This window comes from Streptomyces sp. NPDC002138 (genome assembly GCF_040296485.1).
Lineage (GTDB): Bacteria > Actinomycetota > Actinomycetes > Streptomycetales > Streptomycetaceae > Streptomyces.
Genome location: NZ_JBEOXE010000002.1, coordinates 1 through 115,343 on the forward strand (window position 1 = coordinate 1; position 115,343 = coordinate 115,343).

Genomic DNA, 115,343 nt, shown 5'->3' on the forward strand with positions numbered 1-115,343 from the left:
GGTGGAGGCCCAAGCGGACCCTGGACGACCGCTCCCGCGCGGCGTACCGTGCGATCCGGTCCGAAGATTACTGGCCGAGCACGCGCAGCGATCCCTGGCCCACTCAGCCCCACCAAGGGCACGCGCGCCCTCCCGGCCCGGGAACCCTCCAGGGGCGCCTCAAACGCCGGCGAGGCTGGTAATAGCGCCCTCGGACCGCAGGCCCTCCGGGGGCGCCTCAAACGCCGGTCCGCTACGGGGCCGGGGTTTCGGCGGCTGCCGCGGCGGCCAGTTCCGCCGTGATGTCGGCCGGGCGCCGCCACCCCCGCTCACCCCGCGCCAACAGCCACGCCGTCGCCTCGGCAGGCGGCATCGCGGCCGCCACCAGCCACCCCTGCACCGCATCGCACCCCAGGTCCCGCAGCCGCTCCCACGTCTCGTCGTCCTCCACGCCCTCGGCCACGACCAGCAGCCCCAGCGAGTGCGCGAGGTCCACCGTGCACCGCACGATCTCCGCGTCCTGCGCGTCCACGGCCAGCCGCGCCACGAAGGACCGGTCGATCTTCAGCTCGCTGACCGGCAGCCGCCGCAGATGGACCAGGGACGAGTACCCCGTCCCGAAGTCGTCGAGCGACATCTTCACGCCGTGCCCGGTCAGCCCCGCCATGGTGTCCGCGGCCCGCTGCGGATCCTCCAGCAGCACGTGCTCCGTTATCTCGAGCTGCAGCCCGCTCGCCGGCACCCCGTGCCGGGCCAGCCGCGCGGCCACGGCCCCGGCGAACCCCGGGGTGTGCACGTCGCGCGGCGAGACGTTGACGGCGACCGGCACCTTCAGGCCCTGGGCCCGCCAGCGGGCCACCTGGGCCAGCGCGGTCTCCAGCACGTACTCCGTCAGGTGCGGCATCAGCCCCGACGTCTCGGCGATCGCGATGAACTCGTCCGGGGGCACCCGCCCCCGCTCCGGGTGCACCCACCGCACGAGGGCCTCCAGCCCGGCGACCTGTCCGTCGAAGCGGACCTTGGGCTGGTAGTGGAGCTCCACCTCGCCCGCGTCCAGCGCGCGCCGCAGGTCGCCGAGGAGCCCGAGCCGGTCGGGCGTGTTGCTGTCCCGCTTGGACTCGTAGACCTCGACCCCGGTGCGGTCCCGCTTGGCCTGGTACATCGCGACATCGGCCCGCCGCAGCAGCCCCTCCGCGTCGAGGGCGTGGTCGGGGAAGACGGCGAGGCCCGCGCTGGCCTCCAGGACGAGGGTGAGCCCGTCGAGGTCGAGCGGCGAGCTGAGCTCGGCGACGAGGTGGCGGGCGACCCGCTGGGCGCTGGTGGTGGAGTCGGCGACGGGCAGCAGCACGGCGAACTCGTCGCCGCCGAGCCGCGCCACCTCCGCGTCCTTGGGCAGCGCCTGGCGGAGCCGGTCGGCGATCTGGAGGAGCAGCCGGTCACCGGCCAGATGGCCGAGGGTGTCGTTGACGGCACGGAAGCGGTCGAGGTCGATGAGGACGAGCGCGGTGCGGGTGCCGATACGTTCAGCCTCGTCCAGGGCCCGCCAGGCGCGCTCCAGCAGCCACTGCCGGTTGGGCAGCCCGGTGAGCGGGTCGCGCAGCTGTTCCTCGGCGCGGGCCCGGGCGATCCACAGGGTGGAGTCGAGGGCGATCAGCGGCACGGCGAACAGGGGCAGCAGGACGGGCAGCGTGATGGCGACCACGCAGATCAGCGGGGCGATGCCGAGCAGGGCGGCGGCGACCAGGACCTGCCGGAGCAGCGCGGTGCGGGCGACGGTGGGCAGCCCACCACCCGGCGGGGCCAGCGCCAGCCACAGCACGACGCGGGTGACCAGCAGGTAGGCGACGGCGACGAGGGTGACCTCGGGGATCGCCCCGGGCCCCCAGCCGGTGGGCTGCCAGGGCACCTCGACGCTGGGGGCCTGGCCGAAGACGGCGAGTACGAGCGCCCCCGCGCCGATGCCGAGGATGTCCGCGGAGCCGTGCAGCAGGCCCTGGCGCCAGCGGTGCCTGCGGGCGGCGCCGACCAGGGAGACCACGGCGAGCGAGACGAGCCCGGCCGGGATCCAGCCGTACAGGATGAGCACGCCGAGGGTGAGGGCGGCGCCGGATCCGGTACCGCCCCACCAGCGGTCCCGGCCGAGCGCGACGAGGTGGCCGACGATGATGCCGGTGAGCAGGGCGAGGCCCCATCCGGCGGAGCCGCCGGGGAAGAGGGCGTGACGGTCGCTCAGGGCGCGGGCGATGCCGGTGACGAGGACGACCAGGGAGAGCACGACGACGGCGAGCGGCACCCCGGCGCGCCAGCCGTGGGCCGGGGTCCCCGGTCCGCCGCCGGAGCCCCCGGTGGCGCCGGTGGTGAGCGGGTGGGTGTCGGGGGTTCTGGCGCCCAGGACCCCGAACCGGGTCGCCGGGGCGGCCCGCTCGGCCGGAACTGGTCGTTCCGTCCGTATCGCGCGCTCGGCCCGGGGCGTCCGCTCGGCCCGGGGCATCCGCTCCGCCCGCCCCTCACGGCGCGCGTGTCCCGCGCGGCCTCCCCGGCCGGGGGTCCGGGCCGCCCGGTCCGTCCGCAGCGACGGCAGGTCCCCGCCCGCCCCGCCGAAATCCGGAGGCGGGTCGGCGCCTTCGATGGGTTTCATGCCTGTCCCTCTCACAGCCGGCGATGCCGATGCCTCGTGATGGCCCCGATGTCATGCCATCACGGCTGGATTCGCGTCCCGCAACCGTGCACGACAGGCGCGCCCCTCAACAGTAGGACGCGAGAGGCTTCCAAGGGCAGCGGTCGACGGCGGTTGCCTGAATACGACCCAGCCATCCTCATCAGTACGGTATCCGCCGAACGGGTGAGGCCGGTACGGGACTTCCCGGTCACCCTTCCGATGATCCGACAGGTCAACGCCCTGCGGCTAGGTCGGTACCGGCCGTTCGCGACCGCTCCGCGCGCCCGGCGTGCGCCCGCCCGTACGGCCGCACGCCACGCATCCGTTCGCCTTCGTCCTCCCCCTCACCCGCTTCTGCGTCCCCTCCTTCGCCCCCTCCCCCGCGGCTCCACCTGCGCTCTTGCGTTACTCCGTTACTCCGTTACTCCGATGCGGCGTCGGCGTCGGCGTCCCCAGCCGGGGCGGCGGGCTCCTCCAGCGGCAGGGCGGCCTCGCGCGCCGCCTCGGGGCCCTGCTCCAGCAGCACGGCGAAGCCCGCGTCGTCCAGGATCGAGAGCTTCAGCTGGACCGCCTTGTCGTACTTGGAGCCCGGGTTGTCACCGACCACGACGAAGGAGGTCTTCTTCGAGACGGACCCCGTCACCTTGGCGCCCCGGCTCTGCAGCGCGTCCTTGGCGCCGTCGCGCGTGTGGCTCTCCAGCGTGCCGGTGACGACGACGGTCAGGCCCTCCAGAGGACGCGGACCCTCCTCCTCGGCGGACACCTCGTCCTCCAACCGCACCCCGGCGGCCCGCCACTTGGCGAGGATCTCCTGGTGCCAGTCCACCGAGAACCATTCCTTGAGGGCGGCGGCGATGATGGCGCCGACCCCCTCGGTGGCGGACAGTTCCTCCTCGGTCGCCGCCTCGATGCGCTCGAGGGAACGGAACTCGCGGGCCAGGGTGGCCGCGGCCACCGGTCCCACGTGCCGGATCGAGAGGCCGTTGATGAACCGGGCCAGCGGCCGGTCCTTGGCCGCGGCGACGTTCTCCAGGAGGGCCAGGGCGTTCTTCTTGGGCTCGCCCTTCTGGTTGGCGAAAACCGTGACGATCTTGTCCTCGCCGGTCTTCGGGTCGCGCTTGGGCAGCCCGCTGTCCGCGTCCAGGACGTACGCCTTGATGGGGAGCAGCTGCTCGATGGTGAGGTCGAACAGGTCGCCCTCGTCCAGCAGCGGGGCGACGGCGGGTTCCAGCGGTCTGGTGAGCGCGGCGGCGGCCACCTTGCCGAAGTTCTCGATGTCCAGGCATTCGCGGCCGACGAGGTAGAAGAGCCGCTCGCGCAACTGGGCGGGGCACGTCCGCGCGTTGGGACACCGGACGTCGATGTCGCCTTCCTTCATCGGGCGCAGCGGGGTCCCGCATTCGGGGCAGTCGGCGGGCATCACGAACTCGCGCTCGCTGCCGTCGCGCAGGTCCACCACCGGGCCGAGGATCTCGGGGATGACGTCACCCGCCTTGCGCAGGACCACGGTGTCCCCGATCAGGACCCCCTTGGCCTTGACCACCTGCTGGTTGTGCAGGGTGGCGAATTCGACCTCGGATCCGGCCACCGTCACCGGCTCGACCTGCGCGTACGGGGTGACCCGGCCGGTGCGGCCGACGCCGACCTTGATGTCGATCAGCTTGCTGTTGACCTCTTCGGGCGCGTACTTCCAGGCGATCGCCCAGCGCGGGGCGCGCGCGGTCGAGCCGAGCCGGCCCTGGAGCGGGATCTCGTCGAGCTTGACGACGACGCCGTCGATCTCGTGCGCCACCGAATGCCGGTTCTCGCCGAAGTAGGCGATGAAATCGCGGACTTCGGCGAGCGAGCCGACCACCTTGTTGTGGGTCGCGGTGGGCAGGCCCCATTCGTGGAGCAGTTCGTAGGCGTGCGAGAGCCGGTCGATGTCGAGGCCCTCGCGGGCGCCGATGCCGTGGACCACCATGTGCAGCGGGCGGGTCGCGGTGACCTTGGGGTCCTTCTGGCGCAGTGAACCGGCCGCCGCGTTACGGGGGTTGGCGAAGGGCTTGTCGCCCGCCTCGACCAGGCGGGCGTTCAGCTCCTCGAACTTCTCCATCGGGAAGTACACCTCGCCGCGGATCTCGACGAGCGCCGGGACGCGGTCCCCGGCCAGCCGGTCGGGGATCTCGGCGATGGTGCGGACGTTGGGCGTGATGTCCTCGCCGGTGCGGCCGTCGCCGCGGGTGGCGGCCCGGGTCAGCCTGCCGTTCTCGTAGGTGAGGTTGACGGCGAGGCCGTCGACCTTGAGCTCGCACAGGTAGTGGTAGTCGGAGGTGTTGACGTCCCGGGCCACCCGCTCGGCCCAGGCCGCCAGCTCCTCGTCGTCGAAGGCGTTGTCGAGGGAGAGCAGCCGCTCGCGGTGCTGGACGGAGGCGAAGTCGGTGACATAGGCCCCCGCCACCTTCTGGGTGGGCGAGTCGGGAGTGCGCAGCTGCGGGTACTGCTCCTCCAGCGCCTCCAGCGAGCGCAGCAGCTTGTCGAACTCGGCATCGGTGACGACCGGCTGGTCGTTCACGTAGTACCGGAAGCGGTGTTCCTCGATCTGCTCGGCGAGCAGGGCGTGCTGCTCCAGCACCGCCGCCGGCGCCTCGGTTCCGGCCGCCGCTCCCGCCGCCGTGCCGCCACCGTGCTTCTGTTCGGCTGCCATGCCGTTTCCTCCCGTGGACCCGTCTCTACGTCACTCAGGGTTGTCGGCGAGCGACCTCGCCGCCTTGACGCAGTGCGCCATCGCCGCGCGGGCGTAGGCGGGCGAAGCGCCCGCCAGACCGCACGACGGGGTGACCACGACGGACTCCGCGAGGATCCCCGGGGCCAGCCCCAGCCTGCGCCAAAGCTTCCTGACACCCATGACGCTACCGCCCGGGTCCGACAACGGACCGTCGGTGCCGGGCACCACTCCGGCGAAGAGTTTCATGCCGTCCTCGACGGCCTCCCCGATGACGTCGTCCTCGCGCTCGGTGAGCAAGGAGAAATCGAACGACACACCCGTGACCCCGGCCCGCCGCAGCAGCGCGAAGGGCACGTCGGGCGCGCAGGAGTGCACGACGACGTCCCCGTCGTGCACGGCGAAGAGGTCCCGCAGCGCTCCTTCCACCACCTGTCGGTCGACGGCCCGGTAGGTGCGGTACTCGCTGGCCGTCCGTACGTGCCCGCGCAGGACCGCGGTCAGCGATGGCTCGTCGACCTGGAGCACGATCTCGGCGCCGGGGATCCGCTTGCGTACGTCCGCCAGGTGCTCCCGCAGCCCTTCCGCGAGCGAACCGGCCAGGTCGCGGCAGGCGCCCGGGTCCCGCAGGACAGCCTCGCCACCGTGCAGTTCCAGGGCGGCGGCCAGCGTCCAGGGGCCGACCACCTGCACCTTGAGCTTCCCCTGGTAGCCCTGGGTGAATTCCTCCAGGGCGTCGAGGTCCTCGCCGAGCCAGGACCGGGCGCGCTTGGTGTCCCGCCCGGGCCGGTCGCTCAGGCGCCAGCCGCTGGGCTCGACGTGCGCGTACATGTCGACGAGCAGCCCGAGGGAGCGCCCGATCATGTCGGCGCCGGGCCCGCGGGCGGGCAGCTCGGCGAGGTACGGGAACTCCTCGAAGGACCCGGTGACGGTCTTGGCGGCCTCGCGGGCGTCACCGCCGGGCAGTGAGCCGACTCCGGTGGCTGTGCTCATGACGGGTCCGCTCATCGTCCGGGCCGCACGGAGAGGTCGTTGACCTCCGCGTCGCGGGGCAGGTCGAGGGCCATCAGGATGGTGGTGGCCACGGATTCGGGGTCGATCCAGTCGGCCGCGTCGTAGCTCTCGCCCTCCTGGGAGCGGACCTTGGCCTGCATGGGTGTGGCGGTGCGGCCGGGGTACACCGAGGTGACGCGGATCCCGTTCGGCTTCTCCTCGGCGCGCAACGCGTCGGCCAGCGCGCGCAGTCCGTGCTTGGAGGCGGCGTACGCGCCCCACTCGGCGTGCGCGTTGAGTCCGGCGCCGGAGTTCACGAAGACGACCTGCCCGCGGGAGGCGCGCAGCGAGGGCAGCGTGAGGCGGGTCAGCTCGGCGGGGGTGATCAGGTTGAGGTTGAGCTGCTGGTGCCAGGTCTTGGGCCGCAGCTCGCCGACCGGGCCGAGGTCGACGATCCCGGCGATGTGCAGCAGGGAGTCCAGCCGGTCGGGCAGCGCCTGGTGGGAGAAGGCCCAGGAGATCCGGTCCGGGTCGGCGAGATCGGCGACGAGTGCGCGGGAGCCGGGGAAGAGGGAGGTCAGCTCCTTGCCGCGGCCGGCGTCGCGGGCGATGAGGATGAGGTCGTCGCCGCGGGCGTGCAGCCGGCGCGCGACGGCCGCGCCGATGCCGGAGCCGGCGCCGGTGATGAGGTGAGTAGCCATACGGCCCATGCTCGCACCCCGCCCGGCCCGCCCGGCCACCCCGCTCGGTCCCCGCGGTCGCCGGTGTCGTCCGGCCGGCCGTCAGAGGCCGGCGGCCTCGCGCAGGACCGCGGCCGTCTTCGTGGCGTCGTAACCCGGTGCGACGCCCTCGACGAGGATGACCTCGCCCGTCATGTGGCGGGTGCGCAGCGGGAGGATCTCCTGGTAGGCGGGCGAGCCGTACCAGGCGCGGGCCCGCTCGATGTCCGGGAAGGCGAGCACCACGACGGTCCCGGGGAAGGGCCCCTCGACGACCTCGGGGGTGGCCCCGTGCACCAGGAACGCGCCCCCGAAGGGATCCATGGTGCCCTGGATCTCCTCGATGTAGCGCAGGACGTCCCCGTTCATCGACTCGGGGCGTATGTGGGCGATCGCGTAGGCGGTCATGACGTCCTCGTTTCCTCGGCGGATCCGGCTGTGCCCCGATCCTGCCCTGGCGCCCGGACGCCGTCGATTACCTACGGGGTCATGCCGCGGTCGTGCGGTGGAAGGTGCGGCGGTAGGCGATCGGGGAGACGCCCAGGGCGGTGCGCATGTGCTGGCGCAGGGAGTTGGCCGAGCCGAAGCCCGCGCGGTGGGCCACCAGGTCCACCGGGAGGTCGCTCGACTCCAGGAGCTGGCGGGCCAGTTCGAGGCGCTGGGCGGTCAGCCACTGGACCGGGGTGACCCCCGCCTCGTCCCGGAAGCGCCGGGTGAAGGTGCGCAGGCTCATGCGTGCGTGCGCGGCCAGTTCGGTGAGGGTGAGGGGCGTGTCGAGGCGTTCCAGGGCCCAGGCGCGGGTGGCCGTGGTGGTGGCGACGGTGGCCTCGGGGACCGGGCGGTCGATGTACTGGGCCTGCCCGCCGTCCCGCCAGGGCGGGACCACGCAGAGCCGGGCGGCGCGGTTGGCGACGGCGCTGCCGTGGTCCCGGCGGATGAGGTGCAGGCAGAGGTCGACCCCGGCGGCCACCCCGGCGGAGGTGAGGACGTCGCCGTCGTCGACGAAGAGGACGTTCGGGTCGAGCCTGACCCGGGGGAAGGCCCGCTGGAACTTCTCGGCGTCGTACCAGTGCGTGGTCGCGGGGCGCCCGTCCAGCAGTCCGGCCGCGGCGAGCACGTGCGAGCCCGTACAGATCGACACCAGCCGGGTGCCCGGCCGGATCACGGCCAGGGCCGCCAGCAGCGCGGGCGGCAGCGGGGCGCCCTCGAGCAGCTCGTCCATCGCGTGCGTGGGCGGGATGACGATGGTGTCGGCCGCCGCCAGGGCCTCGGGGCCGGACGTGACGCCCACGGTGAACCCGGCGTCACTGGTCACGGGCCGCCCGTCGGCCGTGCAGACGACCGTCTCGTACAGGAGCCGGCCGTCCTCGTCGCGGGCGTTGCCGAGCACCCGCGAGGGCATGCCCAGCTCGAACGGGGGGACGCCCTCCAGGGCGAGTACGGCGACACGGTGCATGGCCAGATCCTGTCACATGGTGGCCATACGGCCAACACCACGAGTGGCGTCCGCGCCGGAAGCTGGAGGCATCTTCCGGAAGACCGGGAGGTAGCAGATCCGAGGAGATTTCCATGCGCGCCGTCGTCGTCAGCCAGTGGGGCGGACCCGAGGTCCTGACCGAAACCACGATCGACCGTCCCGAGCCGGGGCCGACGGAGGTGCTGGTCCGCGTCCACGCCGCCGGGGTGAACCCGGTCGACTGGAAGACGCGGGCCTCCGGCGTCCTCATCGACTGGGCCCCGACCCCGATCGTGGGCTGGGACGTCTCCGGCACCGTCGAGGCCGTCGGCATGGGCGTGACGCTCTTCCAGCCGGGCGACGAGGTCTTCGGCATGCCGCACTTCCCGAAGCAGGCGGGCGGCTACGCCGAGTACGTCACCGCGCCCGCCCGGCACTTCGTGCGCAAGCCCGCGGCCCTGGACCACGTGGCCGCGGCGGCGCTGCCGCTGGCCGCTCTCACGGCCTGGCAGGCCCTGGTGGACACGGCGGACCTCCGGGCGGGACAGCGGGTGCTGATCCACGCGGCGGCGGGCGGAGTGGGCCACCTCGCGGTCCAGATCGCCAAGGCGCGCGGCGCGTACGTCATCGGCACCGCCAGCGCGGCCAAGCACGACCTGCTGCGCGAGCTGGGCGCCGACGAGCTGATCGACTACCGGAGCAGCGACTTCGCGGAGGCGGTCCGGGACGTCGACGTCGTCCTGGACACCATCGGCGGCGACTACGGGAAGCGCTCGCTGCGGGTCCTGCGGCCCGGCGGCCACCTGGTCACGATCGCGGGCGGCGACGGCCTGGCGGTGGACGCGGACGGGGTGCGCGTCAGCGTGCTCCTGGTGGAGCCGGACCGGCAGGGCCTGACCGCGCTGGCCGCGCTGGCCGAGGAGGGCGCGCTGCGGCCGCTGATCGACACGGTCCTGCCGCTGGAGCAGGCCGCGCGCGCCCACGAGATCGGCGAGCTCGGCCGCACCACCGGCAAGATCGTCCTGACGGTGGCGCCGGGCGAGGACCAGGCGTAGGGCCGGGACTGGGCCTGGGCACGGCCCGGGCGCGGGCCTGAGCCCGGGCTCGGGCCCGCGCGGAGGCGGCCCCGGCTCAGGCCTGAGCGGAGGCGGCGGTGGCCGGGGCCGAGGGCTCCGCGTCCGCCGCCTTCGTCGTCGTGGCGATGGTGGCGGAGCCGACCACGCGGGTGCCGTCGTACAGCACGATCGCCTGACCGGGGGCCACGCCGCGGACCGGCTCGGTGAAGGCGACGTGGAGTGCGCCGTCGCGCATCTCCGCGAAGACCTCGGTCTCGCCGCCGTGGGCGCGCAGCTGCGCGGTGTACGTGCCCGGGGCGGCGGCCGTGGAGCCGCACCAGCGGGGGCGGATCGCCGTGAGGGCGCTGACGTCGAGGGCCTCGACCGGGCCGACGGTGACGGTGTTGTTCACCGGGGAGATGTCGAGGACGTAGCGCGGCTTGCCGTCGGCCGCCGGGTGGCCGATGCGCAGGCCCTTGCGCTGGCCGATGGTGAAGCCGAAGGCACCCTCGTGGGTGCCGATCTTCGCGCCGGACTCGTCGACGATGTCGCCCTCGGCCTTGCCGAGGCGGCTGGCCAGGAAGCCCTGGGTGTCACCGTCGGCGATGAAGCAGATGTCGTGGCTGTCGGGCTTCTTCGCGACGGCCAGGCCGCGCGCCTCGGCCTCGGCCCGGATCTCCTCCTTGGTGGTGAGGGTGTCACCGAGCGGGAAGAGGGCGTGGGCGAGCTGCTTCTCGTCGAGGACGCCGAGGACGTACGACTGGTCCTTGGCCATGTCGGAGGCGCGGTGCAGCTCGCGGCTGCCGTCCTCCTTGACCACGACCGTGGCGTAGTGGCCGGTGCAGACGGCGTCGAAGCCGAGGGCGAGGGCCTTGTCGAGCAGCGCGGCGAACTTGATCTTCTCGTTGCAGCGCAGGCACGGGTTCGGGGTGCGCCCGGCCTCGTACTCCGCGATGAAGTCCTCGACGACGTCCTCGCGGAAGCGGTCGGCCAGGTCCCACACGTAGAAGGGGATGCCGATGACGTCCGCGGCGCGGCGGGCGTCGCGGGAATCCTCGATCGTGCAGCAGCCGCGGGCTCCGGTGCGGAAGGACTGCGGATTCGCGGAGAGCGCGAGGTGGACACCGGTCACCTCGTGCCCGGCTTCGGCCGCGCGGGCAGCGGCGACGGCGGAGTCCACGCCACCGGACATGGCGGCCAGGACGCGAAGGGGACGGGTGCTCGGCAGGTTCTCAGTCATAGCACCGTCCAGGGTACGGGGAACCGCAAGGGGTCACAGCGCGTTATCGGGAGCGGGGGGTGGTTCGGATGGGCCGGAAGGGACGTCGGGCGGTGCTGCTCGGGGGGCTCGGGCTGGTCGCGGCCGGTGCGGTGGCGGGCCGGGACGAGATCGCGCGGAGCTGGTGGCTGCTGCCGGGGGTGGGCAGGCCGCGCGAGGAAGGTGCGCTGGATCACGCGGGAGCGAGCTGGTCCTCGGCCTCGCCTGCGAACTGGCGGCTCGCCGACCGCCCGGCCGACTACCGCATCGACCGGATCGTGATCCATGTGACGCAGGGCGACTTCGCCTCGTCGGTGGAGGCCTTCCAGAATCCGTGGCACAAGGCTTCGGCGCACTACATAGTCCGCCAGGACGGGCATGTGGAGCAGATGGTCCGCGAGCTCGACGTCGCCTTCCACTCGGGCAACCGCTCCATGAACGAGCGCAGCGTCGGCATCGAGCACGAGGGCTTCGTCACGCGCCCGCAGGACTTCACGGACGCGATGTACGCCGCCTCGGCCCGTTTGGCCGCCGACATCTGCCGGCGGTACGGGATACCCGCCGACCGCAAGCACGTCCTCGGCCACTCCGAGGTGCCCGGAACCGACCACACGGACCCCGGGCCGCACTGGGACTGGGCCCGCTACCTGCGCATGGTCGGCGAGCTGCCGCGCTGATCGGTCCGGCTCAGCTGAGACCGGCGGTCCGGGCGCGGTCCACGGCCGGGCCGATGGCGGCCGCCACGGCGGCGACGTCCTCCTTGGTGGAGGTGTGGCCGAGGGAGAACCGCAGGGTGCCGCGGGCCAGGTCCGGGTCCGTGCCGGTGGCCAGCAGCACGTGGCTGGGCTGGGCCACGCCCGCGGTGCAGGCGGAGCCGGTGGAGCATTCGATGCCCTGGGCGTCCAGGAGGAGGAGCAGGGAATCGCCCTCGCAGCCGGGGAAGCTGAAGTGGGCGTTGGCGGGGAGGCGGTCGTCCGGGTCGCCGCCGAGGATCGCGTCGGGCACGGCGGAGCGGACGGCCGCGATCAGTTCGTCGCGCAGGGCGCCGACCTCGCGGGCGAAGGTCTCGCGGCGCTCCGTGGCGAGTGCGGCGGCCACCGCGAAGGCGGCGATGGCGGGGACGTCGAGGGTCCCGGAGCGGACGTGGCGCTCCTGGCCGCCGCCGTGCAGGACGGGGACGGGGGTCTGGTCCCGGCCGAGGAGCAGCGCGCCGATGCCGTAGGGGCCGCCGATCTTGTGGCCGCTGACCGCCATGGCGGCGAGGCCGCTGTCGGCGAAGCCGACGTCGAGCTGGCCGATGGCCTGGACGGCGTCGGAATGCATGGGGACGCCGAACTCGCGGGCGATGGCGGCCAGTTCGTGGACCGGCATGACGGTGCCGATCTCATTGTTGGCCCACATCACGGTGGCGAGGGCGACGTCGTCGGGGTTACGGGCGATGGCGTCCCGGAAAGCCTCGGGGTGGACGCGGCCGTAGCGGTCGACCGGGAGGTACTCGACGCGGGCGCCCTCGTGCTCGCCGAGCCAGTGCACGGCGTCGAGGACGGCGTGGTGCTCCACGGGGCCGGCGAGGACGCGGGTGCGGGCGGGGTCGGCGTCGTGGCGGGCCCAGTACAGGCCCTTGACGGCGAGGTTGTCGGCCTCGGTGCCGCCGGCGGTGAAGACCACCTCGCTCGGGCGCGCGCCGAGCGCTTCGGCGAAGGCCTCGCGGGCCTCCTCGACGGTGCGGCGGGCCCGGCGGCCGGCGGCGTGCAGGGAGGATGCGTTGCCCGTCGCGGCGAGCTGCGCGGTCATCGCCGTGGCGGCCTCCGGCAGCATCGGCGTGGTGGCGGCGTGGTCGAGGTAGGCCATGATTCCCCGATTCTACGAGTCCCCCGGGGCGGGCCGAACCGGGTCCCGGGGGACGGTGGGGTCCTCACACGCCGGACGGGCTGGACGGGTGCGACCACTCGGGCCCGCGCCCGGGCGTGCGTACTCCGCTCCCGCGGGGGCTCGGGGTCCGCCCCCGTTGGCCCTCGGGTACCGGTCGGCTCGGCCTCCGGCGGGTCCTCAAACGCCGGACGGGCTGGAATGACCGGGGCGAGAGCCGGGGCGGGGGCCCGGGCGACGAACCCCGGGACCGATCCGGAGGCCCTCGGGTGCCGGTCGGCTCGGCCTCCGGCGGGTCCTCAAACGCCGGACGGGCTGGGATGGGCGCGACCCGGGGCCGGCCGGTGCGGAGGACGGGTCCGGCTCCGGGGCGGGGGCGGCGGGGGTCAGGGGGTGGGGGTCGGGCGGGGGGCTCGGGCCAGTTGGCGGGACTGGGCCACCAGGTGGTTCGTGGAGTCCCAGACCTCCGCGTCCTCCTCCAGCATGCCGCCCGCCAGGTTGCGGGTGGTGATGGCGACCCGCAGGGGGCCCGGGGCGGGGAGGCGGCGGACGTGGGTGGTGAGTTCGAGGGTCGGGGTCCAGCCGATCAGGCCCAGGTCGAAGGAGGTCGGCGGGAGCGCGTCCACGGCCAGGAGGAGGGAGAGCGCGTCGGCGTCCCGGCCGTCGGCCAGCTCGAACCAGGACCGCATCTCGCCCTTGCCGGACGGCGCGCCCACCGCCCAGCCCGCGGTGGCCGGATCCAGCCGTAGCCGGAGCCGGTCGACGATGGCCGAGCTGCCGGGGATCGGGGCCGGGCCGGCCTCGGGGCCGAAGCAGTCGGCGTAGGCCGGCATCACCGGGGGCGTGGCCGTCGTACGGACGTCGTCCGGCAGCGCCGCGAGGTCGCCGTAGGACGCGAGGACGCGGATGCGCTCGACCTCGGCGCCGTTCTCGTCGTACTGGAAGAGCGAGGCCTGGCCCGTGGAGAGGGCGCGCCCGGCCCGTACCACCTGGGTGCGGATCACGGCGGGGCCGGGAACCGACGAGGTCAGGTAGTGGGCGGACACCGTGAAGGGGTCCGGGTGCGGCAGGGCGGCCGACAGGGCCCGGCCGACCAGGGCGAGCAGGTACCCGCCGTTGACCGCGGTGATGATCGTCCAGCCGCCGGAGAGTTCCGCGTCGTACACGCCGGGCTCGTCCGCGCGCTCGATGACGGTGGTGTCGCGGTCGAACTCGCTGTCGCCGATGGTGGCCGACGACGCTGCTGCCGCTGCTGCTTGAGACATGGAACGAGGGTAACCCCGCCCCCTACTAAGCGGTAGCTTTTCTTTTTACGGCTCCTCGGGGACGGACGAGCGGCGGTTCCACGCCAGGGGCGCGCGCCAGTGATAGCGCATGGCCAGCAGCCTCAGGACGAAGGTGGTGACGATCGCGATGCCACTGGTCACGGCGTTGAGCATGCCGAGGGAGATGAAGACGGCCACCATCGCGGCCCCGATGATCGCGGGCACGGCGTACATCTCGCGGTCGCGCAGCAGCGAGGGCACTTCGTTGACGAGTACGTCGCGCAGGACGCCCCCGCCGACCGCCGTGGCCAGGCCGAGGGCGGCCGAAGCGGTCAGGCCCAGGCCGTACTCGTAGGCCTTGGTCGTGCCCGTCACGCAGAACAGGCCGAGGCCCGCCGCGTCGAAGACGTTGATGGCCCGGTTGATCCGCTGCACCTCGGGATGCAGGAAGAACACCAGGGCGGCGGCGATCAGCGGGGTGACGAAGAAGCTCAGCTCGCCGAAGGCGGCCGGGGGGACCGCGCCGATGACGAGGTCGCGCAGGAGGCCGCCGCCGAGGGCGGTGACGAGGGCGAGGACGGCGATGCCGAAGACGTCGAAGTTCTTGCGGACCGCGAGCAGCGCGCCCGCGGTGGCGAAGACGAAGATGCCCGCGAGGTCCAGGGCATGCTGGACGCCGGGCGGGAAGAGATCGTGGAGCACGGGGTCATTCTGCCGGGCGCCTGGCGGCGGGCGGGGCGGGTGGGCTGCCGGTGGCCTGTCGGGGCGCTGCCCCGGGCCCCGCTCCTCAAGCGCCGGAGGGGCTGGAGGGAGGCCCGGCCGGCCGGGGTCGGAAGGTGTCCGCAAGGGCCGGAGCAACCCCCGAGCGGCGGCGGGACCGGACGGTGCCCGGAGGCGCGGGAGCAACCCTCGAGCGCTGGCGGGGCCGCAAGATGCCCGCCGGAGCCCGGAGCGAACCACCGGGCGGTGGCGGGGCCCCTGTCGGCACCGCCACCGGCCGATGGTTATTCGGCCTCGGCCTCGGCGGCCGGGGCCGGGGCCGGGGCCGCCGCAGCCGGCCCCGTGACGGTGACCGTGGCCGTCTCCGTGTCCTCCGGGTGGTGGCAGGCCACCTGGTGGCCCGGCTTCAGGGCCAGGAGCGGGGGTTCCTGCGTGCCGCAGATCTCCGTGGCCTTCCAGCACCGCGTGTGGAAGCGGCAGCCGCTCGGCGGGGAGATCGGCGAGGGGACGTCGCCCTTGAGCAGGATGCGGCCGCTCTTGACGCCCCGGCGGCGCGGGTCCGGGACCGGGACGGCCGAGAGGAGCGCCTTCGTGTACGGGTGCATCGGGTTCGCGTACAGCGAGTCGCGGTCCGTCAGCTCGACGATCTTCCCGAGGTACATCACCGCGATCCGGTCCGAGACGTGCCGGATGACCGACAGGTCGTGGGCGATGATCACGTAGGTGAGGCCCAGCTCCTCCTGGAGGTCGTCCAGCAGGTTCACCACCTGGGCCTGGATCGAGACGTCCAGCGCCGACACCGGCTCGTCCGCCACCACGAGTTTCGGGTTGAGGGCCAGCGCGCGGGCGATGCCGATGCGCTGGCGCTGGCCGCCGGAGAATTCGTGCGGGTAGCGGTTGTAGTGCTCCGGGTTCAGGCCCACCAGCGAGAGGAGCCGCTGGACCTCCTTCTTGAGGCCGCCCTCGGGGCTGACTCCCTGGAGCTTGAAGGGGGCGCCGACGATGGTGCCGACCGTGTGGCGCGGGTTGAGCGAGCCGTACGGGTCCTGGAAGATCATCTGGACGTCGCGGCGCAGCGGCCGCATGGCCCCCACGCCGAGGTGGGTGATGTCCTTGCCCTCGAACTCCACCGTGCCACCGGTCGGTTCGAGCAGCCGGGTGATCAGCCGGCCCATGGTCGACTTGCCACAGCCGGACTCGCCGACGATGCCGAGGGTCTCACCGCGCCGGACGTCGAAGTCGATGCCGTCGACGGCCTTCACGGCCCCGGACTGGCGGCGCAGCAGCCCCTTGTGGATGGGGAAGTGCTTGACCAGCCCGGTGACCTTGAGCAGGGGCTCCTCGGCCGTGGCGGTGCCGCCCGACGTCCCGCCCGCGGCCCCGTCCGCCGTCTTCTTCATGTCCGTCGTATCGGTCACAGCTTCGGCGCAATCTCTTCGGTCCAGATCCGGGTCCGGTCCTCCTGCGACATGTGGCAGGCGGACCAGTGTCCGGCACTGGTCAGGGCCAGCTCGGGCCGCTGGGTGCGGGTGACGCCGCCCTTGGGTACGTCGGCGAACGGGCAGCGCGGGTGGAAGGCACAGCCGCCGGGGATGTTGATCAGGCTGGGCGGCGAGCCCTTGACCGGGATCAGCCGCTCGGTCTGGTCGCGGTCGATGCGCGGCATGGAGCCGAGCAGGCCCCAGGTGTACGGGTGCCGGGGTTCGTAGAACACCTTCTCCGCACTGCCGCGCTCGACGCAGCGGCCGCCGTACATCACGAGGATCTCGTCGGCCATCTCCGCGACCACGCCGAGGTCGTGCGTGATCATGATGACGGCCGAGCCGAACTCCTTCTGCAGATCGCGGATCAGGTCGAGGATCTGCGCCTGGACGGTGACGTCGAGGGCGGTCGTCGGCTCGTCCGCGATGAGCAGTTCGGGGTTGTTGACCAGGGCCATCGCGATCATCGCGCGCTGGCGCATGCCGCCGGAGAACTCGTGCGGGTAGGAGTCCACCCGCTGGTCGGGCTCGGGGATGCCGACCCGGTCGAGCATTTCGACGGCGCGCTTGCGGGCCGTCTTCTTGTCGACGTCCTGGTGGGTCCGGTAGGCCTCGATGATCTGCTTGCCGACCGAGTAGTACGGGTGCATCGCGGACAGCGGGTCCTGGAAGACCATCGCCATCTTCTGCCCGCGCAGCTTGCGTACGTCGTCGGCGTCGGCCCGGACCAGGTCCTCGCCGTCCAGCAGCACCTCACCGGAGATGTGCGGGCGGCTGCGGGCGTTGCCGGTGCGGTGCAGGCCCATGATGGCCAGCGAGGTCACCGACTTGCCCGAGCCGGACTCCCCGACGATGCCGAGCGTCTTGCCGCGCTCCAGATCGAAGGAGAGTCCGTCGACGGACTTGACCAGGCCGTCGTCGGTCGGGAAGTGGACCTTGAGGTCGCGCACCGAGAGGAAGGCACGGGCGGGATCCGAGGGACCCGCCTGCTCGGGCACGAGGGAAGGGGTCGAAGGGGTCTCGGTCACGTCAGCCTCACGCGCGGGTCGATGACGGCGTACAGCATGTCCACGATCAGGTTGGCCATCACCACGAAGAGCGCGGCGAGCAGGGTGATTCCCATGATCACGGGGAGGTCGCCCTGGCCGATGGCGGCGACGGCCGCCGTCCCCAGACCCTGGAAGTTGAAGGTCGTCTCGGTCAGTACCGCGCCGCCGAGGAGTCCGCCGAGGTCGAGGCCGAACATCGTGACGATCGGGGTGAGCGTGGAGCGCAGGGCGTGCTTGCGGATGACCACGCGCTCGGTGAGGCCCTTGGCCCGGGCGGTGCGGATGTAGTCCTCGCCCATGACCTCCAGCATCGTCGCCCGGGTGATCCGGGCGTACGTCGCGGCGAAGAGGAAGGCGAGGGTGATCCAGGGCAGGATCATGCTGTTGAGCCAGGCGACCGGATCCTCGGTGATGGGACGGTAGTTGGAGACGTCCAGCCAGCCGAGGCCGTAGACGAAGACGGCCGGGGCGACCATGCCGGTGAAGAAGATGGGCAGCGACACACCGGCCAGCGCGCCGACCATCACGGTTCGGTCGATGGCCGTTCGGCGTTTGAGCGCCGAGACCACGCCGGTGGCCACGCCCGCGAGCACCCAGATGACGGCGGCTCCCGAGGCGAGCGAGAGGGTGACCGGCATGCGGCTGGTCATCAGCTGCCAGACCGGGGCCTCGCTCTTGAAGGAGTAGCCGAAGCACGGGGCCGGGCAGTGCGTCTGCTCGACGCCGGAGTCGTAGTCGCGACCGGCCACGACTCCCTTGAGGAAGAGCAAGTACTGCTCGGATATGGGCTTGTCGAAGCCCATTTTCACGCGGATGCCCGCCAAGGCGGTTTCGTTGGTCTCGCGGCCGGCGTACATGAGCGCCGGGTCGGACCCGGTGATCTTCGGCACCGCGAAGAAGATGCCAAAGGTGACCACGGAGACCACCAGCAGCGTGGCGACGACATTGAACAGCCGCCTGAGGAGGTAGACGAGCACTGCAGTCGGCCGCTCCGGCGGGCGGCCGCCGCCCCTTGTGGGGACGGCAGCCACCGCCTAACGGCCTTCACCTGCCCTTCGGACTAGCGCATGTGCGGTGAAGGCACGTGCCGACTGTTACTTGACGACGCCCAGCGTGGCGAGGTCGATGCGGCCCATGGAGTCGTTGAAGTAGACGTTCGTCAGCCGCGGGTTGTGGTAGACGAGGGCCTTGTCGAAGTTGATGGGAAGGTAGAGCGCCTTCTCCATGACCTTCTTGTTGATGTCGGTGTAGAAGGGCGCGGCCTCTTCCGGCGTGGCGGCGGAGGCGGCCTTCTTGAACAGCCCGTTGACCTCGGGGTCGTTCAGCATCGTGTAGTTGTTGTTGCCGTTCGGCAGGATGAACGAGCCGTCGACCAGCGGCTGCAGGAAGCCGGCGCCGCTGTTGAAGTCGGCACCCCAGCCCATGACGATGATGCCGTAGTTCTTCTTCTTCACGTTCTCGGGCGAACCGATCGTGGAGGAGGAGAGCTTGCCGTCGTACTGGTCGATCGAGGCGTCGATGTTGACGGCCTTGAGCGCGGCCTGGAGCGACTCGGCGGTCTTGACCTCGGGGGCGCGGTTGTTGCGCACCGCGATGGTGGTCTTGAAGCCGCCGGGCTGGCCACAGGCGGCGAGAGCGGCCTTGGCCTTGTCGATCTGCGGCGCGCCGGCGGTCAGGCCCCACGGGTCGTAGGACTTGTCGGAGCCGGGGATGCCGGGCGGCAGCATGTTCGCGCCGAGGTCACCACTGGTCGGGCCGCCGCGGGCGGTCTGCAGCGACTTGGGGTCGGCCGCGTAGATGACGGCCTTGCGGCACTCGATGTTGTCGAACGGCGCGACCGTCTGCGGGAAGGCCATGTAGCGGATGTAGCCCGTGAAGGGGTTGTCCGCGTTCTTCTTCAGGTCCGGGGTCTGCAGGATCTTGTTCTTCGCGGCCTGCTGGACACCGGTGCCGTCGACGGCGAGGTCGATGTCGCCGGAGAGCAGGCGCGCGTCCATGTCGTCCGGGTTGGTGGTGACCGTGAAGGAGACCTTGTCCGGCAGCGCCTTGCGGATCGTGTCGGTCTTCGGGTCCCAGTTCTCGTTGCGGACCAGGGTGGCGCCCTTGCCCGCGGTGAAGGACTCGACCTTGTACGGGCCCGTGGAGACGGGCTTGTTGGTGTACTTGGCGCCCTCGTCCTTGGCCACCGGGACCGGCGAGGAGGACGGCATGGCCAGCAGGTAGCTGAAGTCCGAGTTGGCGCTCGCCAGGTTGAAGACGATCGTCTTGTCGTCCGGCGTCTGGACGGACTTGAGCCCCATCTTGTTGGGGTCGGTGTCCTTGTACGGGCCGGGGTACTTCTGGCCCTGGTCCAGTTGGTCGATCAGGTACGTCGGACCACCGGAGAGGACGTCCTGCGCGAAGACGCGCTCGACGCCGTACTTGATGTCCTTCGAGGTGATCGGCGTGCCGTCCTCGAACTTCACGCCGTCCTTGAGCTTCAGCGTGTAGGTCTTGCCGTCGTTGCTGAGCACGGGCAGGGCCTCGGCGAGGTCCGGGACCAGCTTGGTGCCGTCCTTGCCGGGCTTGCTGTCGTAGGCCAGCAGCTGGCGGATGTACAGGCGCTGGATGTTCCAGACGAAGCCGTAGTAGGCGCGCGCCGGGTCGAGGTAGTCGACGTCCTGGGGCGACCAGAGCTTCAGCTCGCCGCCCTTCTTGTCGGACGCGTTGACGACACCCTTGGTCGCGGCGTCGAAGGCCGCGCCGTTGGAGGCCTTGTCCTTCGAGCCGTCATCGCCCTTGCCACCGCACGCGGCGGTCAGCGACAGGGCTGCGACCACGGCGGTGATCGCGATTGCCTGCTTTCTGCGGATCACGTTTGTCCAACCTCCATGAGTGGATGACATGAGTGGATGAGTCGAGGACTCGGATCAGTTGCCCTTGGGGTCGAGCGCGTCGCGCAGACCGTCCCCGAAGAGGTTGAACGCCAGGACGGTGATGAAGATCGTCACCCCGGGGACCACCATGTACATGGGGTCGAACTGGTAGATGGGGACGGCGTCGGAGAGCATCTTTCCCCAGGACGCGGTGGGCGGTTTGACGCCCGCGCCGAGGAAGCTCAGGGCCGCTTCCGTCAGGATGTTGGTCGGGATGATCAGCGTCGAGTAGACGAGGATCGGCGCGACCAGGTTCGGCAGCAGCTCCTTGAACAGGATGTACACCCGGCCGGCGCCGAGACTGCGGGCGGCCTCGACGTACTCGCGCTCGCGCAGCGAGATCGTCTGGCCGCGGACGATCCGGCCGATGTACGGCCAGCCGAAGAACCCGATCACCAGGACCAGGACGCCCATCCGTACGCCCGAACCCTCGAACCCCCAGAGGGAGTTGGGGACCACGGACACCAGGGCGATGGTGAACAGCAGCTGCGGGAAGGCCAGCAGCAGGTCCATGACGCGGCTGATGACTCCGTCGACCCAGCCGCCGAGGAAGCCCGCCAGCGTGCCCAGCAGGCTGCCGAGGACCACGGAGACGATGGCCGCCAGGAAGGCGACGGTCAGGGAGATGCGGGCGCCGAAGACGATCCGGCTGAACACGTCGCGGCCGTTGGTGGGTTCGACGCCGAGCAGGAAGTCGGAGCTCATTCCGCCGTAGGACCCGATCGGTGTGCCCAGGTTCGGGTCGATCATGTCCTCGTGGAACTCGTTGGGCGGGTGGCCCAGCAGGCTCACGATCTGCGGCGCGAACACCGCCACCAGGATCAGGAGGAGCACGACGATGCCGCCCGTGAGCGCGACTTTGTCGCGCTTGAGCCGCATCCACGCGATGCGGCCGGGTGAGCGGCCTTCGATGGCCTTGGCTGGGACGTCGGCTACGGACACGGGAGCGGGAGTCTCCGCGCTCGTGTCATGCAGTGGTGCCGTCATCTGGTGGGGACCCCTCTCGGCCGACGGGTGGTCGGCCCATGCCCGCCGCTGTGGCGGCGTTGGTGCGGAGTGGCGCTCGGAGAGCGTGGGAGGTGCGGGAGTGCGGGTGGTGCGGGTGACTGCGTTGGCTTCAGTGCGTTGGCTTCGGTGGCGCGTGCTGCGTGGTGCGTGAGGTGCAGGAACCGCAAGAAGTGCAAGGTGAAGTGCAGGGTGAAATACAGATGCCGAGCCGGGGAACAGCAGGACTGACCGGCTCTTGGGTGGGGAGTCTTCATGGGGCGCTCGATCACCCGCCAGACCCGCAGATGAATGGATGCGCAACCGTGATGTGAAGGCCCGTTACCCGCTATCCGGACTACGGTGCCTCCTCAGCGGAGCAAGACCGTCCGTTCGGTACGCAATCGGACATCAAGCCCAACCCTCGCTTCTCGTGCGCTAATTGGGCACCGGCGCGGGGACAAACGGGGACATGAAGGAGGCCGCACGGAACCGGGGTTCCATGCGGCCTGATACGCGCGTCTCAGGGGGTGGTCAGTACGCCGGCCCCTGGCCCTCGCGGTCGTAGAACGGGCGCGCCTGCGCGCGCAGCCACATCGCGACCGGATCGTGCTCGTCCGCGAGCGCGACCGTGCACACCGGGACGCCCTCGGGCACGGCCCCCACGGACTGGCGCATCATCTCGCGCACCGATTCCAGGGCGGGCGCGGAGGCGTCGTAGAGGTCGAGGCCGACGGCCAGGTACGGCGATCCGAGCACCGGCTGCACCCAGGCGCGGCGCAGCGCCCGCACGGCGGGCGTGCGGTGGGCGTGCTGGGTGAGCAGCCCGTAGAACTGCGGGAGCTCGATCGAGGGCTCGGACAGCCGCAGGGGACCCGCGGGCATCCGGTCGAGGCCGGTGGCGATCCGGCGCAGGTCGGCCCACGGGACGCCGAGGCCGCCGCCCTGGGCGTGCGGATTCAGCCACAGGCCCCAGCGGTCGGGGTAGAGGGCGCGGGCGACGTCGCGCCCGGTGACCACCTCGTAGCCGCGGTTCCATCCGCTGGCGGCCAGCTCCTGCGGCGAGGTCACGCACGGGGCGTACCCGAGGCCCTCGACCTCCATCCCGCCGTACTGGGCGTCCGGCGAGCCGGACTGCCCCTGCCACAGCAGCATCCAGAGCCGGCCCTCGGCCAGCCCGTGGAGCAGCTGCTCATAGCTGTCATAGCGCCCGGGTGTCACCTGGCGCAGCATGTGCTCGACCTGCCCGGCCGCGGCCGTGCCTGACGCACTCACCCGGTACCCCTCTTCGTCCGCCCGTCGCCCACGCGTACCCCGGACACGCGTGGCCGGGCAATGCGAACAGCTTAAGCGCGACTACGGCAGGTAGAACGGGCGCACGCGCTCACGGATCCAATCGGCCACCGGGTCCTCCACCGCGTCGAGGAGGATCAACTGCACCGGCCAGGGCGGCTGGACCCGTCCGAGGGCCCGGCCGAGGGCGTCCATCGGGGCATTCCGGTTCTCGGGCTCCCATCCCAGCAGGCGGACACCGATGTACAGCTGCGGGTCCCCGGCCTCGACGCTGGCCAGGCAGCGGTGGGCGGCCGCGATCACCCCGCTGGCCCGGAATTCCTCGGCCGCGGCGGTCAGGAAGTCCACCGGGTCGTGCTGCCAGTCGGGCTCGTACAGGCGGACCCGGCCGCCGCTCGCCGGACCGTCCAGTTCGCTGCGCCCGGCCCGGCAGAGCACGGCCACGGCGGGCGGCGGCAGCGGGACGCCGACGGCGCCCTCGGGGTTCACGGCGATGCCGAGCTGCGGGGGCAGACCGCGGGCGAATTCGACGGCGGGGGCCACGGCGAAGTCCATGCCGGTGCCCACGCACGCCAGGAACTGCGCCTCGGAGCTGTAGACGGGCACGTAGGCGGCGCCGCCGATGTCCATGGTCGGCAGGCTCAGGCCCGCGGCCCCGGGGCCGCTGCCCGCGGGGAGCGGGACCCAGACGTGACTGCGGGCCAGGGTCTCCAGGATCCGGGGTCCGGCCTGCGGGTCGCCCATCGCCGTACCGAGGACCGCTTCGAGTTCGTTGGCCGGCCAGCCGTTGCCCTGCATGCCCGTGTCTCCCCGTGTCCGTGCCGGTGCCGGTGCCCTCGCCGGTGACGCCCACCGTCGCCGCCGACCGTCACCGCTGTCGCCGCTGTCACCGCCGAGGCTAATGCGTCCCCGGCCCGGCGCCGAAGCCGATCCGGGTGACCCGGGCGGCCGCCTCACGGTCGAGCAGGACGGCGGAGGCGCAGCCGGCCGGAAGCCGGCCCGCTTCGGCCTCGAGCAGCAGCCGGGTGACCGCGCCGCGGTGCCGGGCGAAGGCGTACGCCGACACTCCGCGGCCCCGGGCCCGCTGCCCGGCCAGCGCCTGCTCGGCCGTGGCGTCGAGCAGCACCAGGTGCAGGGCGCGGCCCCGGCGGCGGGCGGCGCCGGCCAGCAGCGCCCGTACCCAGGCCTGCGTGCCGCAGTCGTGGACGACGGCCGAGTCCCCCGAGCGCAGCACCTGCCACAGCCTCCAGTAGTGCGCGGCGCGCACCAACGGCCGGTAGGCGGCGTACGGCAGGCCCCCGGGCATCCGGCGCTCCCAGCGCGCGCGGGTGTCCTGGGAGTCGATCCCGCCGCCCGCGACGGCGCGCTCGATGAGGGTGCTCTTGCCGCCGCCGGGGAGGCCGGACACGACGACGATGTCCCCGTCGGCGAAGCCGAGCCGGACCGGGCCGCCGCGGGGCGCCGCACCCCGGCCGCGCAGGTCCCGCACAACGGCGCCGGAGCCGACGCCGGGGCCGACGCCGGGGGCGGCCGCTTCCCGCGCCCGCCGCCCCGGCTGGACCGGTACGCCACCCACCGTCGCGCCCGCCCCTGCCCCTGCCACCGCGCCCGCCGTCGTCGCCGTCCCTGCCGCCGTCCCCGCCGCCGCGCCGAATCTGCGCACAGTGATCGCCTCCCCCGGATCGGGTCACCAGGACCCTTGCCCCCTGAGTGTAAAGAGACGGTAATGCGGCGGACATGGTTCCGGTCGGGTCGTCGGGCCAGGGGCGGGCGTCGGCCCCGTCCGGGGGCCCGCACGCCCATTCGGGTCCGGGCCGTGCAATGATGTGCGCCATCTGGACCCAACTGCATAAAGGCCGCTTGAATCCACGCGGGAGAGTCCCGGGAGCTGCTCCGCACCCCGGGCGCCGAAGGAGCAAGACCCTCCCTTGAATCTCTCAGGCCCCGTACCGCGTGGATGAGGCAGATCTGAAAAGCGAGCCGCACCGCCTCCTGGCCGGTGCGCGCTCCACCCAAGGTGCAAGTCGAGGAACTCGGTGCGAATCGAGGAACTCTCGGCGAACCTCTCAGGTTCCGATGACAGATGGGGAGGATCCTCCTCGTCATGTCATGTCGATGCCCTGTCGATGCCCCGGGACCTGGGAGCCACACCCATGAGCACTGCCCCCCGCCTGACCGCCCTTGACGCGCTGCACCGTTCCCTCGGTGCGACGATGACCGACTTCGCGGGCTGGGACATGCCGCTGCGGTACGGCAGCGAGCGCGACGAGCACAACGCCGTCCGCACCAAGGCAGGCCTGTTCGACCTGTCCCACATGGGCGAGATCACCCTGACCGGCCCCGAGGCCGTCAAGGTCCTCGACCACGCGCTGGTCGGGAACATCTCCACCGTCGGCGTCGGCCGGGCCCGGTACACGCACATCTGCCGCGAGGACGGCGGCATCCTCGACGACCTGATCGTCTACCGCCTCGGCGAGACCGAGTTCATGGTCGTCGCGAACGCCTCCAACGCCCAGGTCGTCCTCGACGCCCTCACGGAGCGCGCCGCCGGTTTCGACGCCGAGGTCCGCGACGACCGCGACGCGTACGCCCTGCTCGCGGTCCAGGGCCCGGAGTCCCCGGACATCCTGAAGTCCCTGACCGACGCCGACCTGGACGGTCTGAAGTACTACGCCGGTCTGCCCGGCACGGTCGCCGGCGTGCCCGCGCTGATCGCGCGCACCGGCTACACCGGCGAGGACGGCTTCGAGCTGTTCGTCGCCCCCGAGCACGCCGTGGAGCTGTGGCAGGCGCTGACCAAGGCGGGCGAGGGCGTCGGCCTGATCCCCTGCGGCCTGTCCTGCCGCGACACGCTGCGCCTGGAGGCGGGCATGCCGCTGTACGGGCACGAGCTGACGACCGCGCTGACCCCCTTCGACGCGGGTCTGGGCCGGGTCGTGAAGTTCGAGAAGGAAGGCGACTTCGTCGGCCGCGCCGCCCTGGAGGCCGCCGCCGAGCGCGCCGCCTCCGCGGCCCCGCGCAAGCTGGTCGGCCTGATCGCCGAGGGCCGTCGCGTCCCGCGCGCCGGGTTCCCGGTCGTCGCCGACGGCCAGGTCATCGGCGAGGTCACCTCGGGCGCACCGTCCCCGACGCTGGGCAAGCCGATCGCCATGGCGTACGTCGACGCGGCGCACGCCGCACCGGGCACCTCCGGCGTCGGCGTCGACATTCGCGGTACCCATGAGCCGTACGAGGTCGTGGCCCTGCCGTTCTACAAGCGCCAGAAGTGACGCTTCCCCCCACCGGGAAGCCCGCTTCACCTCGTCAGACCCCTGTCCATCAGCACTCCCCCGCATCCAGGAGAATCAGGTCATGAGCAACCCCCAGCAGCTGCGTTACAGCAAGGAGCACGAGTGGCTGTCGGACGCCGTGGACGGCGTCGCGACGGTCGGCATCACGGAGTTCGCGGCCAACGCGCTCGGTGACGTCGTATACGCCCAGCTGCCCGCGGTGGGCGACAGCGTGACCGCGGGCGAGACCTGCGGCGAGCTGGAGTCGACCAAGTCCGTCAGCGACCTGTACTCCCCCGTCACGGGCGAGGTCGTCGAGGCCAACCAGGACGTCGTGGACGACCCGGCGCTCGTCAACACCGCTCCGTTCGAGGGTGGCTGGCTGTTCAAGGTGCGCCTCGCGGGCGAGCCGGACGACCTCCTCAGCGCCGACGAGTACGCCGCGCTCACCCACTCCGACAACTGACACCCCAGGGGATCCTGATGTCCGTTCTCAACACCCCTCTGCACGAGCTCGACCCCGACGTCGCCGCCGCCGTCGACGCCGAACTCGTGCGCCAGCAGTCCACCCTGGAAATGATCGCGTCGGAGAACTTCGCTCCGGTCGCCGTCATGGAGGCCCAGGGCTCGGTCCTGACCAACAAGTACGCCGAGGGCTACCCCGGCCGCCGTTACTACGGCGGCTGCGAGCACGTCGACGTCGTCGAGCAGATCGCGATCGACCGGATCAAGGCGCTCTTCGGCGCCGAGGCCGCGAACGTGCAGCCGCACTCGGGTGCGCAGGCCAACGCGGCCGCGATGTTCGCGCTGCTGAAGCCGGGCGACACGATCATGGGCCTGAACCTGGCCCACGGCGGTCACCTGACCCACGGCATGAAGATCAACTTCTCCGGCAAGCTCTACAACGTGGTCCCGTACCACGTCGACGAGACCGGCCGGGTGGACATGGCCGAGGTCGAGCGCCTCGCCAAGGAGTCCAAGCCGCAGATGATCGTCGCGGGCTGGTCCGCCTACCCGCGCCAGCTGGACTTCGCCGCCTTCCGCCGCATCGCGGACGAGGTCGGCGCGTACCTGATGGTCGACATGGCGCACTTCGCCGGTCTGGTCGCCGCGGGCCTGCACCCCAACCCGGTGCCGCACGCCCACGTCGTCACCACCACCACGCACAAGACCCTCGGCGGTCCGCGCGGTGGCGTGATCCTGTCCACGCAGGAACTGGCCAAGAAGATCAACTCCGCGGTCTTCCCGGGTCAGCAGGGCGGCCCGCTGGAGCACGTGATCGCGGCCAAGGCGGTCTCCTTCAAGGTCGCGGCCTCGCCCGAGTTCAAGGAGCGCCAGGAGCGCACCCTGGAGGGCGCGAAGATCATCGCCGAGCGCCTGGTGCAGGACGACGTCACCAAGGTCGGCGTCTCCGTCCTCTCCGGCGGTACGGACGTGCACCTGGTCCTGGTCGACCTGCGCGACTCGGAGCTGGACGGCCAGCAGGCCGAGGACCGTCTCCACGAGATCGGCATCACGGTCAACCGGAACGCCATTCCCAACGACCCGCGGCCGCCGATGGTCACCTCGGGCCTGCGGATCGGCACCCCGGCCCTGGCCACCCGCGGCTTCGGCGCCGAGGACTTCACCGAGGTGGCCGAGATCATCGCCGCCGCGCTGAAGCCGGAGTTCGACGCCGAGGACCTCAAGGCGCGCGTCTCCGCGCTCGCCGCGAAGTTCCCGCTGTACCCGTCGCTCTAAGCGACCCCGGGGCCCGGCCTTGTTTTCCACAGGGCTGGGCCCTCTTCGCGACCAAGGTCCCAGACGGGCATGCCTTTCTGCCTATGAAGTAGGCAAATTCCGGCAAATAGGCTTCGAGTAAAGGCAGTGCGGCAGCGGCCAGCCCAGGCATCCCCGTCAGGACGGATACCCCCTCATGGACATGAGCGCAGCGAACAGGAAGGGACTCGGTCTCTTCTCGCTGGTCATGATCGGCATCGGCTCGATCTTCGGCTCCGGCTGGCTCTTCGGAGCGGGGACGGCGGCCCAGGTCGCGGGTCCGGCGGCGCTCGTCGCCTGGGTGATCGGCGCCGTCTTCATCGGCATGATCGCCATGTCCTACGCCGAGGTGGGCGCCGCCCACCCGATCCCGGGCGGCATGGCCCGCTACGGCCACCTCTCGCACGGGCCGGTGCTGGGCTTCATCACCGGCTGGGCGGTGTGGATCGCGGTCGCCTCCCTGATCCCGATCGAGTCGATCGCCGCGACCCAGTACATGTCGTCCTGGAGCTTCGGCTGGGCCGGGGACCTGGTGGACACCCGGTCCCACCAGCTGACCACCTTCGGCATGCTGGTGGCCCTGGCGCTGACCGTGCTGCTGTGGCTGTCCTGCTACTGGTCGGTCCAGCTGCTGGCCCGGATCAACGCCGGGCTGACCCTGGTCAAGTTCGCCATCCCGGTGCTCGCCGTGATCGCGCTGGTCGCCTCCGGCTTCCACACCGAGAACTTCACCGCCCACGGCGGCTTCGCGCCCAACGGCTGGTCCGCCGTCCTGACCGCCGTGACCACCTCCGGCGTGGTCTTCGCCTTCAACGGCTTCCAGGCCGTGGTCAACCTCGGCGGGGCCGCCAAGAACCCCGGCCGCGCCATCCCGATCGCCCTGGTCGGCGCGCTCTCCCTGGGCCTGGTCATCTACCTCGCCCTCCAGGCCGCCTTCCTGGGCGCCGTACCGCCCGAGCACCTCGCGCAGGCCGGCGGCTGGGCCGGAGTGAACTTCAACTCCCCCTTCGCCGAACTCGCCAAGCTGCTGATGATCCACTGGGTCGTGGTGATGCTCCAGTTCGGCGCCTTCATCTCGCCCGCCGGTTCCAACATCGCCAACGTGGCCTCGGCCGCGTACATGGTGCGGAACCTCTCCGAGACCGGTTTCTTCCCCGAGCGGCTCAAGCGGACCCACCCGGTCTACGGCACCGCGCGGCCCGCGATGTGGCTGAACCTCGGCTTCTCGGTGCTGCTGCTGGTCACCGTCGGCCACAGCTGGAAGACCCTGGCCCCGGTCATCTCGGCCGCGATGGTCATCTCGTACCTGATCGGCCCCGTCGCGGTCGGCGTCTTCCGGATCACCAAGCCGGGCCTCGAGCGGCCCTTCCGGCTGCCGCTGGCCTCCGTACTGTGCCCGCTGACCTTCGTCTTCGCGGCCTGCGCGCTGTACTGGTCGAAGTGGCCGAACACCGGGATCGTGACCGGGCTCACCCTGGTCGCGGCCCCGGTCGCGGCGGTGGTCCTGGTCCGCAAGGGTGAGAAGGACCTGGTCAGGCAGTTCGCCCCGGCCTGCTGGATCGTGGTCTTCCTCGGCTGTCTGTCCCTGCTGTCCTGCCTGGGCAGCACCGACTTCGGAGGCACCGGTCTGATCCCGGACGGCCTGGACATCGCCCTGGTCGCGGGCCTGGCCGTCGCCGTCTACTACTGGGCCGTGCGCGCCGGTGTCGAGGCCCACCGGGCCGGGCTCCCGGGCCCCGACCCGGTGCTCGACGCCGAGCCGGGCGCCGAGCCGGGTGCCGAGCCCGGCGCCGGGGATCGTGCCGGTACCGACGAGCGGGGACGTGAGCTGTCGCACGTCTGACGTCCCCCCGACCCGTCCGGCAGCCGAGCCGTTCACCTCACCGCGTTAAGCTCGGCTGTCGGACAAAATCCGAACAATCCGCCTCTCCTGCCCCCTCCCACCCCACGAGCAGACAAGGGAGTCCGCCACCGTGGCCATCTCCGTCTTCGACCTTTTCTCCATCGGCATCGGTCCGTCCTCCTCCCACACGGTCGGCCCGATGCGCGCCGCGCGCATGTTCGTGAACCGGCTGAAGAAGGACGGTGTCCTCGCCCAGACCGCCTCCGTACGGGCCGAGCTCTTCGGCTCGCTCGGCGCCACGGGGCACGGCCACGGCACCCCCAAGGCGGTCCTGCTGGGCCTGGAGGGCCACTCCCCCCGCTCCGTGAACGTGGAGACCGCCGACGCCGAGGTCGAGCGCATCCGCCAGAGCGGCCGGCTGCGGCTGCTCGGCACCGAGATAGGCGATGGTCACGAGATCGCCTTCGACGAGCCGAACCAGCTGATCCTGCACCGCCGCCGCTCGCTGCCGTACCACGCGAACGGCATGACCCTCTTCGCCTACGACGAGGCCGGCACCCCGCTGCTGGAGAAGACCTACTACTCGGTCGGCGGCGGGTTCGTCGTGGACGAGGACGCGGTCGGCGAGGACCGGATCAAGCTCGACGACACCGTGCTGAAGTACCCCTTCCGCTCCGGTGACGAGATGCTGCGGCTGGCGAACGAGAGCGGCCTGTCGATCTCCTCGATGATGCTGGAGAACGAGAAGGCCTGGCGCACGGAGGAGGAGATCCGCGAGGGCCTCCTGGAGATCTGGCGGGTCATGCAGGCCTGCGTCGCGCGCGGCATGTCCCGCGAGGGCATCCTGCCGGGCGGTCTGCGGGTCAAGCGCCGCGCCGCCGGCACCGCCCGCCAGCTGCGCGCCGAGGGCGATCCGCAGGCGCACGCGATGGAGTGGGCGACGCTGTACGCGATGGCCGTCAACGAGGAGAACGCGGCGGGCGGCCGGGTCGTCACCGCCCCCACCAACGGCGCGGCGGGCATCATCCCGGCGGTCCTGCACTACTACATGAACTTCGTGCCGGGCGCGGACGAGGACGGCGTGGTCCGCTTCCTCCTGTCGGCGGGCGCGATCGGCATGCTGTTCAAGGAGAACGCCTCGATCTCCGGCGCCGAGGTCGGCTGCCAGGGCGAGGTGGGCTCGGCCTGCTCGATGGCGGCGGGCGCCCTCGCCGAGGTGCTGGGCGGCACCCCGGAGCAGGTGGAGAACGCGGCCGAGATCGGCATGGAGCACAACCTCGGCCTGACCTGCGACCCGGTCGGCGGGCTCGTGCAGATCCCGTGCATCGAGCGCAACGGCATGGCGGCGGTCAAGGCCGTCACGGCGGCGAAGATGGCGATGCGCGGCGACGGCACCCACAAGGTCTCCCTGGACAAGGTCATCAAGACCATGAAGGAGACCGGCGCCGACATGAAAGTGAAGTACAAGGAGACGGCGCGCGGCGGTCTCGCGGTCAACGTCATCGAGTGCTGACCGCCCGCCTCGCGCCCTGGCCGGCGAGGCGACGAGGTCGTCACCGGGGCCCGGTCCGCCACCGCGGACCGGGCCCCCGCGCATCGGGCCGGGGCAGGGGCGGGGACGTACGCGTGCAACCGTGAGGCCGTATGGCGTGTCTTCCACGATGACACTACTGTCCCCACATCCGAAGAATCGGGGGACGTCATGCTCCGCCACCTCATACGCTCCGTCCGCGACTCAGTCCACCACCTGCTCCGGAGCCCGCGCCTCGGCTCCGCCCACCGCCGACGTCTGGCGGCCGTCACCGCCGGGGTCCTGCTGACCGCCGGATTCGGCCTCGCCGTACCGGCCTCGGCATCCGCCACCGCGACCCCGCTCGTGACCAATGCCCGCTGGGGCGGGCACTGCACGTACGACCGGATCGTCATCGACCTCCAGGGCTCCGTGCCCGGGGTCACCGTCACTCCCGTCTCCGAGCTGGTCTACGACGGATCCGGCAAGCCGGTCCCGCTCGCCGGGTCGTACTTCCTGGAGATCCGCCTGCACCCGGCCGCCGCGCACGACGAGGCCGGGCAGTCCGTCTACACCGGCCCCCGGCTGCAGAAGATCTACCTGCCGAAGCTCAAGGGCCTGGCCTTCACCGGTGACTTCGAGGGCTACGTCACCTTCGGCGCCGCCTTCGACACGGCGCCGCGGTTCACCACCTCCACGCTGCACTCCCCGGAGCGCTTCGTGGTCGACATCGCGCACCCGAACACCTGCTGACGGCGGTAAGGCGGGACCGGGCGGGCGCCCGGTCCCGCCCCTCCCACGGGCGGTGGACGGGCCCCCGGACAGCGGCGGCCGACGCCCCGTCGCGCCTGGTCGGGTAGGGTCAATGCGCCTTGGTGTACGGGAAACCGGTGGAAGACCGGTGCGGCCCTCGCCACTGTGAACGGGAAGTCCGGCGCCACTCCCACGGGAAGCCACTGGACCGGGCGGGAGACCGCACGGACCGGGAAGGCGGCGCCGCGGCATCAGCACCCGTGAGCCAGGAGACCGACCGGGGTGCGTTGTTCCATCCACGAGGTGCTGGAGAGGTCTCCCCACACATGCACATAGCCGAGGGCTTCCTGCCCCCGTTGCACGCGGCCGCCTGGGGCGTCGCGTCCGCCCCCTTCGTCCTGCACGGAGTGCGCGCCCTGACCCGCGAGGTCAAGGCCAATCCGGAGAGCACCCTGCTGCTCGGGGCGTCCGGAGCGTTCACTTTCGTCCTGTCCGCCTTGAAGATCCCGTCGGTGACGGGCAGTTGCTCGCACCCCACCGGGACGGGGCTGGGCGCGATCCTGTTCCGGCCGCCGATCATGGCGGTGCTGGGCACGATCACCCTGCTGTTCCAGGCCCTGCTGCTGGCCCACGGCGGGCTGACCACGCTCGGCGCCAACGTCTTCTCGATGGCGATCGCGGGCCCGTGGGCCGGGTACGCCGTCTACCGGCTGCTCAAGCGGTTCGACGCGCCGCTGATGGTCTCGGTCTTCTTCGGCGCATTCTTCGCCGACCTGATCACCTACTGCGTGACCAGCGTGCAGCTCGCGCTGGCCTTCCCGGACCCGGCGTCAGGCTTCGCGGGCTCGCTCGTGAAGTTCGGCGGGATCTTCGCGGTCACCCAGATCCCCCTCGCGGTGAGCGAGGGCCTGCTCACGGTGCTCGTGATGCGGCTGCTGATGCAGTCGAGCAAGTCCGACCTGGTGCGCCTCGGCGTGGCCCGGCTGACTGGCGGGCGCACCGCCGAGAAGCAGGGGGCGGCGCTCTGATGACCAGGAACGCGAAGATCAACACCGTGCTGCTGCTCCTCGTGGCGGCGCTGGCGGTCCTGCCGATCGCGCTGGGCATGGGCGAGGGCAAGGAGGAGCCGTTCACGGGCGCGGACGCGCAGGCGGAGTCGGCGATCACCGAGCTGAAGCCGGACTACGAGCCGTGGTTCTCCCCGCTGTACGAACCCCCGTCCGGGGAGGTCGAGTCGGCGCTCTTCGCCCTCCAGGCGGCCCTGGGCGCGGGCGTGCTCGCGTACTACTTCGGGGTGCGGCGCGGGCGTCGGCAGGGCGAGGCGCTGGCCGCCGCGGCCCACGCCCCCGGTGACGGGGCCGACCCGGCCGGCCGGGACGCGTAGCCGGTGCTCCCGATCGACGCCGCGGCGCACGGCAGCCGCTGGCGCCGCCGACACCCGCTGGAGAAGGCCCTGCTGGGGTTCGGGCTGACCGTCGCCGCGGTCTGCCTGCCGCCCTGGCCGGGCGGGCCCCTGGTGGCGGCCGCGACCCTCGCCGTGCTGCTGGGCCCGGCGGGGGTGGCCGGGCGTCAGCTGTGGCGCGCGTTCCGGATCCCGCTCGGGTTCTGTTTCACGGGGGCCGCGCCGCTGCTGTTCGCGGTGGGCGGCCCGGCGGGGCTGGTGTCCCTGGCCCCGGACGGGCCCCGGCACGCGGCCGAGTTGCTGCTGCGCACCTCGGCCGCCTCGCTCGGCGTGCTGCTGTTCGCCTTCACCACCCCCGTCTCGGACGTACTGCCCCGGCTGGTGCGGGCGGGTGTACCGGCGCCCGTCGTGGACGTGGCGCTGGTGATGTACCGGATCGGGTTCCTGCTGCTGGACTCGCTCGCGAAGATCCGCCGGGCCCAGGCGGCCCGGCTGGGCCACGCCGGCCGGGCGGCGGCGTGGCGCTCCGTCGCGGGGCTCGCCGCGACCGCCTTCGTCCGGGCCTTCGACCGCGCCTCCCGGCTCCAGAGCGGGCTGGCGGGGCGCGGCTACGACGGCACGCTGCGGGTGCTCGTCCCGGAGGTCACCCTGTCCTGGCGCTTCCTGGCCGCCTCGGGCGCCCTGCTGGCCGCGCTGACCACCGTCACCCTCGTCCTGAAAGGGCTGTACCTGTGAACCCGTTGGTGGAACTGGCCGGCGCGGGCTACGCGTACGAGGACGGGCCCGCGGTGCTGTCCGGCGTGGACTTCGCGATCGCCCCGGGCCGGGCCCTGGCCCTGCTGGGCCGCAACGGCAGCGGCAAGACCACGCTGATGCGCCTGCTCAGCGGCGGCCTGCGCCCGGCCGCGGGCGAACTGCGCCTGGACGGGGCGGTGGTGACCCACGACCGGGCCGGGCTGACCCGGCTGCGCACGTCCGTACAGCTGGTGGTCCAGGACCCGGACGACCAGCTCTTCGCGGCCTCCGTGGAACAGGACGTCTCCTTCGGCCCGATGAACCTGGGCCTGGCCGCCGAGGAGGTGCGGGCCCGGGTGGACGCGGCGCTGACCGCGCTGGACATCACCGCGCTGCGGGACCGGCCGACGCACCTGCTGTCCTACGGCCAGCGCAAGCGGGCCGCGATCGCGGGGGCCGTGGCGATGGCGCCGCGCGTGCTGATCCTGGACGAGCCGACGGCCGGCCTCGACCCGGACGGCCAGGAGCGGCTGCTGGACGTCCTGGCGGGCCTGCGGGCGGCCGGGACCACGGTGGTGATGGCCACGCACGACGTGGACCTCGCCGTCCGGTGGGCCGACGACGCGGCCGTCCTGACCCCCGCCGGCATCCGCCTCGGCCCGGCCGAGTCCCTCCTCGCGGACCCCGGCCTGCTGACGTCGGCGGGCCTGCGCCCGGCCTGGGCCCCGGCGGTGACGGCCCTCCTGCGGGGCCAGGGCCTCCTGTCCCCGCACTTGCCGGGGCCGAAGACCCCGGAGGCCCTGGCCGCCTGGCGGTAGGCCCGGTACGGGCTGCGGGGCGCGGTCGCGGCGGCGCGGGCGGCGCAAACCTAGGATGGCCGCATGTCGCTGCCGCATGCCATCCTCACCGCGCTGCTCGAAAAGCCCTCGTCGGGGCTGGAGCTGACCCGGCGGTTCGACAAGTCCATCGGGTACTTCTGGTCGGCCACGCACCAGCAGATCTACCGCGAGCTGGGGCGGCTGGAGGAGAGCGGGCTGATCCGGGCGCTGCCCAGCGAGCAGCCCGTACGCGGCCAGCGCAAGGAGTACGAGGTGCTGGCGGCCGGGAGCGCCGAGCTGGCGCGCTGGGTCGCGGAGAGCCAGGACCCCAAGCCCATCCGGGATCCGCTGCTGCTGCGCGTGCGCGCGGCCGGGGTCGTCGGGGCACGGGCGCTGGGCCCGGAGCTGCGGCGCCATCTGGAGCTGCACCGGCGGCAGTTGGCGCAGTACGAGGCCATCGACGAGCGGGACTTCCCGCCGGACCGGGACGCCGAGGAGGACCGGCTGCGCCGGCTCGTGCTGCACGGCGGGCTCGGTCTGGAGACGTTCTGGCTGCGCTGGCTGGAGGAGGCCGTGGCCGAGGTGGACCGGCTGGGCGGGGAGGAGCGGGGCGCGCCGGACGGTGGCTGACGCGCCTCCGCCCCGGCAGGCGGGGGCGGAGGCGGGTGCGGGACTACTTGTTCAGGGAGGCCCAGAACTCGTCGAAGCTCATCAGGCCGTCGCCGTTGGCGTCCTTGCTCGCGATGATCGCGTCCGCGACCGCACCGGTGACGTACGCGTCACCCATCGCCTTCATGGCCGCGCTGTACTCGTCGGCCGTGACGAAGCCGTCGCCGTCCGCGTCGAAGCGGCCGAACGTCGCCCGCGCGCTCTCGATGTCCGCCATGGGTCCACCCCTTCTTGGTGCTTGTTGACCGGCTCAGGGTAGCGGCCCCGGGACGGGCCGCCCGCCGGGGGGCCCGATCGAGCGGTCGATAGAAATGCGATTACCCCTCGGTAAGGCGGAAGCAATAATTCCAGCCAACAAATCGAGCCTCCACTTGTCACGCTCCGGCATCACCGCATAACGTAACGGCATTGCCGCCACACCAGGAGCGCAGGGCTCCCAGGGACAAGCGGCAACAAGGGCGATCACACAGGTGACGATCACAGTTGACGCATCATTCGAAGTTCTGCCCTTCACCCGTACCTGCCGCCACATCTGGGAAGATGGCGACCATGTGCTCATTGGCGTGAGTCCTGGTAACAGTTACTTCAGCGCCGAGCGCATCGCGAGCCTCTCCCAGTGGGCCACGACCCGCTTCGCCCAGGTCGACTTCGTCTACGCAGACCTCCACGTGGACCGGATGTTCGCCGCCTTCGGTTACACCCGGGAGCATGCGGAGAAGCGCGCCGCGAAGGAGATCAAGGCGGTGCGGCGGCGGATCTTGAAAGGCGTCGAGGAATCAGGTCCGCAGGACGCCGAGATCCGGGTGAGGGCACTCTCCGAATTCCAGGGCAACCCGGTCTACGAACTGCTGCACCGCCGTGTGCTGCATTTCCTGGAAACCGATGACGAGTTCCGCAAGGGGTGCGAGGAAATGGCACTCCACTTCGTGGGTTCGAAGCTCGCCGAGGGCGAATCCATCACCGATGAGCAGATGCGCGTCTGTTTCGACTACATGGCCGCGGAACTGCCGTTCTTCCTCGACACCCCGAGCATTCTCGGAGTGCCGTCCTCCGTCTCGGCCTACCACGTCAAGATGCCGCTGACCGATGTCCTCTACGCCCGTGGCGGGGGCCTGCGCGCGACCCGCAACCAGGCGTCCGCCGTCGTCCGGCCCGAGGTCCCGGTCCAGAGCACGCACACAGCACCAACCGAAAGGACCGTCGATGAGCGTCGAGCAGCTTGAGGGCAAGGAAGGCCTGGAGGCCGGGGAACCCCTCCTCGACTTCCCCCTCTCCCGGCGCGGCGACGTGCTGCCCGAGGAGTGCACCTGGCTGCGCGAGAAGGCCCCGGTCGCCAGGGTCCGTACCCTCACGGGCGACCCGGCCTGGCTGGTGAGCAGCTACGCGCTGGCCAAGCAGGTGCTGGAGGACGAGCGCTTCAGCCTCAAGGACACCGCGAACGCCGGAGTCCCCCGGCAGTACGCGCTGACGATCCCGCCCGAGGTCGTCAACAACATGGGCAACATCAACAGCGCCGGGCTGCGCAACGCCGTGATGAAGGCGCTCAACCCGCGCCAGAAGGGGCTCCAGGACTGGCTGGCGGCCAAGGCCGGCGAGCTGATCGACCAGCTCGTCGCCGAGGGCGGTCCGGCGGACCTGCGGGCCGGGTTCGCCGACCCCTTCTCGGCGGCGCTGCACTGCCAGGTGCTGGGTGTGCCCTTCGAGGACTGGCGGCGGCTGATGTCGGGGCTGGACGTCGCGTTCATGACCGCGCGCGAACCCTTCGCCGACTCGGCCCTCAACTGGTACAAGGACGTCGGGTACTTCTCCGACGCGCTGCGGGCCCAGCTGGCGCTGCCCGCCGAGGAGCGTACGGGGCTCCTCGGCAGGTTCGCGGAACTGAAGGAGGCCGACCCCGAGTCGGCGCACCTGACCGACGACATGTTCGCGACGGTCGCCGTCTCGCTCTTCGGCGCGGGCGCGGTCTCCACCTCGGCGTTCCTGGTCCTCGCGGTCCTCGCGCTGCTCCAGAGGCCCGAGCTGATCGGGTACCTGCGCGCCCACCCGGAGCGCATGGGCAAGGCCGTGGACGAACTGCTGCGCTGGAACCTGTCCGTGGGTGACGGGCTGCCGCGCCTCGCCATGGCGGACGTCCAGGTCGGTGACGTGCTGGTCAGGGAGGGCGAGCTGGTCCTCGTGCTCCTGGAGGGTGCCAACTTCGACCCGGAGGCCTTCGAGCGTCCGCAGGAGCTGGACCTGGAGCGGGACGCCCCGAACGCGAACCTGGCGTTCGGCGCGGGGCGGCATTTCTGCCCGGCGTCGGCGCTGGGCCGCGCTCACGCCGAGATCGCGCTGTCGGTGCTGGTCGACCGGCTGCCCGAGCTCCGGCTCGCGGTGCCGGCCGAGAACCTGGTGTGGCGCACGGGCTTCATCAAGCGGCTCCCGGAGCGGCTCCCCGTCGCCTGGTAGCCGGTCCGGCGGGACACGACGGTGCCCCGGGGGTCGGCGGACCCCCGGGGCACCGTCACGCCTGCCCCGGACTCAGCGGAAGATGCCGGTGTGACCGAGCGAGTAGCGGCCGGGCTGCGGGTACACGGCGAGACCGTGCGGGCCGCTGCCCACGGGAATCTTGGCGATCTCCTTGCCGCTCGCCGTGTCGATGGCGTAGACCTCGGAGTTGTAGCGGCCCGAGAGCCACAGCACCTTGCCGTCGGCCGAGACGCCGCCCATGTCGGGGCTGCCGCCGTCGGGCAGGTCCCACTTCTTGGTGAGCCGGTTCTGCTTGAAGTCGAAGACCGAGATGCTGCCCTCGCCGCGGTTGGAGATGTACATCTCCTTGGAGTCACGGCTCACGTACAGGCCGTGGCAGCCCTTTCCGGTGGGCAGCAGCTTCGGGGTGTCGAACGCGTCGCCGCTGAGCACCCACATGCCGTGCGCCATCATGTCCGCGACGTAGAAGGTCTTTCCGTCCGGGGAGACCTTGACGTCCTGCGGCATCGCGCCCTCGAAAGGCAGTTTCTGCTGCCCGATGACCTCCATCTTCTCGGTGTCGACCTTGAGGAGTTCACCGGAGAACTCGCAGGAGACGATGAAGTACCGGCCGTCCGCGGAGAAGTCCGCGTGATTGACGCCGAAGCAGGTCACGGGCACCGTCTTGACGCGGTCCATGGTGTGCGGATCGCGGAAGACCAGTTCCTTGTCCATCGAGGCCATGACGATCGCGTACTTGCCGTTCGGCGTGAAGTAGAGGTTGTACGGGTCGTGCACCTCGACGGGTGTGCCCGCCTCTCCGGTGGCGGGGTTGATCGGGGTGAGCGTGTGGCCCCGGTTGTTGTTCACCCACAGCGTCTTCAGGTCCCAGGACGGCACGACGTGCTGCGGCTGGACGCCGACGGGGATGGTCTCGATCACCTTGTACGTCGCCGGGTCGATGACGGACACCGTGTTGGAGCTGGTGTTCGGCACGTAGACGCGGGACGGGAAGTTCTTGACCACGGGCGAGAGCTGGTTCGGCCGGTCGGCCGCGTACACGTCGTCGGGCGCGAGCAGGGGTGGCATTCCGGCCAGCCCTGGCGGGGCGGCCGGAACGGCCTTCACGGGCTGGGCGGGCCCGGCGGTGCCGAGTGCCTCGGGCGCGCCCTTGTCGGCCGCTCCGCAGCCCGCCAGGGCGGCGAGGACCAGTCCGGCGAGCAGCACGGGGGCCTTCCGGGGAAGGCGGTTGGTCGTCATGAGGTCAGCAGCTCCGTGGTGGTCACCGCGCGCAGTTTGCGGCGCGCGAGGTCTTCGAGGAGGGGCGGCAGCGCGGCGACCGTGTCCGCGTAGCCGAAGTGCAGGCTCACCACCGATCCGCCGAGGATCGGCCCGGTGACGTTGCGGATGACGGCCGCGGCGCCGGGTGAGGTGAAGTCGAGGGAGTCCACGTCGTACGAGAGGACGTGCGGGTAGCCCGCGCGCTGGGCCAGGGTGCGCACCAGCGGGCTGGCGTACTGGGTCTGGGAGGGGCGGAACCAGGTGCCGATGGACCCGGTGAGCCGCTTGAGGCGGTCGGCGCACCCGGTGATCTCGGCGTAGGCCTCCTCCTCGGGCAGAGTGTTGATCGCGAGGTGGTGCTGGGTGTGGTTGCCGAGTTCGTGGCCTCCGTCCAGGATCCGGCGGGCCATCTCCGGGTGGGCGTCGAGCCAGGTGCCGATGGCGAGTACGGTCACCCGCGCGCCGGCCTTCTCCGCCTCGGCGAGGACCGCACGGGCGATGCCGGGCTCCCCGTTCCCGTGGAAGGTGAGCGCCACCGCGGGGCTGTCCCGGGCCCCGTGGCCGATCTCCACGGGCTGGCCGGCGAAGCGGCGGGGGGCGGGGGCCGCGGCGGGGGCGGCGGCCCGTCGGGTGGCGGGGGGCGGCGCCGCGGGCGGGGCGGCGGAACGGCCCGTCCCGCAGGCGGCGGTGACGGCCCCGGCGGCGACCGCCGCTCCGGCGCGCAGGGCCGTACGACGGTCTGGGTAACAGAGCACCTGCCCATTTAAGGGGTGGTTGGCCCTGAAGGTAATGATTGACCCAATTCAGGACGTTCGTCGGATCGGGTGAACGGCCTACCCGTCCACTATGTGATCAACGATTTACACAGAGCAGCCGATATTTATTCACTGAATACGAGGCGAGTGGCTCACCTCACCTAGGATTTAGGTGGAAAGTCTTAGGATATGCACACTTATGTCCGACTCGGGACTTTTGGTGTTCCGGCCCTCATCTGCCATAGTCGGAACCACGACTTCCCCCTTGACCCGAGCGAAGTCTCCGGCCGAGGATCACACCCCCTTCGATCCTCGGCCCACTCATGAAGCCCCCGCGGCGCCGCACCACGGCGACAGGGGGCTTCTGCGTGTCCGGGGGCGGCGACCGGCGGCGGGTGGTGGCGGCCGGTCAGCGGTCGGACACGCGCATCTCGAACCAGGTGGTCTTGCCCCTGGGTAAGAGGTCGGCGCCCCAGCGGTCCGAGAGCTTGTCGACCAGGAACAGCCCGCGGCCCGTGGTGTCCATCTCGTGGACCGGCATCAGGCAGGGCAGCCCGCGCGAGGGATCGCGCACCTCGATCCGGAGCCACCCGCGGCGGCGCAGCATCCGCAGCCCGAAGGTGCGGGCCCCGGTGTGCCGGACCGCGTTGCCGACCAGCTCGGAGACGAGCAGGACGGCGTGTTCGGCGATCTGCGGGGACAGGCCCCACAGCCGGACCACCACGCACTGGGTGAGGCGCCGGGCGATGGCCGCGGACTCGGGGAGCGACGGCAAGGTCACCTCGCCGTCGGCCGGACTGCCGTACAACTCCAGTGCTTTCAGGCCCTGTTCGTCCTCAAGGGCCGCCATCGGTCGTACGGCGGAAGCGCTGCTGCGCTGCCGCGGCTGTTCCACACCCTCCAGGCCCGCCATGCACCCATCATGAAGGGCGGGCGGGCCCGCCGGTGCGGTTCCGCGCGAAAACGCTCCCCCGGAATGCTTCATTCCGGGGGGCGTCCTGTCATATGCCCAAGGCAATCAGGGGGTCGTTTCACCCGGCCCCACCTGCGATGACTCAGTGGTGCGAGATCATTACCGAGAGTGGATCTCCATCATTCCTTAAGGTTGCCTTAAGGCCTGGCTAATCCACCCGCAGGGAGGACGGGCGGGGCGCACTCAGAGGAACTTGGCCTTGCCCGGGCCCTCTTCGACGAAGCTGCGCATGCCGCGCTCGCGGTCCTCGGTCGCGAACAGCCCCGCGAACCAGTTGCGTTCGATGGTCAGCCCGGTGTCGATGTCCGCCTCCAGGCCCGCGTCCACGCACTCCTTGGCGGCCCGCAGCGCGATGGCCGGTCCCTGGGCCAGCTTCGCGGCCCAGGCGTGCGCCTGCCCGTACACCTCGGCGGCGGGCACCACCCGGTCCACCAGGCCCAGGGACAGGGCCTCTTCGGCCTTCACCATCCGGCCGGTGAAGATCAGGTCCTTGGCCTTGGACGGACCGATCAGCCGGGACAGCCGCTGGGTGCCGCCCGCGCCCGGGATCAGGCCGAGCAGGATCTCCGGCTGGCCGAGCTTGGCGTTGTCGGCGGCGATCCGGTAGTCCGCGCAGAGCGCCAGCTCGCAGCCGCCGCCCAGCGCGTAGCCGGTGACGGCCGCGACCACGGGCTTGGGGATCCGCGCGACGGCGGTGAAGGCGTCCTGCAGGCCGCGGGACCGGGCGATCATCGCCGCGTGGTCCATCACCTGCATCTCCTTGATGTCGGCGCCCGCCGCGAAGACCTTCTCGCCGCCGTAGAGGATCACCGCGCGGACGTCCGGGCGGTCCGTCGCCTCGGTGGCCAGCTCGCGCAGGCGGTCCTGGGTGGCGACGTCCAGGGCGTTCATGGGCGGACGGTCCAGGCGGATGGTGCCGACGCCTGCCGCGACTTCGAGAGTGATGGTCATACGGGGAAGGTTAGCGGGGGTTAACCGGGAGTGGCCCGGTGCTGTGGGTCACAGCACCGGGCCACCCGGAGTCCGTACGGCGGCGGGCCGCCGCCCGCGCGGGGGTCCTACTTGATCCAGTCCGCCCAGGGCATGTTCCAGCCGTTGAGGCCGTTGTCGGGGGCGATCTCCTTGTCCTTGGAGTTCTTCACCACCACCACGTCGCCGATCAGGGACTCGTTGTAGAACCAGGCACCGGGCATGTCGTTGTCACCGGCGCCACGGGCGTCCTGCAGGCCCACGCAGCCGTGGCTGACGTTCTCCGAGCCGAAGGTGTCGGAGGAGGCCCAGTAGTTGCCGTGGACGAAGGTGCCGGAGTTCGACAGCCGCATCGCGTGCGGGACGTCGGAGATGTCGTACTCGCCGCCGAAGCCGACGGTGGCGCCGTTCATCCGCGTGACCTTGTACTTCTCGCTGATGACCATCTGCCCGTTGTACGTGGTGTTGGCCGCGGCGCCCGCGGTGATCGGAACGTCCTTGAGGACGGCGTTGTCACGGACCACCTGCATCGTGTGGGCGGCCGCGTCCACGGTGCTCACCTGGGAGCGGCCGACCTTGAAGGTGACGGTGCGGGTCTGCTTGCCGTAGACGCCGGGGCGGCCCTCGACGCCGTCCAGGGCGATCTTGACGGTGACCTTGGTGCCCGCGGCCCAGTACTTCTCGGGGCGGAAGTCGAGCCGGTCGTTGCCGAACCAGTGGCCCTCGACCGGGACCGACGGCTCGGCGGTCACGGTGATGGCCTTCTCCACGGCGTCCGGGTTGGTGATCCCGCGGCTGAAGTTGATCGACACCGGCATGCCCACGCCGACGGTGTCGCCGTCCTCGGGCACGTAGTGGCCGACGAAGGTGTTCGTGGGGGTGAGCGTGGTGAAGGTGATGTCCTTCGCGGACTCGTGCCCCGCGCCGTCCTTGGCGACCGCGTGCACCTTGTACTCGGTGGCGGAGCCGAGGTTGCGGGCGGGCTCCCAACTGGCGCCGTCGGCGCCCATCTTGCCCTCGACCGCGTTGCCCTTCGTGTCGGCGACCGTCACCGTGGTGAGCTTGCCGCCGGTGCTGGTTATCTTCAGGACGCCGCTGGTCGCGACCTCCTTGGCACCGTCGTCCGGCTTTATGGTGACCATCGCCTGGGACGCCTCGGTGCCGGTCTTGCCGCCGGTTCCGCCACCGCCCTTGCCGTTGTCCCCGCCGCCGCCGCCGTTGGTGTCGCCGGTCCCGCCGCTGCACCCGGTGGTGAGCAGCAGCGCCGCCCCGAGCAGCAGGGCGGGCAGGCCGGTGCGGAAGCGGCCGCGAATCGGCTGCAGGTTCACTCTTGTTCTCCCCCATGTCCCCCGCGCGGACATTCGCGCGCTGGGGAAATGGAATCACACGGGCGGATCACGAACGGAAACGGATGTGTCACCGTTCCGTCCCAAGAGGCTGTGAACAGGAAAGTCTCAGTCCTCGGTACCGGGTTTGGTGCCCCAGACGTACACGGCGTCGCCCTCGGTCAGCAGGTCCCACAGCCGGGCCGCGTCCGGGACGGCGAGATTCACGCAGCCCGCCGATCCGCTGTAGTCGTAGAGGTCGCCGCGGTGGCCGTGGATGGCCTGGCCCTCGTCGAAGAACTGGGAGTACGGCATCGGGGAGTTGTCGTAGAGGGAGGAGTAGTGGTCCTCGTCGCGCCAGTAGACCTCGTGCCAGCCGGGGCGCGTCTCCAGGCTGTCGCGGCCGGTGCGGATCGGCACGGGCGCGAAGAGGACCTCCCGGTCGCGCTGTACCCACAACAGTTGACGGTCCATGTCCACGCAGGTCACGCGGTGCGGGCGGACCGGGCAGAGGCCGGCGGAGTTGGGGTCGGGGCGGGCCTGTACGGCGAGCATCGTGCGGTAGGTCCCGAGGCCGGCGTAGCCGTTGACCCGCGCCAGGCCCTGGGCCCGCTGGAAGGCGCGGATGGCGACGCAGTCCGCCGGGGACTGGACCCCGTCGACCGTGCGCCCGAGGTACTCCTCCAGCTCGCGCTGGTAGGGGCCGGTCGGGGCGGTGCAGGGGGCCTCCGGCGCGGACCGGGCGGCCGCGGCGGGTACGGGCGCCGCGGGTGGCGGGCCGCCCGGGGCCGTGGCCAGGGCCAGCAACAGGGCCGCCGCGGCCGTTCCGCGTATCGCACCTGACGCCATGGCCGCCTCCTGACAGCGGCGGCCCGGCCGTCCGGGCCGCCGCTGTCAGCTAAACCCGGCGGCCCGGGTCCGGCGCGCGCGGGTGCGCCGATGCGGTGACGGGATCACCCCACCGGCGCAGGCGCGCCGTGCGCGGAGCGCTCCGGGTCAGCCGCGGGGGTTCCTCGGCTCGCGGCCGTCGTCCTTGCCCTTGCCGTGCGGGTCGCGCTCGTTGGTCAGCCGCTGGACGAGCACCTTGTCCGGGGTCTTCCCGTCCAGGTGCAGCGGGCCGGTCACCCGGTTCCGCGGGCGCACGTACCCCTCGGGGACGTCCGTCTCCACCAGGTAGTAGTAGCCCTCGGAGAGGTTCGGGAACGAGCAGACGCCCTCGCGGTCGGTGGCGCAGCCGTCCTTGACCTTCTCGTCGGCGTTGATGCCGCGGGTCTGCAGGCCCTTGGTGTCGTTGGTCTCCTTCCAGACCTCGAACACCGCGCCGCGCAGCGGCCGACGGGTCTTCCCGTCGAGCTTCAGGACCTTGATGGCGCCCGAGAACTCCTCGCGCTTCTTGTGGTTCGGGACGCCGAGGAGGACGCCTTCCCGGACGTCCCCCTCGTCCAGGTCGAAGGCGGTGACCGGGTCGGCGGGACGCTCGTAGCCCTCGGGGGCGCCGGTCTCGCGCCAGTAGTAGGTGGCGCCGATCGGCAGCTCGACGGTGCAGGTGCCCCGGGCGTCGGTCAGGCAGTCACCGGGGAGCTTGGTGTCCGGGCTCCCCGTGGTCTGGAGGCCCCGGGTTCCGTTGCTCTCCTTCCACAGCTCGAACCGCGCGCCGCGCAGGGGCAGGCCGCTGTCCTTGTCGGTCTTGCGCAGCACCACCTTGGCGGAGGCGGGCGGCACGGGGGTCCTGTCGTTCACGGCCGTCACCCGGACGCCCGCGGCGGCGTTCTCCCGCGTCAGGACGACCTTGCCGACCGGGTTCGCGGGCAGCTCGTAGCCGTCGGGGGCCGCCGTCTCGCGCCAGTAGAACGTGCCGGTCCCGACGGTCTGCTCGCACAGGCCGGTGGCGCCCGTGGTGCACTCCGAGCCGTCGACCCTGTCGTCGGCGCCGGTCCCCGAGGTCTGGAGGCCGTCCGTGCCGTTGGTCTCCTCCCACAGCTCGAAGCGCGCCCCGGGGAGCGCGTTGCCCCGCGGGTCCTGCTTGAGGACGGAGACCTTGCCGGTGACCACCGGGCTGCCGCAGCCGGGCAGGTCGCCGTTGAACGGGTAGGAGTGGAACTCCTGGCCGCCGCCGAGACCCACGAGGCTGGTGTGGGTGAGGTTGCCGGCGGTGAAGAACCTGCCGTTCATGCCGGGCAGCGTGACGGTGGTCTGCGAGGCCTGCCCGCCGACCAGGACGCTGCCCTGGAACTGGCCGCTGCCCCTCAGGTCGACCGTGGTGGCGGTCGGGAAGTTCCACAGCAGCCGGGTGCGCAGGGCGTTGAAGCTGTCGGTCCCGTCGACGATGTTGCCGCTGAAGGTGTTGATGGTGCGGCTGGTGCCGAGCATGTTGACCAGCACGGTGGCGTTCGCCGGGATGTTCGCGAAGCGCAGCCCGACGGCGCCCCGGTTGGTGCCGTTGACCAGGTCGAAGTCGACGTTGAACACCTGGAGCGCGGAGGTGTTGTCGCCGGTGAAGACGACCGTCCCGGCGACGTTGCGCACCGTGCCGGTCGGGGTGCGCTCCCCGCCCGCCTCGTTGGAGGCGTAGCACTTGCTGGCGAAGTCGATCTGGTCGCGCAGTTCGGTGTACGGGGCGACCGCGCCCGGGTCCTTCGTCAGCGGGCCGGTGACCCGCCCGGGGCCGGGGGCGGTGCCCGCGTAACGGACCACGCCGCCGTCGGAGATCAGCCGCTCGCCCGCGGCGATGTTGACGTTCCGCCCGGTGGTGAGGAAGTCGGAGCCGGCGGGCGGCGGGACCAGCGAACCCGCGCCGACGATGCCGATGTTGTACCCCTGGCCGGCCTCGGCGGCCTTGTCCTGGTCGAAGCTGCCGATGACGACGACCTTGCCCTCGGCCTCGGCGGCGCGCTCACGGACGTGGAAGTCGCCGCCGACGAAGATGCTGATCCCCTCGTCACGGCCGACCGGACTGCCGGTGCCGATCTGCGGGAACGGGTCGGGGCACAGGGCGCCGACGCAGGGGCCGAGGCCGCCGGGAAGCGGCGCGGCCGCCCGCGACACCGCTCCCGCGGCGTCCGTGGACCCGCTGCCGGGCCCCGCCGCCAGGGCGACGGGCGCCCCGGCGGCCAGTACGGCTCCGATCGCGAGCCCCAGGGTCCAGTTCCTTGCTGACATGACGCTCCGTCCGTTACCTGCCGCTGGCTGCGCTGTGTGCGCTGACAGGCTGGACGCGGGCTCCGGCGAGCCGGGCGGACCGACACTCCCCACTACGGCATTCCGGTCCGACAATCACTCGATCGGACCGCGGTCAGTGAAGGGCGGAGCCCGCGATCCAGTCCGGCCAGGAGAGGTTCCAGCCGCCCAGGCCGTTGTCCGGGGCGACGGTCTTGTCCTGGGAGTTCACGATCTCGACCACGTCCCCGATCAGGGACCGGTCGAAGAACCAGCCCGCCGGAGTGTCCGAGCCGCCGCCCTTGTTGTCGCGCAGGCCGATGCAGCCGTGGCTGGTGTTGCTGGAGCCGAAGGTGTCGGGGCTCGCCCAGTAGTTCCCGTGCAGGAAGGTGCCGGAGGCGGTGAGCCGCATGGCGTGCGGGACGTCGGGGATGTCGTACTCGCCGCCGAAGCCGACGGTCTGGCCGTTCATCCGGGTCACGTCGAACATCTCGCTCACCACCATCTTGCCGTTGTAGGTGGTGTGCTTGGGCGCCCCGGCGCTGATCGGGACGGTGGAGAGCAGCTGGCCGTCGCGGCGGACCTCCATGGTGTGGGCGGCCGCGTCGACGGTGGAGATCTGCCGGCGGCCGACGGTGAAGCGGACGCTCTTGCTCTGCACCCCGTACGAGCCGGGCGCGCCCTCGACGTCGCGGAGCTTCATGTCCACGGTGACCTCGCTGCCGGGCTTCCAGTACTCCTTGGGCCGGAAGTCGATCCGCTCGTTGCCGAACCAGTGGCCGATGACCTCGACGGCGGGGTCGGCGGTGATCGTGATGGCCTTCTCGACTTCGGCGCGGTTCTTGATGGGCCGGTTGAAGTTGAAGGAGATGATCATGCCGGTGCCGACGGTCGAGCGGTTCTCGGGCTTGAAGTAGCCGATGAACCGTTCCTCGGGGACGTAGGTGGTGAAGGTGGTGTGCCGGGCCTGGCGGCGGTCGTGGCCGTCGACGGCGACGGCGTCCACCGTGTACTTGGCGGCGAGCGCGAGCCGTCCGGCCCCCGCGTCGGGATGCCAGCTGAGGCCGTCGGGGTCGATCGATCCGGGTACCTGTTCCTCCTGCGCGTCCTCCACCTTGGTGACCACCACCCGCTCCAGCCGGCCCTCCGGCACGTGCACGGTCAGTGGCCCCTCGGCCGGTACGCCCTTCGCGTTGTCCTCCGGGGTGACCCGGATGGCCTCCTGCGGTGACCTGGCCTTCCCGGGGAGCTGGATCTCCACCGGGGATCCGCCGCCCTCGGTGCATCCGGCCAGTCCGCCCATCAGGCCCGCCCACGCCGCCATGGCGGCGAAGCCCGCCCCTGCCCGCCTCTTCACAAGTCTCACGGTGCGTCCAACGACCGTGCCGTCCAGGGGAAACGTGAGTGTGACCCAGGTTCCGGGCAGAACAGTGGGAAGGACCGGACGGGGGACGGGCCCCGGCAGGGACGCCGGGGCCCCCTTCCCACCCCCGGAGGTACCCGAGGAGCCGTGGAGGCGGGCAGTGACGAGCGCAGCCGAGGACGAGGCGGTGGAATCCGTTCCGCACGCCCCGCGCAGGACCGACGGGTATGCGGGAGGCCAGGTCAGCGGTACGGCCGCGGGGCCGGTACGGGCTTCCGCGCGCCCGGGCCCCGCCGTGTGGCCGGGCTCCTCCCATCCCCTGGGGGCCCGCTACCGGGCCGGACCCGACGGGGCCCGGGGCACCAACTTCGCGCTCTGGGCCCAGGGGGCGGAGTCCGTGGAGCTGTGTCTGTTCGACGCGGGCGGCGCCGAGACCCGGTGCGCGCTGACGGAGCTGACGCACGAGATCTGGCACGGTTTCGTGCCGGGCGTGCGCCCGGGGCAGCGGTACGGCTTCCGGGTGCACGGCCGGTGGGACCCGTGGACGGGGGCCCGCTACAACCCGGCCAAGCTGCTGCTGGATCCGTACGCCCGCGCCGTGGACGGCGACTTCACGCTGCCGCCGGAGGTGTACGGGCACGTGCGGGACTGGCCGCAGCAGTACATCGCGGACACCGTGCGCGACGACCGGGACTCGGCGCCCTTCGTGCCGAAGGGGGTGGTGGTCCACGACGACGACGACTGGGCGGACGACGTGCGCCCCAAGACGCCGTGGGCGGACTCCGTCATCTACGAGCTGCATGTGCGCGGGTTCACCATGCGCCACCCGGGCGTCCCCGAGGAACTGCGCGGCACCTACGCCGGGCTGGCCCATCCGGCGGCCGTCGAGCACCTGACCCGGCTCGGGGTGACGGCGGTGGAGCTGCTGCCGGTGCACCAGTTCGCGCACGAGGACCACCTGCTGCGCCGGGGGCTGCGCAACTACTGGGGCTACAACTCCGTCGGCTACTTCGCCCCGCACGCCGGGTACTCGGCCTCGGGCACCACCGGGCAGCAGGTCGGCGAGTTCAAGCGGATGGTGAAGGCCCTGCACGCGGCGGGGATCGAGGTGATCCTCGACGTGGTCTACAACCACACCGCGGAGGCGGGCGAGCTGGGTCCGACCCTGTCGCTGCGCGGGATCGACAACCGGGGCTACTACCGGCTGCAGAGCGACCAGCGGCGCTACGCCGACTACACCGGCTGCGGGAACACCCTGCACGCCGGGCGCCCGCACGTGCTGCGGCTGATCACCGACTCGCTGCGGTACTGGGTGACGGAGATGGGGGTGGACGGCTTCCGCTTCGACCTGGCGGCGGCGCTGGCCCGGTCCATGCACGACGTGGACATGCTCTCGCCGTTCCTCGCGGTGATCGCGCAGGATCCGGTGCTGCGGCGGGTGAAGCTGATCGCGGAGCCGTGGGACGTGGGCTCGGGCGGCTACCAGGTGGGCGCGTTCCCCCCGCTGTGGACGGAGTGGAACGACCGGTACCGGGACGCGGTCCGCGACTTCTGGCGGGGCGCGCTGCCCGACGTACGGGACCTGGGCTACCGGCTGTCGGGGTCCAGCGACCTGTACGCGTGGGGCGGGCGGCGCCCGTACGCCTCGGTGAACTTCGTGACCGCGCACGACGGTTTCACCCTGCGCGACCTGGTCTCCTACGACCGCAAGCACAACGACGCGAACGGCGAGGAGGGCCGGGACGGGACGAACGACAACCGGTCCTGGAACGGCGGGGTCGAGGGGGACCCGCCCGAGGGCCCCGATCCGCGGATCGCGGCGCTGCGGCGGCGCCAGCTGCGGAACCTGCTGACCACGCTGCTGCTGTCGACGGGGGTGCCGATGCTGGTGGCGGGCGACGAGTTCGGCCGGACCCAGGGCGGCAACAACAACGCCTACTGCCAGGACAACGAGACGGGCTGGGTGGACTGGTCGCTGCTGGAGGACCCGGCCTGGCGGGAGCTGTTCGCGCTGACCGCCCGGCTCGTGCGGCTGCGCCAGGAGCATCCGGTGCTGCGGCGGCGGGCGTTCTTCTCGGGGCGGGCCGAAGGCGCTGACGGGCTGCGGGACCTGGCGTGGTTCACCGCGGGCGGCGCGGAGATGACCGAGCGGGACTGGTACGCCCCCGCGGCCTCGCTGGGTCTGTACCTGTCGGGGCGGGACATCCCCGGGCGGGACGAGCGGGGCCGGCCGGTGACCGACGACAGCTTCCTGGCCCTGCTGCACGCCGGGGACCGGCCGGTGGCGTGGGCGCTGCCGGGGGCGCCGTGGGCGGCGGAGTACGAGGTGGTGCTGGACACCTCGCGGGAGGACCAGGCGGCGGCTCCGGCGGTGCGGTACCGGGGCGGGCGCACGATGACGGTCCCGGCGCGGTCGGTGGTGCTGCTGCGGGTGGTGGCCTGAGGCGGCGCTCCGGCCCCTGCGATGATGTGCCGTCGTACACGCGTGCGCCTTCGCGCGCGTGCCAACGGGGTCACCGAAGGGGCTGTGCGCATGGCGAGTGTCGAGGCCGCGCTACGGGAGTTGCGCGGGGCGCAGAAGTCGGCGAAGGGGGTGTCGCTGTACTCGCGGTTCGTGAACCGGCCGGCCGGGCGGTACCTGGCCGCCGGTGCGTACGCGCTGGGGCTCAGCCCGAACCAGGTGACGCTGATCAGCGCCGCCTTCAGCTTCGCCGCCGTCGGCGCGGTGGCGCTGGCCGCGCCGTCGTGGGGGCTCGGGTTCGCGGTGTGGGCGGCGCTCGCCGTGGGCTTCGCCTTCGACTCGGCGGACGGGCAGCTCGCCCGGCTGCGGGGTGGCGGCAGCGCGGCGGGCGAGTGGCTCGACCACGTCGTGGACTGCGCCAAGCTGACCGCGCTGCACACCTGTGTGCTGATCGCCTTCCACCGCTTCCCGGATGCCTACGGCACCTCCGGGGACGGCTGGCTGCTGGTGCCGCTGGGCTTCCAGTTCGCGGCGGTCGTGACCTTCTTCGGCGGGCTGCTGACCGAGAAGCTGAAGCCGAAGGCCGCTCCGGGGAGCCCCGCCGCCGCGCCCTCCACCGTGCGCGCGGTCGCGCTGCTGCCGGTGGACTACGGGGTGTTCTGCCTGGTGTTCCTGCTGCTGGGCGGCGGGGAGCTGTTCCGGTGGGCCTACGCGGGGTTCGGCGCGGTGGCCGCGCTGTTCCTGGTGGCGTTCCTCGCGAAGTGGTTCCGCGAACTCAGCGCGGTACCGCGCTGACCGGGGCCGCCGGGGCGGCCAGCGCGTCCAGGGCCCGGCGCAGCTGGGTGCTGGACGTGTGCACGGTGTAGGGGAAGTAGACGACGTCGACCCCGACGGCGGCGAAGTCCTCTTCCAGGCGCAGGCCCTTGGGCGTGCCCCGCCAGTCGTCGCCCTTGAAGATCACGTCGAACCGGACCTGCTTCCAGGTCTGCACCTTGTCCGGGACCGTCTCGACGAAGGCGGCGTCGACGTACTTCACGCTACGGACGATTTCCAGCCGCTCGACGAGCGGAATCATCGGGCGGCGCCCCTTGGCGAGTTCGGCCATCTCGTCGGAGACCACTCCGGCCACCAGGTAGTCGCACTGACTACGGGCGTGCCGGAGGATGTTGAGGTGGCCGATGTGGAACAGGTCGTAGGCACCCGGCGCGTAGCCGACCCGATAGGGCCTGCGCGCCCCGCCCAGTCCGGGCATGTCAAGCTCCGTCATCTGTTACCCCCCAGAGGCCGCACCCCCCGGCGCGGCGGATCAGCAGACAATAGCGTGCACGTTCCGTGCCGTGCGGGTGAACGATTAGGGTGTGCAGCGCATCGACCTGGGGGGAAGGGAACGTTCAGTGTCCATATCGGGTCACCGGCGCCTGCTGCTGGTTTCGACCAATTACGCTCCCGAGCACGCGGGCATCGGCCCGTACGCCACACAAATCGCGGAGCACTGGGCGATTTCCGGTCACGATACCCATGTGTTCGCGGGTATGCCCCACTATCCCTCCTGGTCGCTCGAACCAGACTACAAGGGGGCCCTGCGGCGCACGGAGAAGCGTGCGGGAGTGACGGTGCACCGGCGTGCGCACACCGTCCCGGCGCGGCAGACCGCGGTGAAGCGGGCCCTCTTTGAAGGATCGATTCTGCTGCACGGGGCCGTGGCCCCGCCCCGGATGCCGAAGCCGGACGCGGTCATGGCCCAGATGCCCAGCCTGGCGGGCGGCGTGCTCGCGGCCCGGCTCGCGGCCCGGTGGAAGGTTCCGTTCGTCCCCGTGGTCCAGGACCTGATGGGCGCCGCCGCGGCGCAGAGCGGGATCAGCGGCGGCGACAAGGCGGCGGTGATCGCCGCCCGCGCGGAGGCGTACGCCCTCAAGCGGGCCACCCTGGTCGGCGTCATCCACGAGACCTTCGTCGACCGGGTCGTGGCCATGGGCGTGGACCCGAAGAGGATCCGCCTGGTCCCCAACTGGTCGCACGTGCCCGCCCCCACCAAGCCGCGCGACGAGACCCGCCGCCACCTGGGCTGGGCCCCCGGCCAGAGCGTGGTCCTGCACTCCGGGAACATGGGCCTCAAGCAGGGCCTCGAGGTCCTCGTCGGCGCGGCCCGCCTCGATCCCCGCGTCCGCTTCGTCCTGATGGGCGACGGCAGCCAGCGCGGCGCCCTGGCCGACCTCGCGGCCGACGTACCGAACCTGGACATCATCCCCCCTGCCGCCGACGGCGAGTTCCCCGATATCCTCGCGGCGGCGGACGTGCTCGCGGTCACGCAGCACGCGGCCGTACTCGACATGAGCGTGCCGTCCAAGCTCACCTCCTACTTCGCGGCGGGCCGTCCCGTCGTCGCCTCGGTGGCGGCGCAGGGCGGCACCGCCCAGGAGGTGGAGCGTTCGGGAGCCGGGGTGCTCGTCGCCCCGGAGGACCCGCGCGCGCTGCTGAAGGCCGTACGCGCACTGGCCGAGGACCCGCGGGGGGCGGACGCGCTGGGCGCGGCCGGTCCGCGCCACGTGGCGGCTCACCTGAGCCGGGAAGCGGGCCTCGCCCGCATCGACGCACTGATGGACGAAGCACTTGGGGGTCCCCGGCCGTGATCGAGACGAACCGCCCGGCAGCGGTCCCGGCGGAGGACGAACCCGACCTCCTCAGGGACCAGTTCCGCCAGCTGACGCGCTACCGCAGGCTCATCGGCGCGGGCATCGGGATCGGTCTGCTGGGCGGCGTGTACCTCGGCATATCGACGGCCGACACCTACGTCGCCACCGCCGACGTGGTCCTGCGCACCCCCACCGACGACCCGTTCAATCCGAGCATCGCCCCCGACAAGGCGATCAACATCGGTTCCGAACGGCAGGTCGCGCTCAGCAGCTCCATCGCGGGCGAGGCCGCGAAGAAGCTCGGCATCCCCGACTCCGGTCTGGCCGCGCTGCGTTCCGGTCTCCAGGTCACCAACCCGCCGCAGACCATGGTGCTGCGCTTCACCTACACCTCCGGCTCCCCCACGGAGGCCGCCAAGCGCGCCAACGCGATGACCGAGGCGTACCTGTCCAAGCGGCTCGTCGCCCTCGACGCCACTCGTGACGCCATGGTCAAGAGCTACAAGGACCAGCGCGACCCGGTGGCCAAGCAGCTCGACGACCTGGTCAAGCAGATCTCCCAGATGCCCGCGGGCAGCGCGCGCGACGCCGTGTACTCCTCCCGGACCGACCTGCAGAGCAAGGTCGGCCAGCTCAACGGGAACATCGCCAAGCTCGACGCCCTCGACATGACCCCGGGCCGCGTCACCAGCGCGGCGACCGCGCCCACCCGGCCCGACGGGCCGGGCATCGTCATGTCGCTCGCGCTCGGCGCGGCCGTCGGCCTCGCGCTCGGGCTGCTCGCCGCCTGGGTCCGGCTGGTCTTCGACCCGGCACCGCGCTCCGACGGCGACGTCTCCCGCGCCCTGCGCGCCCCCGTCCTCGGCAACCTGCCCCGCGACAGGACGGGCGGCGGCCCGCTGCTCGCCGCCGGTGAGGCCGATCCGCGGCTCGCGGAGGAGTACCGGTCGGTGGCCTTCCGGCTCGCCTACGACTCCCGGTTCGCCGACCGGCGGCGCCTGCTCGTCGTCGCCCCGCGCGGCAGCAGCGAAGCGGCCGCCTCGGTGGCGGTGAACCTCGCCGCCTCCTTCGCCGAGACCGGCAAGGACGTCCTGCTCATCGAGGCGGACCTACGGACGCCGCTGCTCGCCAGCCAGCTGCCCACCGACGCCGGCGGCCGGCCGCGCTGGAGCCAGACGCCGGGCGGCGCGGCCCAGGGCGGAGCGCCCGGGCCCGCCGAGTCCGACTGGCCCGACGGGCGCCAGCTCGTCGTGGACGCCGGTGAGTCGGGCGCCTTCGACCTGATCCCCGGCGACCGGGTGCGCAACGTCGCCCGCGCGCTCACCAGCCCGCGCGCGACCCGGCTGATCTCCGAGGCCGACTCGCCCAACTCCACCGTGGTCGTGCTCGCCCCGCCCGTGCTGTCGTACGCCGACGCGCTCGCCCTCGTCGACCGCGTGGACGGCGTCCTCGTGGTCTGCGACCCGCGGGCCGTGCACCGCAGCGACCTGTCCCGGATCCGCGAGCTGATCAGCGGCGCGGGCGGCACGGTGCTGGGCGCGGTCCTGCACGGACCGCTGCCCGGCGAGAAGCGCGGCCGGTCCAAGGCGAAGACCCCTTCCGCTCCGGCGCCGTCGTCCCCCGCGCCGGGCTCCGCGTCCGTGTCCACGCCCGCCCCCGCCTCCGCCTCCGCCTCCGCCTCCGGGGCCGAACTGCCCGAGCCGGACCAGCACCTCACCGGTGACGGCAGCGACACGGTCGCCCTGCGCACGGTCCGCACGGGCCGGAGGTGAGCCGGCGCGGCCTCGCCGCCCTCTCCTCGGTCCTGGACCAGGCCGCCTCCAGCGCCACCAACATCCTGGTGCTGGTGCTGGCCGCGCGGCTCTCCTCGGCCTCCGGCTTCGCCGCGTTCTCGATGGTCTACGTGACCTTCACCGTCCTGCTCGGCCTGAACATGGCGTACGTCGGCCAGAGCGTGGTCCTGGAGCAAGGGGAGCGGCGGGCCGTGGTCTGCCGTTCCGCGGTGGCCTTCACCGGCTCCGCCGCGATGCTCGTGGGCGCCGCGCTGGCCCTCGTCGGGCTGTTCCTGTCCGGCGCGACGGGCTGGGCGTTCCTCGCGCTGGGGGCGGTCCTGCCGCTGGTCCTGGTCCAGGACGGGCTGCGGTACTGCTTCTCGGCGCTGCGCGTGCCCGAACGGGCCCTGGCGGCGGATGCGTTGCGGCTGGTGTGCGTGGTGGGCGCCCTGCTGCTCCAGCCGGCGGGGGTCTCCCCGGGCCGACTGGTGCTGGTGTGGGGGGTCTCGGCGCTCCCGGCGCTCGCGCTGGGCCTGTGGCTGCTGCGGCCGTACGTCCGGGGGGTGCGGGCCGATCTGCGGCCGTACCTGCGCCGGGGGCACCTCGGGCAGCGGTTCGTGGTCGAGTTCGCGGTGGGCAACGGTTCCAGTCAGCTCGCGGTGCTCGGGCTCGGGGTCTTCGCGACCCCGCTCGCCGTCGGCGCGCTGCGCGGTGCGAGCACCCTCTTCGGGCCGCTGAACGTGCTGTTCAACTCCGCCAACGCCTTCGGGCCGCCGATGCTGGGGCGGCGTGGCGGCAAGCGGGCGGTGGTCCGTACGACGGCCGCGCTCGGCCTGGTCCTGGCCGTGCTGGGCGCGGGGTGGGCGGCGGTCCTGTACCTGCTGCCCGACCGGCTGGGGCGCCAACTGCTGGGCGACACCTGGGGCTCGGCGGCGGCGCTGCTGCCGGCGACGGGGGCGCAGTACGCGGCGATGGGGCTGGGGACCTGTGCCCTGCTGACCCTGCGGGTGCTGGCGCCGAAGGCGACGCTGGCCGTCCAGGTCGTCTTCTCGGTACTGTCCGTCGTGCTGCTGCTTGCCGGGTACGTTCTGTGGGGGGCGCAGGGGGCCGCGTGGGGCCTGGCGGCCGGCTCAACCCTGAAAGCCCTGGCCGCCTGGACCCGCACCACCCGCCTCCGCGTCCCGGCCCCCAGCGCCCCGGCCCGGACCCCCGCCGACGCACCCGCCACCTGACCGCCCGGCGCTTGAGGGCCCGCCGAAGGCACCACCGGCAGAGGCCGGGGGACATACCGGTCCGACGCCGGACGCACGCCGTGGGCCCTCCGGGGGCGCCTCAAACGCCGGCGAGGCTGAATTTGGCCCGGGCAACCGGCGAGGCTGGGGCGGGGTCGGGTCAGCGGAGGGTGGTGGTGGGGTCCTGGCGGGGGGTGGCTATCAGGGCCAGGCACATGGCGGCGATCGCCACGCGCCCGGAGGCCTGCAGCAGCGGCCCCCTCAGCAGGATGAAGGAGTACCCCGCGACCAGCGGGACGACCACAGAGATCAGACTCCCCGGCGCCGTCCGCCGCACAGCCCGCTTCGCATACCGCCGGTCGACCCGCGCGGCGGCGTACCCCATCCCCAGCAGCCCGGCCCCCATCCCCAGCGGCCCGAAGTCGAGCCACAGCTCGGCCCAGATCGGGGAGGACAGGTTGGTGTTGACCGTGCCCATCCACTGCCCGACCATCACCCCGGTGTCCCGCGGCTTGCCCGGCCACACCGAGCGCGGCACCGCGAAGAGGACGGACCCGGCCAGCTGGCGCCCGTAGGAGTGGCCGGGGCCGGAGTTCGAGAAGGTGATCGTGTTCGCGAACATGCCGATCTGGTCGTAGTCCTTGAGCGCCATCGGCTCCAGGAACGAGGTCGTCTCGACCGGCTTGTAGTTCTTCTCGTCGTACCGGAAGCGGTCCGCGAAGGGGAAGACGAGGAGCGCGACCACCACGGCCATGGACAACGCCACCCGGTACATGGCGGCGCTGACCGGGAAGACCGTGAAGAGCAGCGAGAACATGACCGTCAGGAACCAGTACCGCGGGTTCGAGATGGGGTTGTTGACGATGACGTTGAGGACGGCCAGCGCGGCCCAGATCGCGATGACGGAGGGCCGGCGGCGGGCGTGCACCGAGGTGACCAGCCAGCGGGTGTAGCAGAGCAGCGCGAGCAGCGCCGGTACGGTGCCGAAGCCGCGCAGGAAGGCCTGGCCCGCCTGCCCGTCGGTGGAGACGCCCGCCTCCTGGATGCCCGCGATGATCTCCTGGCGGCTGCTGAAGAAGACGGCCGGGCCGCCGAGCTTCACGATGAGCGCCGCACTGCCCAGGAAGGCCAGAAGGGTGAGCAGTTGGAGCCGCCGGTGGTGCGCCATGAGGGGCCGGGGCTCGCGCTGCGAGCCGCCCGCGCGCCCCGAGGGCCGGTGACGGGCGAGCAGCACCCCGACGTCGAAGGCGGTGCAGCCGAGCAGGACCAGGCCGATGGCCACGGTGAGGTCGGAACGCGGGCCGACGACGGGCGTGGGGACCTGGCCGAGGACAGCCTGCGCGAGCGGGGCGACCCCCATCGCCATGTAGACGAAGAGCCAGAAGGAGCCCTGGAGCAGCTTGCGGCGGCTGGTGAGGACCATCGCGGAGAGCCGGGCGCCCGCGTACATGGTGAGGGCCAGCTGGAGCCAGAACGCGGCGTCCCGCACGCCCGCGCCGGACTGCGAGGCGACGAACAGCGGCAGGAAGACGGTGAACCCGAGGGCGAGCGGAACGGACAGCGCGCGGGAGAGCAGGGTGCGCGGGGTGGTGACCCTGCCCCAGCGGTGCTGATCCGGGTCCCACGGGTGCGGGGTGGGGGCGGTTTTCGGTGGTGCGGGGACGGGTCCGCGTACCTGTGTCGCCATTGTGCCCCCGCCCCCTGTGCCTGGTCCGCGCGCAGTCTAGTCTGACCCGACGGGGATGGAGTGGGGGGTACTTCGGTGCGCAATCTCCCGGCCTTCACGCTGGCCGGATACGACAAGGGGCGCGGTCTGCTGACGCAGGCGCTCTGGTTCGCCGTGATGAACACGCTGTTCATGGCCTGGTTCTGTCCGGCCCGGCTGCGGGTCGCGCTGCTGCGTGCCTTCGGGGCGCGGATCGGCGAGGGCGTGCTGATCCGGCACAAGGTACGGGTGCTGTGGCCGTGGAAGCTCACGGTCGGCGACCACACCTGGATCGGCGAGGGCGCCTGGCTGCTGAACCTGGAGCCGGTCACGATCGGTTCGCACGTGTGCGTCTCGCAGGAGGCCATGCTGTGCACCGGTTCGCACGACCACCGGGCCGCCGACTTCCGCTACCGCAACGCCCCGATCACCGTCGGGGACGGCGCGTGGGTGGCGGTACGGGCGACCGTGCTGGCCGGAGTGACCGTGGGCCGCTGTGCCGTGGTGGGCGCGGGGGCCGTCGTGCACAAGGACCTGCCCGAGCTGACCCTGCAGACCGCGGACGGTACGCGCCGCCCGGTCGAGGAACCGAAGTAGCGACGAGCCGAAGTGAGATCCCCCCGGTGAGAGTTCTGCACGCCGTCACACTGCACTCCCCCACGCATGCCTTCGGGGGGCCGGTCCGGGTCGCGCTCAACCTCGCCAAGGGGTTGCGGGCGCGCGGGCACGAGGCCTCGCTGCTGGCGCTCGGCGAGGGGTTCGAGGACCCCTGGCCGACCGACGTCGAGGGCGTACCGGCCCGGCTGTACCCGGCGAAGCGGCTGCTGCCGCTCGGTTTCAGCGGGATGACCTCGCCCGCGCTGCTGGCGGCGGCCGGGCGGCTGGTGCGGTCGGCGGACCTGGTCCATGTCCACCTGGCCCGGGACCTGGTGACCCTGCCGGTCGCGCTGGCCGCGCTGCGGGCCGGGAAGCCGCTGGTGCTCCAGACGCACGGGATGGTGGACCCGAGCGGGAAGCTGCTGGCGAAGGTCCTGGACGCGGTGGCGGTGCGGCGGGTGCTGCGCGGGGCGGACGCGGTGCTGTACCTGACCCCGCACGAGCGGGAAGCGCTGGACGCGGTGGTCGGCGGGGCCGGGCTGGACAACACGGTGCGGCTGGTGAACGGCGTACCGGCGCAGGAGGCGCGGCCCGTGCTGTCGGGGCCGCCGCGGATCCTTTACGCGGCGCGGCTCCAGGAGCGCAAGCGGCCGGTGGACTTCGTGAACGCCATGTCGCTGGTCGCGGAGAAGGTGCCGGAGGCGCGGTTCGTGGTGGCGGGGCCCGACGAGGGGGAGTACGGGGCCGTCTTCCACCGGATGATGACGATGCGGCTGGACGGGCGGATGACGATACCGGGGGCGCTGACCGGGGATCAGGTGCTGGAGGAGCTGCGCCGGGCGAGTGTGTATGTCCTGCCGTCCGTGGACGAGCCGTTCCCGATGTCGGTGCTGGAGGCGATGGCGGTGGGCGTGCCGGTGGTGGTGACCCGGTCGAACGGGCTGGCCCGGGACATCGCTGCCGCGGGGGCGGGGCGGGTCGTGGCCCCGGGGCCGGAGGGGGTGGCGGAGGCCGTCCTGGAGCTCCTGGATCCGGCGGTGAACGAGGCGGCGTCCCTCGCGGCCCGCGAGCTGGCCACCGGGTCCTTCGCGATGTCCGCCGTCCTGGACACCCTCCTGTCGACCTACACCGGAGCGACCGCCCGCCACCCCTGACCTCCGCCCCCGGCGACGCCTCAAACGCCGGCGAGGCTGAGTTGGGGCCGCCTCGATCGCGGGCGCGGCGGATGGCCTGGGGCAGGGCACGCCCGCATCGCCAGTGCGGCTCGGGTGGGCCTCCGGCGGCGCCTCAAACGCCGGCGAGGCTGAATTGGCCCACCTCGATCGAGGAACGCGGCCGAGTCGGCCCGCCTCCAACAGCGGCCCGGCTGGTGGCCTGGGGCACGCCCGGATCGCCAGTACGGCTCGAACGGCCTCCGGCGGCGCCTCAAACGCCGGCGGGGCTGGATTGGCTCGCCTCGATCGTGGGGTGCGGCTGAGTCGGCCCGCCTCCAACAGCGGCGCGGTGGGGCGCTTCCGGTCGCGTCTCCGTGGCCAGCGGCCCTCGTACGCGGGGCCGCACCAGCCTCGCCGACGTACGGGGGCCGATCCAGCCTCGCCGGCGTTTGAGGCGCGGGCACCGACGTACGGGGGCCGATACAGCCCCGCCGGCGTTTGAGGCGCCGCCGGAGGCCCAACCGAGCCGCGCCCGCGGTCACGGTCGCGGCCGATTCAGCCTCGCCGGCGTTTGAGGCGCGGGCACCGACGTGCGGGGGCCGATTCAGCCTCGCCGGCGTTTGAGGCGACGCCGGGGGCCGGGTCGGGGGGCGGTCGGTCAGGACGGGAGCCAGGCGTAGCAGCCCGTCGAGACGAACTCCGCCGTGCCCGCGGGGATTTCGGCCGTGATTTTGGCGCCGGCCGGCTGCGTCATGGGGCTGGAGGCCAGGACGCCGCCGTCCGCCCCCTTCGCCTGCCAGACACAGGACGTGCTCTGCGTCAGCGCCCGGTACGTACCCTTCGCCGGGGAGGTTTTCGTCCCGTCGGGGAAGCCCGTCTGGGCCGCCGCCAGCACCGGCTGCTGCTCGGGGCACAGCGCCGGGATCGCGTCCTTCGCCGCCGGGATCTCCCCCGCGATGAGGGAGCCGATCGCCGCGTCCTTGTCGTGCTTCGCGGTGCGCGCCACCCGCTGGCAGGCCTCCTGGCCCGTCTGGAGCACCGCGGCCGGGTCCATCTTCTCCGGCACGCGCCCGCTCAGGTACTTCTTCTCCTTGTCCGTGAAGCTGCCCGTCACCGGGGTGAGCTTCGCGTCCGGCAGCACCGGCCCGGTCGGCTTCGCCGCCGGCGCGTTGGCGGGCTGCGAGTCCGCCGGGTCCGGGACCGCCGAGGAGGCCGGGCCCTTCGGCTTGGCCGCACCCGCGGCGTCGGGCTTGGCGTCCGAACCGCAGGCGGTCAGCGTCAGGGCGGCGGCCAGCAGGACCGCGGCCGCTGCGGAGCGTCGGTACATCAGGGGGCTCCCGTGGTACTGGGTGGTGCGGGCTGTGGGCACGGGTACGGGTACGGGGCCCGGCGCTGCGCCGGACCCCGTACCCCCGTTCATCCGGCCGTGGTTACTTCGGGCCGAAGGTGAGCACGAGCTGTGGAACGGCGTCCGCGGCGGTCGACTCGCTGGACCAGATCCAGAGCGGGTCGGTGCCCGTGCTGGTCAGGGCCATGCTGTAGCTGCCGCCCAGCACCGCGGAGACCGCGGTGGTGTCCAGCTCGACGTTCTGGACGGCGGAGCCGTCCGGGACGCCGGCGAGGGTGCCGAGCGGGGTGGTGCCCAGGGTGGGCTTGGTGTTGAACGTCGTGCCCGCACCGCTCCAGGTACCGGTGACCGGCACCACGCTGACGGTGTCGGCCGTACCGGCGCCCGCCTGGGTGCTGGTCTTGACCTGGAGGGACGCGGCCTTCAGCACCTGACCGGCCGGGGCGGCCGGGAGGGTGAAGCGCAGGTACGACTCGTACGCCGAGGTGCCGCGCACCGCCAGCGAGGCGGACGCGCCGTAGGCGGTGCTGGGGGCGCCCTGGTTGACGTAGGTGTCCTCGTTCGCGGAGACCTTGGACACCGTGTCCGTGGGCGCCTTCGCCAGGTCGAAGTGGTTCTTGACCTGGGCCTGGGTGAGGACCTTCGGGTAGACGGCCGTCTCGTCGATCTGGCCCGCGAAGAAGTTGCTCGTCGGCCGGGTCGGCCAGCTGGAGAGGTTGTCGCCGCCGACGTGCCAGTACCCGTTGTACGGCGTGAAGTTGGTGACGTTCAGCGTGCCCTTGCTCTGACCGTCGACGTATAGCGCCATGCCGGCGGGACCCTGGGTGCCGACCACGTGGTGCCACTTGTTGTCGTTGAAGGTGTCGAACAGACCGGTGGAGATGGTCCGGGCGGAGCCGTTGTACGTGCCGAAGACGAGCCGACCGTTGTTGGTCATGTAGATCTGCTTGTCGGTCGAGCCGCTGGCGCGGTCGGTGTTGTTGCCGAAGCCGATCAGCTTGCCACCACGGGTGGTGTTGGTCTTGAACCAGGTCTCGATCGTGTAGGAGCTGCCCACCGACTGGCGGTGGTCGCTGTACACCTGCTGGCTCGTGCCGTTGAAGCCCATCGCGGTGCTGGTGCCGGACACCGCGCCGGGGCTCTGGCGCAGGGCCGGGGCGTTCAGCTGGATGCCGCTGGTGTTGCCGCCGTCCGAGGAGTCGGCGACGTACGGGCCGACCGTGTCGTCGAAGCGCCAGTAGAGGTTGGCGCCGTCCGCGCGGACCTGGTTCGGGTAGGCCTGGACGGAGGTCGGGACCGTCACCGAGACGTTCGCCGACAGGGCGCTGGTGTTGCCCGCCCCGTCGGTCGCGGTCACGCGGTAGGTGTAGGACTGGCCGGCCTTGACCGTGGTGTCGACCCAGGCGGCCTGGGGGCGCTCCCACTCGACGGAGTCCGCGACCACCGAGGCGATCGGGTTGGCGGAGCCGTTGCGGTAGATGCGGTAGGTCAGCTTGCTGTCGTCCTGGTCGTAGCTGGTGCGCCAGCGGACCTGGACCTCGCCGGGCTTGACGCTCGCGGCGCTGGCCACCGGGGTGGTCGGCGCGCCGACGTCACCGGTGGAGGCGAAACGGGTCAGGCCCTGCTGCGGGTTGCCGTTGATGAGCGTGAACTCGCCGCCGACCCACATGTACTTGACGTCGTTCTTCTCCGCCACCGCCATGACGCGCGGGCCGATGCCCTCACCGATGCCGTCGTTGGCGGTGGGGTGCCATCCGAGCTTGCGCGGGCTGTTCACGAAGCCGTCCACGGGCGCCGGAGCGGGGCCGGTGTGGCTGGTCGGCTCGGCCAGCAGGAAGTTGCGCTTGCCGTCGGGCCACTCGTTCTCCAGCGAGCAGTCGTGCGCGTGCGAGGAGCTGTAGAGGACTCCGTCGTACGGCAGGACGAACTGGGTGGCGCCGAGGCAGCGGTCGCGCCACCGCTCGCCGAAGTCGCTGAGGTTGAGGGCGATGCGGCCGTCGAAGACGCCGCCGCCGGAACCCTCGTTGGCGGTGTAGAAGCCGGTCGCGTCGGTGCCGATCGTCTTGACCACCGAGTTGCTCGGGATGTTGGCGTACTGCTTGACCACCGCGCCGGAGGTCGCGTCGACCACGGCCAGCGCGTGGGTCTGGGCGCCGTTGATGTCGAAGAAGTCACCGCCCAGCAGGACGTTCTTGCCGTCCGGGGTGACCGCGACCGCGCGGCCCACCTCGTCGGCGTTGGCGACGAAGGGCTTGAGGGCACCGGAGGTCGCGTCGACCGCGGCGAACCGCCCGCGGGTCTGGCCCTCGACGGTGCCGAAGTCGCCGCCCGCGTACAGGGTGTCGTCGGTGACGGCGAGCGCGCGCACGGTGGCGGGGAAGCTCGGGTGGAACGTCGCCTTGGGCGTGCAGGTCGCGATGTCGATCGCGGCGAGGCTGGCGACCGGGGTGCCGTTCACGGCGCCGAAGTAGCCGCCCGCGTACAGGGTCTTGCCGTCCTTGGAGACGACCAGCGCGCGCACGGTGGCGGTGCCGTCCCCGACGGTGAAGCTGAGCTTGCAGTCGGTCGGGTTGCCCGTCGCGGCGTCCAGCGCGACGAAGTTGACCGCTTCCTGCTCGGAGCCGCCGGCGCCGTCGGGCGGGCGGACGGCCGAGAAGGTGCCGCCGGCGAAGACGGTGCCGTTCGTCTGAGCCATGGCGAAGACGACGCCGTTCGGCTGCCAGGTGGGCAGTTCGTCGGCGGTGAAGGCCACGGGCGGGGTGATGGCGGAGGCCTGGGGCATGAGCACCAGACCTATTCCGGCGCCGGCACCGACCAGTGACAGGGCGAGGGCAGCAGTCAGCCCTCTGGATCTACGCATGAGCCCCCCAGGGCAATAGCCCGGTTTCAATTGGCTGGAACTATCCGAACAGCCATATGTACTGGCGCAGACTAGGGCTCGCGCGAGGGCCCGGTCACCTCCCTTGACCCATTGCATACCAACTTGGAATCAACAGGGTTCAGGCGAGAGGGTGCGATGCGGACATACGGCAGGTATGCCCCGGTCAGGCCCTGGAGGCCGGACCGGGACACGGCAAACTTTATGTGAGGCGCGCGTCGCCGGGACGGCTCAGCGGTCGATGCGGACGGTGGCGCCCGCGAGTTGGTCCTCGACCTGGCGTATGTCGGCGTCCACCATGATCCGGGCCAGTTCCTGGACCAGCACCGTCGGCTTCCAGCCGAGCCGTTCGTGTGCCTTGCTCGCATCGCCGATGAGGGCGTCGACCTCGCTGGGGCGCTCGTACTTGGGGTCGTAGCGGACGTGCTCGTTCCAGTCGAGGCCCGCGTGCGTGAAGGAGGCCTCGACGAACTCGCGGACGGTGGCGGCGACTCCGGTCGCCACGACGTAGTCGGTCGCCTCGTCCTGCTGGAGCATCCGCCACATCGCGTCGACGTACTCGGGCGCGTAGCCCCAGTCGCGTACGGCGTCCAGGTTGCCCAGGTACAGGTGTTCCTGGAGGCCCGACTTGATCCGGGCCACCGCGCGGGTGATCTTGCGCGTCACGAAGGTCTCGCCGCGGCGCGGGGACTCGTGGTTGAAGAGGATGCCGTTCACCGCGAACATGCCGTAGGCCTCGCGGTAGTTCACGGTGGTCCAGTACGCGAAGACCTTGGCGGCGCCGTACGGGCTGCGCGGGTGGAACGGGGTCGCCTCGTTCTGCGGCGGCGGAGTGGCGCCGAACATCTCCGAGGAGGACGCCTGGTAGATCCGGGTGTCCACGCCGCTGGCACGGATGGCCTCCAGCAGGCGCAGCGCGCCGAGGCCGGTCACGTCGCCGGTGTAGAGCGGGGCGTCGAAGGAGACCCGGACGTGCGACTGGGCGCCCAGGTTGTAGACCTCGTCGGGCCGTATGTCACGCAGCAGGTTCACGAGCGCGACGCCGTCCGAGAGGTCGGCGTGGTGCAGGACGAAGGACCGGTTGGCGGTCTGCGGGTCCTGGTAGACGTGGTCGATGCGCTCGGTGTTGAAGCTGGACGACCGCCGCACGAGGCCGTGCACCGTGTAGCCCTTGGAGAGCAGAAGCTCGGCGAGGTACGAGCCGTCCTGCCCGGTGACTCCGGTGATCAGTGCGGTCTTGCCCATGTGGTCCCCTGGTGGTTCGTTGCGGTCTGGTGCTGGCGAGCGGCCCGCGCCACGGCGGCGGGGCGTGCTCCGGTGTTCGGTCCGGGCGTTCGGCCCGGGGGTGTCACGGTGGGCCGGTGTACGCGCGCCCGGGGCCGCCCGGGGGCTGGACGCGTACCGTACACGGCGCATCCGGAGCGGTTCGCTCCGCGCTGCGCCGGTGGCCGGCGGCCCGTCCGGGAACGGTGGATCCGGCCGGGCCCGGCACCTGGCCCGCGCCGCGCGGCCGCGGGCTGGCATCATCGCCGGTATGACAAGCTCGCTGCCGCTCCTGCCCCCGCACGCCCGCGTCTTCGTCGCCGGCCACCGCGGCCTCGTCGGGTCCGCGGTCGCCCGGCGGCTCACCGCCGACGGCCACGAGGTGCTCACCCGGGGCCGCGCGGAACTCGACCTGCGCGACGCCGCCGCGACCGCCGCGTACCTGAAGGACGTCCGCCCGGACGCCGTCGTCCTGGCGGCCGCCAAGGTCGGCGGGATCATGGCCAACAGCACTTACCCGGTGCAGTTCCTGGAGGACAACCTCAAGATCCAGCTGAGCGTGATCGCCGGCGCGCACGACGCCGGGGTCGCCAGGCTGCTGTTCCTCGGGTCGTCCTGCATCTACCCGAAGCTGGCCCCGCAGCCGATCAGCGAGGACGCGCTGCTGACCGGTCCGCTGGAGCCGACCAACGAGGCGTACGCACTGGCCAAGATCGCGGGCATCGTCCAGGTGCAGTCGTACCGCAAGCAGTACGGGGCCTCGTACATCTCGGCCATGCCGACGAACCTCTACGGTCCCGGCGACAACTTCGACCTGGAGTCCTCGCACGTCCTGCCCGCCCTCATCCGGCGCTTCCACGAGGCGGCGGCCGCGGGCAAGGACGAGGTCGCGCTGTGGGGTTCGGGCACGCCGCGCCGGGAGTTCCTGCACGTGGACGATCTCGCGGCCGCCTGCGCCGTGCTGCTGGACTCCTACGACGGGGACGAGCCGGTCAACATCGGCTGCGGCGAGGACCTCACCATCAAGGCACTGGCCGAGACGGTCGCCGAGGTGACCGGCTTCCGGGGCCGGCTCGCCTGGGACACGTCCAAGCCGGACGGGACCCCGCGCAAGCTGCTGGACGTGACCCGGCTGACGTCGCTGGGCTGGAAGCCGGGCATCGGCCTGCGCGAGGGCATCACGTCCACCTACCGGTGGTGGCTGGACTCCCAGGGCGGGAACTGAGCACATACGCAGGGGCCCCTCAGTACGCTCCGCGACCGTCGACGACGGCGCGGAACGTACGGGCCACGACGTCGACATCGCTGGTGAAGGACCAGTTGTCGACGTACTGCAGATCGAGCTGAATCGTTTCGTCCCAGGACAGGTCGGACCGTCCGCTGATCTGCCACAGTCCGGTCATCCCGGGGCGCACGGTGAGCCGGCGCAGCTCGACCTCGTCGTACCGCGCCACCTCTTCCGGCAGCGGCGGGCGCGGGCCGACCAGCGACATGTCGCCCGTCAGCACGTTGAGCAGCTGGGGGAGTTCGTCGAGCGAGGTGCGGCGCAGCAGCCGCCCGACCCGGGTCACCCGGGGGTCGCGCCGCATCTTGAACATCAGGCCGTCGTGTTCGTTGACCCCGGTGAGCTCCGCCTTGAGCGCGTCGGCGTCGGCCACCATCGTGCGGAACTTCCACATCACGAAGGGGACGCCGTCGCGGCCGATCCGGCGCTGGCTGTAGAAGGCCGGGCCGCGCGAGCCGAGACGGATCGCCAGGACGAGGCCGAGGAAGAGCGGGGACAGCAGGAGCAGCCCGAGCCCCGCCCCGGCCCGGTCCAGTACGGACTTCAGTACGGGCTGCACGCCCCGGCTGACCGGGGGCGCGATCCGCAGCACCGCGAGGCCGCCCGCGGTCAGCGTCTCCAGCCGCTTGGCGGATATCTCCACGAGTCCGGGGAACACGGCCAGTTCGAGACCGGCGTCGTGCAGGGCCCAGGCCACCCGGCGCAGCCGCTCCCCCGCCATCCGCGCGCCGGGCGCGACGAGGACCAGGTCCGCGTGGTGGGCGCGGACCGCGCCGAGCACGGCGGCGGCGTCGCCGCCGGGCGCGGCCGGCATGCCCGCCTCCAGGCGGGCCGCGACCGGGACGCCGCCGTCGAGCGAGCCGGGGCCGACCGGTACGACGCCGACGACCACGTACGGATGGTCGGTGCGCGCGGCCAGGTGGGCGATGACGTCCTCGACGGTGCCGGGTTCCCCGATCATCAGCACGCGGCTGACGGCCTGGGCCTCCCGGCGGGCGCCCGAGAGGTGACGGTAGGTCAGTTTGTGGCAGGCGACGGTCACGAGCAGGGCGGGCAGCAGGGCGCCGAGGGCCGCCATCCGGGGGGTGCTCTCGTCCGTCACCACGCGGGCCACGGCCAGGACGCCGATCAGAATCAGCCAGTCGTGCACGACGGGCAGGACACCCCGCGATTCTCCCAGCAGCCGGGAGGCATAACGGCGGCGCAGCGCTTGCACGCCGACCCAGGCGAGGGCGGCGGCGAGTCCGCAGTAGACGGGGCGGGCCTGTTCAGCGGCCTCGAAGACCAGGGTGACGGGCACGGCCGCGCCGACGAGGTCCGCGGTCAGCGCCGCGGGCAGGTACCAACGGGCTTTGTCACCGAGCCGTCGCTCGGGCGCAGCTGTCCCCTGAGCCGATCCGGCCACTCTTTGCGCAGGAAAATGGACATGCCTCATGGGCCCCCCTGGCACGTGGACTATGACGGTGGCGATGGCCCGCGGCTTCCCCTGGCAGCGGACACGTGTCGCACCGGGAAACAGTACGACAAACACCCGTACGGTAAATGCTGTTTGCGTGAACGAGGCGTCTCGTTGTCCGTTCGTTAGCCAGCGGTATCCCGAGTTCCGAATTGCCGCCCCCCACCCCCCGTGCGTGGGCGAACCGGCGGGTGAACGTCCGGGTGAACAGTTCGTATAGCGGACGCGTCTCTTCGGACAACGAACCGTTTCTGGCCAACCTTTTGACGCGCCCCTGACATCCCACGCGGTTGATGGCACTCTTCGATCCGTTCTGCGCACCAGCTGTTCTGCCCGGCGGCCCACCCAGCTGTCCGGAACCCCCTTGCAGAAGGAGTCTGCGTTGAGTCCCACCCCCCACCGGCGTGCCACCGCGGCCGGCGCTCTCGTTGCGGCAGCTGCACTCCTGGCCGTCGGCATCCAGACCGGTACCGCTTCCGCCGACGCCACCGCGTCGCAGGCCCGCACCGCCGCTCAGCCCAACCCGGGCGCGGCCGCTTACAACCTGTCGGCTTCGGAGCGTGCGACGCTCCTGGCAGAGGCCAACTCCACCACCGCGCAGGCTGCCAAGGCCCTCGGCCTCGGCAACCAGGAGAAGCTGATCGTCCGTGACGTCGTCAAGGACGTCGACGGCACCACGCACACCACCTACGAGCGCACCTACGGCGGCCTGCCGGTGCTGGGCGGCGACCTGACCGTCCACGCCAAGGGCGGCGTCACCAAGAGCGTCACCAAGGCCACCAACGCCGAGATCAAGGTCGACACGACCGCGGCGGTCACCCCGGACGCCGCCGACAAGACGGCCTTCTCGGCCGCTTCCTCGGCGGGCGGCAAGGACGTCAAGGCCGCCAAGGGCGCCAAGAAGGTCGTCTGGGCCGCCGACGGCGTCCCGGTCCTCGCCTACGAGACCGTGGTCGGTGGTGTCCAGCGCGACGGGACCCCGAGCGAGCTGCACGTGATCACCGACGCCAAGACCGGCGCCAAGATCACCGAGTGGCAGAAGATCGAGTCCGGCATCGGCAACACCATGTACAGCGGCCAGGTCACCCTGGGCACCTCGCAGTCGGGCAGCAACTACACGCTGACCGACGCGGGCCGCGGCGGCCACAAGACGTACGACCTCAACGGCGGCTCGTCGGGCACCGGCACCCTCTTCACCAACACCACCGACACCTGGGGCAACGGCCTCGCCTCCAACCGCGCGACCGCCGGTGCGGACGCGGCCTACGGCGCCCAGCTGACGTGGGACTACTACAAGAACGTGCACGGCCGCAACGGCCTGCGCAACGACGGCGTGGCCCCGTACAGCCGGGTCCACTACGGCAACGCCTACGTCAACGCGTTCTGGGACGACTCCTGCTTCTGCATGACGTACGGCGACGGCACCAGCAACACGCACCCGCTGACCTCGATCGACGTCGCCGCGCACGAGATGACGCACGGCCTCACCTCGGTCACCGGCAACATGACCTACAGCGGTGAGCCCGGCGGTCTGAACGAGGCGACCTCCGACATCATGTCGGCGGCCGTCGAGTTCAACGCCAACAACGCCAACGACGTCGGTGACTACCTCGTCGGCGAGAAGATCGACATCAACGGCGACGGCACCCCGCTGCGCTACATGGACAAGCCGAGCAAGGACGGCGGGTCCAAGGACTCGTGGTACTCCGGCCTCGGCGGCCTCGACGTGCACTACTCGTCGGGCCCGGCCAACCACGTCTTCTACCTGATGTCCGAGGGCTCCGGCGCCAAGGTCATCAACGGGGTCAGCTACAACTCCCCCACCTCGGACAACCTCCCGGTCACCGCGATAGGCCGCGACGCCGCCGCGAAGATCTGGTTCCGCGCCCTGACGGTCGGCTACTTCAAGTCGAACACCAACTACGCGGCCGCCCGTACGGCGACCCTGCAGGCGGCGGCCGACCTGTACGGCGCCAACTCGGTCACGTACAACAACGTGGCCAACGCCTGGGCCGGCATCGCCGTCGGATCGCGCCCCGCCCCCAGCGGTGTCTCGGTCACCCCGATCGCCAACCAGAACACCCAGATCAACACCGCGGTGAACCTGCAGGTCCAGGCCACCAGCACCAACCCGGGCGCGCTGAGCTACGCGGCGACCGGCCTCCCGGCCGGCCTGTCGATCAACGCCTCGAACGGTCTGATCTCGGGTACGGCCACCACCGCGGGCACGTCCAACGTGACCGTCACCGTGACCGACTCCGCCTCGAAGACGGGTACGGCGTCCTTCACCTGGACCGTCGGCACCACGGAGCAGAACGTCTTCGAGAACACGGCCGACTACACGATCAACGACAACTCGACGGTCGAGTCGCCGATCACCGTGACCCGCTCGGGCAACGCCCCGAGCACCCTCAAGGTCGACGTGAACATCGTCCACACCTACGTCGGTGACCTCAAGGTCGACCTGGTCGCCCCCGACGGCAGCGTGTACAACCTGCGCAACCGCACCGGCGGCAGCGCGGACAACATCGTCCAGTCCTTCACCGTGAACGCCTCCTCCGAGGTCGCCAACGGTGTCTGGAAGCTGCGGGTCGCCGACCTCGCGGCGCAGGACGTCGGCTACATCAACAGCTGGAAGCTCACCTTCTGACCCCCGCCAGGGGCCACTGAGCACCAACTGACCTGACACGGGGCCGCCCGGGGAGCACACCTCCCCGGGCGGCCCTGTCCGTTGCGCGGCTCCGTCCGTTGTGCGGCTCCGTCCGCCACGGCCGTACGTCCGTACGCGCCCGGGACCTGTTCCCCGCGGGTACGGGACCTTCGGCGCCGGTCGGCCGTCCCCGGCCGGTTCACACTGAACGGGAGCGGACCTACGGAACCGTAGGTCCGGCACCCCGCACCGGGACGGACGCACATGCCCGCGACAGCACAGCAGCCCCTCGCCGACACCCCCGCGAGCACCGGGGCCGACGACCACCCCTGGCTGATCCAGGGCGGCATGGGCGTCGGGGTCTCCGGCTGGCGCCTGGCTCGCGCGGTGGCCGTCACCGGACAGCTGGGCGTCGTCTCCGGCACGGCCCTCGACGTGGTGCTCGCACGCGTCCTGCAGACCGGCGACCCCGGCGGCCACGCGCGCCGCGCGCTCGCCGCCTTCCCGCGGCCCCAGCTGGCCCGGACCGTCCTCGAGCGCTATTTCCGCGCGGAGGGCGTCGACGGGGACGCGGCCGGCACGCCGATGCGCGCCACCCCGCGGCTGCGCGCCACCGGTGGCGGCCAGGCCGAGATCCTCACCGTGCTCGGCAACTTCGTCGAGGTGTGGCTCGCCAAGGAGGGCCACGACGGCCCGGTGGGCGTCAACTACCTGGAGAAGATCCAGCCGGCGACCGCGCCCGCGATGTTCGGCGCGATCCTGGCGGGGGCCGACTACGTCTGCGTCGGCGCCGGGGTGCCCGGTCACGTCCCCGCGCTCGCGACCCGCCTCGCCCGCTGCGAACCCGTCGTCTCCCGGATCCGGGTCGAGGGCGACGAGGAACCGCTGGACCTGCCCTTCGACCCGGCGGCCCTGCTCGCCGGGCACCTGCCGGGCCCGCTGCGCCGCCCCGGGGTCCTGGCGATCGTCTCGCTGCCGGTGCTGGCGGCCTACCTCGCCCGCGATGCGGCCACCCGGCCCGACGGGTTCGTCATCGAGACCAGTCCGGCCGGCGGCCACAGCGCCCCGCCGCGCGGTCCGATGACCCTGGACGCCTCCGGCGAGCCGGTCTACGGTCCGCGCGACCACCCGGACCTCGCCAAGATGGCCGCGCTGGGGCTGCCGTTCTGGCTGGCGGGCGGTCAGGCCTCCCCCGAGGCCCTCGCGGCCGCGCGGGCCCAGGGCGCGGCCGGGGTCCAGATCGGCAGCGCCTTCGCGCTGTGCGAGGAGTCCGGCATGGCCCGCCACCTGCGCGAGCAGGTGCTGGAGCGGGCCCGCGCCGGGACGCTGGCGGTGCGCAACGACCCGGATGCCTCGCCCACGTCCTTCCCCTTCAAGGTGGCGGAGCTGGCCGGCACGGTCTCCGACCCCGAGGTCGCGGCCGCCCGGCGCCGGGTCTGCGACCTGGGGTTCCTGCGGACGCCGGCGCGCGGCCCGCGCGGTGTGGTGTACCGGTGCGCCGCCGAGCCGGTGGCGGCGTACGTCCGCAAGGGCGGTGCCGCGGCGGACACCGCGGGGAAGCAGTGCCTGTGCAACGGGCTGCTGGCCACGATCGGCCTGGCGCAGCGCCGCCCGGGCGGCCGGGTCGAACCCCCGCTGGTGACCCTCGGCAAGGACCTCTCGTTCCTGCCGCGGGTGTCCCCGGACGCCTCCCCCTATACGGCGGCGGACGTGGTGGCCTGGCTGGCCCCCGGGGCGCGGCGCGACGGTCCGCGGTCCGCGTAGGTCCCGGCCCGGGAGCGACCACCGGGTTCGAGGCCCGGCCCTGCTCGGAGCCCGCACGTGAAGGGCCCGGCACCCCTGGAAGCCTCCTGGGGTGCCGGGCCCTTCACGGGGTGGTGGGTCAGCGGAAGTGGCCGCCCAGGAAGTCGTGGTCGAAGAAGCCGAGGCCGTCGTTGCGGATGACCGAGTCGTCCGCCTCGTCGCCCTCGTGCGGGCGCATCCGGTCGACGCCGTGCCGCTGAGGTGCCTGCCGCGCCGGCCGCGCCTTGCGGCCCTGGTCCTCATCGCGACCCTGGCCCTGCTCGGGAGCCTGGCCCTGCTCCGGGGCCTGGCCCTGCTCGGGAGCCCGGTTCTCGTCCGGGGCCTGGTTCTCGTCCGGGGCCTGACCCAGGTCCGGGCGCTGGTTCTGGTCCGGGCGCTGGTTCTCGTCCGGAGCCTGCCCCATGTCGGGGGCCTGGTTCTCGTCCGGCGCCTGACCCAGGTCCGGGCGCTGGTTCTCGTCCGGGCGCTGGTTCTGGTCCGGGCGCTGGTTCTCGTCGGGGCGCTGGTTCTCGTCGGGAGCCTGACCCATGTCAGGGGCCTGGTTCTCGTCCGGCGCCTGACCCAGGTCCGGACGCTGGTTCTCGTCCGGCGCCTGACCCAGGTCCGGGGCCGCCTGGTCCGGGCCGTCGTCGTCCATGCGGCTCTGCTCGTCGCGGGCGCCCTGCTCGTGGCGGCCGTCGACGTCGCCGTCGCGGCGCGCCCGGCCGTGGCGGTCGCCGTCGTCGTCGTGGCGCCAGTGGTGACCGTGGTCGTCGTCATCGTCGTCGAACGGCTTGAAGAAGACCGAACGGACGTGCACGCCACCCACAGAGTCCCCCGGGTTGAGGGTCCGCACGGCCCGGTCGCCGCAGTCCCGGTCCTCGAACAGCAGCGCCAGCGACCGCGTGTCGTTCGCGACGCGGGTGGCGGCCTCGTCCCAGTCGGTGCCGCTCAGCCGGTAGCAGGTGTCGTTCTCCGGCGGATTGATCTCCCTCCAGCCGTCGCCGTCGATCCGGTAGCGCAGCTCACCGAGCGAGCGGTGGTGGCCGTCGTCGTCGTTGGCGAACGACTGGCCCGCCGCCGGAATGACGAGGGCCAGGGCGCCGACGAAAGCGGCGGCAGCGGTGGTGCGAAGACGCATGGGGTGTCCGTTTCTCGGGTTCCTCGGATACCGGGTCCGGTGGGCATCCGCGGGCAGCGTAGGAGCGGACGGAACTGCTGAAACGATTCGCCATGCGCAGCGCGTTCGAAGGTTCACCCGACAGGACCGGACGTTGGACCGGACGCGCTCAGGGGCGTACGGGCGTCCGCTCCCCGGTCGCCTGAGCACCCACCGCCGCCGTGGCCGCCGGGCCCGCGGCCGGAGCCGGGGTCGGCGCGGTGCCGCGTACCAGCGCGAACACCACCACCGCGCCCACCAGGCCCATCGCCCCCGACACCAGGAACGTCTCCCGCAGCCCGCTCGCGAAGGCGGCGTCCACCAGGCCGTCCAGCGCCTCGCGCGCCCCGCCCGCCGGGGCCGCGCCGAGCAGCTGCCCCGCCCCGCCCGAGGCCAGCGCGTCGGCCATCTCGCGCGCACCCGGCGTACCGCCCAGCCCGGAGACCAGGCCGGCGTGGAAGACCGCGCCCAGGACCGCGATGCCGAGGGCCGTGCCCAGCTGGCGCGCGGTGTTCAGCGCGCCGCCCGCCATGCCCGCCCGGGCCGGGGCCACCGCGGACATCGCGGTGGCGGCCAGCGCCGGGAACGCCGTGCCCACCCCCACACCGGTCAGGGCCAGCCCCGGGAGCAGCGCGGACCAGCCGTCGCCGGCATCCAGCATCAGGCTCTGGAGCAGCGCGCCCGCGCCGACCAGCAGCAGCCCGCCGCCGATGGTGAGCCGGGGGGACAGTCCGTGCAGCAGCCGCCCGGCCGCCGCGGAGACCAGGAAGGCGGCCAGGCTGAGCGGCACCAGCACCAGACCGGCGCCGACCGGGCTCATGCCCTCGGCCGACTGGAGCCACAGGGAGACGTACATCAGGTAGCAGAAGGCCCCGCCGGAGAGCAGCAGCCCGGCGGTCATGACCGCGACGAAGGAGGGGCTCCGGAACAGCGAGAGGTCGAGCATCGGGTGGGCCGTGCGCAGTTCGACCACGATGAACGCCGCGAAGGAGAGGACGGCGAGCGCGAAGAGGCCGAGGGTGGTGGCGGAGGTCCAGCCGTTCTCACCGACCCGGATCAGGGCGTAGGTCACGGCGGCGGCGCCGAGCGTGAAGGTGGCCATGCCGGGCAGGTCCATGCCCTTGGCGTGCGGGTTGCGGGACTCGGCGACCGCCTTGAGGGTGACGAAGACGGCGAGCGCGCAGACCGGCAGGTTGATGTAGAAGATCCAGCGCCAGCCGAAGTGCTCGGTGAGCAGGCCGCCGATGATCGGTCCGGCCGCGGCGGCGGCGCCGTTGACCGCGCCCCACACGCCGAAGGCGATCCCGCGGTCGCGGCCCTGGTAAGCGGCGCTGAGCAGGGCCATGGTGGTGGCGAACATCGCCGCACCGCCGATGCCCTGGACGGCGCGGAAGGCGATGAGGGTGCCCGGGCCGTCGGCCAGGCCGCAAGCCAGCGAGGCCGCGGCGAAGAGGACGAGACCGCCGAGGTAGACGCGGCGGCGGCCGATCCGGTCGGCGAGCGAGCCCGCGCCGAGGAGCAGCGCGGCCAGCGCCAGGGCGTAGATGTCCATCACCCACTGGAGCCCGGTGAATCCGCTGTGCATGTCGGTGGCCATGTCGGGGAGGGCGACGGTCACGATCGTGACGTCGACCAGCAGCATGAACGCGCCGAGGCAGACCGCGGTCAACGGCAGCCACTTACGCATGGGGGTACTCCTAGGGCAGGTCTGGATCCGGGGCCGCGCGGGGCGGGTTTCCGGCGCCCGGGGCTCGGGCGCCCGGTGACCTCAAGGTCGCAGGCCGTACCCCTCCTCCCCCACCCAGTGGCTCCTCCGCGGCGGATTTCCCGCATGGGGGGCCTCTGGGATGATGGAAACCATGAACTTGGGGGAAACGGACTCACTCGACCACGCGCTGATCCAGGCGCTGATGATCGACGGCCGGGCCTCCTTCAGTCATCTCGCCGAGGTGCTGGAGGTCTCCGACCAGACGGTGGTGCGGCGCTACCGCAGGATGCGCACCACCGGGCTGATCCGCGTGGTCGCGCTGCCGCTGGGCCGCCGGGTGGGGCTGTTCGAGTCCTGGCTCCGGGTGCAGTGCGCCCCGGACGCGGCGCTCGCGGTGGCCGGGGCGCTGGCCCGGCGGCCCGACATCGCCTGGGTGAAGCTCGGCTCGGGCGGGACCGAGATCCACTGCATGACCAAGGCCCGGACCCGGCGGGAGCGCGACGGGCTGCTGCTGGACAAGCTGCCGAGCACCCGACGGGTCACCGGGGTCACCGCCCACACCCTCCTGCGGACGTTCATGGGCGGGCCCGAGGCCTGGCTCGGGATGGCGGCGCTGCGCGAGGACCAGATCGAGGCCATGGTCCGCCCCACCGCCGCGGCCGTACCCGGGCAGCCGCCGGAGCTGTACGCCCTGGACGAGGCCGAGCTGGCCATGCTGGCGGTCCTCGGCCAGGACGGCCGGGCGGGGTATCCGGAGCTGGCCCGCGCCTGCGGGCTGTCCGAGTCCACGGCCCGCCGCCGCCTGGACCGGATGCGGGACCTCGGCGCGGTCTACTTCGACGTGGAGACCGTACCCTCCATGTTCGGGTACGAGACCGAGGCGACCTTGATGATCACGGTCCCGCCCGCCCGGCTCGCGGAAGTGGGGGCCGCGCTCGGCCGCCACCCGGAGGTGCCGTTCGCGGCGGCGGTCACCGGGGCCGCGAACCTGCTCGCGGTGGTGGTGTGCCGGGACACCGACTCGCTCTACACCTACCTGACCGAGCGGATCGGCGCGGTGGACGGGGTGCAGCAGGTCGAGGTGATCCCCACCCTGCGCCACATCAAGCGGGCCGGGATGCTGGTGGAGGACGGGCGGCTGGTGGACCCGCCGACCGCCCCCTGACCGCACGCCGACCGCCCCCTGACCGCGCGCGCCGGTGTCCCGGCGCGCGCGGTGACTCAGCGCAGCACCATCCCGCCGCCCGGGTGCGCCGTCGGGTCCACCGGGCCCGCGACCAGGCCCAGTTCGGCCGGGGTGGCCAGCAGCGGGTGGGCGGGCAGGATCCGTACGGTGTAGCCGAAGGGGCCCGTACGGTCCAGGGCGAGCGGGCCCTCGTACAGCCAGCGGCCGTCCAGGTCCGGTCCCGCGGCGGGCTTGAGCGGGAAGGTCCGCGCCTCGCCGATGACGTCCTGCGCGTCCACCCGCCCCGCGACGGCCTGTACCTCGACCTCGTCGGGGCCGAGCGTGTCCAGGGCGACCTGGACGCGCAGGGTGAGCGTCGACCCCAGTTCCGCGGTGCCTCCCACGGCTCCCCCGGGACCGGCGGCCAGGGCCTCCACGTGCAGCGCCCCGACCCGCGGCCAGGCCGCGCGCACCCGCCCCTTCCAGGTGGCGAGTTCCCACGCCGCCTCGGAGGTGAGGGAGCGGTGGGCGAGCGCGGCCGGGGTGTACAGCCGCTCCACGTACTCGCGCACCATGCGTCCCGCGAGCACCTTGGGCCCCAGCGAGACGAGGGTGCGCCGGACCATCTCGATCCACCGCACGGGCAGCGCGGTGCGCCCGGAACGGTCGTAGAAGCGGGGCGCGACCCGGTTCTCGATCAGGTCGTAGAGGGCGTTCGCCTCGACGTCGTCCCGCCGGTCCTCGTCGGTCCCGTAGCCGTCGGCGGTGGGGATGGCCCAGCCGAAGTCCGGCTCGAACCACTCGTCCCACCAGCCGTCCAGGACCGAGAGGTTGAGGCAGCCGTTCAGCGCGGCCTTCATGCCGCTGGTCCCGCAGGCCTCCAGCGGGCGCAGCGGGTTGTTCAGCCACACGTCGCAGCCGGGGTAGAGCTTCTGCGCCATGGCCATGCCGTAGTCGGGCAGGAACACGATGCGGTGGCGCACCCGCGGATCGTCGGCGAAGCGCACCAGTTCCTGGACGAGCCGCTTGCCGCCGTCGTCGGCGGGGTGCGCCTTGCCCGCGACGACGATCTGTACGGGGCGGTCCGGGTCCAGCAGCAGCCTGCGCAGCCGGTCCGGGTCGCGCAGCATCAGCGTGAGCCGCTTGTAGGAGGGCACCCGGCGCGCGAACCCGATGGTGAGCACGTCGGGGTCGAGTACGGAGTCCACCCAGCCCAGTTCGGCGTCCCCGGCCCCGCGCTGGCGCCACGAGGCGCGCAGCCGGTCGCGGACCTCCTGGACGAGCTGTTCGCGCAGCACCCGGCGCAGGTCCCAGACGTCCTGGTCGGCGATGTCGGCGACCGCGTCCCAGCGCTGCGAGCCACCGACGGACAGCGCGTCCTCGGTGCGCCCGGCGCCGATCTGGCGGGCGCCGAGCCGCACCACCTCGGGGGCCACCCAGGTCGGAGCGTGCACGCCGTTGGTGACGGAGACGATGGGAACGTCGGCGGGGTCGAATCCCGGCCAGAGCCCGGCGAACATGCCGCGGCTGACGGCGCCGTGCAGGGTGGACACGCCGTTGGCGCGCTGGGCGAGGCGCAGGCCCATGACGGCCATGTTGAACACGCCGGGATCACCGCCCGGGTAGCTCTCGGCACCCAGTTCGAGGATCCGGTCGACGGGTACGCCGATCAGCTCGCCGCCGTCGGCGAAGTGGCGGGCGACCAGCCCCCGCTCGAAGCGGTCGATGCCCGCGGGGACCGGGGTGTGGGTGGTGAACACCGTGCCGGCCCGGACCGCCTCGACGGCCGCGTCGAAGGCCAGGCCCACGCCCTCCAGTTCCCTTATGCGTTCGAGCCCGAGGAAACCGGCGTGCCCCTCGTTGGTGTGGAACACCTCGGGGTCGGGATGGCCGGTGAGCGCGCAGTACGTCCGCACGGCCCGGACCCCGCCGATGCCGAGCAGCATCTCCTGGAGCAGCCGGTGCTCGCTGCCGCCGCCGTAGAGGCGGTCGGTCACCTCGCGCGCGGCGGCGTCGTTGTCCTCGACGTCGGAGTCGAGCAGCAGCAGCGGCACCCGGCCGACGCGCACCTGCCAGATGTGCGCGTGCAGGGAGCGGCCGCCGGGCAGCGAGAGGGTGACGCGGGCGGGGGTGTCGTCGGGGCCGCGCAGCAGGGAGACGGGCAGCTCGTTGGGGTCGAGGACCGGGTAGTGCTCCTGCTGCCAGCCGTCGCGGGAGAGGGACTGGCGGAAGTACCCGTGCCGGTAGAGCAGGCCGACGCCGATGAGCGGGACGCCGAGGTCGCTGGCGGCCTTGAGGTGGTCCCCGGCGAGGATCCCGAGCCCGCCGGAGTACTGCGGCAGTGCGGCGGTGATGCCGAACTCGGGCGAGAAATAGGCGATGGCGGCGGGCAGCTCGGCGCTGTTCTCCTGCCCCTGGTACCACCGGTCGCCGTGGACGTAGTCATCGAGGTCGGCGCAGGCGCCGTGGAGCCGCCGCAGGAACCTGCGGTCCCGCGCCAGTTCCTCCAGCCGGGCGGCGGGCACCGCCCCCAGCAGCCGGACGGGATCGCCGCCGGCGGCGGACCAGCCCTCGGGGTCGACGGATTGGAAGAGTTCCCGGGTCTCCCCGTGCCACGACCAGCGCAGGTTGCGCGCGAGATCGGCGAGCGGCAGCAGGGGTTCCGGCAGGACAGGGCGCACGGTGAATCGACGGATAGCCTTCACGTGTCCACCTTCGCAGGGGGTTACGCCTCGGAGCGGCCGCACCACGCTGTGCACCCGCGCATCACCCCGGGAAGGCTAGCGGCGGCGCCGCCGCACGGCCATCCCGCCTCCGCACGGCCATCCCGCCTCCGCCCCGCCTCCGCCCCGCCTCGGTCGCGGCGCCGGACGGCCCCGAGCGGGCGGCAAGCTCCGCGCGCGGACGGCGAGCTGACGGGGGCTCGGGCGTCAGCTTCGGTCCGCCGGACCATGCGCTCGTCCCTACGTACGAGTAGTTAACCCAGCGCGCGGATTGGGCGGCCTCTGAGTGGGCAGGGCTCCCCGGGTACAGCGCTCGCCGGCGCTCGTACAGCGCACGGCACACCCCCCGCCCCACCTCCCGCCACCCGAGTGAACGCGGACAGGAGCGGCCATGCCCGCAGGCCAGCCGTCCACTGAGCGGCTAGAAACAGACCGAACAGAGCGTGCACAACCAGCCGGAGCGTCATCGGCTGGACCGTTGTCACCGAGCCCTGCGAACTGCCCCCAGGTGATCCCATCATGATCGGTCGCATTCCCGTGCTGGACGTCCGCCCCGCCGTCGACTGCGGCGCCAGACCCGCCAAGGCGGTCGTGGACGAGGTCTTCGAAGTCTCCGCCACCGTGTTCCGCGAGGGACACGACGCGCTCGCGGCCCACGTGGTGCTGCGAGATCCGAACGGGCGCGCGCGCCCGCCCGTGCCGTTGTCCGAGCTGGCGCCCGGCACCGACCGGTGGGGCGCGCGGGTGTCCGCCGACTCCGAGGGGAGGTGGACGTACGTCGTCGAGGCGTGGAGCGATCCGGTGGCGACCTGGCGCGCGCACGCGGCGATCAAGGTCCCGGCCGGGATCGACACCGGTCTGATGCTGCTGGAGGGCGCCGAGCTGTACGAGCGGGTCGCCGCCAAGATCCCGAAGCGGGACGGGCGCGAGGCGGTGCTGGCCGCCGCCGACGCCCTGCGCGACGAGGACCGGCCGGCCGGGGTGCGGCTGGCCGCGGCCCTGGCGCCCGAGGTCGACGCCGCGCTCGCCCGCAAGCCGTTCCGGGAGCTGGTGACCGCCTCGAAGCCGCTGGCCGTGCTCGTGGAGCGCAAGCGGGCCCTCTTCGGTGCCTGGTACGAGCTGTTCCCGCGCTCCGAGGGCGCGGTGCTGGAGCCCGGCGAGGCCCCGGTCAGCGGTACGTTCACGACCGCCGCCGAGCGGCTCCCGGCCGTCGCCGCCATGGGCTTCGACGTGGTGTACCTGCCGCCGATCCACCCGATCGGGAGCACGTACCGCAAGGGCCCCAACAACACACTCTCCGCCGGGAGTTGGGATCCGGGTGTGCCGTGGGCCATCGGCTCGACCGAGGGCGGGCACGACGCCGTCCACCCCGAGCTGGGCACGATCGAGGACTTCGACCGCTTCGTCGCGCGGGCCCGCGAGCTGCGCCTGGAGATCGCGCTCGACTTCGCCCTCCAGTGCTCGCCGGACCACCCGTGGGTGGAGAAGCACCCGGAGTGGTTCCGCCACCGCGCGGACGGGACCGTCGCGTACGCCGAGAATCCGCCGAAGAAGTACCAGGACATCTATCCCGTCCACTTCGACACCGACATGAGCGGAATCGTCGAGGAGACCCTGCGCATCCTGCGGTACTGGATGGACCACGGAGTGCGCATCTTCCGCGTCGACAATCCACACACCAAGCCGGTGGTCTTCTGGGAAAAGGTGATCGCGGACATCAACAAGAGCGATCCCGACGTGATCTTCCTGGCCGAGGCCTTCACCCGGCCCGCCATGATGCGCGCGCTCGCCTCGATCGGTTTCCAGCAGTCCTACACGTATTTCACCTGGCGCAACACGAAGCGGGAACTCACCGAATACGTCACCGAGCTGGCGGGCGATTCGGCGGCCTGCATGCGGCCCAATTTCTTCGTCAACACGCCGGACATCCTGCACGAGTACCTCCAGACCGGCGGCCGCCCCGCCTTCGAGATCAGGGCCGTGCTGGCCGCGACCCTCTCTCCCACCTGGGGCGTCTACGCCGGTTACGAGCTGTGCGAGAACACCCCGGTGAAGGAGGGCAGCGAGGAGTACCTCGATTCCGAGAAGTACGAGCTGCGCCCCCGCGACTGGGCCGCCGCGGAACGCGAGGGCCGCACCATCGCCCCGCTGATCACCTCGCTGAACCGGATGCGCCGCCGCAATCCGGCGCTCCAGCAGCTGCGCGACATCCATTTCCACTCGACCGACAACGAGCAGGTGATCGCCTATTCGAAGCACAGCGGAGCGCACTGCGTACTGGTGGTCGTCAACCTCGATCCGCACCACACCCAGGAGGCGACGGTCTCGTTGGACATGCCGGTACTCGGCCTCGACTGGCACGGGTCCCTCGCGGTGCGCGACGAGCTCACCGGCGAGACCTATCACTGGGGCAGGGCGAACTACGTGCGCCTGGAACCGGGCCGCACCCCCGCGCACGTGCTTGCCGCTCTGCGACCGTCCCCGCTCACCGGAGGGTCACCCACCTCATGATGATCAACGATCCCGTCCACGACCTGTTCGAGGACACCCCCGCGAAGGACCGCGACCCCGACTGGTTCAAGCGGGCGGTGTTCTACGAGGTCCTCGTCCGCTCCTTCCACGACAGCGACGGCGACGGCGTGGGCGACCTCAAGGGGCTCACCGCCAAGCTGGACTACCTCCAGTGGCTCGGCGTCGACTGCCTCTGGCTGCCGCCGTTCTTCGCCTCGCCACTGCGCGACGGCGGCTACGACGTCTCCGACTACACCTCAGTACTGCCGGAGTTCGGCGACCTCGCCGACTTCGTGGAATTCGTCGACGCGGCCCATCAGCGCGGCATGCGCGTGATCATCGACTTCGTCATGAACCACACGAGCGACCAGCACGAGTGGTTCCAGCAGTCGCGCAAGGACCCCGACGGCCCGTACGGCGACTACTACATGTGGGCCGACAACGACAAGCAGTACCAGGACGCCCGCATCATCTTCGTCGACACGGAGTCCTCGAACTGGACCTACGACCCGGTGCGCAAGCAGTACTTCTGGCACCGGTTCTTCTCCCACCAGCCGGACCTCAACTACGAGAACCCGGCCGTCGTGGAGGAGATCGTCTCGGCCCTGCGCTTCTGGCTCGACCTCGGCATCGACGGGTTCCGGCTCGACGCGGTCCCCTACCTCTACGCCGAGGAGGGCACCAACTGCGAGAACCTCCCGCGCACCCACACCCTGCTCAAGCGGGTCCGGGCGGAGATCGACGCGCACTACCCGGACACCGTGCTGCTCGCCGAGGCCAACCAGTGGCCCGAGGACGTCGTCGACTACTTCGGCGACTACGGCAAGGGCGGGGACGAATGCCACATGGCGTTCCACTTCCCCGTCATGCCCCGCATCTTCATGGCGGTGCGCAGGGAGTCGCGCTACCCGGTCTCCGAAATCCTCGCCAAGACGCCGCAGATCCCGGCCGGCTGCCAGTGGGGCATCTTCCTGCGCAACCACGACGAGCTGACCCTCGAAATGGTCACCGACGAAGAGCGCGACTACATGTACGCCGAGTACGCCAAGGACCCGCGGATGCGGGCCAACATCGGCATCCGGCGCCGCCTGGCCCCGCTGCTCGACAACGACCGGCACCAGATCGAGCTGTTCACCGCCCTGCTGCTGTCCCTGCCCGGTTCGCCGATCCTGTACTACGGCGACGAGATCGGCATGGGCGACAACATCTGGCTGGGCGACCGGGACGGTGTGCGCACGCCCATGCAGTGGACCCCGGACCGCAACGCCGGTTTCTCCTCGTGCGATCCGGGCAGGCTCAACCTGCCCGTCATCATGGACCCGGTCTACGGGTACCAGGTCACCAACGTCGAGGCCGCGATGTCCTCGCCCTCCTCGCTGTTGCACTGGACCCGGCGGCTGATCGAGATCCGCAAGGCGAACCCCGCCTTCGGCCTCGGCTCGTACACCGAACTGCCCTCGTCCAACCCCGCGGTGCTGGCGTTCCTCCGCGAGGCGCCCTCCACCGAGGGCGAAGCCGACGACCTGGTGCTGTGCGTGCACAACTTCTCGCGCTTCGCGCAGCCGACGGAGCTGGACCTGCGGTCGTTCAACGGGCGGGTACCGGTGGAACTCACCGGTGACGTCCGGTTCCCGCCGATCGGCGAGTGGCCGTACCTGCTCACCCTGGCGGGGCACGGTTTCTACTGGTTCAGGCTGCGGGCGGAGCAGTAACGACACCTCACCAAGTGCTCGTCCGTGGGCGGCGAATGGGTCAATCGCCGCCCTGTACGGACCATCCTGACCCGACACACGCACACACCACCGGCCAGCAACTGCCACGATCCGGGACACTCTGCGCAACTGTGACGGCCCGGGGAAAGGACGCGATGCCATGTCGGAGGCTGCATCCACCCGGAGCCAGACCGGCCGGACGGGCCGCCTGGCGGCCGACCGCACGGGAGCGGCGGACCGGCTCGGGGCGCTCGAACCACTCCTGCGCGCCTGGCTGCCACGGCAGCGCTGGTTCGCGGGCAAGGGGCGCGCGATCAGCGTCCTGCGTTGGGTCTCGGCCGCCGAACTGCTCCCGCCCGGCTCCTCGCCGGGGCTGCTGCACCTGCTGCTCGACGTCGACGGCGACTGCTACCAGCTGCTGCTCGGGATCCGCCCCGAGCTGCCGCCCGCGCTCGCGCCCGCGCTGATCGGCCGCGCCGAGGCGGGCCCGTACGCCGGTCAGGTCATCTACGAGGGGCTGGGCGACCCGCGGCTCGCGGCCCTGCTGCTGGAACGGCTGCGCGCCCCCGGCACGCTCGGCCCGCTGCGCTTCGACCGCGATCCGGCGGCGCTGATCCCGGCCGCGCTGGCCGCCCGGCCGCTGTCCGGGGAGCAGACCAACTCCTCGCTGATCTACGGGGACGCCTACATCCTCAAGGTCTTCCGGCGGGTCGGCCCCGGGGTCAATCCCGACCTGGAGCTGCCCCGCGCCCTGGCCGCCGCCGGGTGCGCCCGGGTCCCGGCGCCGGTCGCCTGGTACGAGGCCGAGCTGACCGGGTCCGAGCCGCTGACCCTGGGCGTCCTGCAGCCGTACCTGCGGGGCTCCGACGACGGCTGGCAGCTCGCGCTGCGCCGGCTGGGCGCGGGCGCCGACTTCACCGCCGAGGCGCACGCCCTGGGCCGGGCCACCGCCGAGGTGCACAGCGCGCTCGCCGACGCCCTGCCGACCGTCGCGCTGGGCCCCGAACAGACGGCCCGGCTCGCCGCCGGGATGACCGCGCGGCTGGCCGCCACCGCACGAGAGGTGACGTCACTGCGGCCGTACGAGGCGGGTCTGCGGGGCGCCTTCGACGCGCTGGCCTCCTCGCGCGGCGCCGGGGTGCCCGCCCAGCGCATCCACGGCGACCTGCACCTGGGCCAGACCCTGCGCACCCTCGACGGCAGTTGGTCGTTGATCGACTTCGAAGGGGAACCGGCCCGCCCGCTGGCCGACCGGCGCCGCCCGGAACCGGCGGTCCGGGACATCGCCGGGATACTGCGTTCCTTCGACTACGCGGCCCGCTCGCACCGGCCGTTCGCCCCCGCCTGGGCGGACGCCTGCCGGGCCGCCTTCTGCGAGGGGTACGCCCGGACCACCGGCCGCGATCCGCGCGAGGACCCGGTCCTGCTGCGCGCCTACGAGACCGACAAGGCGGTGTACGAGGCCCGTTACGAGTCCCGGCACCGCCCCGACTGGCTGCACGTCCCGATGGCCGCCGTCCGGCGGCTGTCGGAGCGCGAGCGTCCGGCCCACCGGCTGCCGCTCCCGCCGCCCGTCACCGACTCCCTCCCGCACTCCCCCACACCCCACCCCCGCGAGCAGCCCCCTAGGAGGCCGCACACGTGAGCGCCGCCCGACAGCCGTCGCCGACGTCCCGCCCGACCACCGCCGCCGCCCCCGCCGAGACGGCGAAGAAACCGCGCGCGCCCCGGGCCCGGCGGACCGCCCCGCCGCACGGTGTCCGGCCCGCGCCGGCCCTGGGCGCGGACGAACGGGCCCGGCTGCTGGAGGGCCGCCACCACGATCCGCACGCGGTGCTGGGGGCGCGGACCCACCGGGGCGGGGTGGCGTTCCGGGCGCTGCGCCCGTACGCCAAGGCGGTCACCATCGTCGCCAAGGGGCTGCGGGCCGAACTCCACGACGACGGCGACGGATTCTTCTCCGGGCTGCTGCCGCTGACCGGGGTGCCCGACTACCGGCTGCTGGTGGCGTACGACAGCGACGAGGTGGAGGTGCACGACCCCTACCGCTTCCTGCCCGCGCTCGGCGAGCTGGACCTGCACCTGATCGGCGAGGGCCGGCACGAGGAGCTGTGGACGGCGCTCGGCGCGGAGCCGATGGAGCACCAGGGCGTGGCGGGGACCCGGTTCACGCTCTGGGCGCCGAACGCCCAGGGGGTCCGGGTCACCGGTGACTTCTCGTACTGGGACGCGGTGGCGTACCCGATGCGCTCGCTGGGGTCGACCGGGGTGTGGGAGCTGTTCCTGCCCGGTGTCGGCGAGGGCGCGCTGTACAAGTACGACGTCACGCGCCCCGACGGCAGTCACACGCTGCGCGCCGACCCGATGGCGCGCCGGGCCGAGGTGCCGCCCGCGAACGCGTCGATCGTGACGGCCTCGCACTACACCTGGCGGGACACCGACTGGATGGCGACGCGGGGCCTGCGGCCCGCGCACCAGGCGCCGCTGTCGGTGTACGAGCTGCACCTGGCCTCCTGGCGGCCCGGGCTGAGCTACGCGCAGCTGGCGGAGCAGCTCCCGGCGTACGTGAAGGAGCTGGGTTTCACCCACGTCGAGCTGATGCCGGTCGCCGAGCACCCCTTCGGCGGTTCCTGGGGCTACCAGGTCACCGGCTTCTACGCGCCCACCTCGCGGATGGGCACGCCCGACGAGTTCCGCGGCCTGGTCGACGCCCTGCACCGGGCCGGGATCGGGGTGATCGTCGACTGGGTGCCCGCGCACTTCCCGCGCGACGAGTGGGCGCTCGCCGAATTCGACGGGCGGCCGCTGTACGAGCACCACGACCCGCAGCGGGCCGCGCACCCGGACTGGGGGACGCTGGAGTTCGACTACGGGCGCAAGGAGGTCCGCAACTTCCTCGTGGCGAACGCCGTGTACTGGTGCCAGGAGTTCCACATCGACGGGCTGCGCGTGGACGCGGTGGCCTCGATGCTCTACCTGGACTACTCGCGCGGCGAGGGCGAGTGGACGCCGAACGAGCACGGCGGCCGGGAGAACCTGGACGCGGTGGCGCTGCTCCAGGAGATGAACGCGACGGTCTACCGGCGCTGCCCGGGCGTGGTCACGATCGCCGAGGAGTCCACGGCCTGGGAAGGCGTGACCCGGCCGACGGACAGCGGCGGGCTGGGCTTCGGGCTGAAGTGGAACATGGGCTGGATGCACGACACGCTGCGCTACGTCGCGCACGAGCCGGTGCACCGCAAGTACCACCACCACGACATGACCTTCGGGATGATCTACGCCTACAGCGAGAACTACGTGCTGCCGATCTCGCACGACGAGGTGGTGCACGGCAAGCGGTCGCTGGTGGGGAAGATGCCCGGCGACTGGTGGCAGCAGCGGGCCTGCCACCGGGCGTACCTGGGCTTCATGTGGGCCCATCCCGGCAAGCAGCTCCTGTTCATGGGGCAGGAGTTCGCGCAGGGCGCCGAGTGGTCGGAGGCGCACGGGCCGGACTGGTGGCTGCTGGACTCCTCCTACTCCGCGGCCGCCGACCACCTCGGGGTGCGCGCCCTGGTGGGCGAGCTGAACCGGACCTACATGGCGGCGCCGGCGCTCTGGGAGCGGGACACCGTGCCGGAGGGGTTCGCCTGGGTGGAGGCGGACGCGGCGGAGGACAACGTCTTCGCGTTCCTGCGCTTCGCGGTGGACGGTTCGCAGCTGCTGTGCGTCTCGAACTTCTCGCCGGTGGTGCGGCACGGCTACCGGATCGGCGTGCCGGAGGAGGTGCCCGAGTGGCGGGAGGTGCTGAACACGGACGCGGAGCGGTTCGGCGGCAGCGGGGTGCGGCACCTGCGGCCGCTGCGGCCGGAGCCGGTGCCCGCGCAGGGGCGGGCGGCGAGCCTGCGGATGACGCTGCCGCCGCTGTCGACGGTGTGGCTCAGGCCGTGACCTGAGGGGCCGGTGCCAGGTGCTCCTCCAGGTCCTGGAGGAGCCGGCGCTTGGCCCGGGCGCCGATGATCGTCTTGACGGGCTCGCCGTCGCGCAGGACGAGCAGGGTGGGCATGGACAGCACCCCGTACCGGACCATGGTCTCGGGGTTGCTGTCCGCGTCGATCTGCACCACCTTCAGGCGGTGCGCCTCCTCGGCGGCGACGGCGGACAGCACCGGCGCGAGCTGGCGGCAGGGCCCGCACCAGTCGGCGGTGAATTCGACCAGCACGGGGCGCCCGCGCTCGGCGAGCACCTCCTTCTCGAAGGTCGCGTCGGTGACCTCGTCCACTCCGTGGGCACGCAGCATCTCTTCTCCCCTGTTTCCTGTTTCGTCGGTGGTGCGGGTCAGTCTCTTGCCGTGGTCTCGCAGCGCGGGGTGGCCGCCTCTCCGGCGGTCTCCTCGGCGGTCGCCAGCTGCCGGGCGACCTGGTCGCGCACGTCGGCCAGCTTGCCGATCAGGCCGTCCAGCTCGGCGAGCTTGCGGCGGTAGACGGCGAGCGAGGCGGGGCAGGCGTCCCCCGCCGGGTGGCCGGCGCGCAGGCAGTCCACGAAGGGGCGGGTCTCCTCCAGCTCGAAGCCGAAGTCCTGGAGCACCCGGATCTCGCGCAGCAGCCGCAGGTCCTCCTCGTCGTACGAGCGGTAGCCGTTGCCGGTGCGCCGGGCGGGCAGCAGCCCCCGGTCCTCGTAGTAGCGCAGGGTCCGGGTGGTGGTGCCGGCCCGCTCCGCCAGTTCGCCGATTCGCATGGGGCCGACCGTAGTCCTTGACGCCGACGTCAAGGCAAGAACCGGGGAAGGGGGGCCCTCGCCACCCCCGTGTACGAGGGCCCCCGACTGGTTCACGCCCCGGTGGCCGAAGTGGTTCAGATGACGCGACCGGGTGTGATCGGGTTCACTTGATCAACAGGCGTAGGGTTGGCTTGAACCGAACCCCGTGACATAGGCCTTCGCACGATCCGATTACCGGACGGTCGCCCAAAATCCGGACACAACACCCGAACTCCGTAGGAGGTTCCTACGAGTTGTGGCCTTGTTTGAACGGTCTGTAGTCGCCAACCCCTTTCCGCTTCTACGGTGTGGCTCGTGCACTCCAGCCCCCCTTTCAATGCCCCCGCCGCCCGCCGCCTGCGCGCGGCCCTCGGCATGGCACCCGGCCACGTCGCCTACGGCCTGCGCGCCCAGTACGGGCTCCTCGTCACCCCGGAAACCGTCATGGCGTGGGAGCGTGGCGAAATACCGCCCACCTCCACCGAGCTGACGGCCCTCGCGGGCGTGCTGTGGTGCGCCCCCGGCGAGCTGCTGGCCGAGCCGGTCACCCTGCGGGAACACCGGGTCGCGCGCGGCGTGGCCCCGGAGGAGCTGGCCCGGCGGGTCGGGATGGAGCCCGCCGCCTATCTCAAGATGGAGGACTCCGGCCGCTGGAAGGGCAACGAACGCCAGTCGGCCACCCTCACCGCGCTCCTGGGGCTGACCCTGGCCCAGTTCGTCACCGCCACCGGCAAGCAGGAGGAGCTGGCGGAGCTGCTGCGCAACGCGGTGACCACCCGCTGGCAGGCCTACGTGAAGCCGCTGACCAAGCTGCTCCCGGTGGCGAAGTCCGAGCTGGAGCGGGTGCTGGAGCAGCTGCACGGGGACTACCAGTCCCGGATGCTGGCCACCTTGAGCTGGGGCAGCTCCGGCGGCCGGCCCGACAGCGGGGACGCGGGGCGCGAGTTCCTGGCGGAGATCGTGGACCGGTTCTGGGAGCTGGCGCAGGTGCGATAGGCCACAACGGCACCCCCGGGGCGTCCGCACGACGGCCCCGGCCGGTCCCGCGGGGGGACACGACCGGGGCCGTTCGGCGCGGATATCGGTGACGTAGGTCCCGGTGGTGAGGCCCGGTGGTGAGGCCCGGCGGTGAGGCCGCGCGGCGAGCCGGGACGGCGGGGACCCGCGCGCTAGAAGACCGACTCGGCCTCGTACATGCGCGACTCGGGGACCGTCTTCAGCTCGGTGACCGCGTCGGCCAGCGGCGCCATCACGATCTCGGTGCCGCGCAAGGCGGTCATGTTGCCGAAGTCGCCCCGGTGGACGCCTTCCACCGCGTGCCAGCCGAAGCGGGTCGCGAGGACGCGGTCGTAGGCCGTCGGGGTGCCACCGCGCTGGACGTGGCCGAGGATGACCGGGCGGGCCTCCTTGCCGAGGCGCCGCTCCAGCTCCACGGCGAGCCGGTTGCCGATGCCCGCGAAGCGCTCGTGCCCGTACGCGTCGATCGCGCCCTTCTCGTACGGCATGGAGCCCTCGGCCGGGTGCGCGCCCTCGGCGACGCAGACGACCGCGAACTTCTTTCCGCGGGCGAAGCGTTCCTCCACCATCTTCACCAGGGCGTCGACCTCGAAGGGCCGCTCCGGCAGGCAGATGCCGTGGGCGCCGCCCGCCATGCCGGACTCCAGGGCGATCCAGCCCGCGTGACGGCCCATGACCTCGACGACCATCACGCGCTGGTGCGACTCCGCGGTCGTCTTCAGCCGGTCGATCGCCTCGGTGGCCACCATCACGGCGGTGTCGAAACCGAAGGTGCGGTCGGTGGAGGAGATGTCGTTGTCGATGGTCTTCGGTACGCCGACCACCGGCATGCCCGCGTCGGACAGCATCCGGGCGGCGGTCAGGGTGCCTTCGCCGCCGATCGGAATGAGGGCGTCGATCTCGTAGCGCCGCGCCAGTTCCGCCGCGTTCTCGGCGGCCTCGTGCAGCCGGGCGCGCTCCATCCGGGCTGAGCCGAGAATCGTTCCGCCGCGCGCCAGAATGCCACTGACGGCATTGATGTCGAGGGGGCGGAAATGACCGTCGAGGAGGCCCTTGAAACCATCCTCGAAGCCGATGACTTCGTCGCCGTGTCCGACCACGGCACGGTGTACGACCGACCGGATGACAGCGTTCAGGCCCGGGCAGTCGCCGCCTGCGGTGAGAACTCCGATACGCATCGTGCTGTGTCTCCTGCTCCTGGTCGTACCTGACGGCCCACGTGCGGGCGGGCAGCCGTACATATGAAGGGCGTATTGATGAAGCGTGTCCGATTGTTCCACGGGCCGCGGGTGGGGCGCGCTCCGAGCCGATACCCCCGGAAGGCCTTTGGACCCTCCCGAACGGGTCTTTTTCCTGTCGGGCGCCCTATCCATCGGCGGAGGTATTGTCAAGAGGGCAAGCCCCTTCTCATGGGGAAAAACACGCCCCTACGGACCCACACGGACGGAGAGCACGCGTGACGCGCAGCGTGTACGTGACCGGCATCGACCGGGGGGACGGCCGGCAGGTCGTCGAGCTCGGACTCATGGAGCTGCTGACCCGCCAGACGGGCCGGGTGGGCGTGTACCGCCCGCTGCTGCACGACGGACCCGACCGGCTCTTCGACCTCCTCAAGGCCCGCTACCGGCTGGACCAGGACCCCTCCACGGCCTTCGGCATGGAGTACCCCGAGGCCTCCGCGCTGCTCGCCGAGAAGGGCGCCGACGAGCTGGTCTCGGAGCTGGTCGAGGGCTACCACCGGGCGGCCCGGGACTACGACGTCATGCTGGTCCTCGGCACCGACTACGCCGACACCAGCCTGCCCGACGAGCTGGCGCTCAACGCCCGCCTGGCCAACGAACTGGGCGCGGTCGTCGTGCCGGTGGTGGGGGGCACCAAGCAGACCGCCGAGTCGGTGCGCGCGGAGACCCGCAACGCCTACCGGGCCTACGAGAGCCTCGGCTGCGAGGTCGTGGCCGTGATCGTCAACCGGGTGGCCGCCGAGGACCGCCAGGCGATAGCCGAGCGGCTGGCCGCCCGGCTCCCCGTGCCCTGTTACGTACTGCCGGACGACAAGACGCTCTCGGCCCCGACCGTCGCCCAGATCACCCGGGCGCTGGGGGGCGAGGTGCTGCTCGGCGACGAGGCCGGGCTGGCCCGCGACGCCGTCGACTTCGTCTTCGGCGGCGCCATGCTGCCCAACTTCCTGAACGCCCTGACCCCCGGCTGCCTGGTCGTCACCCCCGGGGACCGCTCCGACCTGGTCATCGGCGCGCTCGCCGCGCACACCTCGGGCACCCCGCCGATCGCCGGCATCCTGCTGACGCTGAACGAGCGCCCCGGCCAGGACATCCTGACGCTGGCCTCGAAGCTGGCGCCCGGTACCCCGGTGGTCTCGGTCGCGGGCAACAGCTTCCCGACCGCCGCCGAACTCTTCGCGCTGCAGAGCCGGCTGAACTCCGCGACCCCGCGCAAGCTGGAGACCGCGCTCGGCCTCTTCGAGCGCCACGTGGACACGGCCGCGCTGCGCGACCGGATCTCGCTGACCCGCTCCACCCGGGTCACGCCCATGATGTTCGAGCACGAGCTGCTGGAGCGGGCCCGCTCCGAGCGGCGCCGGGTGGTCCTGCCCGAGGGCACCGAGGAGCGGGTGCTGCGCGCCGCGGACGTGGTGCTGCGCCGGGGGGTGTGCGACCTGACCCTGCTGGGCGAGGAGCAGGCGATCCTGAAGAAGGCCGCCGACCTCGGCATCGACATCAGCACCGCGCAGCTGATCGACCCGGCGACCTCCCCGCTGCGGGAACGTTTCGCCGAGTACTACGCCAAGGCCCGCTCCCACAAGGGCATGACGGTCGAGCTGGCCAACGACGTGGTCACCGACGTCAATTACTTCGGCACCCTGATGGTCCAGGAGGGCCTGGCCGACGGCATGGTCTCCGGCGCGGTGCACTCCACCGCCGCCACCATCCGGCCCGCCTTCGAGATCATCAAGACGAGCGCAGCCGCGCGAAGCGCGTCAGGCAGGGTGGTGGCGGGCGACGGGAGGGCAAAGCCGGAGGCGTCCATCGTCTCCTCGGTCTTCTTCATGTGCCTGGCCGACAAGGTCCTGGCCTACGGCGACTGCGCGGTGAACCCGGACCCGAACGCCGAGCAGCTCGCCGACATCGCCATCCAGTCGGCCGCCACCGCCGCCGCCTTCGGGCTGGAGCCGCGGATCGCGATGCTCTCGTACTCGACGGGCACCTCCGGTTCGGGCGCGGACGTCGACAAGGTCCGCAAGGCCACCGAGATCGTCCGCTCGCAGCGGCCCGACCTGATGATCGAGGGCCCGATCCAGTACGACGCCGCCGTCGAGCCGAGCGTGGCGGCGACCAAGCTGCCGGACTCCGAGGTGGCCGGGCGGGCGACCGTACTGATCTTCCCGGACCTCAACACCGGCAACAACACCTACAAGGCCGTACAGCGCTCCGCGGGCGCCGTCGCGGTCGGCCCCGTCCTGCAGGGCCTGCGCAAGCCGGTCAACGACCTCTCGCGCGGCGCGCTGGTCCAGGACATCGTCACCACCGTGGCGATCACCGCGATCCAGGCCCAGTCCAAGCCCGCCGCGGGCTGACGCCCGTACGACCACCCCGCACCCCACACGAGAAGGTTCCGCATCAGTGACCGCATCGCGCGTACTCGTCCTCAACTCCGGCTCCTCGTCGGTCAAGTACCAGCTGCTCGACATGGCGGACGGGTCCCGCCTGGCCGCCGGACTGGTGGAGCGCATCGGCGAGGAGACCTCCCGGCTGGTGCACGAACACCTGGTCGACGACCCGTCCGCGGCGGCGGGTGACGCCAGGCGGGAGTCGCTCGGCCCGATCGCGGACCACCGGACGGCCCTGCGGGCCGTCGCGGCCGAGCTGGCCGCCGACGGCATGGGCCTGGACTCCCCCGAGCTGGCCGCGATCGGGCACCGGGTGGTGCACGGCGGGACGCGGTTCACCCGGCCGACCGTGATCGACGACGAGGTGCTGGCGGAGATCCGCGCCCTGATCCCGCTCGCGCCGCTGCACAACCCGGCGAACGTGACGGGCATCGAGGTGGCCCGGGCGCTGCGCCCGGACCTCCCGCAGGTCGCGGTCTTCGACACGGCCTTCCACGCGACGATGCCGGAGCACGTGGCGCGGTACGCGATCGACGCCGCGACGGCCGACAAGTACTCCATCCGGCGGTACGGCTTCCACGGCACCTCCCACGCGTACGTGTCCCGGGCGACCGCGGCCCTGCTGGGCAAGGCGCCCGAGGACGTGAACGTCATCGTGCTGCACCTGGGCAACGGCGCCTCGGCCTCGGCGGTCCGGGGCGGGGTGTGCGTGGAGACGTCCATGGGCCTGACCCCGCTGGAGGGTCTGATCATGGGCACCCGCTCCGGGGACCTGGACCCGGCCGTCGTCTTCCACCTGGCCCGGGTGGGCGGCCTCTCGGTGGATGAGATCGATTCGCTCCTGAACAAGAAGAGCGGTCTGCTGGGCATGTGCGGGGACAACGACATGCGCGAGGTGATGCGGCGCGCGGGCGAGGGCGACGAGGCGGCGGGCGTCGCCTTCGCGGCGTACGTCCACCGCTTGAAGAAGTACATCGGCGCCTACTCGGCCGTGCTCGGCCGGGTGGACGCGGTGGCGTTCACGGCCGGGGTCGGCGAGAACGCCCACCAGGTGCGGGAAGCTGCCGTGGACGGTCTGGCCGAGCTGGGGCTCGCGCTGGACCTGGAGGCCAACGCGGCGCGCTCCCCGGAGCCGCGGCTGATCTCGGCGGAGTACGCGCGGGTGGCCGTGGCCGTGGTCCCGACGGATGAGGAACTGGAGATCGCCACCCAGGCGTACGCGCTGGTTACCCGTTAGTCACTTGGACTTTCCACCAGACGGAATATTCCGCTACGAAACAAACCGATAGGATCCGTCCATGCGCCGTTCCAAAATCGTCTGCACGCTGGGCCCCGCCGTCGACTCGTATGAGCAGCTGAAAGCGCTCATCGAGGCAGGCATGAACGTGGCCCGATTCAACTTCAGCCACGGATCCCAGGCAGAACACCAGGAGCGGTACGACCGCGTCCGGAAGGTCTCCGAGGACACCGGGCGTGCCGTCGGCGTCCTCGCCGACCTCCAGGGTCCCAAGATCCGTCTGGAAACCTTCGCCGAGGGTCCCGTCGAGCTGGTGCGCGGTGACGAGTTCACCATCACCACCGAGGACGTCCCGGGCGACAAGTCCATCTGCGGCACCACCTACAAGGGCCTGCCGGGCGACGTCTCCCAGGGCGACCAGATCCTGATCAACGACGGCAACGTCGAGCTCCGGGTGACCGCCGTCGAGGGTCCGCGGGTCAAGACCATCGTCATCGAGGGCGGTGTCATCTCGGACCACAAGGGCATCAACCTGCCGGGTGCGGCCGTCAACGTCCCGGCCCTGTCCGAGAAGGACGTCGACGACCTCCGCTTCGCCCTGCGGATGGGCTGCGACATGGTCGCCCTGTCCTTCGTCCGCGACGCCAACGACGTCAACGACGTCCACAAGGTCATGGACGAGGAGGGCCGCCGGGTCCCCGTCATCGCCAAGGTCGAGAAGCCGCAGGCGGTCGCGAACATGGAGGCCGTCGTCGACGCCTTCGACGCGGTCATGGTGGCCCGCGGTGACCTGGCCGTCGAGTACCCGCTCGAGAAGGTCCCGATGGTCCAGAAGCGGCTCATCGAGATGTGCCGCCGCAACGCCAAGCCCGTGATCGTCGCGACCCAGATGATGGAGTCGATGATCACCAACTCGCGGCCGACCCGCGCCGAGGCCTCCGACGTCGCGAACGCCATCCTCGACGGCGCCGACGCCGTCATGCTGTCGGCCGAGTCCTCGGTCGGCGCCTACCCGATCGAGACCGTCAAGACGATGTCGAAGATCGTCGTCGCGGCCGAGGAAGAGCTGCTCTCCAAGGGCCTCCAGCCCCTGGTCCCGGGCAAGAAGCCGCGCACCCAGGGCGGCTCCGTCGCCCGCGCGGCCTGCGAGATCGCCGACTTCCTCGACGGCAAGGCCCTGGTCGCCTTCACCCACTCCGGTGACACGGCCCGCCGCCTGTCGCGCTACCGCACGGTCCAGCCGATCCTGGCCTTCACGACCAGCGAGAGCACCCGCAACCAGCTCGCGCTGAGCTGGGGCGTCGAGTCGTACGTCGTCCGCCACGTCGACAACACCGACGCGATGGTCGACCTGGTCGACGACGAGCTGCTCAAGCTCGGGCGCTACAACCAGGGCGACACCATGATCATCACGGCCGGTTCGCCCCCCGGCGTCCCGGGCACGACCAACATGGTCCGCGTCCACCACCTCAACGGTGGCGTCCGCGACTGACGTCGCCGCGCGGCACACCGCCGCGCACCCGTCTGCCGCACAGACGCGAGGGCGGCACCCCGGTCGATCGGGGTGCCGCCCTCGGTGCGTCACAGGAGCCGCGGCGGTGCGGACGGGGACGCGGACGGGACCGCCCGCGCCGGCGCCTACTCCGGCGGGCCGATGTAGTTGTGCAGGCCCGGAACGGTGAGGTTGCCGCCGAACTGGCCGGCCTGGACGACCTTGACGTTCGTGAAGAACGCGAAGGGGACGTTCAGCGGCGGCGGAGTGTTCGGGGTGAACTCGATCGGGATGAGCCCGAACAGGTTCCCCTTGAGGCTCTCGGTGTACATCGTCACCGTGCCGCCGCGGATCGTGGACGTGGACCCCGGACGGGACTTGAGGTGGGCGACGTTCCCGCTCTTGCCGACCGTCTGGTAGAGGTCCTTGATGTCGAGCGAGTCCGCGGTGAACTTGAGGACCTTCTTGGTGCTCCCGTTCGCGGTCTTGACCTCGACGATACCCGCGTAGTCCAGCCCGTAGAGGGTCAGCAGGGAGCTGTCGAGGTACCAGGGCTCGTCGGGCAGGACCGGGGCGCCGGGCTCCAGCTTCGCGTTGGCCAGGGCCTGGGCGTCCAGCGTCGGGCAGGGGAAGGGAGTCTTCCCGTCCACCGTCTTGCCGTCGGCGGCCTTGTCCGCGCCGCTCTTGGCGTCGCCGGCCTTCTTGTCCGCGTCGGCCTTCTTCTCGTCCGACGTCCCCGTCTCGTCCTTCGCGGTCTTCGCGGTGTCCTTCACGTCCTGCGACAGCTCCGAGACCGAGACGCCGGCCTTGTCCGCCGCCGCCCGGATCGGGTCCGCGGCCGGGTCCGGAGTCGCCTTCGCGCCGGGCGTGGTGGCGGGCGCGGGCGTCGGGGTGACCGCGCCCTTGCCCTTGAGGGGCTTGCCCAGCTCGTCGAAGAAGTCCTTGACCGCGCCGCCCAGACCCAGCGGGTCCAGCGGGTTCGGGGTCTTCGCCGCCGCCGACGGGGAGGCGCTCGCGGACGGCGAGGCGGCCGGGGCCCCCTGCTTGGCCGGCTGGGCCTGGGTGGCGGGCTTGGCCGGGTCGGGCTTGGCCGCGGGCTTGGAGGCCGACGCGGAGGCCTTGGGAGCGGGCACCACCGGGACGCCCGCCGAGGGGCTCGCGGTGGGCGACGCGCTCGGGGACGGGCTCGTGGAAGCCGAGGCCGACGGGGAAGGCGATTCCGTGGGCTCGTCGGACCGCGTGACGCACGGCCCGGGCGCGAACGGGATCTCCTTGTCGTCGGCCAGCGCCATCTTCGGCGCCATGCCCATCCCGACGAAGACCGCGGTCGGCATCGCCGCCAGCGCCATCGTCTTGCCGACGGGTATCTGGAGCTTGGTCAGCAGCGACTTCCTGGGCGCCGCGTGGCGCGGGCCCCTTCTCTCACGGGACTCTTCGCCTGGGGCCTGGGCCCGTTGCGTTTCGTCACCCCGCACTGTTCCTCCCGCCATCGGCGTGGGCAGTCGTCTCGGAAGCGTGGTCCGTTTCCGCCTCGCGGGGAGCGGGCAGTGCGACCTCGGGGGCGAGGGGCCTGCCGGGCGCCCAGGCCAACGCGAGGCAGCCGCCGATCAGCGCGCACAGGAAGCCCAGCAGGAAGCCACCGATGTTCGACACCGGCAGGGACACGAGTCCCAGCAGCAGCGTGGCGACACCGGCGAAGATCCTGATTCCCTGCTGGAACCAGAGGGCGAGTCCGAGCGTGACCAGCAGGACACCGATGATCAGTGAGCCCGCGCCGGCCGTCGTCGCCATGGCGATGGTGATGTTGCCCAACCGGACGTCCGCGTACGGGAAGTACGCGATCGGAAGACCGCCCAGCAGCGTGAACAGCCCCGCCCAGAACGGCCGGGCACCGCGCCAGGCGCGGAACCGGTACCAGAGCACCGTGAGCCAGTGATCGTCTGCCGGGGTTACGGGGGCCTCGGGGTACATGGACAACAGCTCCCTGAAAACGGTCGTACGGAGAACTACGTGGAGCGCCCGGCCGGGCGGACGGGGCGGCGGATCGGCCACCACGCCCGCCCGGCCGGTTCAAGCGACCGGACGGACTACTTGACGTCCTGGTAGCACGGCTGGTCACCGCTGAGCAGACGCAGCTTGAGGTCCGGCAGCGTGAAGGTGCCCGCCGTCGTCGCCCAAGCCTTCTGCCGCACGTTGGTCAGCGTGGCCTTCTTCGCGCGCTGCGAGAAGAGACCGCCATCGGACACCGTGCCGGCCTGCGGCTTGGTGGTGTGGCTCGCGTCGCCGACCGCGACACCGATGTCGAGCTGCTCGAACTTGGCGTCCGCGTCCAGCTCGGCGACATCGAGGTAGATGTTCTCCGCGACGGCGGGACGGCCCTTGTTGCCCGTCCGCAGCTGCAGGGTGATGTTGCCGAGGCCGGGCACCGGGGTGACCAGCGACTGGCACATGTTGGTGATCTCGGCGTGACTGAACCCGGAGATCGTGACCGGGTGGTACGCGTCCTTCTTGTCGTCGCCGAGGGTCTTGCCCTTGGCCACGCTGCCGTACTGGATCAGGTTGTCACCGACGAGCTCGTCGGCCGACACCTTGAAGTCCTGGCCCGAGACGCTGAAGGACGCCGCGAGAGCGCCCTGCGCCAGACCCACACCCACCGCGGCGGTGGCCGCGATGCTCGGCACCATGACGAGAGCGAAGCGCTTCCATCTGGTCCCACCACGAACCTGGGAAATCATGTTGTTCCTCCTCATCGGACGTACATCTCCGGTCCGGGCCCTGCCCGTCCTGGGATGGGAGAAGTGCTACGTCCTCGGGAAGGAGCGCAGGAGACCGTGCCACGGCTGTGCCGCGTCAGGAACACCGGCGATCACCCCCGAGCGACAACCACTGGGCCACGCGTTCGCGCAACCTGATGAGGACAGGCACCACCCGGGAACGGCGGCGACCCCCCTGTCCCACGTCCGGTGGCACTGCCACCGGCCGGCTCGGTGGGGACCCCTCCACGCGGTGCCGTCTGACCGGCGCTGCGGGATGGACCGAGCGTGGCCGATCGTTGTCCATTACCGGCCGGGGCACAAGGGGGTTCGTTACTGGCGGGTAACGGCTGGATAACCTCAGTGCGACACGTCGCCGTCGGGCAGCAACACAGGGTGTTACCCAAGGCCACGACAAAGGGCGGAAGAGTGAACCAACCGGACACTTCACGGGGTTCGGCTTACTGCGAGTAACAGCGGCCGCGATTGCCAAGTTTTGGCAAAGCGCGGCCGCTGTTTATCTCCGTGTCAACAAATCGCCGGTGGTCCACCGACATGCGAGCGGGCCTCGGGGCGGCCCCCCGGGCGAGCCCTAGAAGAGCACCCGGGCGAGCGCCGTGCGCGCCGCCGAGACCCGGGGGTCGTCCGCCCCGATGACCTCGAACAGCTCCAGCAGCCGCACCCGCACCGCGTCGCGGTCGTCACCCGCCGTGACGCGGACCGCGTCGACGAGCCGGCCGAAGGCGTCCTGCACGTGACCGCCGGCCATGTCCAGGTCGGCCGCCGCGATCTGCGCCGCCGGATCGGCCGGACGCGCGGCCGCCGCGGTGCGCACGTCCTGCGGGTTCATGTGCTGCACCCGCGCGAGGAGCTCGGCCTGGGCCAGGCCCAGCTTGGCCTCGCTGTTGCCCGGGTCCCCGGCCAGTACGTTCTTGTACGCCTGGACGGCTCCGCCCAGGTCACCCGCGTCCAGCGCGACGACGGCCGCCTCGAGCAGCGCGTCGTACGGGCCCTCCGGCTCCTCGTCCGCGCCGCCCGCGGCGTGGGCGCCCTCGGCGGAGGGGGCCACCACGATGCCGGTGAGGCCGTAGCGCTCCTCAGCGACCTGGATGAGCTGGCCGAGCGTCTCGCGGATCTGCTGCTCGGGCACCGCGCCCTGGAACAGCGGCAGCGCCTGACCGGCGACGACCGCGAACACGGCGGGGATGCCCTGGACGCCGAACTGCTGCATCAGCATCTGGTTGGCGTCGACATCGATCTTGGCCAGAACCAGACGGCCGTTCGCCCCGCTGACGAGGCGCTCCAGCACCGGGCTGAGCTGCTTGCACGGCTCGCACCACTCGGCCCAGAAGTCGATGACGACCGGGACCTGGTGCGAGAGTTCGAGGACGTCGAGTTCGAAACCGGCCTCGTCGACATCGATGACGAGCGCCGACGGCGCCACGGCGCCGGGAACGGCGGCGTCCGAGCCGCCGCCCTGCCGGGCCGCGGCCGCGCGCGCCTGCTCCGCCTTCGCCTTGGCCTCGCCGGCCGCCTTCACCGCGGCGAGGTCGACGACGCCGCTCATGGACATGTTTCTGGGCTGCATGCGTACATCCTCCCCCGTGTGCGCGCGCCGACGAAAAGACCTCGTGAAAGACGTCGTAAAACAGCACTGCCGAACCGCTGTGGAACCACTGCCGAACGGCCGTGCACCTGAACCTCTGTGGCGCCGGGTCCCCACCTGGCGCCGTAGCTTCGCGTGGTTGTCGCTCTTACGCTACGAGTCGTAGCGTAACTCCCCGATGCCTCCCTCCGGGTCGGCCGTACCCCGTGATCTGAACCACACCGTCCAGGGTCCGCGCGGTTCCGCTACTGGCGGGTATGGTCACCGTCCATGCGCAACCCCGTCTCCGGCAGCCCCTCCTCCGGCTCCGGCCGCACCGGCCGCCCCCGCAGCGCCACGGCGGACGCCGCGATCCTGGCCGCCACCCGGGACGCGCTGGTCGAACTGGGGTGGTCGAAGCTGACCATGGGCGACGTCTCGGCCCGGGCGGGGGTCGCCAAGACCACGCTCTACCGCCGCTGGGCGGGCAAGAACGAGCTGGTCGTGGACGCCGTCGCGGAGCTCTTCGACTCCCTCGAACTTCCCGACCGGGGCTCGCTCCAAGGGGACATCGAGTACGTCGTCCTGCAGTTCGCGGCGCTGCTGCGGCGCCCGGAGGCCCGTACGGCGCTCATGGCGGTGGTCGCCGAGTCCACCCGGGACGAGGCCCTGCGCGACCGGATCCGGTCGGCGATCGTGGACCGGCAGAAACGTCTCGTCGTACTGGGCCGCGAACGCGCCCAGGCCCGCGGCGAGCTGCCCTACGAGGCGGACCCGCACCTCGCCGACGACACCACGGACCTGATCTTCGACGTCATCGCGGGCACGGTGGTGCACCGCGCCCTGGTGAGCGCGGAGCCGGTGGACGAGGTCTGGGTCGCCACCTTCACCGCCCTCCTGATGCACGGACTGCTGGGCGCGGCCCAGACCGGTACGGCCTGAGACGCGCCCAGCGGGAGGGGTGCGGGGATCGGGAGGATCCGGGGATCAGAAGATCCGGGGATCAGAAGATCCGGGGATCAGAAGCCGGGCGGCTCCGTGTAGGTGCCCCACTCGTCCCGCAGCACGTTGCAGATCTCGCCGAGCGTCGCCTCGGCCCGTACGGCGTCGAGCATGGCCGGGATCATGTTCGACCCGTCCCGCGCCGCCGCCAGCATCGCGTCCAGCCCGGCCCGCACCTTCGCGTCGTCCCGGCCGGCCTTGCGCTCCGCCAGCTCGCGGACCTGGACCGTCTCCACCTCGTGGCTGACCCGGAGGATCTCCAGGTCGCCGGTGACGGAGCCGTGGTGCACGTTGACGCCGACGACCCGCTTGTCACCCTTCTCCAGCGAACGCTGGTACTGGAAGGCCGACTCGGCGATCTCCCCGGTGAACCAGCCGTCCTCGATGCCGCGCAGGATGCCCGAGGTGATCGGCCCGATCGGGTGCTGCCCGTCCGGGTGGGCGCGCAGGCCGCGCTCCTTGATCTGGTCGAAGATCTTCTCGGCCTCGGCCTCGATCCGGTCGGTGAGCTGCTCGACGAACCAGGAGCCGCCGAGCGGGTCGGCCACATTGGCCACCCCGGTCTCCTCCATCAGCACCTGCTGCGTGCGCAGCGCGATCTCGGCGGCCTGCTCGCTCGGCAGCGCGAGGGTCTCGTCGAGGGCGTTGGTGTGCAGCGAGTTGGTGCCGCCGAGGACCGCCGCGAGGGCCTCCACGGCCGTGCGGACGACGTTGTTGTACGGCTGCTGGGCGGTGAGGGAGACACCGGCCGTCTGGGTGTGGAAGCGCAGCCACATGGACTTGTCGGACTTCGCTCCGTACACCTCCTTCATCCAGCGCGCCCAGATCCGGCGGGCGGCGCGGAACTTGGCGATCTCCTCGAAGAAGTCGAGGTGCGCGTCGAAGAAGAAGGACAGGCCGGGCGCGAAGACGTCCACGTCCATGCCGCGCGAGAGGCCGAGCTCGACGTAGCCGAAGCCGTCGGCGAGGGTGTACGCCAGCTCCTGCGCGGCCGTCGCCCCGGCCTCGCGGATGTGGTAGCCGGAGACGGAGAGCGGCTTGTAGGCGGGGATGCCCTTCGCGCAGTACTCCATCAGGTCGCCGATGAGGCGCAGGTGCGGCTCGGGTTCGAAGAGCCACTCCTTCTGGGCGATGTACTCCTTGAAGATGTCGGTCTGCAGCGTGCCGTTGAGCAGGGCCGGGTCGACGCCCTGGCGCTCGGCGGCGACCAGGTACATGCAGAAGGCGGGCACGGCGGGCCCGCTGATGGTCATCGAGGTGGTGACGTCGCCGAGCGGGATGTCCTTGAAGAGGACCTCCATGTCGGCGGCCGAGTCGATGGCGACACCGCAGTGCCCGACCTCGCCGAGGGCGCGGGGATCGTCGGAGTCGCGGCCCATGAGGGTGGGCATGTCGAAGGCGACCGAGAGGCCGCCGCCGCCCGCGGCCAGGATCATCTTGTAGCGCTCGTTGGTCTGCTCGGCGTTGCCGAAGCCGGCGAACTGCCGGATGGTCCAGGTCCGCCCGCGGTAACCGGTCGCGTGCAGGCCCCGGGTGTAGGGGTACTCCCCCGGCCAGCCGATGCGCTCGAAGCCCTCGTAGGCATCTCCGGGCCGGGGCCCGTATACCGGTTCGACCTCGTCGCCGGAGAGCGTGGTGAAATCGGCCTCGCGCTTGCGGGCCTTGTCGTAACGGGCCTGCCAGCGAAGGCGGCCTTGCTCGATGGCGTTGGCGTCCATGCTGCGAATTTACTAGGACGTCCTAGTAAATGTCGATGGCCGACCCCGGGAAGTCGTCCCGGGGTGGTGTGAGATCGAGCGCGGCTCCAGTGCGGAGCCCGGCGTCAGGCCTTCGCGGTGGCGGGCACCGGGGCGCCGGCGACCAGGGGCTCGATCTCGGCGCGGACCTTGCGCTCGACGAAGAACGCGGCGAGCGGGATCGTGCCGGAGAGCATGACCCACAGCATCTTGCCGAAGGGCCACTTCGCCTTGGAGCCGAGGTCGAAGGCGAAGACCAGGTAGATCATGAAGAGCACGCCGTGGGCCTGGGAGACCACGAAGGTCAGGTCCGCGCCCTTGTCGAAGCCGTACTTGAAAATCATGCAGGTGCACAGCACCAGCAGCATCACCGCGGTGGCAAAGGCCATCACCCGGTACCGGGTCAGCACGCTTTTCTTCATGGCACTGAGCCTAACCGTCCGTTTTGCGCGATCTTGACGGGGGTGGCCGCGGCTACTTCTCGTCGAAGTCGTCCGCCGCCACCCGCAGGGGCCTGAGCATCGCGAAGATCTCCGCGCACTCCTCCGCGTCGTAGGCGCCCAGGCCGAAGTCCATCGCCATCAGGTCCCGGGTCGCCGCCTCGACGACCTCGCGGCCCTTGTCGGTGATCGAGGCGAGCGTGCCGCGGCCGTCGTTGGGGTTGGGGCGCTTGGCGACCAGGCCGGAGCGGACCAGGCGGTCGACGGTGTTCGTCACCGAGGTGGGGTGCACCATCAGCCGCTCGCCGATCTTCGACATCGGCAGCTCGCCGGCCTTGGAGAAGGTCAGCAGGACGAGTGCCTCGTAGCGCGCGAAGGTGAGCCCGTACGGCTTGACCACCGCGTCGACCTCGCCGAGCAGGATCTGGTGCGCGCGCATGATCGAGGTGATCGCGGCCATCGAGGGCACCGGTCCCCAGCGCCGCTGCCAGAGTTCGTCGGCGCGGGCGATGGGGTCGAAGGGAAGACTGAGCGGCTTGGGCACGCACCAGACCCTACCCGTCGGTCATTTGACGGCGGGGGCCGTCTCACTCTTCGGCCCGGGCGCTTCCCGCGGGGCCGTCGCGCGCAGCTCCGCGAGCAGGAAGAGCACGCATCCGGTGCCGAGCACCCCGGACCCGGCGACCACCACGTGGACCGGAAGGAACTCCGCCACGAGCCCGGCGAGGGCCATGCCGACGCCCTGGAGGGTCATCAGTCCGGTGCTCAGCAGCGTCATGGCCCGGCCGCGCAGCTCGTCGGGGACCGCGTCCACGTACCACTGGTCGAGGCCGAGGGTGTAGGCGTGGGTCAGTCCGGCCACCACGAGGAGGGTCAGCAGGACCGCCACCCCTGGCCGGGCGGCGTACCCGAGCAGCGGCAGCAGGCCGACGGCCGCCAGGGGGGCCACGAGGCGCGAGCGGGCGGCGGCGCCGAGCACGGATCCCGCCCCCAGCTCGCCGACGATGGCGCCGACGGGCATCGCGCACATCAGCAGGCCGAGGACGGCCGTACTCGCCCCGATGTGATCGGCGTACGGCGCCATCAGCGCCTCCGGTACGACGGCGAACAGCGGCGGGAGCCAGAACATCAGGGTGATCGCGCGGAGCCTGCGGTCGCCGAAGACGGCGCGGACAGCCGCGAACGGCGAGGTGCGCCCGGACCCGGCGGCGCGCGCCGGGCGGGCGCGGGTCCCGAAGCGCAGCAGCAGGGCGGAGCAGACGAAGGTCCCGGCGGTGATCGCGATCGCCCCGCGCGGGGAGACGGCGGTGAGCAGGATCCCGCCGACGCCGAAGCCGATGAGCTGCGCGCTCTGGGCCACCATGCGCAGCAGGGAACGCCCGAGGACGAAGGCGTCGCCGTCGCCGAGGATGTCGGCGAGGGAGGCGTTGCGGGTGCCCTGGAAGAGCGGCGCGACGAAGGCCATGGCGCAGCGCAGCACGAAGAGCAGGGCGACGGGCGTCCCCGGCAGCACCATCGCGGCGGCGCAGGCCGCGCAGACGAGGTCACAGACGACGAGCACCCGGCGGGCGGGGTAGCGGTCGGCGACCCCGGCGAGCAGGGTGCCGCCGAGGGCGTAGGGGAGGAAGCCGAGCGCGAAGGTGAGCGCGCTGAGGAGGGGGGAGCCGGTGACGCGGAAGACGAGGACGGTGAGCGAGATCTCCGCGACGACGAGCCCGAGGACGGACATGAGGTGGGCGGCGAAGACGGGCCGGAACTCGCGGACCCGGAAGGCGGCGGGGTAGCCGGGGGGTGCGGATGCCATGCGGTGCAGCGTGCCGGGGAGGGGGTGGGGGGGCCATTGATTCGGGCCTGCGCGAATGTTCCGGCGGGGGGGCGGGCGGGGGCGGGGCGGATGTCCGGCTGCCTGGTGACGGTGGTCGTGCCCTCCACGGGCGCCTCAAACGCCGGCGGGGCTGGATTCGCGGGGCCTCGAGTGCCGGCGAGGCGGGAACGGGGGCGGGCCGGGGTTCCCCCGAACGGGCGCATTCGGGTCGCCGTGGTCCTGAACGTCCACTTCTGTAGGGGTATCGATTCTGGGGCGAGCGCAGGAGGGACCGTGCGGCCGGAAGGCTTCGACTACGAGACCCACAGCCGTCTCGCCGGTCCGTTCGCGGAGCCGGAACCCGGTCCGGACGGGGTCTACCGGGTGGGGTACCGCTCCCTGCTGTCGCGCGAGCCGCACCGAATACGGGCCGTCGCGCTCATGACCCTCGCGCCCACCCTGTCCGCCGTGCTGTTCCTCTACCTCGTCTGGCCGACCCACTGGACCGTCCGCGAGGGCGGCGCCCGGTGGCTGGTGCACCTCGACACCGTGATGCTCGTGTCCATCGCCCTGATCATGCTCTTCATGCTGGTCAACGTGGTGTCCATCGCCCACGCCACGATGATGGCCCGCGATCCGGTCCCGGTTCCGGCCGAACCCGGCACCCGGGTCGCGTTCCTGACGACGTACGTGCCCGGCAAGGAGCCCCTCGCCATGGCGCGGGCCACCCTGCGGGCGGCGGTCCGCATCCGTCACGAGGGGCCGCTCGACATCTGGCTGCTGGACGAGGGGGACGACCCCGCCACCAGGGAACTGTGCGCGGAACTCGGCGTCCGGCACTTCACCCGCAAGGGCATACCCGAGTGGAACACCCGCGCCGGCGCCCATCGCGCGAGGACCAAGCACGGCAACTACAACGCCTGGCTGGCCCGGCACGGCGAGGACTACGACTTCTTCGCGTCCGTCGACACCGACCACGTCCCGACGCCCGACTTCCTCGAGCGCATGCTCGGCTACTTCCGCGACCCCGACACCGCCTTCGTCGTCGGCCCGCAGGTCTACGGCAACTACACGGCGGCCGTCACCAAGGCCGCCGAATCGCAGCAGTACCTCTTCCACGCGCTCATCCAGCGGGCGGGCAACCGCTACGGCGCCCCCATGTTCGTCGGCACCAACAACGCCGTCCGCGTCAGCGCGCTGCGCCAGGTCGGCGGCCTGTACGACTCGATCACCGAGGACATGGCCACCGGCTTCGAGCTGCACCGCAGCCGCAATCCCGCCACCGGGCGGTTCTGGCGTTCCGTCTACACCCCGGACGTGCTCGCCGTCGGCGAGGGCCCGGCGTCCTGGACGGACTTCTTCACCCAGCAGCTGCGCTGGTCGCGCGGGACCTACGAGACCCTCATCCGGCAGTACGGGAAGAGCCCGTTGCGGATGCCCGCCGGGCGCCGGCTCAACTACACGCTGATGCTGGTGTACTACCCGATGACCGCCGTGAACTGGTTCCTCGGCATCCTCAGCTGCGTGCTGTTCCTCTGGTTCGGCGCCTCCGGCACCCAGGTCTCCTCCGAGGTCTGGCTGATGCTCTGCACGGACGCCGCCGCCCTCCAGGTGGGCCTCTACCTGTGGAACCGCCGGCACAACGTCTCGCCCCACGAGCCCGCGGGCTCCGGCGGCCTGGCCGGAATGGCGATGTCCGCGGTCTGCGCCCCCGTCTATCTCGCGTCCCTCGGCTCCGCGGTCCTGCGCACGCGGGGCCGCTTCGTCGTCACCCCCAAGGGCGGCGACGCGAGCCCGGACCGCCTGGCGACCTTCCGGATCCACCTCTGCTGGGCCTTCGTACTGATCGCCTCGCTGGCCGCCTCGGTCCGCTACGGCCACACCCATGTGGCCATGCGGATCTGGGCGGTGCTCGCGCTGTGCGTCAGCCTCGCCCCCCTCGCCGTCTGGGGCCTCACCCGCCTGGGCGGCCGTCGCGCCCGGTCCCGCGCCGAGCCCGGGGACGAGCCGGAGCCGGCCCTCGCCACCACCGGAGGGAGCTGACCCATGGCCCACCGCCCCTCGACGCGGCTCAAGAAGACGGTCCTCGGGACGGGCGCTGTCCTCGTGCTGGCGGCGCTCAACGCCCCCGCCACGCTGTCCTTCGCGGGGGACGCCTACCACGCGTACAAGATCGGGCGGCCCAGCTACAAGATCCAGTACGGCTCGTGGGACCTGATCGGGCTCCCCGAGGAGTACCGGATCAACGCCATGCACGCGGCGCTGCTGCACACCGGCAAGGTGCTGCTCATCGCGGGCTCGGGCAACAACCAGCGCAACTTCGACAAGGGCACCTTCGACACCATCCTGTGGGACCCCTCCGACAACACCTTCAAGAAGATCCCGACCCCCGAGGACTTCTTCTGCTCCGGGCACGCCCAGCTCCCCGACGGGCGGCTGCTGGTGGCGGGCGGCACCGCCCGCTACGAGGTGCTCGACGGCAAGGTCACCCGGGCGGGCGGCGGCATGCGGGTCAAGAACGAGAACCCCGACAAGGCCGTCACCCTGAAGAAGGGCACCCGCTTCCGCTCCCCCTCGGGGGTCGAGTACGTCTCCCGCTTCGACGTCACCGTGCCCGCGGCCACGCGCGCGTTCGAGATCGGCTACGGGCGCGGCGGGCAGATGCTGCCCTGGCACACCAAGGTGACCGCGGCCGAGGCGCGGGTCTTCGTGGAGGCCGTACGGGAGGGCCGCGAGGGGCTCACCACGCAGGCGGCGCAGTACGCGGTCGTCGGGCTGAAGGGCCGGGACGCCGACGACGTCTACGGCCTCGCCGAGCGGCTCAGCACCGTCAAGCAGGACTTCCAGGGCATCAAGTCGGCCTACGAGTTCGACCCGCGGGCGGAGAGGTACGTCCCCGTCGACCCGATGAAGGACGCCCGCTGGTACCCGACCCTCGTCGGCCTCCAGGACGGCAGGGTGCTCGCGGTCTCCGGCCTCAACGACGTCGGCGACGTGGTCCCCGGCGACAACGAGATCTACGACCCGCAGACCAGGAAGTGGACCAAGGGGCCCCTCCACTACTTCCCCACCTACCCCGCCCTCTTCCTCACCCAGGGCGGCAGACTCCTGTTCACCGGCTCCAACGCGGGCTACGGGCCCAAGAACAAGGGCCGTGCGCCCGGCCTGTGGGACCTGAACACCAACACGTTCACGAAGGTCGGCGGGCTCACCGACACCGACCAGCTGGAGACCTCCTCCTCCGTGCTGCTGCCCCCCGCGCAGGACCAGAAGGTGATGGTCCTCGGCGGCGGCGGCGTGGGCGAGTCCAAGCTCTCCACCGGCCGCACGGCCGTGATCGACCTCAAGGCGGACCACCCCGCCTTCCGCACCACCGCCCGGCTGCCCCAGGGCACCCGCTACCTCAGCAGCGTGCTGCTCCCCGACGACTCGGTCTTCACGACCGGCGGCTCCGCCGACTACCGCGGCCGGGGCGCCTCGGACATCCACAAGGCGCAGTTCTACTACCCGCGCAGCGACTCCTTCGTGGCGGCCGCCGACCCCGTGGTGGGCCGCGACTACCACTCCGAGGCGCTCCTGCTGCCGGACGGGCGGGTGGCCACCTTCGGCTCGGACCCGCTCTTCGCGGACAAGGACAACACCAGACTGGGCAGGTTCGAGCACCGCCTGGAGGTGTACACCCCGCCCTACCTCTACCGGGATCCGAAGCTGCGGCCCGTCCTCGGCGCGGGTCCGGACGAGGTCGCCCCCGGCGGCCGGGCCACCTTCAGGGCCGCCCGCCCGGAGCGGATCGTACGGGCCCGGCTGATGCGGCCCAGCGCGGTCACGCACTCCACGGACGTGGAGCAGCGCTCCGTGGAGCTGGGGCTGACCCGGACGAAGGACGCGGTCACGGTGGAGGTGCCGGGCGACCCCACGCTCGTACCGCCCGGCTGGTACATGCTGTTCGCGGCCGACGCGGACGGGACTCCGTCGGTGGCGAAGTGGATCCGGGTCACGGCTCCGGTGACGGCGACGCCGACGTCGGACGTGGGGTGGATGCCGCCCGGCTGACGCCTCGTCCTACTCCTTGGCGCGGCGGGCGAGGCCCAGCGCGTAGTCCGGCCACCAGCGGCCGGCCTCCGGGCCGCCCCGGCAGGGGCCGTCCGACTCCCCGGGCCGCTTGATCCACAGGTAGGCGTCGACCAGCGGATCGCCCGTCCTGTCGGTGGGCGGGACGCCCAGCGAGCGGCCCGGCGGGTTGCACCAGGCCTGCTGCCCGCCGCCCGCCAGCGGTCCGTCGCCGTTGCGGCTGGTGTCGATGACGAAGTGCTTGCCCTTGGTGCCCTTGGAGAGGGCGGCGCCGTACGCCCGCCCCGCCGCGTCCGGCTGGAAGTTGGACACGTTGAGCGAGAAGCCGTCGGCCCGCTCGATGCCCGCCTTGTACAGCGGCTCGACCAGGTCCGCCGGATCCGGGATCCACGCCGGATTGCCCGCGTCCAGGTAGACCTTGGTGTTCTTGTTCCGCTTCAGCCGGTCGACGGCCTCCGCGAGCAGTTGGTAGCGCTCGTCGCGGTGACCGGCCTGGGTGCAGCCGTCGACGAGGTGCGGGACGGCGTCCGGCTCCAGGATGACGATCGCCTTCGCGTCGCCGATGTTGTCGGCGAAGGCGCCGATCCAGCCGCGGTAGGCCGCGGCGTCCCGGGCGCCGCCGGCCGAGTGCTGACCGCAGTCGCGGTAGGGGATGTTGTACGCCGTGAGCACCACGGTCCGCCCCGCCTCGCGGGCTCCGTCCACGGCCCGGCGGATCTCCGGCCCCGGATCGTCCCCCGGGCCCCACAGGGCCATCGGCCGCTCCGAGATCCTGCGCAGCAGCTGGGCGTCGCTGTTGCGGCCCTGCGCCTCCCACGCGTCGACCTGGTGGGCCGCGTCGCTCTGCGGATCCACCCAGAACGGCGAACCGGCGGCCTCCGGTTCGCCGGGCGCGGCGGCCCGGGTCAGGGCCGGGACGGTTCCCTGGCCGGAGGAGGTGCAGGCGGCGAGGAGCACCGCCAGCGCCGGCGACAGGAGGACGAGGCGGGTCGGGGTGGTGCTGCGGCGGCGGCCTGGCATCCGGATTCCTCGGGACGGCGGGGCGGGCGGCGGACCGGGACATCGTGACATAACGGACAGGAGGCCGAGGGTGCGACACCGGCCCCCACCGCCCCCACCGCCCCCGCCGCCCCCACCGCCGCTCACGACCCGGCCGGGGGCACCCCCGTGGCCAGGGCGATCCCGAGCGGGGTGCGCTCGTAGAACACCTGGTGGCGGTGGCGGCGGGGCTCCAGCAGACCCGCTCCGCGCAGCGCCTTCAGGTGCGCGGAGACGGAGGAGGGTGCCAGGCCGAGCCGGTGGGCGAGCGCGGTCGTCGACGCCGGTTCGCGCAGCGCGCACAGGACGTCGGCCCGCGCACGGCCGAGCAGCCGGGCGAGGGACGCCGGGGTCTCCTCGGCGGCCCGCGACCACAGCGCGCCGATCCCGCGGGCCGGGTAGACGACCGTCGGCTGCCAGGGCGGGTCGTAACCGCCGATGACCTCCGGCCAGACGAAGGCGCTCGGCATCAGGAGCAGGCCCTGGCCGTCGAGGTCGCGGTCGTGATGGCTGCGGCGGTGGACGATGAGGGTGTTCTCGGACCAGGTGAGGTCGGGGTGCAGCCCCTCGAAGAGCCCGGCCAGCCCGGTCGCGGCGAGGCGGCGCGAGTGGAAGAGGATGTCCGCCTCCAGGATGGCCCGCAGCCGCGGCCAGTGCGGGGCGATCAGCGCGTGCCAGGCCCGCTCGGTGAGGTCGGCCAGGACGCGGACGGCGCGCTCGGGGTCGGCGAGCAACTCCCGGCCGGTCTCACTCTCCAGGGCGCCCGGGGTGCAGGCGAGGGAGAGCCGGATCTCCTCCCGCGCGGCGAGCGGATCCGTGGCGCGGACCCGGGCCAGCTCCTCCTCGAAGGTGACGGCGGGGCCGAGCGGGGGCGGGCACAGGAAGTCCGGGTTGTGCCCGCGGTGGGGCATGAGCAGCCACAGCGGCGTCAGGTCGAGCCCGGCGGCGGCTTCGCGGATGCCGTGCAGCCAGGGCAGGTGGTAGCCCTGCCGCTCGGGCAGCTTCAGCGTGCGTACGGCCTCGGCCGTCTCCCAGCGCGGGGAGATGGCGAACCGGCACCGCAACAGGTCCCCGGCGCCGAACCGGTAGTGCATGGCCACGCGGTGCCTCTCTCCCCGGCATCCGGCTTCGCGGCTTCCGGCTTCCCGGCATCCGGCTTCCCGGCATCCGGCCCGGCGCGCGACGCCGCTCAGGCCTGCGGCCGGTCCCCCGCCGCGAGGTGGCGTTCCACCGTCTCGATCTTCGAGGTCATGCCGTCGGTGACGCCGGGGCGGATGTCGGCCTTGAGGATGAAGGAGACCCGGGGCGCCCGCGCCTCCACGGCGGCCACCGCGCGCTTGACCACGTCCATCACCTCGTCCCACGACTCGCCCTCGACCGTGGTGAACATGGCGTCGGTGCGGTTCGCCAGGCCCGACTCGCGCACGACGCGGACCGCGTCGGCGACGTACTCGCCGACCTCTTCACCGACCCCCAGCGGGGTCACCGAGAACGCGACGATCATGCGCGGGCCGCCTCGCGCGCCCGCGCGGCCAGCACGCTGTCGGCCTCGTCGCGCTTGAGGATCCGGTCGCCGAAGAGACCGCCGAAGGGCAGCAGCGCGAACAGGAAGAACAGGGCGACCTTCTTGAGCGGCCACTTCGCCTTGTTCCACACGTCCAGCAGGAAGACCGCGTAGATCACGAAGAGGATGCCGTGCAGGATGCCCAGCGGCATCATCAGGTAGTCGATGTCCGAGATCCGGCTCAGCAGCGAGCCGAAGATCAGCAGCGCCGGGAACGACAGCGCCTCCGGTACGGAGATGAGGCGCAGCCGGTGCAGGGCGGAGGCGGTCTTGATGTCCACAGGGAACCTTCGGGATGGAGGCCGGGGGTCCGTCCCAGTGTCTCAGCCACCCCGAGTGATCTTTCTCCGGGTCCGGCTTTGCCGGATATCGGCCATCGGGCTCTGTTCGCACCCGCCCGCTGCCGATAACGTCTTCCCGTGGCTCAGTTCCGACTCCAAGGCAGCAAGGTGCTCGCCGTCGACCTGACCGGCGACGCCGTGAAAGCGAAAAACGGCTCGATGGTCGCGTACGACGGTCAGATGGCCTTCAAGAAGATGACCGGCGGTGGCGAGGGCCTCCGCGGGATGGTCACGCGACGGCTCACCGGTGAGCAGATGACCGTGATGGAGGTGCAGGGACACGGCACCTGCTTCTTCGCCGACCGCGCGAGCGAGATCAATCTGGTCAACCTGCGCGGCGAGAAGCTCTACGTCGAGTCCAGCAACCTCCTGTGCACCGACGCCGGCCTGCGCACCGGCACCACCTTCACCGGGCTGCGCGGCGGGGCGACGGGCAACGGCCTGTTCACCACCACCGTCGAGGGCTCGGGACAGGCGGCGATCATGTCCGACGGTCCGGCCGTGGTGCTGCGCGTCAGCGGCTCGTACCCGCTCTCCGTGGACCCGGGCGCGTACATCGCGCACACCGGCAACCTCCAGCAGCACTTCCAGTCCGGGGTGAACTTCCGCACCCTGATCGGCGAGGGCTCGGGCGAGTCCTTCCAGATCCGCTTCGAGGGCGAGGGCCTGGTCTACGTGCAGCCCAGCGAGCGCAACACCATCGGGGGCGACCTCTGATGCCGTTCCGCGAGATCAACTCAAAGATGATCGAGGCTCAGGTCGTCCCCGGGCAGAAGCTCTACAGCCAGCGCGGCGCGATGCTCGCGTACCGCGGCGAGGTCTCCTTCACCCCGGACCTCACGGGCGGCCAGGGCGGCGTCATGGGGATGATCGGGCGCCGCGTGGCCAACGAGCAGACCCCGCTGATGACGGTCGAGGGCAGCGGCACCGTGATGTTCGGCCACGGCGGCCACCACATCCAGGTCATCAACCTCGGCGGCGAGACGCTCTACGTCGAGGCCGACCGGCTGCTCGCCTTCGACGGCACCCTCCAGCAGGGCACGATGTTCATGGGCTCGCAGGGCGGGGTCATGGGCATGGTGCGCGGCCAGGTCACCGGCCAGGGCCTGTTCACCACCACCCTCAAGGGCCACGGCGCGGTCGCGGTGATGGCCCACGGCGGGGTCATCGAGCTGCCGATCACCCCGCAGCGCCCCGTCCACGTCGACCCGCAGGCGTACGTCGCCCACCACGGCGAGGTGCGCAACAAGCTCTCCGCCGCGCTCGGCTGGCGGGACATGGTGGGGCGCGGTTCGGGCGAGGCGTTCCAGCTGGAGCTGTCCGGGCAGGGCGCGGTGTACGTACAGGCCTCGGAGGAGAAGCTGTGAACTACGGACCGGTGCCCGGCGGACCGGGCGGGCCGACGGTTTTCGACCCGCACACGCTGCCGTCCGACGACAACGTCAACTCGTACACCTTCTGCGTGGAACTCAAAGGGAGTCAGTGGTTCCTGCAGAAGGGCAAGATGATCGCCTACTACGGGCGGATCGAGTTCAACGGGATCGGCCACGGCCGCTTCGACCGGCTGCTGCGTACGAGCTTCCACTCGCCGCTGCACGCGAGTGACTGGGTGGTGGCCGAGGGGCAGGGCAAGATGCTCCTCGCGGACCGGGCCTTCGACGTGAACTCGTACGATCTGGACGAGGGGAACCTGACGATCCGTTCGGGTAACCTGCTCGCCTACCAGCCCACGCTGGCCCTCAAGCAGTCGATCGTCCCGGGTTTCCTGACGCTGATCGGAACCGGGAAGTTCGTGGCCGCGTCCAACGGTCCGGTGGTGTTCATGGAGCCGCCGCTGCGGGTGGACCCGCAGGCGCTGGTGGGCTGGGCCGACTGCCCCTCGCCGTGCCACCACTACGACCACGGTTACATGTCCGGGGTGCTGGGCGGTCTGCGCTCGCTCACCGGGATCGGCGGCACCTCGGGCGAGGAGCACCAGTTCGAGTTCGTCGGGGCGGGCACGGTGCTGCTCCAGTCGACCGAGCTGCTGATGGCGGAGCAGACCGTGGGCGCGGTGGGCGCGGCCGGCGAGGCGCACGGCGTGCCGGGGGCCGGGCACGGGGCGCAGGGGCCGCTGGCCCAGCTGGGCGTGCCGCGGATGCCGGGGCAGCTGGGGGACCTGCAGCGCCGCTTCGGACTGTGACCGCCCGCATACGATTCAAGCCATCTTTGTACGCAATTCAACTTCTTAGGTAGAGTTCAGTCATGGAGACGATGGAGACCGAGACGGCCACTCTCCCCCAGGCTTCGCCTGGGGGGACCCGCTGGCTCACCGACCCCGAGCAGTGTGCCTGGCGCACCCATCTGGACGTCAGCAGGCTGCTGATGCACCAGCTGGAAAAGGATCTCCAGCCCTTCGGGCTCACCAACAACGACTACGAGATCCTGGTCAACCTCTCCGAGGCCGAGGGCCTGCGGATGCGGATGAGCGATCTCGCCACCTCGACGCTGCAGTCCAAGAGCCGGCTCTCGCACCAGATCACCCGCATGGAAGCCGCGGGCCTGGTCATCCGGGTCAACTGCGAGTCCGACCGGCGCGGGCTGTACGCCGTGCTGACCGAGGCGGGCATGGAACTCATGCGCAAGGTCGCCCCGCACCACGTGGCGTCCGTCCGCAAGCACTTCATCGACCTGCTGACCCCGGAGGGCCTGGCGGACCTGCGGGCCTCGCTGGGGCCGGTCGCCGACCACCTGCGGGAGCAGCGCGGCAAGGCCTGAGCCGGTCGCGGCGGCCCTGCCCGCCGCGCCGTCCCGGCCGGTAGCCCCCAGGATGGTGTGGGGGCGTTTCCGGCAGGGAGGTCAGCCATGCAGCGCAATCTGTTCGTCTCGTCCGCCGCGGCCGTGGTCCTGATGGCCGGCGGTCCGGTCGCGGCCGCCGCCGCCACGACATCCGCCGACGCGGCGAGAGCCACCACCACGGTCACCGCCGTACCGGCCGACGTATCGGCCGAGGCGGCGGCCACGGCGGCGCTGAAGCACTACCCGGGCGTCGTCGAGTCCCTCGACAAGGACGGCTCGGTCTGGCACGTCGACGTGATCGGCAAGAGCGGCAAGCACGCGGAACTGCAGGTGGACGTGCGCAGCGGCGCGGTCACCCAGCCGAACAGCGACGACAACAGCAATGACAACGGCAACGAGTACGCGCCCCTGATCGCCGCCAAGGTCACCGCCGTCCAGGCGATGAAGGCCGCCCTCGCGGGCCACCCCGGCCAGGTCCGGTCGGTCAGCTGGGACAACGACGAGAGCGACAACGGCGCCAAGACCCTCTACTGGAACGTCGAGATCAAGACCTCCGGCGGCAAGACGCAGAACGTCCACGTCGACCCCACCTCGGGCAAGGCCACGCTGTCCCAGGACTCCGGGAACAACGACAACAACGACAACAACAGCAACTAGACGGCGGCCGGACGACACGAGAGCCGAGAGCCGCGCCCCCGGCTTCCGGGGACGCGGCTCTCCGCACGCGGGTCGGGCGGTCCGGTCAGGCGTTGGGACGCTTGCCGTGATTCGCCTTCTTCTTCCTGCGGGCTCGCTTCTTGTTGCCGCGCTTCGCCATGACGCACTCCCTGGGTCGGGGCATTCCGGGCGTTCGTCAGTCTAGGTCGGCCCCGCGGAGCCCGCATCAGAGCGCCCCGGGCACCGGCCGGATCAGGCCTCCGTCAGCGTCGCCAGCAGCGTGTCGGCGGCGGCGTACGGATCCAGCTCCCCGGCCGCCACCCGCGCGGCCAGCGCGTCGAGACGGGCGTCGCCGTGCAGGTCGGCCAGCCGGGCCCGCAGCGCGGTGATCGCGATCGTCTCCACCTCACGGGCCGCACGCGCCGTGCGCCGCTCGGCCAGCACGCCGTTCTCGTCCATCCACGCCCGGTGCTTCTCCAGGGCCTCCACGACCTCGTCGATGCCCTGCCCGCGGGCCGCCACCGTCTTGATGATGGGCGGCCGCCAGCCTCCCGGGCCCCGGGACTCCCCCAGGCCCAGCATGTGGTTCAGCTCGCGGGCGGTGGCGTCGGCGCCGTCCCGGTCGGCCTTGTTCACCACGTACACGTCGCCGATCTCCAGGATGCCCGCCTTGGCGGCCTGGATCCCGTCGCCCATGCCCGGGGCCAGCAGCACCACGGAGGTGTCCGCCTGGGAGGCGATCTCCACCTCGGACTGGCCCACGCCCACCGTCTCGACGAGGACCACGTCGCAGCCCGCCGCGTCCAGGACGCGGATCGCCTGCGGGGCGGACCAGGCGAGGCCGCC

95 protein-coding genes and 2 riboswitches (1 of these 97 running past the window's edge) are annotated in these 115,343 nt (G+C 71.9%); of the genes, 42 read left to right on the forward strand and 53 right to left on the reverse strand.

The window, feature by feature from the left end; all coding sequences use genetic code 11:
- Positions 1–232 precede the first annotated feature (232 nt).
- From ABT084_RS01145 to ABT084_RS01170, 6 genes are all read right to left on the reverse strand, one after another.
- Positions 233–2,617: a putative bifunctional diguanylate cyclase/phosphodiesterase gene (locus ABT084_RS01145; RefSeq protein ID WP_502968804.1), complete on the reverse strand. Its 2,385-nt coding sequence runs from the start codon at positions 2,615–2,617 to the stop codon at positions 233–235.
- Positions 2,618–3,059: 442 nt separating this feature from the next.
- On the reverse strand, positions 3,060–5,324 hold the full coding sequence (gene ligA / locus ABT084_RS01150) for an NAD-dependent DNA ligase LigA (protein ID WP_351037535.1): 2,265 nt from the start codon (positions 5,322–5,324) through the stop codon (positions 3,060–3,062).
- Between the two features lie 30 nt (positions 5,325–5,354).
- Positions 5,355–6,350 (reverse strand): methionine synthase, encoded by a 996-nt coding sequence (locus ABT084_RS01155; RefSeq protein WP_351037537.1) that lies wholly within the window; start codon positions 6,348–6,350, stop codon positions 5,355–5,357.
- The gene (locus ABT084_RS01160; protein ID WP_351037539.1) at positions 6,347–7,036 is read right to left on the reverse strand and encodes an SDR family oxidoreductase; all 690 of its coding nucleotides are present in this window, start codon (positions 7,034–7,036) and stop codon (positions 6,347–6,349) included. Before ABT084_RS01160 ends, ABT084_RS01155 begins: the two co-directional genes overlap by 4 nt.
- An 81-nt stretch (positions 7,037–7,117) precedes the next feature.
- A complete protein-coding gene (locus ABT084_RS01165; protein WP_351037541.1) occupies positions 7,118–7,462 on the reverse strand; it encodes a DUF1330 domain-containing protein in 345 nt (114 codons plus the stop codon).
- Positions 7,463–7,541: 79 nt separating this feature from the next.
- Positions 7,542–8,510, reverse strand: coding sequence for a GlxA family transcriptional regulator (locus ABT084_RS01170; protein WP_351037543.1), 969 nt, complete (start codon positions 8,508–8,510; stop codon positions 7,542–7,544).
- Between the two features lie 113 nt (positions 8,511–8,623).
- Here ABT084_RS01170 and ABT084_RS01175 point away from each other — a divergent pair, with 113 nt between their 5' ends.
- Entirely contained in the window at positions 8,624–9,565 is a 942-nt protein-coding gene (locus tag ABT084_RS01175; protein WP_351037545.1) for an NADP-dependent oxidoreductase, read from the forward strand.
- 76 nt (positions 9,566–9,641) lie between these two features.
- Here the strand turns inward: ABT084_RS01175 and mnmA are convergent, their stop codons facing one another.
- Positions 9,642–10,805: a tRNA 2-thiouridine(34) synthase MnmA gene (mnmA, locus tag ABT084_RS01180; RefSeq protein ID WP_351037547.1), complete on the reverse strand. Its 1,164-nt coding sequence runs from the start codon at positions 10,803–10,805 to the stop codon at positions 9,642–9,644.
- A gap of 68 nt (positions 10,806–10,873) precedes the next feature.
- On the opposite strand from mnmA, the gene ABT084_RS01185 reads away from it, so the two are divergent.
- A complete protein-coding gene (locus tag ABT084_RS01185; protein WP_351037549.1) occupies positions 10,874–11,500 on the forward strand; it encodes an N-acetylmuramoyl-L-alanine amidase in 627 nt (208 codons plus the stop codon).
- A 10-nt stretch (positions 11,501–11,510) separates the two neighbouring features.
- Here the strand turns inward: ABT084_RS01185 and ABT084_RS01190 are convergent, their stop codons facing one another.
- The 11 genes from ABT084_RS01190 to ABT084_RS01240 all read right to left on the reverse strand — a co-directional run bounded on the left by ABT084_RS01190 (position 11,511) and on the right by ABT084_RS01240 (position 24,002).
- Positions 11,511–12,674 carry a cysteine desulfurase family protein gene (locus tag ABT084_RS01190; RefSeq protein WP_351037551.1) on the reverse strand — a complete coding sequence of 388 codons (1,164 nt, stop codon included), beginning with the start codon at positions 12,672–12,674 and terminating at the stop codon, positions 11,511–11,513.
- Positions 12,675–13,078: 404 nt separating this feature from the next.
- Positions 13,079–13,957: a thioesterase family protein gene (locus ABT084_RS01195; protein WP_351037553.1), complete on the reverse strand. Its 879-nt coding sequence runs from the start codon at positions 13,955–13,957 to the stop codon at positions 13,079–13,081.
- Between the two features lie 45 nt (positions 13,958–14,002).
- The gene (locus ABT084_RS01200) at positions 14,003–14,659 is read right to left on the reverse strand and encodes a trimeric intracellular cation channel family protein (RefSeq protein WP_351037555.1); all 657 of its coding nucleotides are present in this window, start codon (positions 14,657–14,659) and stop codon (positions 14,003–14,005) included.
- A 302-nt stretch (positions 14,660–14,961) separates the two neighbouring features.
- Entirely contained in the window at positions 14,962–16,077 is a 1,116-nt protein-coding gene (locus ABT084_RS01205) for an ABC transporter ATP-binding protein (RefSeq protein ID WP_351037731.1), read from the reverse strand.
- Between the two features lie 14 nt (positions 16,078–16,091).
- On the reverse strand, positions 16,092–17,186 hold the full coding sequence (locus ABT084_RS01210) for an ABC transporter ATP-binding protein (RefSeq protein WP_502968805.1): 1,095 nt from the start codon (positions 17,184–17,186) through the stop codon (positions 16,092–16,094).
- The gene (locus tag ABT084_RS01215) at positions 17,183–18,184 is read right to left on the reverse strand and encodes an ABC transporter permease (RefSeq protein ID WP_351037557.1); all 1,002 of its coding nucleotides are present in this window, start codon (positions 18,182–18,184) and stop codon (positions 17,183–17,185) included. The genes ABT084_RS01210 and ABT084_RS01215 overlap by 4 nt, the downstream gene beginning before the upstream one ends.
- 117 nt (positions 18,185–18,301) lie before the next feature.
- Positions 18,302–20,092: an ABC transporter substrate-binding protein gene (locus ABT084_RS01220; RefSeq protein ID WP_351037559.1), complete on the reverse strand. Its 1,791-nt coding sequence runs from the start codon at positions 20,090–20,092 to the stop codon at positions 18,302–18,304.
- A gap of 24 nt (positions 20,093–20,116) precedes the next feature.
- Complete coding sequence (locus ABT084_RS01225; protein ID WP_351037560.1) at positions 20,117–21,109, reverse strand: ABC transporter permease; 993 nt, start codon at positions 21,107–21,109, stop codon at positions 20,117–20,119.
- A gap of 531 nt (positions 21,110–21,640) precedes the next feature.
- The gene (locus ABT084_RS01230; protein WP_351037561.1) at positions 21,641–22,381 is read right to left on the reverse strand and encodes an enhanced serine sensitivity protein SseB C-terminal domain-containing protein; all 741 of its coding nucleotides are present in this window, start codon (positions 22,379–22,381) and stop codon (positions 21,641–21,643) included.
- An 81-nt stretch (positions 22,382–22,462) separates the two neighbouring features.
- On the reverse strand, positions 22,463–23,197 hold the full coding sequence (locus ABT084_RS01235) for an enhanced serine sensitivity protein SseB (RefSeq protein ID WP_351037562.1): 735 nt from the start codon (positions 23,195–23,197) through the stop codon (positions 22,463–22,465).
- Positions 23,198–23,297: 100 nt separating this feature from the next.
- The gene (locus ABT084_RS01240; protein ID WP_502968812.1) at positions 23,298–24,002 is read right to left on the reverse strand and encodes an AAA family ATPase; all 705 of its coding nucleotides are present in this window, start codon (positions 24,000–24,002) and stop codon (positions 23,298–23,300) included.
- A gap of 258 nt (positions 24,003–24,260) precedes the next feature.
- Positions 24,261–24,361: riboswitch (glycine riboswitch) on the forward strand.
- A gap of 191 nt (positions 24,362–24,552) precedes the next feature.
- Between ABT084_RS01240 and gcvT the strand changes: the two genes are divergently transcribed.
- The 11 genes from gcvT (at position 24,553) to ABT084_RS01295 (ending at position 35,117) form a co-directional block, all read left to right on the forward strand.
- Positions 24,553–25,668: a glycine cleavage system aminomethyltransferase GcvT gene (gene gcvT, locus ABT084_RS01245; protein ID WP_351037564.1), complete on the forward strand. Its 1,116-nt coding sequence runs from the start codon at positions 24,553–24,555 to the stop codon at positions 25,666–25,668.
- An 82-nt stretch (positions 25,669–25,750) separates the two neighbouring features.
- The gene (gene gcvH, locus ABT084_RS01250) at positions 25,751–26,134 is read left to right on the forward strand and encodes a glycine cleavage system protein GcvH (protein WP_351037565.1); all 384 of its coding nucleotides are present in this window, start codon (positions 25,751–25,753) and stop codon (positions 26,132–26,134) included.
- Positions 26,135–26,151: 17 nt separating this feature from the next.
- Positions 26,152–27,408, forward strand: a complete 1,257-nt coding sequence (gene glyA, locus ABT084_RS01255; RefSeq protein ID WP_351037566.1) for a serine hydroxymethyltransferase — start codon at positions 26,152–26,154, stop codon at positions 27,406–27,408.
- 175 nt (positions 27,409–27,583) lie between these two features.
- Positions 27,584–29,269, forward strand: coding sequence for an APC family permease (locus ABT084_RS01260; RefSeq protein ID WP_351037567.1), 1,686 nt, complete (start codon positions 27,584–27,586; stop codon positions 29,267–29,269).
- Positions 29,270–29,399: 130 nt separating this feature from the next.
- Entirely contained in the window at positions 29,400–30,782 is a 1,383-nt protein-coding gene (locus ABT084_RS01265; RefSeq protein WP_351037568.1) for an L-serine ammonia-lyase, read from the forward strand.
- 189 nt (positions 30,783–30,971) lie between these two features.
- The gene (locus tag ABT084_RS01270) at positions 30,972–31,532 is read left to right on the forward strand and encodes an AMIN-like domain-containing (lipo)protein (RefSeq protein ID WP_351037569.1); all 561 of its coding nucleotides are present in this window, start codon (positions 30,972–30,974) and stop codon (positions 31,530–31,532) included.
- A gap of 103 nt (positions 31,533–31,635) precedes the next feature.
- Positions 31,636–31,828, forward strand: a riboswitch (cobalamin riboswitch).
- A gap of 30 nt (positions 31,829–31,858) precedes the next feature.
- Positions 31,859–32,560, forward strand: coding sequence for an energy-coupling factor ABC transporter permease (locus ABT084_RS01275; RefSeq protein WP_351037570.1), 702 nt, complete (start codon positions 31,859–31,861; stop codon positions 32,558–32,560).
- Complete coding sequence (locus ABT084_RS01280; protein ID WP_351037571.1) at positions 32,560–32,916, forward strand: energy-coupling factor ABC transporter substrate-binding protein; 357 nt, start codon at positions 32,560–32,562, stop codon at positions 32,914–32,916. The genes ABT084_RS01275 and ABT084_RS01280 overlap by 1 nt, the downstream gene beginning before the upstream one ends.
- Before the next feature lie 3 nt (positions 32,917–32,919).
- Complete coding sequence (gene cbiQ / locus ABT084_RS01285) at positions 32,920–33,669, forward strand: cobalt ECF transporter T component CbiQ (protein WP_351037572.1); 750 nt, start codon at positions 32,920–32,922, stop codon at positions 33,667–33,669.
- Complete coding sequence (locus tag ABT084_RS01290) at positions 33,666–34,487, forward strand: energy-coupling factor ABC transporter ATP-binding protein (protein WP_351037573.1); 822 nt, start codon at positions 33,666–33,668, stop codon at positions 34,485–34,487. The genes cbiQ and ABT084_RS01290 overlap by 4 nt, the downstream gene beginning before the upstream one ends.
- Positions 34,488–34,550: 63 nt before the next feature.
- On the forward strand, positions 34,551–35,117 hold the full coding sequence (locus ABT084_RS01295; RefSeq protein WP_351037574.1) for a PadR family transcriptional regulator: 567 nt from the start codon (positions 34,551–34,553) through the stop codon (positions 35,115–35,117).
- 43 nt (positions 35,118–35,160) lie between these two features.
- Here the strand turns inward: ABT084_RS01295 and ABT084_RS01300 are convergent, their stop codons facing one another.
- Complete coding sequence (locus ABT084_RS01300) at positions 35,161–35,373, reverse strand: EF-hand domain-containing protein (protein WP_351037575.1); 213 nt, start codon at positions 35,371–35,373, stop codon at positions 35,161–35,163.
- A 253-nt stretch (positions 35,374–35,626) separates the two neighbouring features.
- Here ABT084_RS01300 and ABT084_RS01305 point away from each other — a divergent pair, with 253 nt between their 5' ends.
- Complete coding sequence (locus ABT084_RS01305; protein WP_351037576.1) at positions 35,627–36,379, forward strand: tRNA-dependent cyclodipeptide synthase; 753 nt, start codon at positions 35,627–35,629, stop codon at positions 36,377–36,379.
- Positions 36,360–37,604, forward strand: a complete 1,245-nt coding sequence (locus tag ABT084_RS01310) for a cytochrome P450 (RefSeq protein WP_351037577.1) — start codon at positions 36,360–36,362, stop codon at positions 37,602–37,604. The genes ABT084_RS01305 and ABT084_RS01310 overlap by 20 nt, the downstream gene beginning before the upstream one ends.
- Before the next feature lie 72 nt (positions 37,605–37,676).
- Here ABT084_RS01310 and ABT084_RS01315 read toward each other — a convergent pair whose 3' ends face one another.
- The 8 genes from ABT084_RS01315 to ABT084_RS01350 form a co-directional block, all read right to left on the reverse strand.
- A complete protein-coding gene (locus ABT084_RS01315) occupies positions 37,677–38,864 on the reverse strand; it encodes a YncE family protein (protein WP_351037578.1) in 1,188 nt (395 codons plus the stop codon).
- Positions 38,861–39,640 carry a polysaccharide deacetylase family protein gene (locus ABT084_RS01320; RefSeq protein WP_351037579.1) on the reverse strand — a complete coding sequence of 260 codons (780 nt, stop codon included), beginning with the start codon at positions 39,638–39,640 and terminating at the stop codon, positions 38,861–38,863. Before ABT084_RS01320 ends, ABT084_RS01315 begins: the two co-directional genes overlap by 4 nt.
- A 409-nt stretch (positions 39,641–40,049) precedes the next feature.
- The gene (locus tag ABT084_RS01325) at positions 40,050–40,553 is read right to left on the reverse strand and encodes an ATP-binding protein (RefSeq protein ID WP_351037580.1); all 504 of its coding nucleotides are present in this window, start codon (positions 40,551–40,553) and stop codon (positions 40,050–40,052) included.
- A gap of 243 nt (positions 40,554–40,796) precedes the next feature.
- A complete protein-coding gene (locus ABT084_RS01330) occupies positions 40,797–41,564 on the reverse strand; it encodes an enoyl-CoA hydratase/isomerase family protein (protein ID WP_351037581.1) in 768 nt (255 codons plus the stop codon).
- Between the two features lie 107 nt (positions 41,565–41,671).
- Entirely contained in the window at positions 41,672–42,910 is a 1,239-nt protein-coding gene (locus tag ABT084_RS01335) for a L,D-transpeptidase (protein ID WP_502968806.1), read from the reverse strand.
- Positions 42,911–43,036: 126 nt separating this feature from the next.
- On the reverse strand, positions 43,037–43,756 hold the full coding sequence (locus ABT084_RS01340) for a L,D-transpeptidase family protein (protein WP_351037582.1): 720 nt from the start codon (positions 43,754–43,756) through the stop codon (positions 43,037–43,039).
- A gap of 147 nt (positions 43,757–43,903) precedes the next feature.
- Positions 43,904–46,066 (reverse strand): choice-of-anchor A family protein, encoded by a 2,163-nt coding sequence (locus ABT084_RS01345; protein WP_351037583.1) that lies wholly within the window; start codon positions 46,064–46,066, stop codon positions 43,904–43,906.
- A 133-nt stretch (positions 46,067–46,199) separates the two neighbouring features.
- Positions 46,200–47,387 carry a L,D-transpeptidase gene (locus ABT084_RS01350; RefSeq protein ID WP_502968813.1) on the reverse strand — a complete coding sequence of 396 codons (1,188 nt, stop codon included), beginning with the start codon at positions 47,385–47,387 and terminating at the stop codon, positions 46,200–46,202.
- A 199-nt stretch (positions 47,388–47,586) separates the two neighbouring features.
- Between ABT084_RS01350 and glgX the strand changes: the two genes are divergently transcribed.
- Together glgX and ABT084_RS01360 are read left to right on the forward strand one after the other, a co-directional pair.
- Positions 47,587–49,869: a glycogen debranching protein GlgX gene (gene glgX / locus ABT084_RS01355; protein WP_351037585.1), complete on the forward strand. Its 2,283-nt coding sequence runs from the start codon at positions 47,587–47,589 to the stop codon at positions 49,867–49,869.
- Positions 49,870–49,959: 90 nt separating this feature from the next.
- Positions 49,960–50,682, forward strand: coding sequence for a CDP-alcohol phosphatidyltransferase family protein (locus ABT084_RS01360; protein WP_351037586.1), 723 nt, complete (start codon positions 49,960–49,962; stop codon positions 50,680–50,682).
- On the opposite strand, the gene ABT084_RS01365 is transcribed toward ABT084_RS01360, so the two are convergent.
- Positions 50,663–51,154: an FAD synthase family protein gene (locus tag ABT084_RS01365; protein ID WP_351037587.1), complete on the reverse strand. Its 492-nt coding sequence runs from the start codon at positions 51,152–51,154 to the stop codon at positions 50,663–50,665. The two genes, ABT084_RS01360 and ABT084_RS01365, sit on opposite strands and share 20 nt — an antisense overlap.
- A gap of 157 nt (positions 51,155–51,311) precedes the next feature.
- Here ABT084_RS01365 and ABT084_RS01370 point away from each other — a divergent pair, with 157 nt between their 5' ends.
- Genes ABT084_RS01370 through ABT084_RS01380 form a run of 3 tightly spaced genes read left to right on the forward strand, consistent with a single transcriptional unit; the run spans position 51,312 to position 55,524 of the window.
- Complete coding sequence (locus tag ABT084_RS01370; RefSeq protein ID WP_351037734.1) at positions 51,312–52,517, forward strand: glycosyltransferase family 4 protein; 1,206 nt, start codon at positions 51,312–51,314, stop codon at positions 52,515–52,517.
- A complete protein-coding gene (locus ABT084_RS01375) occupies positions 52,514–54,292 on the forward strand; it encodes a tyrosine-protein kinase domain-containing protein (RefSeq protein WP_351037588.1) in 1,779 nt (592 codons plus the stop codon). Before ABT084_RS01370 ends, ABT084_RS01375 begins: the two co-directional genes overlap by 4 nt.
- On the forward strand, positions 54,289–55,524 hold the full coding sequence (locus ABT084_RS01380) for an MATE family efflux transporter (RefSeq protein ID WP_351037589.1): 1,236 nt from the start codon (positions 54,289–54,291) through the stop codon (positions 55,522–55,524). The genes ABT084_RS01375 and ABT084_RS01380 overlap by 4 nt, the downstream gene beginning before the upstream one ends.
- A gap of 160 nt (positions 55,525–55,684) precedes the next feature.
- Here the strand turns inward: ABT084_RS01380 and ABT084_RS01385 are convergent, their stop codons facing one another.
- A complete protein-coding gene (locus ABT084_RS01385) occupies positions 55,685–57,211 on the reverse strand; it encodes a hypothetical protein (protein ID WP_351037590.1) in 1,527 nt (508 codons plus the stop codon).
- A 75-nt stretch (positions 57,212–57,286) separates the two neighbouring features.
- On the opposite strand from ABT084_RS01385, the gene ABT084_RS01390 reads away from it, so the two are divergent.
- Together ABT084_RS01390 and ABT084_RS01395 are read left to right on the forward strand one after the other, a co-directional pair.
- On the forward strand, positions 57,287–57,826 hold the full coding sequence (locus ABT084_RS01390) for a WcaF family extracellular polysaccharide biosynthesis acetyltransferase (protein WP_351037591.1): 540 nt from the start codon (positions 57,287–57,289) through the stop codon (positions 57,824–57,826).
- Between the two features lie 26 nt (positions 57,827–57,852).
- The gene (locus ABT084_RS01395; protein WP_351037592.1) at positions 57,853–58,980 is read left to right on the forward strand and encodes a glycosyltransferase; all 1,128 of its coding nucleotides are present in this window, start codon (positions 57,853–57,855) and stop codon (positions 58,978–58,980) included.
- 658 nt (positions 58,981–59,638) lie between these two features.
- Here the strand turns inward: ABT084_RS01395 and ABT084_RS01400 are convergent.
- The 3 genes from ABT084_RS01400 to gmd all read right to left on the reverse strand — a co-directional run bounded on the left by ABT084_RS01400 (position 59,639) and on the right by gmd (position 64,451).
- A complete protein-coding gene (locus ABT084_RS01400) occupies positions 59,639–60,307 on the reverse strand; it encodes a hypothetical protein (RefSeq protein WP_351037593.1) in 669 nt (222 codons plus the stop codon).
- Between the two features lie 103 nt (positions 60,308–60,410).
- The gene (locus ABT084_RS01405) at positions 60,411–63,188 is read right to left on the reverse strand and encodes a CBM96 family carbohydrate-binding protein (protein ID WP_502968807.1); all 2,778 of its coding nucleotides are present in this window, start codon (positions 63,186–63,188) and stop codon (positions 60,411–60,413) included.
- Positions 63,189–63,437: 249 nt separating this feature from the next.
- Positions 63,438–64,451 (reverse strand): GDP-mannose 4,6-dehydratase, encoded by a 1,014-nt coding sequence (gene gmd, locus ABT084_RS01410; protein WP_351037595.1) that lies wholly within the window; start codon positions 64,449–64,451, stop codon positions 63,438–63,440.
- Between the two features lie 289 nt (positions 64,452–64,740).
- Here gmd and ABT084_RS01415 point away from each other — a divergent pair, with 289 nt between their 5' ends.
- Positions 64,741–65,694, forward strand: coding sequence for a GDP-L-fucose synthase family protein (locus tag ABT084_RS01415; protein ID WP_351037596.1), 954 nt, complete (start codon positions 64,741–64,743; stop codon positions 65,692–65,694).
- Positions 65,695–65,713: 19 nt separating this feature from the next.
- Here the strand turns inward: ABT084_RS01415 and ABT084_RS01420 are convergent, their stop codons facing one another.
- On the reverse strand, positions 65,714–67,189 hold the full coding sequence (locus tag ABT084_RS01420; RefSeq protein ID WP_351037597.1) for an exopolysaccharide biosynthesis polyprenyl glycosylphosphotransferase: 1,476 nt from the start codon (positions 67,187–67,189) through the stop codon (positions 65,714–65,716).
- Between the two features lie 403 nt (positions 67,190–67,592).
- Between ABT084_RS01420 and ABT084_RS01425 the strand changes: the two genes are divergently transcribed.
- On the forward strand, positions 67,593–69,860 hold the full coding sequence (locus tag ABT084_RS01425; protein WP_351037598.1) for a M4 family metallopeptidase: 2,268 nt from the start codon (positions 67,593–67,595) through the stop codon (positions 69,858–69,860).
- A gap of 264 nt (positions 69,861–70,124) precedes the next feature.
- Positions 70,125–71,624 (forward strand): nitronate monooxygenase, encoded by a 1,500-nt coding sequence (locus tag ABT084_RS01430; protein ID WP_351037599.1) that lies wholly within the window; start codon positions 70,125–70,127, stop codon positions 71,622–71,624.
- Positions 71,625–71,742: 118 nt separating this feature from the next.
- On the opposite strand, the gene ABT084_RS01435 is transcribed toward ABT084_RS01430, so the two are convergent.
- Entirely contained in the window at positions 71,743–72,783 is a 1,041-nt protein-coding gene (locus ABT084_RS01435) for a hypothetical protein (protein ID WP_351037600.1), read from the reverse strand.
- Positions 72,784–72,931: 148 nt separating this feature from the next.
- On the reverse strand, positions 72,932–74,488 hold the full coding sequence (locus ABT084_RS01440; protein WP_351037601.1) for a DHA2 family efflux MFS transporter permease subunit: 1,557 nt from the start codon (positions 74,486–74,488) through the stop codon (positions 72,932–72,934).
- Positions 74,489–74,660: 172 nt separating this feature from the next.
- On the opposite strand from ABT084_RS01440, the gene ABT084_RS01445 reads away from it, so the two are divergent.
- On the forward strand, positions 74,661–75,674 hold the full coding sequence (locus ABT084_RS01445; protein ID WP_351037602.1) for an Lrp/AsnC family transcriptional regulator: 1,014 nt from the start codon (positions 74,661–74,663) through the stop codon (positions 75,672–75,674).
- 56 nt (positions 75,675–75,730) lie between these two features.
- Here the strand turns inward: ABT084_RS01445 and glgP are convergent, their stop codons facing one another.
- A complete protein-coding gene (gene glgP, locus ABT084_RS01450; protein WP_351037603.1) occupies positions 75,731–78,379 on the reverse strand; it encodes an alpha-glucan family phosphorylase in 2,649 nt (882 codons plus the stop codon).
- Positions 78,380–78,916: 537 nt separating this feature from the next.
- On the opposite strand from glgP, the gene ABT084_RS01455 reads away from it, so the two are divergent.
- From ABT084_RS01455 to glgB, 4 genes are all read left to right on the forward strand, one after another.
- Positions 78,917–80,908: an alpha-1,4-glucan--maltose-1-phosphate maltosyltransferase gene (locus ABT084_RS01455; protein ID WP_351037604.1), complete on the forward strand. Its 1,992-nt coding sequence runs from the start codon at positions 78,917–78,919 to the stop codon at positions 80,906–80,908.
- Positions 80,905–82,620, forward strand: a complete 1,716-nt coding sequence (gene treS / locus ABT084_RS01460; protein ID WP_351037605.1) for a maltose alpha-D-glucosyltransferase — start codon at positions 80,905–80,907, stop codon at positions 82,618–82,620. Before ABT084_RS01455 ends, treS begins: the two co-directional genes overlap by 4 nt.
- Before the next feature lie 160 nt (positions 82,621–82,780).
- Positions 82,781–84,265, forward strand: a complete 1,485-nt coding sequence (locus ABT084_RS01465) for a maltokinase N-terminal cap-like domain-containing protein (protein ID WP_351037606.1) — start codon at positions 82,781–82,783, stop codon at positions 84,263–84,265.
- Positions 84,262–86,550: a 1,4-alpha-glucan branching enzyme gene (gene glgB, locus ABT084_RS01470; protein ID WP_351037607.1), complete on the forward strand. Its 2,289-nt coding sequence runs from the start codon at positions 84,262–84,264 to the stop codon at positions 86,548–86,550. Before ABT084_RS01465 ends, glgB begins: the two co-directional genes overlap by 4 nt.
- Here the strand turns inward: glgB and ABT084_RS01475 are convergent.
- Together ABT084_RS01475 and ABT084_RS01480 are read right to left on the reverse strand one after the other, a co-directional pair.
- On the reverse strand, positions 86,540–86,899 hold the full coding sequence (locus ABT084_RS01475) for a thioredoxin family protein (protein ID WP_351037608.1): 360 nt from the start codon (positions 86,897–86,899) through the stop codon (positions 86,540–86,542). The two genes, glgB and ABT084_RS01475, sit on opposite strands and share 11 nt — an antisense overlap.
- Before the next feature lie 38 nt (positions 86,900–86,937).
- Entirely contained in the window at positions 86,938–87,336 is a 399-nt protein-coding gene (locus ABT084_RS01480) for a MerR family transcriptional regulator (protein ID WP_351037609.1), read from the reverse strand.
- A gap of 396 nt (positions 87,337–87,732) precedes the next feature.
- Between ABT084_RS01480 and ABT084_RS01485 the strand changes: the two genes are divergently transcribed.
- Entirely contained in the window at positions 87,733–88,353 is a 621-nt protein-coding gene (locus tag ABT084_RS01485; protein WP_351037735.1) for an XRE family transcriptional regulator, read from the forward strand.
- Between the two features lie 173 nt (positions 88,354–88,526).
- On the opposite strand, the gene ABT084_RS01490 is transcribed toward ABT084_RS01485, so the two are convergent.
- Positions 88,527–89,552, reverse strand: a complete 1,026-nt coding sequence (locus ABT084_RS01490; protein WP_351037610.1) for an ATP-dependent 6-phosphofructokinase — start codon at positions 89,550–89,552, stop codon at positions 88,527–88,529.
- Between the two features lie 278 nt (positions 89,553–89,830).
- On the opposite strand from ABT084_RS01490, the gene pta reads away from it, so the two are divergent.
- The 3 genes from pta (at position 89,831) to pyk (ending at position 94,728) form a co-directional block, all read left to right on the forward strand.
- A complete protein-coding gene (gene pta / locus ABT084_RS01495; RefSeq protein ID WP_351037611.1) occupies positions 89,831–91,966 on the forward strand; it encodes a phosphate acetyltransferase in 2,136 nt (711 codons plus the stop codon).
- Between the two features lie 46 nt (positions 91,967–92,012).
- Positions 92,013–93,236, forward strand: a complete 1,224-nt coding sequence (locus ABT084_RS01500; protein WP_351037612.1) for an acetate kinase — start codon at positions 92,013–92,015, stop codon at positions 93,234–93,236.
- A gap of 61 nt (positions 93,237–93,297) precedes the next feature.
- Positions 93,298–94,728 carry a pyruvate kinase gene (gene pyk / locus ABT084_RS01505; RefSeq protein WP_351037613.1) on the forward strand — a complete coding sequence of 477 codons (1,431 nt, stop codon included), beginning with the start codon at positions 93,298–93,300 and terminating at the stop codon, positions 94,726–94,728.
- Between the two features lie 146 nt (positions 94,729–94,874).
- On the opposite strand, the gene ABT084_RS01510 is transcribed toward pyk, so the two are convergent.
- The 4 genes from ABT084_RS01510 to ABT084_RS01525 all read right to left on the reverse strand — a co-directional run bounded on the left by ABT084_RS01510 (position 94,875) and on the right by ABT084_RS01525 (position 99,069).
- Complete coding sequence (locus ABT084_RS01510; protein WP_351037614.1) at positions 94,875–96,203, reverse strand: hypothetical protein; 1,329 nt, start codon at positions 96,201–96,203, stop codon at positions 94,875–94,877.
- On the reverse strand, positions 96,193–96,699 hold the full coding sequence (locus tag ABT084_RS01515; protein WP_351037615.1) for a DUF6114 domain-containing protein: 507 nt from the start codon (positions 96,697–96,699) through the stop codon (positions 96,193–96,195). The genes ABT084_RS01510 and ABT084_RS01515 overlap by 11 nt, the downstream gene beginning before the upstream one ends.
- A 116-nt stretch (positions 96,700–96,815) precedes the next feature.
- Positions 96,816–97,463 carry a DUF6230 family protein gene (locus tag ABT084_RS01520; RefSeq protein WP_351037616.1) on the reverse strand — a complete coding sequence of 216 codons (648 nt, stop codon included), beginning with the start codon at positions 97,461–97,463 and terminating at the stop codon, positions 96,816–96,818.
- 610 nt (positions 97,464–98,073) lie between these two features.
- Complete coding sequence (locus ABT084_RS01525) at positions 98,074–99,069, reverse strand: tetratricopeptide repeat protein (protein ID WP_351037617.1); 996 nt, start codon at positions 99,067–99,069, stop codon at positions 98,074–98,076.
- A gap of 288 nt (positions 99,070–99,357) precedes the next feature.
- On the opposite strand from ABT084_RS01525, the gene ABT084_RS01530 reads away from it, so the two are divergent.
- Positions 99,358–100,008 carry a TetR/AcrR family transcriptional regulator gene (locus ABT084_RS01530; protein ID WP_351037618.1) on the forward strand — a complete coding sequence of 217 codons (651 nt, stop codon included), beginning with the start codon at positions 99,358–99,360 and terminating at the stop codon, positions 100,006–100,008.
- Positions 100,009–100,085: 77 nt separating this feature from the next.
- Here ABT084_RS01530 and icmA read toward each other — a convergent pair whose 3' ends face one another.
- The 4 genes from icmA to ABT084_RS01550 form a co-directional block, all read right to left on the reverse strand.
- Entirely contained in the window at positions 100,086–101,786 is a 1,701-nt protein-coding gene (gene icmA / locus ABT084_RS01535; RefSeq protein WP_351037619.1) for a coenzyme B12-dependent isobutyryl-CoA mutase large subunit, read from the reverse strand.
- A gap of 104 nt (positions 101,787–101,890) precedes the next feature.
- A complete protein-coding gene (locus tag ABT084_RS01540) occupies positions 101,891–102,226 on the reverse strand; it encodes a DUF3817 domain-containing protein (RefSeq protein ID WP_351037620.1) in 336 nt (111 codons plus the stop codon).
- A 52-nt stretch (positions 102,227–102,278) separates the two neighbouring features.
- Positions 102,279–102,788, reverse strand: coding sequence for a MarR family winged helix-turn-helix transcriptional regulator (locus tag ABT084_RS01545; RefSeq protein ID WP_351037621.1), 510 nt, complete (start codon positions 102,786–102,788; stop codon positions 102,279–102,281).
- A gap of 21 nt (positions 102,789–102,809) precedes the next feature.
- Positions 102,810–104,048 carry an MFS transporter gene (locus ABT084_RS01550; RefSeq protein ID WP_351037622.1) on the reverse strand — a complete coding sequence of 413 codons (1,239 nt, stop codon included), beginning with the start codon at positions 104,046–104,048 and terminating at the stop codon, positions 102,810–102,812.
- 294 nt (positions 104,049–104,342) lie between these two features.
- Between ABT084_RS01550 and ABT084_RS01555 the strand changes: the two genes are divergently transcribed.
- Entirely contained in the window at positions 104,343–106,091 is a 1,749-nt protein-coding gene (locus ABT084_RS01555; protein WP_351037623.1) for a glycosyltransferase family 2 protein, read from the forward strand.
- Positions 106,092–106,094: 3 nt separating this feature from the next.
- Entirely contained in the window at positions 106,095–108,101 is a 2,007-nt protein-coding gene (gene glxA / locus ABT084_RS01560; protein WP_351037624.1) for a radical copper oxidase GlxA, read from the forward strand.
- A 9-nt stretch (positions 108,102–108,110) separates the two neighbouring features.
- Here glxA and ABT084_RS01565 read toward each other — a convergent pair whose 3' ends face one another.
- The 4 genes from ABT084_RS01565 to ABT084_RS01580 form a co-directional block, all read right to left on the reverse strand.
- Positions 108,111–109,139, reverse strand: a complete 1,029-nt coding sequence (locus ABT084_RS01565) for a glycoside hydrolase family 6 protein (RefSeq protein WP_351037625.1) — start codon at positions 109,137–109,139, stop codon at positions 108,111–108,113.
- A gap of 122 nt (positions 109,140–109,261) precedes the next feature.
- Positions 109,262–110,251, reverse strand: a complete 990-nt coding sequence (locus tag ABT084_RS01570) for an ArsR/SmtB family transcription factor (protein WP_351037736.1) — start codon at positions 110,249–110,251, stop codon at positions 109,262–109,264.
- A gap of 95 nt (positions 110,252–110,346) precedes the next feature.
- Positions 110,347–110,661, reverse strand: a complete 315-nt coding sequence (locus ABT084_RS01575; RefSeq protein WP_351037626.1) for an MTH1187 family thiamine-binding protein — start codon at positions 110,659–110,661, stop codon at positions 110,347–110,349.
- Positions 110,658–111,002, reverse strand: a complete 345-nt coding sequence (locus ABT084_RS01580; RefSeq protein ID WP_283448605.1) for a DUF3817 domain-containing protein — start codon at positions 111,000–111,002, stop codon at positions 110,658–110,660. The genes ABT084_RS01575 and ABT084_RS01580 overlap by 4 nt, the downstream gene beginning before the upstream one ends.
- A gap of 138 nt (positions 111,003–111,140) precedes the next feature.
- Between ABT084_RS01580 and ABT084_RS01585 the strand changes: the two genes are divergently transcribed.
- The 5 genes from ABT084_RS01585 to ABT084_RS01605 all read left to right on the forward strand — a co-directional run bounded on the left by ABT084_RS01585 (position 111,141) and on the right by ABT084_RS01605 (position 114,497).
- Entirely contained in the window at positions 111,141–111,779 is a 639-nt protein-coding gene (locus tag ABT084_RS01585; RefSeq protein WP_351037627.1) for an AIM24 family protein, read from the forward strand.
- A complete protein-coding gene (locus tag ABT084_RS01590) occupies positions 111,779–112,429 on the forward strand; it encodes an AIM24 family protein (protein ID WP_351037628.1) in 651 nt (216 codons plus the stop codon). The genes ABT084_RS01585 and ABT084_RS01590 overlap by 1 nt, the downstream gene beginning before the upstream one ends.
- Positions 112,426–113,244 carry an AIM24 family protein gene (locus ABT084_RS01595; RefSeq protein ID WP_351037629.1) on the forward strand — a complete coding sequence of 273 codons (819 nt, stop codon included), beginning with the start codon at positions 112,426–112,428 and terminating at the stop codon, positions 113,242–113,244. Before ABT084_RS01590 ends, ABT084_RS01595 begins: the two co-directional genes overlap by 4 nt.
- 71 nt (positions 113,245–113,315) lie before the next feature.
- Complete coding sequence (locus tag ABT084_RS01600) at positions 113,316–113,819, forward strand: MarR family winged helix-turn-helix transcriptional regulator (RefSeq protein ID WP_351037737.1); 504 nt, start codon at positions 113,316–113,318, stop codon at positions 113,817–113,819.
- A gap of 87 nt (positions 113,820–113,906) precedes the next feature.
- Positions 113,907–114,497 (forward strand): PepSY domain-containing protein, encoded by a 591-nt coding sequence (locus tag ABT084_RS01605; protein ID WP_351037630.1) that lies wholly within the window; start codon positions 113,907–113,909, stop codon positions 114,495–114,497.
- A gap of 85 nt (positions 114,498–114,582) precedes the next feature.
- Here ABT084_RS01605 and ABT084_RS37925 read toward each other — a convergent pair whose 3' ends face one another.
- A complete protein-coding gene (locus tag ABT084_RS37925) occupies positions 114,583–114,657 on the reverse strand; it encodes a 50S ribosomal protein bL37 (protein WP_107089157.1) in 75 nt (24 codons plus the stop codon).
- 92 nt (positions 114,658–114,749) lie between these two features.
- Positions 114,750–115,343: the 3' portion of a methylmalonyl Co-A mutase-associated GTPase MeaB gene (gene meaB, locus ABT084_RS01610; protein WP_351037631.1), read on the reverse strand. Its footprint extends 369 nt past the window's final position; the window shows 594 of its 963 coding nt (coding positions 370–963); its start codon lies beyond the right edge, outside the window; the stop codon is at positions 114,750–114,752.

Coding starts and splice junctions, on each gene's coding strand:
- ABT084_RS01420 (WP_351037597.1), bottom strand. CDS start 67,189: ATGAGGCATGTCCATTTTCCTGCGCAAAGAGTGGCCGGATCGGCTCAG.
- ABT084_RS01270 (WP_351037569.1), top strand. CDS start 30,972: ATGCTCCGCCACCTCATACGCTCCGTCCGCGACTCAGTCCACCACCTG.
- ABT084_RS01170 (WP_351037543.1), bottom strand. CDS start 8,510: ATGCACCGTGTCGCCGTACTCGCCCTGGAGGGCGTCCCCCCGTTCGAG.
- treS (WP_351037605.1), top strand. CDS start 80,905: ATGATGATCAACGATCCCGTCCACGACCTGTTCGAGGACACCCCCGCG.
- ABT084_RS01225 (WP_351037560.1), bottom strand. CDS start 21,109: ATGACGGCACCACTGCATGACACGAGCGCGGAGACTCCCGCTCCCGTG.
- ABT084_RS01565 (WP_351037625.1), bottom strand. CDS start 109,139: ATGCCAGGCCGCCGCCGCAGCACCACCCCGACCCGCCTCGTCCTCCTG.
- ABT084_RS01475 (WP_351037608.1), bottom strand. CDS start 86,899: ATGCTGCGTGCCCACGGAGTGGACGAGGTCACCGACGCGACCTTCGAG.
- ABT084_RS01190 (WP_351037551.1), bottom strand. CDS start 12,674: ATGGCCTACCTCGACCACGCCGCCACCACGCCGATGCTGCCGGAGGCC.
- gmd (WP_351037595.1), bottom strand. CDS start 64,451: ATGGGCAAGACCGCACTGATCACCGGAGTCACCGGGCAGGACGGCTCG.
- ABT084_RS01600 (WP_351037737.1), top strand. CDS start 113,316: ATGGAGACCGAGACGGCCACTCTCCCCCAGGCTTCGCCTGGGGGGACC.
- ABT084_RS01400 (WP_351037593.1), bottom strand. CDS start 60,307: ATGTACCGACGCTCCGCAGCGGCCGCGGTCCTGCTGGCCGCCGCCCTG.
- ABT084_RS01160 (WP_351037539.1), bottom strand. CDS start 7,036: ATGGCTACTCACCTCATCACCGGCGCCGGCTCCGGCATCGGCGCGGCC.
- ABT084_RS01145 (WP_502968804.1), bottom strand. CDS start 2,617: ATGAAACCCATCGAAGGCGCCGACCCGCCTCCGGATTTCGGCGGGGCG.
- ABT084_RS01325 (WP_351037580.1), bottom strand. CDS start 40,553: ATGGCGGGCCTGGAGGGTGTGGAACAGCCGCGGCAGCGCAGCAGCGCT.
- ABT084_RS01195 (WP_351037553.1), bottom strand. CDS start 13,957: ATGTCTCAAGCAGCAGCGGCAGCAGCGTCGTCGGCCACCATCGGCGAC.
- ABT084_RS01605 (WP_351037630.1), top strand. CDS start 113,907: ATGCAGCGCAATCTGTTCGTCTCGTCCGCCGCGGCCGTGGTCCTGATG.
- ABT084_RS01435 (WP_351037600.1), bottom strand. CDS start 72,783: ATGCGTCTTCGCACCACCGCTGCCGCCGCTTTCGTCGGCGCCCTGGCC.
- ABT084_RS01275 (WP_351037570.1), top strand. CDS start 31,859: ATGCACATAGCCGAGGGCTTCCTGCCCCCGTTGCACGCGGCCGCCTGG.
- ABT084_RS01385 (WP_351037590.1), bottom strand. CDS start 57,211: ATGGCGACACAGGTACGCGGACCCGTCCCCGCACCACCGAAAACCGCC.
- ABT084_RS01315 (WP_351037578.1), bottom strand. CDS start 38,864: ATGACGACCAACCGCCTTCCCCGGAAGGCCCCCGTGCTGCTCGCCGGA.
- gcvH (WP_351037565.1), top strand. CDS start 25,751: ATGAGCAACCCCCAGCAGCTGCGTTACAGCAAGGAGCACGAGTGGCTG.
- ABT084_RS01520 (WP_351037616.1), bottom strand. CDS start 97,463: ATGATTTCCCAGGTTCGTGGTGGGACCAGATGGAAGCGCTTCGCTCTC.
- ABT084_RS01490 (WP_351037610.1), bottom strand. CDS start 89,552: ATGCGTATCGGAGTTCTCACCGCAGGCGGCGACTGCCCGGGCCTGAAC.
- ABT084_RS01310 (WP_351037577.1), top strand. CDS start 36,360: ATGAGCGTCGAGCAGCTTGAGGGCAAGGAAGGCCTGGAGGCCGGGGAA.
- ABT084_RS01550 (WP_351037622.1), bottom strand. CDS start 104,048: ATGGCATCCGCACCCCCCGGCTACCCCGCCGCCTTCCGGGTCCGCGAG.
- glyA (WP_351037566.1), top strand. CDS start 26,152: ATGTCCGTTCTCAACACCCCTCTGCACGAGCTCGACCCCGACGTCGCC.
- ABT084_RS01185 (WP_351037549.1), top strand. CDS start 10,874: ATGGGCCGGAAGGGACGTCGGGCGGTGCTGCTCGGGGGGCTCGGGCTG.
- ABT084_RS01220 (WP_351037559.1), bottom strand. CDS start 20,092: ATGTCATCCACTCATGGAGGTTGGACAAACGTGATCCGCAGAAAGCAG.
- ABT084_RS01295 (WP_351037574.1), top strand. CDS start 34,551: ATGTCGCTGCCGCATGCCATCCTCACCGCGCTGCTCGAAAAGCCCTCG.
- ABT084_RS01165 (WP_351037541.1), bottom strand. CDS start 7,462: ATGACCGCCTACGCGATCGCCCACATACGCCCCGAGTCGATGAACGGG.
- mnmA (WP_351037547.1), bottom strand. CDS start 10,805: ATGACTGAGAACCTGCCGAGCACCCGTCCCCTTCGCGTCCTGGCCGCC.
- ABT084_RS01260 (WP_351037567.1), top strand. CDS start 27,584: ATGGACATGAGCGCAGCGAACAGGAAGGGACTCGGTCTCTTCTCGCTG.
- ABT084_RS01430 (WP_351037599.1), top strand. CDS start 70,125: ATGCCCGCGACAGCACAGCAGCCCCTCGCCGACACCCCCGCGAGCACC.
- ABT084_RS01480 (WP_351037609.1), bottom strand. CDS start 87,336: ATGCGAATCGGCGAACTGGCGGAGCGGGCCGGCACCACCACCCGGACC.
- ABT084_RS01530 (WP_351037618.1), top strand. CDS start 99,358: ATGCGCAACCCCGTCTCCGGCAGCCCCTCCTCCGGCTCCGGCCGCACC.
- ABT084_RS01205 (WP_351037731.1), bottom strand. CDS start 16,077: ATGAAGAAGACGGCGGACGGGGCCGCGGGCGGGACGTCGGGCGGCACC.
- ABT084_RS01440 (WP_351037601.1), bottom strand. CDS start 74,488: ATGCGTAAGTGGCTGCCGTTGACCGCGGTCTGCCTCGGCGCGTTCATG.
- ABT084_RS01155 (WP_351037537.1), bottom strand. CDS start 6,350: ATGAGCGGACCCGTCATGAGCACAGCCACCGGAGTCGGCTCACTGCCC.
- ABT084_RS01415 (WP_351037596.1), top strand. CDS start 64,741: ATGACAAGCTCGCTGCCGCTCCTGCCCCCGCACGCCCGCGTCTTCGTC.
- ABT084_RS01345 (WP_351037583.1), bottom strand. CDS start 46,066: ATGTCAGCAAGGAACTGGACCCTGGGGCTCGCGATCGGAGCCGTACTG.
- ABT084_RS01525 (WP_351037617.1), bottom strand. CDS start 99,069: ATGCAGCCCAGAAACATGTCCATGAGCGGCGTCGTCGACCTCGCCGCG.
- icmA (WP_351037619.1), bottom strand. CDS start 101,786: ATGGACGCCAACGCCATCGAGCAAGGCCGCCTTCGCTGGCAGGCCCGT.
- ABT084_RS01590 (WP_351037628.1), top strand. CDS start 111,779: ATGCCGTTCCGCGAGATCAACTCAAAGATGATCGAGGCTCAGGTCGTC.
- ABT084_RS01280 (WP_351037571.1), top strand. CDS start 32,560: ATGACCAGGAACGCGAAGATCAACACCGTGCTGCTGCTCCTCGTGGCG.
- ligA (WP_351037535.1), bottom strand. CDS start 5,324: ATGGCAGCCGAACAGAAGCACGGTGGCGGCACGGCGGCGGGAGCGGCG.
- ABT084_RS01515 (WP_351037615.1), bottom strand. CDS start 96,699: ATGTACCCCGAGGCCCCCGTAACCCCGGCAGACGATCACTGGCTCACG.
- ABT084_RS01365 (WP_351037587.1), bottom strand. CDS start 51,154: ATGACGGAGCTTGACATGCCCGGACTGGGCGGGGCGCGCAGGCCCTAT.
- ABT084_RS01330 (WP_351037581.1), bottom strand. CDS start 41,564: ATGACCATCACTCTCGAAGTCGCGGCAGGCGTCGGCACCATCCGCCTG.
- ABT084_RS01235 (WP_351037562.1), bottom strand. CDS start 23,197: ATGCAGGGCAACGGCTGGCCGGCCAACGAACTCGAAGCGGTCCTCGGT.
- ABT084_RS01405 (WP_502968807.1), bottom strand. CDS start 63,188: ATGCGTAGATCCAGAGGGCTGACTGCTGCCCTCGCCCTGTCACTGGTC.
- ABT084_RS01340 (WP_351037582.1), bottom strand. CDS start 43,756: ATGGCGTCAGGTGCGATACGCGGAACGGCCGCGGCGGCCCTGTTGCTG.
- ABT084_RS01540 (WP_351037620.1), bottom strand. CDS start 102,226: ATGAAGAAAAGCGTGCTGACCCGGTACCGGGTGATGGCCTTTGCCACC.
- ABT084_RS01570 (WP_351037736.1), bottom strand. CDS start 110,251: ATGCACTACCGGTTCGGCGCCGGGGACCTGTTGCGGTGCCGGTTCGCC.
- ABT084_RS01350 (WP_502968813.1), bottom strand. CDS start 47,387: ATGGCGGCGTGGGCGGGCCTGATGGGCGGACTGGCCGGATGCACCGAG.
- ABT084_RS01445 (WP_351037602.1), top strand. CDS start 74,661: ATGAACTTGGGGGAAACGGACTCACTCGACCACGCGCTGATCCAGGCG.
- ABT084_RS01360 (WP_351037586.1), top strand. CDS start 49,960: ATGGCGAGTGTCGAGGCCGCGCTACGGGAGTTGCGCGGGGCGCAGAAG.
- pyk (WP_351037613.1), top strand. CDS start 93,298: ATGCGCCGTTCCAAAATCGTCTGCACGCTGGGCCCCGCCGTCGACTCG.
- ABT084_RS01465 (WP_351037606.1), top strand. CDS start 82,781: ATGTCGGAGGCTGCATCCACCCGGAGCCAGACCGGCCGGACGGGCCGC.
- glxA (WP_351037624.1), top strand. CDS start 106,095: ATGGCCCACCGCCCCTCGACGCGGCTCAAGAAGACGGTCCTCGGGACG.
- ABT084_RS01300 (WP_351037575.1), bottom strand. CDS start 35,373: ATGGCGGACATCGAGAGCGCGCGGGCGACGTTCGGCCGCTTCGACGCG.
- ABT084_RS01175 (WP_351037545.1), top strand. CDS start 8,624: ATGCGCGCCGTCGTCGTCAGCCAGTGGGGCGGACCCGAGGTCCTGACC.
- ABT084_RS01455 (WP_351037604.1), top strand. CDS start 78,917: ATGATCGGTCGCATTCCCGTGCTGGACGTCCGCCCCGCCGTCGACTGC.
- ABT084_RS01485 (WP_351037735.1), top strand. CDS start 87,733: ATGGCACCCGGCCACGTCGCCTACGGCCTGCGCGCCCAGTACGGGCTC.
- gcvT (WP_351037564.1), top strand. CDS start 24,553: ATGAGCACTGCCCCCCGCCTGACCGCCCTTGACGCGCTGCACCGTTCC.
- ABT084_RS01575 (WP_351037626.1), bottom strand. CDS start 110,661: ATGATCGTCGCGTTCTCGGTGACCCCGCTGGGGGTCGGTGAAGAGGTC.